Raw genomic sequence first — 113,735 nt, 5'->3', positions numbered from 1 at the left:
CCCAGTTCTCCTCGGCGAGCGCGGCCGCGCGGTCCACTTCGCCGGCTTCGCACGCCGCGATGATCCGTTCGTGCATGGGCGCCGAGTCGCGGCCGGACGGGGAACCGAAATACATGCGTTCGCCGCGGTGCAGCAACGGGGTGTATCGACGGATGGTCGCGGCGATCGCGCCGTTTCCGCTGGCGCGCACGAGAACGTCGTGGAACGCGTCGTCGTAGGTCATGGCCTCGTCAAGGGCGCCGCTGTCCACCGCGGCCGCGAACTTCAGGTTCGCCGCTCGCATCTCGTCCGCGTGCTCCGCGGTGAGTATTGGGACCGCGAGCCGCGTGGCCAGCGCGTGCAAGGTCTGTACGACTTCCAAAGCGTCACGAACCGCACGTGCGTCGAGCGGCGTGACACGGGTATAGCTGTGCGGCTTGGTTTCGATCAGGCCTTCGTCCACCAGCGTCGCCAACGCCTCCCGCACTGGTGTGCGCGACAGGCCCAAGCGGCTCGCCAGCTCCATGTCCTTCACCGGCGTGCCCGGTGCCAGCTCGCCGGTGACGATCGCACGCCGGATGGCACCGAGCGCCCGTTCCCTCAGCAGCGCTCGGTCCAGCCGGCCAATATATTGCATTTCAGTAGCCTATCAACCCAGGTCAAGCCATGGTTCCCTGGCGAACGGACTTTGCAAAGCGTAGACTTTGCAAAGTGCCCCCACCGGATCACCCGATTCGCGGCGAACTGCTCGATCTGCTGCGTGAGCGGGACACCGTCACCGCGACCGAGGCAGCCAGGCAACTCGGCCACAGCTCCGGGCTTTGTTCGTTCCACCTGCGCCAACTCGCCCGCTACGGCTATGTGGAGGAGGTCGACACGTCGGACGGCCGAGTCCGGCCGTGGCGTCTGACCCGCGCGCCGGAAGGTCCGGATCTCGGCCTGCTGGCTCGCGAACTGGAGGACGAGGGCTACCGGCGCTGGCTGCAGCAGAAGCACACCGCGCCGGAGGAATGGGCCGCCGATGAGGCCTTCAGTTCCGTGCTGTACCTCGACCCCAAGGAGTTGAGTGAGGTGGGCGCCCAGATCCGCGCGCTGCTCGCCAAGTACGCCACCCGTGAACCCACTCCCACCGCGCGACCCGTGGCCGCCGTCGCGCGGTTGTTCCCGTTGCTGCCAGTGGAGGAAAGGACGTCATGGCCGTCCGAGAGTTGAGGTATCTCGGCGACCCGGTGCTCAGCACCGCCGCCGACCCGGTCATCCGGTTCGACCACAGGCTGCGGGCCGTGGTGGACGATCTGATGGACACCGTCCTGCTCCCCGGCCGCGCCGGTCTGGCCGCGCCCCAGATCGGCATCGGACTGCGTGTTTTCAGCTACAACGTCGGCGGGCTGCACGGTTACGTCGTCAACCCGGAACTGGTGGACGTCTCGACCGAGACCCAGGACGGCCCAGAAGGCTGCTTGTCCGTGCCGGACCTGTGGTTCCCGACCGTCCGCGCGGCCGAGGCGACCGTGAAAGGTGTCGACACACGGAACAAACCGATCTCGGTGACCGGCACCAAGGAACTGGCCCGGTGCCTCCAGCACGAGACGGATCATCTCAACGGCATGCTCTACCTGGACCGGCTCGAACCCGACGTGCGCAAGGAGGCCATGCGGCAGGCTCGCAACTCGGAGTGGTTCTGGCGCGGCGAGGCCGGTTAGGAGACCGGCCGGAGACGGAAACAGGACGCGGCAAGGCAGGCGGCCGGTGCGACGAGCCGAGTCATCGGAACGGGGATCGCGACCGGGCGGGTGTTGGCGCCATCGGCCGGGTGACGTCGTGTTGTGGGTTGGCGTTGGGGGATTTGGTGCTTGGGTTTCGCTGTCGGGATCGTGGGTTCAGACCACGCGGTTGCGGCCGGCACCGAATCCGAAGCAGGACTGCACGCTGGCCGCGGCCAGCAGCATGATCATGGGGGCGACCCAGCCGTTCGTCGCGTCGTGGAGGGCGCCGAACACGACTGGGCCCAGGGTCGCGAAGAGGTAGCCGAAGGACTGGGCCATCCCGGACAGTGTCGCGGCGCTGTAGGAGTCGGCCGACCGGAGGGTGAAGAAGAGCAGGGCGAGCACGAAGCAGACGCCGCTGGCCAGACCGACGATGACCACCCACAGCACCGCCAGGCCGGGCGCGAGCAGCAATCCCAGGTAGCCGGTGAAACTGAGCAGGGAGCCGCCGGCCGCCAGCAGACGTTGGTCCGGCAGTTTGTTGGCCACCAACGGGATCACCGCGCTCATCGAGACCCCGAGCACCTGCAGGACGAGCAGCAGCCAACCGCTGCTCTCCTCGCTCGCGCCTTGGCTGTGCAGGATCGTCGGGAACCAGGCGAGCACGATGTAGAACCCGAACGACTGCAGGCCCATGAACGCGGTCACCTGCCAGGCCAACGCCGAACGCCACGGTGTGCGGCGTGCGGTGTCGCTCGGGGTCACCACGTTGACCGGTGTCGACGAACGGTGGAACACCTGCGGCCCCCACACCGCGACCGTGACCAGCGCCAGCCCGGCGGTGCAGCCGAGGGCCATCCGCCAGCCGCCGGACAGGGTGCCGGCCAGGGGTACCGCGAACCCACTGACGAGCGCGCCGACCAGCCCCATGGTCACGGAGTACAGGCTGGTCATCGGTGCCACGCGGTCCGGGAAGTCGCGTTTGAGCAGCGCGGGCAGCAGCACGTTGCCGACCGCTATCGACATTCCCAACAGGACAGTGCCCAGCCAGAGCAGACCGGTCACCGGCACCGAGCGCAGCAGGATCCCCGCTGTCAGGGTCACCATGGCCAGCCACAGCGACCGCTCCATGCCGACCCTGCGCGCCAGCCGCGGCACCTGTGGGGAGAACACCGCGAAAGTGAGCAACGGTAACGCGCTGAGCAACCCCGCCTGGCCGGCGGACATGCCCTCGTCGCGGCGGATCGTCTCCAGCAACGGCCCGACCGAGGTGATCGCGCCGCGCAGGTTCGCCGCCACCAACAGGATTCCGGCAATGAGCAACGCTCGCCGCGCGGTCACTACGCCGGTGCCCGACACCGCCACAGCACTCATCGTCGCCGCCTTACCTCAACCGTCGCACGAAGGATCATCCTATGTGTGCGTCAACCACACGTAGGATCATCTTCGGTCACAGCGAGGAATCAGCGTGTAGTCAGGATGCAGTATTCATTATCCGCCGGATCGACCATCACCTCCCAAGGGACGTTCCCTTGCCCGATATCGGCCCGTCGCGACCCCAAGGCCATCAGCCGATCCACCGCGGCTTCCTGGGAGTCCCCCGGGTACGGCGCCACGTCCAGATGCAGACGGTTCTGGACGGTCTTCGGGCCGTGTTCCGGCAGGAACTCCAGCCACGGACCGCGCCCGTTCGACGGCACCAGGCCAACGAAGTCGCCCTCCGGCACAATGACCTTCTTGCCGACGCTCCACCCGGTCGCCACGCTCCAGAAACCGGCCAGTGCGACGGGATCCGGGGCCTCGACGACCACCGCGGCGAGCGCACCCGAGTTCTGATAGTCCTCGCGTGGTTCAAGAACACAGAACTCGTTGCCCTCCGGGTCGGCCATCACCTCCCAGGGCACATCACGCTGACCGATGTCAACGGACCGGGCGCCGAGATCCCGGGCTCGCTCGACGATCGCGGCCTGGTCCGCCGCTGACGCGCTGGCCAGATCCAGGTGGATCCGGTTCTGGCCGCTCTTGGCCGTGGGGGCGAGGTCGAACGACAGGTCCAGTGGCCAGCCCTGGTCCGCGGGCGCGCTGACCTCGACCTCGTCCGGTGCCTCGCGCGCGATCGGCCAGCCCAACAACGCCGACCAGAACCTGGCGAGTCCGGGCAGGTCGGTGGCGGCGATGACGATGTTGACGAGTCGAGTGGCCATGCCAGGCACGTTAGCGGCAGCCACCGACAAAAAGGACCGGCACAGCCGGGCAGGCACAGCCGGGCAGGCACAGCCGGGCAGGCACAGCCGGGCAGGCACAGCCGGGCAGGCACAGCCGGGCAGGCACAGCCGGGCGGCCGCGGTCCGGCACGGACACCGCGGCCGCCCGACGATCCAGTGCTGGTTCCCGATTCGCTGGACAAGCAGAACCCGCAGAACTAGCGGGTGGCCATTCTCAGCAAGGCCCACATCTGGTTGATCGCCTCAGGACTCCTTTCTTTCCGCACCGCGCCTTCGGGCAGGCGGCCCCACAGCCATCGGTAGACCTTTGGCGGAAGGCCGTGGACCACCGCGTCGGCGCGGTCGAGCTCGGTCAGCGGGACGCGCCATGCCGCTATCCCGCCCGTTGTGATGCGGACCAGCCAGGCGTTGTCGCCGGTGGTCACCGCGACCGACCCGTCCCTGGCGCCGACCACGCCCTGGACGGTCAGCCGGTGGCCGAGCCACAGGGTGAGGATCTCGTCCACGCCGTCGACCGCGATGTCGTCGTCGACGTCGGCGACTGGTTGGCCGACCGCCTCTTGGACGTCGCCGCGGTGGATGGCTGTCTCGTGGGCTACTCGGCGGCGCCAGAACCCGTATGTCGAGTCCGCCGCCCACCAGGTGGAGCAGGGCTCCGCCGGGTCGTGTCTGGCCAGTTCGTCGACCAGCGCGCGGGCTCCGCTGGTGACGAAGTCACGCAAGGACTGCAACGGGCCCGGTTCGCGTTGCCACGACGCCGGTGAGTCGCCCGTGCGGATCCATTCCAGTGTCATCCGGTACACGCTGCCCACGTGCCTGGCCGTTTCCCCGACGGTCAGGCCTGGTGCGTGTGGGACCCGCAGCTCGGGCCGGGCATCGTCGACGGTCTCGGCCAGCACGGTGGCCTCGATGTCGAGCGTGTCCAGCAGGCGGTCGTAGTCGACTAACGCCTTCACCCCGGGACGACCCGGGCGATCAGGCCGATGAACTGGCCGGCCTGGTGCACGAGGTCGTCCGCGGACCGGCTGGTGACCAGCCGGATCCGGCCGGCCTGCACGGCCGCGCGGGTCCGTGAGTGGGCGGCGAAGAACGCCGACCATTCGCGCAGCTCCGGCGCGACCGCCGGGAGCAGGGTCCACACGCTGGTGGGCCGGGCGTGGCCGCGGTGTGGCCGGCCGCGGTGCGCGAGCATCGCGGCGGCCGCCCGAAGTGCGGACATGTATGCCTGGGTGAACCGTTCCGCTGGCTCCTCCTCTGCTTCGGCCGCACGGAGTCCGCACTCGGCATGCTTCAACAACGCCGCAGGCGACCCGGACGGCAATGAATGTGCGCGCCTGTGCGAAGTCCCCCGATGGCCTCCAGGGACGTCGACGTGGGTAGTCATCTGGCCTCCTCACGCCCTCGAGGCGGTCACGGCGACCGCTTCGACATCCACCGTGGGGAAGCCGGTGGGCCCGGCGGCAAGGCGCTTCCCCCGCCCGGCCGCCGGGCAGACGTGTTCGACATCAAATCGAACACACGTTCGAGCATAACCCGGAGTTGGCGGGCTCTCAAGCAGTTCAGGCGCTGGTCATGGTGTGATTGCCCGCGTGACCCATCCGACCGTCGCCAAGTTCACCGCCGCCCTGCTCGAGGCGGGCATGACGCAGGAGGCGGACGGCATCCGCATCCTGACTGACGAGGTACGCACCGCGGCGCTCGCCGCGGACGCCCTGGGGGTGCCGGTCGGCGCGATCGCGAACAGCCTTGTGTTCAAGGCGGTCCATGGCGACCAGGTCGAGCCGCTGCTGGTCCTCACGTCAGGGGCGCATCGCGCGGATGTGTCCCGGCTCAAGGAGTTGACCGGCGCGGACCGGATCGACAAGGCCGACGCCCAGTTCGTCCGGGACCACACCGGGCAGCCGATCGGCGGTGTCGCACCGGCCGGGCACCAGCACCGGATCCGGACCCTGGTGGACAACCACCTGGCGACGTTCCCCGTGGTGTGGGCCGCGGCCGGCCACCCGAAGTCGGTGTATCCCACCACTTTCCCGCATCTGGCCGCGCTCACCGGGGGGACGGCTGCGGACGTTCGGCGCGAGGAGGATGATTCCTGACGTGACCGCGGTGCCATCGCACAGAAGCCAGCTCGTGGAGTTAACGGCCGACGGGCTGCGGTCGCGGCTGTACGAGGCGCTCGGCCTGTACGTCACGGCCATGGGCTATCCGAAGGGAACAGCTGAACAGCGCGCCCCGATGTGGCTCGCGCACATGCTGCGGGAGGGGTGGCGGTGCGTGGCCGCGCTCGACGCGGCCGACCGGCTGACCGGGATCTGCTACGGCTACCAGGGGTCACCCGGCCAGTGGTGGCACGAGCAGGTGCGACGCGGGGTGATCGAGTTCGACGGGCCGGGCCCGGCCGACGAGTGGATGTCGGACTACTTCGAGTTGACCGAACTGCACGTCCGGCCGGACAGCCAGGGCCAGGGCACGGGCGAGCACCTGCTGCGGCTGCTCATGGAGGGCGTGCCGAACGGCCGGGTGCTGTTGTCCACGCCGGAGGGCCGCACCAGGGCGTGGCGGCTGTACCGCCGCGTCGGGTTCGTCGACGTGCTGCGCAACTACCGGTTCGCGGGGGATCCACGGCCGTTCGCCGTGCTGGGCCGGACACTCCCCATGTAGCGAGCGGCCCTCGTGCGCGGAACTCACGAGGGCCGTTCGATGTACGAACTCAGGGTGCCGGAGGCAACGGCGGTGCCGGTGGTAGGGGAGGCAATGGCGGGACCGGCGGAGCAGCGGGCGGCGTCGGCAGGGTGGGCACCGGCAGGGTCGGCACGGTCAACGGGACCGGCAGGCACTTGGCGTCGTTCATCGCCGTGACCGCGGCGCCCAGCTTGGTGGTCGCGCTGGTTATGGCCTCGACGTCGGGCGGAACCGTGAGAGTGGCGCTGACCCCGCCCAGCACCGCGCTCAGCAGGTTCACCGTGGCCGGGAGGCACGCGTCCGCCGCGTCCCGAGCGGCCGGCGGCGGCGAGGTCGGGAGTTGCGGCAGGCAGCCGCCCTTCTGCGCGCCCATGATCGCGTTGTAGACGTCACCCAGCGCGACCTGGGTCTTGGCCGGGTCGGGCAGCGCGGACTTCAGTCCGTCCACGGCCGCGACCAGGGTTTGGACCGCCGGGGTGTCGGCGGTGCAGGCGGCCCGCAGTGGGTCGCTGTTCGCAGCCGCGGTGCTTGGCATCGCCACGGCGGCCAACCCCAGTGCTGCCAACGACAGCACCACGGGCAATCGTTTGGACATGCGGTCTCTCCTCGTGGTTTCCCGGCAAGAACGCCGGACCGACCGATCGTAATCGCCGTCACATAGGCGTTGACCTGCGAAGACGTCGTATTTCACCGCATCGTGGGACCCCGGTGGCGAAGCCGGCGACAAGTGGTTAGATGCGCTTCGCGTGCCGTCGACTGACAAGTATTGAAATCTGTCATCGCGATGTGCATACTTGAGAGACCAGCTAACGACAACGGAGGAACCACCAGTGCAAGATCGTGAACTCGGTACGAACGGCCCGCAGGTTTCCGCGCTCGGACTGGGCGCGATGGGCATGTCGGACCTGTACGGCCCGTCCGACGAGACCGAGAGCATCGCCACTGTCCACGCCGCGCTCGACGCCGGCGTCACCCTGATCGACACCGGCGACTTCTACGGCATGGGCCACAACGAGTTGCTGATCGGTCGGGCGCTCAAGGACCGCGTCCGCGACCAGGTCGCCATCAGCGTCAAGTTCGGCGCCCAGCGCTCCCCCGGCGGCGCGTGGCTCGGCTACGACGCCAGCCCGAACGCCGTGCAGACCGCGCTGGCGTACACCCTGCGCCGGCTGGGCACCGACTACATCGACGTCTACCGGCCGGCGCGCCTGGACCCGACCGTGCCGATCGAGGACACCGTCGGCGCGATCGCGGAGATGGTCAAGGCCGGCTACGTGCGGCACATCGGCCTGTCCGAGGTGGGCGCGGAGACCATCCGCCGGGCGCACGCCGTACACCCCATCGCCGACCTGCAGATCGAGTACTCGCTCCTCTCCCGCGGCCCGGAGCGCGCGATCATCCCGACCCTGCGTGAGCTGGGCATCGGCATGACGGCCTACGGGGTGCTGTCCCGCGGCCTGCTGTCCGGGCACTGGTCGAAGGACCGGGACGTGGTGGCCGGCGACTTCCGTGGCCTCAGCCCCCGCTTCCAGGGTGAGAATCTCGACCACAATCTGCGACTCGTCGAAGCTTTGCGAGAAATAGCCGAGTCCAAGGCGGTTTCCGTCGCCCAGATCGCCATCGCGTGGGTACTGTCGCGCGGTAGGGACATCGTGCCCCTCGTCGGTGCCCGCCGGCGGGAGCGGCTCAGCGAGGCGATCGGAGCGCTTGACGTGGAACTGTCACCCGCCGACCTCGACCGGATCGAGGACGCGGTGCCGGCCGACGCGGCCGCCGGTGACCGCTACGCCGGCGCCCAGATGCAGACGCTCGACAGCGAGCGCTAGATGGCCGATGTCCTGACCAGCGAACAGATCCTCGAGGCGGCGCAGGACGTGCTGCGCCGCTACGGGCCGGCCAAAGCGACCGTGGTGGACGTCGCACGGGCCCTGGGGGTCAGCCACGGCAGCGTGTACCGGCACTTCCCAAGCAAGGCCGCGTTACGTGAAGCCGTGACGCGTCGCTGGCTGGACCGGGCGCACGCACCGGTGACGCAGGCCGCCAAGGTCCCCGGCCCGGCGTCGACGCGGTTGCGGCACTGGCTGTCGACGCTGTTCGACGCCAAACGGCACAAGGCGTTGGACGACCCTGAGTTGTTCGCGACGTACTCGGTGCTGGTCGGGGAGACCAGCGGGGTGGTCGCCGAGCACGTCGCGCACTTGGTGGCGGAGATCGCCGGCATCCTGCGGGACGGGATCGCGGCCGGCGAGTTCGCCGGCACCGACGTCGACCTGACCGCGCGGGCGGTGTTCGACGCCACCGGGCGGTTCCACGATCCCGCGTACTCGGCCGACTGGTCGGGACCCGGGATCGACGACGCGTTCGAGGCCGTCTGCACGCTCGTGCTCAACGGCCTCGCCGCACAGGAGTCACACGTCCCGCAGGCTGGCGCCGAGGTTGTCCAGCCCCATTGAGCCGAGGCGCAGCGCGCGCATGTGGAAGTCCTTGAGGTCAAAGGCTTCCCCGTGCCTGCGCCGGGCCTCGTCGCGCAGCTGCAGCCAGAGCCGCTCGCCGAGCTTGTACGACGGCGCCTGGCCGGGCCAGCCGAGATAGCGGTCGATCTCGTCGCGCACGTGGGCGGGGTCGGTGATGGTGCGGGTCAGCATGAACTCCAGCCCCAGCTCCGGGGTCCAGCGTTCGCCGTCGTGGAATCCGCTGCCCGCCGGGATCTCCAGCTCCAGGTGCATGCCGATGTCGATGATCACGCGGGCGGCGCGGAACAGATGCGCGTCGAGCATGCCCATCAGGTCGCCGTCGTCGGTCAGGTAGCCGAGGTCCTGCATCAGGCGTTCGGCGTACAGCGCCCAGCCCTCGCCGTGCCCGGACACCCAGCCCAGCAGCCGTTGGTAGGAGTTGAGCGAGTCGGCCTGGAAGACGCCGGTGGCGATCTGCAGGTGATGGCCGGGCACGCCCTCGTGGTACACAGTGGACGTCTCGCGCCAGGTGATGAACTCGGACCGCTCGGCCGGCACGGACCACCACATCGTCCCAGCGCGGGAGAAGTCGTCGCTCGGGCCGGTGTAGTACGCGCCCGTGGTGCCGCCGTCCGGCGCGATCCGGCAGTCCAGCCGCATCAGCTCGGCCGGGATCTCGAAGTGCACGCCCCGCAGCTCCGCCAGTGCCGCGTCGGACAACCGCTGCATCCACCGCTCGTACTCCCGGCGGCCGCTCACCTTGTACCGCGGGTCGGCGTCCAGCGCGGCCGCGGCCTCGGCCAGGGTCGAGCCGCGCTTGATCCGCTCGGCGACCGCGACCATTTCCTTCTCCACCCGGAAGAACTCGGCCCAGCCCCACTCGTAGGCCTCTTGCAGATCCAGCCGGGCGCCGATGTAGTTGCGCGACCACAGCTCGTAGGCCTCCCGGCCGACGGCGTCCTTGGCGGGCGCCTTGCCGGCGATCTCCGCCCGCATGAACTTCGCCATCTCGGCATAGGCCGCCGCGGCCGTGTCCGCGGCCGCCGCCAACTCCGCGAGCGGCGCGCCGGGGACGTCCCGGGCACCTTCGACGAAGGTCGCGAAGAAGGAGTCGCCGGTCGCGCCCGACCAGGTCTCGCACTGTTCGGCGACCTTGAGGATCTGCCGGCGCGCGGACAGCTGGCCACGCGCGGCGGCGTCCAGGATGGAAGCGCGTACACCGGCCAGCCCGCTGGGCATGTTCGCCAGCCGTTTCGCGATCACCGCCCAGTGTTCGGCGGTCTCGGTCGGCATCAGGTCGAACACCTGGCGCAACTCCTGGATGGGGCTGGCGATCACGTTCACCTGTCCCACCGCGAGTCCGGCCCGGTGGATCTCGATGTCGAGGCCGATCCGTTCGAGGAAGTGCGCCTTGGCGGCGCGCTGCGACTCGTCCGCCGGCTCGGTCGCCTCGACGGTCCGCAACGAGCGTTCGGCCAACTCGGACCGCTCCCGGTAGCCGTCCGGGGAGAAGTCGGTGAGTTTCGTCTCATCGGTCGGGATGCCGGCGAAGGTGGCGGCGATGGGATCCAGGGTGGCGAACTCGTCCACGAACCGATTACTCGCCTCGTGCACGTTCGCGGACTCGAACGACATGCCAGCGACGCTACCTTGAAACCGCGCGGCGGCGATGCCTACTTCCTGCGCAAAGTAGTCGATTACCCGTGCGGAAAGCCGACAATCACTGGCAGGATGGGCCGGTGCACAAGGTTTCTCGCAGGTGGGCAGTGGTGCCGCTGATCCTGGCAGTGGCGTTCGCGCTCGCCGGATGCGTGCGTGTGCACGCGGCGATGGCGGTCAGCCCGGACGACCACGTCTCCGGCTCGATCGACATCGCGACCGTCCAGTCGAAACCGGACGACGCCGGGCCGGCCCTGACCGTGCCGCCCGAACTGGCCGACAAGGTCTCCCTGACGCCGTACGCGGCGGACGGCTACGTGGGCAAAACCGTCCACTTCGACGGGTTGGCGTTCGAGCAGGTCCGGCAGCTCGCCGAGGCGATCAGCAACCAGGCCGGCCGGTACAAGATCAACCTTCGGCGGTCCGGCGACATCGTGTCCTTCGCCGGGTCGGTCGACCTCGGGCAGCTGCGCCCGGAAGGCGTGGACGTGCAGGTCAAGATCGCCTTCCCCGGGCCGGTCGGCAAGACCAACGGCACGCCGGACAAGGACAACACCGTGGCCTGGACGGCGAAGGCCGGCGGGGTGACCGAACTCAACGCCACGGCGAACTACAGCACCACGGGCGGCATGTCCTGGATCCGCTGGGTGCTCGTGGTGGGCGCGGGCGCGGTCGGCGCGGCGCTGCTGGTGCTCGTTTTGGCCCTGGTGGCGCACCGCCGCAGCGTTCGCCAGCAGCGGCGGGAGCAGCACCAGGACAACCAGTCGCAGTTCGTTTGACGGCTACGGCGTGCGGGACGCCACCAAACCCAGGCGTCCCAACACTTCCTTGGTCGCCTTCGACCGGTTGAACGTGTAGAAGTGGAGCACGTTCACGCCTTCGGCGATGAGCTGTTCGCACATCTCGGTGACCACGTCGATGCCCGCGGCCCGGAACGACTTGGGGTCGTCCACAAGGGGTTCGAGCCGTTCGGCGACCTTCGGCGGGACCGGCGCGCCGGACAGCTCCAGGGTCTTGCCGAGCATCTTCGGGGTGGTGAGCGGCATCACACCCGGCAGGATCGGGGCGTCGCTGCCGCGGGCCGCCACCCGGTCCCGCAGGCGCAGGAAGTCGGCGGCGTCGTAGCAGAGCTGGCCGACGGCGAAGTCCGCGCCGGCACGGAACTTCCGGACCAGCATGTCCGCGTCGGTGTCCAGGTCGGCGCAGCGCGGGTGGCCATAGGGGAACGCGGCCACGCCCACGCAGAAGTCGCCGAGCTCACGCACGAGCCGGACGAGTTCGTCGGCGTACGACAGGCCTTGCGGGTGCTTGACCCACTCCCCCATCGGGTCGCCCGGCGGGTCGCCCCGCAGCGCGAGCACGTTGTGCACGCCGACCGCGGCGTACCAGCCGATGACGTTGCGCAGCTCGGCGACGGAGTGGTCGACGGCGGTGAGGTGCGCCATGGGGACGAGCGTGGTCTCCCGCGCCACCCGGCCGGTGGTCCGGATCGTCCGGTCCCGGCGGGACCCGCCGGCGCCGTACGTCACCGAGAGGAATGCCGGGTCGAGGCCCTCCAGCTCTCGGATCGCACGCCAGAGCTGCTGCTCGTCGGCATCGTCCCGGGGCGGCATGAACTCCACCGAGAACACGACACGGTCGACGCTGATGCGTTCCAACACGGACGTCATGCCGCAAATCGTATCGGCACCGCCGACCCCGTCGCGTCGTCCAAGTGATGCTGGGCGACGATGGAACCGTGCACCCAGCGCCACGAACACACACCGTCGACGAGTCCGTCCCGGCCCACGTCGAGCAGACCCTGACCGAGTACCTGGCGGCCAAGCAGTCGACCATGGCCAGCCTGACCCCGGAACTGGCGGACGCGCTCGACAGCCTGGTGGAGTTCGTGCTGCGGGGCGGCAAGCGGATCCGGCCCACGTTCGCCTGGTGGGGGTGGCGCGGCGCGGGCGGCGACCCGGACGCCCATGCCGTGTTGCGCGCGGTCAGCGGCCTTGAGCTGATCCAGGCGTGCGCGCTCGTGCACGACGACCTGATGGACGCCTCCGCGGTCCGCCGTGGCCGGCCGACCGTGCACGTGACGTTCGAGGCGTTGCACCGCGAGCGGGGGTGGCTGGGCAGCGCGGACCGGTTCGGGATGGCCGCCGCGATCCTGCTCGGCGACATCGCGCTGGCGTGGGCCGACGACATGTTCTACAGCTCGGGGCTGACCGCGAACCGGCTGGCCGCGGCGAGCGAGCCGTGGCAGGCGATGCGGTCGGAGATGTTGGCCGGCCAGTACCTGGACATCCTCACGCAGGTGGAGGGCGACGAGTCGCCGGAAGCCGCGCTGCGCGTCGCCCGGATGAAGACCGCCGCCTACACCGTGGAACGGCCGCTGCAGATGGGTGCCACGCTGGCCGGTGCCGACCCGGAGCTGGTCGAACAGCTGCGGGAGTTCGGCGCGGACATCGGGGTGGCGTTCCAGCTGCGGGACGACCTGCTCGGCGTCTTCGGCGACACCGAGGTGACCGGCAAGCCCGCCGGCGACGACCTGCGGGAGGGCAAACGGACCTTGCTGGTCGCGCTCGGCCTGCGGCGGGCGACACCGGCGGGCGCGGACGTCCTGCGGTCGTGCCTCGGCCGGGATCTGACCGCAGCGGACGTGCAGCGGGCCCGCGAGGTGCTCGTCGAATCCGGTGCGGTGGCCGAGGTCGAACGCCGGATCGACAGTTTGACGTCGTCCGCGATGCGCGCGCTGGCAGCGGCCGACCTGGCCGAGCCCGCGAGCGACCGGCTCGCCGAGCTGGCGGTGGCCGCGACCCGGAGGACCCGCTGAAGACCATAAGCGGCGCCACAGACCATGTGGTGGTCGTCGGCGCGGGACTGGCCGGGTTGTCGTGCGCGCTGCATCTGCTGGGCGCCGGTCGGCAGGTGACCGTGCTGGAGAGCGCGGACGGTCCGGGTGGGCGTGCCGGCCGGATGCGGATGGGCGACTACACGGTCGATTCAGGCGCGAGCGTGCTCACCATGCCGTCGCTCATCGAGGAGGCGTTGGCGGCGGTCGGCGCGCCCATGATCGACCTGCTGCCGTTGGATCCCGCGTACCGCGCGCATTTCGCCGACGGCAGCACGATCTCGGTGTACTCGGACGCGACCGCGATGGAGGACGAGGTCCGTCGGGTGGCCGGCCCGGTCGAGGCCGCGGGCTACCGGCGGCTGCGGGCGTGGCTGACGCGGCTGTACCAAGTGGAGCGGGACTCGTTCATCGGCGCCAACTTCGACTCGCCGCTGGACCTGGTCGGCTCGGGACTGGGCAGCCTGGTGGCATTGGGCGGGTTCGGCCGGTTGGCGCCGGCCATCGGCAAGTACCTGTCGGACGAGCGGCTGCGACGGCTGTTCTCGTTCCAATCCCTGTACGCGGGTGTGCCGCCGCAGCGCGCGTTGGCGGCCTACGCCGTGATCGCGTATATGGACACGATCGCGGGCGTGTGGTTTCCGCGTGGTGGCGTGGGTTCTGTCGCCGCGGCCATGGCTGACGCCGCTTCCGCCGCTGGGGCAAGGATTTCGTACTCGTGCGGCGCCGCCTGGCTGGAACGCGTGGGCTCCCGCGTCAACGCCGTACGGACCACGACAGGTGAGCGGATCCCTTGCGACGCCGTGGTTCTGACACCCGACCTGCCGGTCAGCCGCCGGCTGTTGGGCATGCCGGCGCGCCGAGCCGTTCCGCTGCACTGGTCGCCGTCGGCGGTCGTGCTGCACGCGGGCGTGAACCGGACGTGGCCGCTGCTGGACCACCACACGCTGTTCTTCGGCGAAGCGTGGGACCGGACGTTCCACGAGATCACCCGGCGCGGCCGCCTGATGAGCGACCCGTCGCTGCTGGTCACCCAGCCGACCGCGGCCGACCCCGGGATGGCGCCGGACGGCCGGTCGATCGTGCAGGTGCTGGCGCCGTGCCCGAACCTGCGCACCGCCCGGATCGACTGGCCCCGGGTCGGGCCGGCCTACCGCGACGAACTGGTGCGCGTGCTCGAGCAGCGGGGCCTGACCGGACTGGGTGACTCGATCGAGGTCTCGGCGCTGGTCACGCCGGCCGACTGGGAGGCGCAGGGCCTGGGTGCCGGGACACCGTTCTCGTTGTCGCACACGTTCCGCCAGACCGGTCCGTTCCGGCCGCGGAACCTGGTGTCCGGCTTGGAAAACGCCGTCCTCGCCGGCTGCGGCACCACCCCCGGCGTGGGCATCCCGCCGGTGGTGATCTCCGGCAAACTGGCCGCTCAGCGGGTCACAGGTTGACCGCGCGGACTTGACGACGCAGGTCGGCCGGGAGACTGTGGGTCCACTGGAATCGGCGGGACCGGGGCGGCGAATGCGGCGGCGATGGGGCACCTTGGGGGTGGTTCTGCTGCTCTGTGCCGGCTGCACCGGGGAAACGTCCGGTGATCCCCCGCGGGTGTCCGTGCCGCGGCCGACCACCGGCGCCGCCCTTGACCAGTCCATTGTGGACCTCAAAGCAGCGGGTGCGGTGCACTACAACGGATCGCTGACCGCGCCGGCCGGTGACAAGGTCACCATGGACATCACCGCGACCAAGGCGGGCGAGTCCAGCGGGTCGCTGACCGTCAACGGCCTGCCGGCGTCGGTCCTGGTCGTCGACCACACCCTGTACCTCAAGGCCGGCTTGGACTTCTGGCTGAAGCTGTCCGGCGTGCCGGACTCGACCGCGCCGACCGTGGCCGACCACTGGGTCAGGGCGCCCGGGGTGCTGCTCGGGGTGGACGTGGAACGGATCTTCGACACCGAGACGCTGCCGACGCTGTTCGGCAAGCCGACCGACGGCGACCGGGCCCCGGACACCGCCCCGAAGGCGCAGATCGCCGGCACCGACGTCATCGACGTGCCGACCGACCTCGGTGAGATCTACCTGGCCGCGAAGCCGCCGCACGGGATCGTCCGGTTCGACCTGACCAAGGCCGGCCAGACCGACCCGACCAGGGTGCACGACCTCGCCTTCACCATCACCGACGCGACCACGGACATGGCCGCGATCTACACCGACCTGGCGGCCCGCTCGACCGAACTGGCCGACGGGTACGACCCGTTCCTGACCGTCAAGCAGGGCGCGTACCACTTCGAGGACTGCGGGGCGAGCAGCTGCGCGATCGTCGTCGACCTGTCCAACGGCGGCCAGCTGCCGGCACGGGTCGCCATCCGGGCGACCTGGACCGGGGAAGGCGCGACGATCGGGTCGTGCGACAGCCGCACCGGGCCGCTCGCCCCCGGCCAGCAAGGCACTGCCAGGTGCACCCTGGCCTCAGCGGAGTGGGCGAAGTTCTACCGGCGCGCCCAGTCCGTGGCCGGTCAGCACCCGTACGGCGCGGAATGGACGGCCATGGCGCTGACCGAGCCGCCGGACCCGGCGAAGCTGCGCGGCCTGGCGGTCTCGGCGGCGACGCCGGTGGCCACGCCGCACGGGGACGAGCATGTGTACGTTGTACACGGCAAGGCGGGCACGAACGACCCGCAGATCTGGAAGTACGCCGTGGCCAGCGGGCCGTCGTGGCGCCAGACCGCCGAGGGCCAGCTGACGTACTGCCTCACCGACACCCGGTACGAGTGCGCGGTCGACGAGGTCGCCGCCACCGGCGACCCGGCCGCGGCCCAGGCCCTGGCCCGCCAGCTGATCGACGCCTATCGCGGCCGCACCGGCACGTGCCCGCCCGGCCAGTGGGTCGGCTGCGCCCACCCGTAACCCGCTTCGCCGAGGGGCGGCGGCGAACTGCGAGGATGACGCACGATGTCAGCGATCGCAGCGCCCGTGTCCACCCGTTACGGCTTCGTCCTCGGCCGTGGTCTCGTCGGGTCCGCGCTGATCGCCACCGCCATGTTCCTGTCCGGCAACCGGATCGTGTTCTACCTCGGTGTGGCCCTGATCGTCTGGGGCTGGCTGGGGCTGCGGTCGGCCACCCGCAAGCAGTTGCTGGTCGCCATCGGCGTGTGGGCGGTGCCGCTCGTGGTGTGCCCGCCGGTGCTCAGCCAGGACCTGTACATCTACGTGGCGCAGGGCGCGATCGCGCACGCCGGGCTCGACCCGTACACCGTCGGCCCGTCCGGGTTGGCCGGCCCGCTCACCGCGAAGGTCAGTGGGATCTGGATCGACACGCCGTCGCCGTACGGACCGTTGTTCATCCTGCTGATGAAGAGCGTTGTCGCGGTGACGGGCGAGCACGTGGTCATCGCGGCGCTCGTGACGAAAGTCCTGATGGCGAGCGGTCTCGTGCTGCTGTGCGCCACGCTGCCCGGCTTGGAGCGGCACCTCGGCGGGTCGAACGCCTTGTGGCTGGGCGCGGCCAACCCGTTGGTGCTCGTGCACCTCGTCGGCGGACCGCACAACGACCTGATCATGGTCGCGTTGCTCGCCGCGGGGACGTTGCTGGTGCTGGACGGAAAGCACGTGCCGGGGATCGTCGCGGTGGCGTTCGCGGTGGCGATCAAGGTGACCGCGGCGATCGCGTTGCCGTTCCTGGTGTGGATATGGGTCGCGCACTTACGTCGACGCGGCTTCGTCACCGCCGCTGGGGTCGGCACTGTGCTCGTGGTGGGCGTGTTCGCGGCGTGCACGCTGGCCGCCGGGGTGGACCTGGGGTGGCTCAAGGCGCTGGGCGGCAACTCGCTGCTGACGCACTGGCTGTCGCTGCCCACCGGGATCGGCCAGCTGTTCGGCGTGATTCCGGCCGCGCGGATCGTCGGGTGGACGATGCTGGCGGGCATCGTCGGGTGGCTGTGGTGGTGGTCCCGGGAAGGCGGCGGGAAAGCCGTCGCGGGGGCCGCCTGGGCGTTGCTCGCGACCGTCCTGCTGTCCGCCGTGACCATGCCTTGGTACTTCACGTGGCCGCTGGTGCTGGCCGCCGGATTCCGGTTCCGGCCCGCGATCGTCGTGGGTGCTTCGGTGTGGCTCGTGCTCATCAACTATCCGCTCGGCGACACCGGGCTGTACAACTGGTGGTACGTGCTGCTGACCGCGTTGGCGGCGGTCGGCGTCGGATATGGGGTGCACCGTGAGCACGCGTGAGTTGGACGCCGCTGGGATCACCGACCCGGACCTGCGGGCGGCGTACACCGCCAGCCGGCAGATCAACGCCAGCCACGGCCGGACGTACTTCCTGGCCACGCGCCTGCTGCCGATCGCGGACCGACCAGCGGTGCACGCCCTCTACGGCTTCGCGCGCCTGACCGACGACATCGTCGACGGCACGCTGCCGAAGTCGCAGCAGGCCGCTGAGCTGTTCACTCTGGAACGAACCATGTGGAGCGACGGCCACCCGGTGCTGCGCGCGCTCCGCGACACAGTCGCGCGCTACGGCATCGACCAGGCCCTGTTCGCCGACTTCCTGGCGTCCATGCGGATGGACCTGCACGTCACCGAGTACGCCACATTCGAGGACCTGGCCACGTACATGCACGGCTCTGCCGGTGTGATCGGCCTGCAGATGCTGCCGGTCCTCGGCACGGCCGGGCCGCGCGCGGAAGCCGAGCCGTACGCCGCCGCGCTGGGCGAGGCGTTCCAGCTCACGAACTTCCTCCGGGACGTCGGCGAGGATCTCGACCGCGGCCGGATCTACCTGCCGATGGCCGAACTCAACGCGTTCGGGGTCGACCGGGCCAGGCTGCGCTGGGCGCACCGCACCGGCAAACCCGACCCGAACGTCCGCAAAGCCCTGGCGCACCTCGTCGCGCACACATACGCGGTCTACCGGCGCGCGGAACCGGGGATCGCGCTGCTGCGGCCCGAGTCACGGCCGTGCGTCAGCACCGCGGCGACCCTGTACCGCGGGATTCTGGACCGCATCGTCGACGCGGACTACTCGGTGCTCAACAGGCGCGCGGTGGTTCCCACCGGGCAGCGGCTGTGGGTCGCGCTGCCCGGCGTCACCCGTGCGGCCGGTCAGAACGCCAAGGCCTGGGCCCGGCGTTTGACCTCCCGGCCGCGGTCACCGCGCAACGCCTCGATCGGGGTACCCGGCAGCGAGTCGTCCGAGGTGAACAGCCACCGCAGGATCTCGCTCGGCGAGTAACCCGAGTCGACGAGCACCGTGATGGTGCCGGTCAGGCCCTTGACCACCTCGTTCTCGTCGGTCAGGAACATGGCCGGGACCAGCAGCTCGCCCTTCCTGCGCACGGCGAGCAGCTGACCGTCCCGAAGGGCCTGCTGCACCCGGCTCACCGACCGGTCCAACCGGTCGGCGACGTCGCGCAAGGTCAACACCTCCACCGCTGGGTCGAGCACATCGTCAGCAATGGGAATCGCACTCACAACTGAACACGATGCCACACGTCACACGTATGACAAATGAGGCAGGGCGGCCACACCGGCGGCGACGAAAACCGTACGATCCCATCGTGGCGGAGAAGGGCGGGCTTCAGATGGCGACGTTGCTTGAGCAGCGTTACCGGGTAGACGCGCCGCTTGCCCGTGGCGGCATGTCGGCCGTCTACCGAGGCATGGACATGCGGCTGGAACGGCCGGTGGCCATCAAGGTGATGGACCAGCGGTTCGCCGAAGATCGCTCGTTCGTGGACAGGTTCGAGCGGGAGGCCAGGGCGGCGGCCAGCCTCCATCACCCGAACGTGATCGCCGTGCACGACCAGGGCCTGGACGGGGACCACGTGTTCCTGGTGATGGAACTGGTCGACGGCGGCACCCTGCGCGACCTGCTGACCGAACGCGGCCGGCTGACCGTGCCGCTGGCGTTGAGCGTGCTCGAGCCGGTGCTGTCGGCGCTCGCCGCCGCGCACAAGGCCGGGCTGGTGCACCGGGACGTCAAGCCGGAGAACGTGCTGATCGGCCGGCAGGGCACGGTCAAGGTCGGCGACTTCGGCCTGGTCAAGGCCATGGCCAGCGCGGGAACCACCAGCAACAGCGTCATCCTGGGCACGGTCGCGTACCTGTCGCCCGAGCAGGTCACCACGGGCGCCACGACCGCGAGCGGCGACGTGTACTCGGCGGGCATCCTGCTGTTCGAGATGCTCACAGGAGTTCCCCCATACACCGGCGACACCGCGCTGTCGGTCGCTTGGCGGCACGTGAACGACGACGTGCCCCCGCCGAGCCGGCTCGTGCCGGGCATCCCGCCGGCCGTCGACGAACTGGTGTTACGGGCGACCAGACGGGACCCGGCGATGCGGCCGCAGGACGCGGCCGCCTTCCTGCACGAGCTGGAGCAGGTCCGGGCCGCGACCGGCAGCCCTGTGGTCGCCGTCCCGTCGTCCGGGCACGGCGAGCAGACGATGCCGGCCACCCCGCAGGACTTCCCCACCGTGCAGGTCAGGCCGCTGACCGCGCGCAACCCGGTGACGGTCGGCGGGCCCGGACCGAAAGGCACCAGGGCGATGCTGCGGTCCGACCTGGACGGCATGGCGCGTCCGCTGGTCCAGCGCGACCCGCCACCGTCGTCGCCGCCCACCACCCTGCCCCCGCAGTCCCGCCGGAAACGCCGTTTCCCGGTGCCGATCTGGGCGATCGTCGTCGTGTTCATCGGCGGCCTGGTCGCGGTCGGGTTCTTCATGTTCGGCGGCGAGAAGCTGATCGCGGTCCCGACCGTGATCGGCAAGGACAACGGCACCGCGGTGCAGGCTGTCCAAGATCTCGGCCTGCAGCCGAACGTGCAGAAGCAGCGCAGTGACACCGTGTCGAAGAACAAGGTGATCGGCAGCCAACCGGCCGCGGGCAGCCAGGTCAAGAAGGGCTCCACGGTCACCCTGACCGTGTCCGACGGCCCGCCGACCGTGCCGAACATCGCGCCCGGCGCCACCAAGGACACGGCCACGCAGGCGATCAAGGAGCAGGGCCTGGTCCCGATCGACGGCGACGGCCAGTACGACGACCGGGTCGCCGCGGGCACCGTGCTCCAGCTGACGCCGAGCCCCGGCACCCAGCTCCAGAGCGGCGGCAAGGTCGAGATCGTCCTCAGCAAGGGGCCCGCGCCGCTGCAGCCGCTGCCGGACGTCCGTGGCAAGACCGTGGACGACGCCAAGCGGACGCTGAACGGGGCCGGCTACGCCAACATCGTCGTGCAGACCACGTTCGACCCGCAGACCGACGGCGGGAAGGTGATCTCCACCGACCCGACCGCCGGCAACACGCCGCAGGACAAGAAGGTCACCCTGCTGGTGTCGAACGCGGTCAACGTGCCCCAACTGGTGGGGATGCGCATCGGTGACGCCCGTGAGCTGCTCAAGGGCCTGGGCCTGCAGCTCAAGGTCGGCGGGTTCGACTTCCCCGGCGGTGGCGGAGGCGGCGGTGGTGGCCGCGGCCGGGACCGGGACGACCGGCAGATCGTCTTCCAGGACCCGGGTGCGGGCAACCGCGTCTCCAAGGGCACGACCATCCAGGTCGTCCCCGGCTTCGGCTTCTGACCCTCGTGGGTGGCACCGGCCACCCACGAGCGGCCAAGGTCAGGAGCGGAGCATCTCGGCGACCAGGAACGCCAGCTCCAGCGACTGCTGGGTGTTCAGGCGCGGGTCGCAGGCGGTCTCGTACCGGCCGTGCAGGTCCATGTCGGAGATGTCCTGGGCGCCGCCGAGGCACTCGGTGACGTCCTCGCCGGTCAGCTCGACGTGGATGCCGCCGGGGTGCGTGCCCAGCCGGCGGTGCACCTCGAAGAAGCCCTGCACCTCGTCGACGATCCGGTCGAAGTGGCGGGTCTTGTAGCCGGTGGACGACTCGTGCGTGTTGCCGTGCATCGGGTCGCACTGCCAGATCACCTTGTGGCCGGACGCCTCGACCTTCTCCACGATGCCCGGCAGCACGTCCCGGACCTTGTGGTTGCCCATCCGGCTGATCAGGGTCAGCCGGCCCGGCTTGTTGTGCGGGTCGAGCCGTTCCACGTACTCCACGGCCAGCTCCGGCGTGGTGCCCGGACCGATCTTCAGCCCGATCGGGTTGGCCAGCAGCTCGGCGAACGCCAGGTGGGCGCCGTCCTGCTGGCGGGTGCGCTCGCCGATCCACAGGAAGTGCGACGACAGGTCGTACAGCTTCGGCTGGTCACCCGATTGGTCCAGGCGCAGCAGCGACCGCTCGTAGTCCAGCAGCAGCGCCTCATGGCTGGCGAAGATCTCGGTGTGCTCCAGGGTGTAGTCATGCACACCACAGGCCGCCATGAACCGCAGGCCGCGGTCGATCTCGCCGGCCAACGCCTCGTACCGCTCCCCCGCGGGCGAGGTCCGGACGAAGTCCTTGTTCCAGTCGTGCACCTTGGCCAGGCCGGCCATGCCCGCGCCGGTCAACGCCCGGAGCAGGTTCATCGCCGCGCCCGCGTTGGCGTAGGCGCGGATCATCCTGGTCGGGTCCGGGACGCGCGCCTCGGGCTCGGCGACCAGCGAGTTGATGATGTCGCCGCGGTACACCGGCAGGCCGAGCGAGTCGGTGGCGTTGGACCTGGGCTTGGCGTACTGGCCGGCGATCCGGCCGACCTTCACCACGGGCAGGCTCGCGCCGTACGTGAGCACCACGGCCATCTGCAGCAGGGTGCGGATGTTGCCGCGGATGTGCGGCTCGGTGTTGTCGGCGAAGGTCTCGGCGCAGTCGCCGCCCTGGAGCAGGAACGCCTGCCCGTTGGCGACCTCGCCCAGTCGCTCGTGCAGGCGGTCGATCTCCGCGGGCACGGTGACCGGCGGCACACTCTCCAGGAGCGCACGCACCTTGCGCACGGCTTCCTGGTCTGGCCACTCGGGCTGTTGCGCGGCGGGGCGGGCCAACGCCTCGTCGAGGGCCTTGCGCAAGTCAGGCGGCAACGGGGGCAGTTCGGGAAGCGTGTCCACGGGCACGTCCACGGTCCAGTTCACACAGCTCAGGATAAGAGGTGCGCGCACCGGAATTTCGGTCAGGCAGGATTGGCGTCCATGTCCCCACTTCGCGGCAGTACAACACGGTTGGACGGCGAAACCGCGAACCGGTTGCTCACCATGGCCGTGGCCAACCTCCAGCGCGACTACCCGGTGCACTGGACACGGCACATTTCCTCGCCCGACCAGCTCGTGCCGCACCGGACACTGCATCCGGTGTTCGCCGGCTCGTACGACTGGCACTCCTGCGTGCACCAGACCTGGCTCGCCGCGCGGCTGCTGCGCGCGTACCCGGACCTGCCGGCGGCCGGTGCCGCCCGTGCGGTGCTCTCGGCTCTGATCACTGTGGACGGATGCGCCACCGAGGCTGACTTCTTCGCAGGTGACGAGGGTCACTACTGGGAGCGGCCGTACGGCTGGGCGTGGCTGCTGACCCTGGCCGCGGAGCTGGACCACACCGAGTGGTCGCTCGGACCGCTGGCCGCGGTGCTGCGGGACCGGTGGCTCGCGTGGATCACCCACGCCCGGCTGCCCGTCCGGGTCGGGACGCACGACAACACGGCGTTCGCCACCGGTCTCGTGCTGGACGCGGCCCATGCCCAGGAAGACACCGAACTCGCGGCGGCGTGTGAGGCGGCCGCGTTGCGGTGGTACCTCGGCGACACGGGATACGGCGGGTTCGAGCCGGACGCGGCGGACTTCCTGTCACCGGCGCTCACCGAGGCGGACCTGATGCGGCGGGTGCTGCCCGGCGAGGAGTTCGCGCACTGGCTGGAGGCGTTCGTCCCGGACCTGGACACCGCGCGCTGGGAGGTCCTGCGTGAGCCCGTGGCCGTGCCGCATCCAGAGGACATGTTCGGCGCTCACTTAGCCGGGCTCGCCTTGTCCCGCGCCTGGGGATGGCGGGCTGTTGGGTTGGCGCTGCCGGCCGCACACCGGTTCCGTGGGATCGCCGAGGAGGCCTATGAGGCGCACGCTTCGGCCGGGTGGCACTACGTGTTCGGCTACGGCTACGCCACCGAGCACTGGCTGGGCACGTTCGCGGCGTACTTAGCGTTGTGACCGGGCGATGAGCTGGAAGATCCGGGCGGTGTGCAGGTACGGCTCGCGGTCGCTCCGGATGCCGTAGTGCCCGATCACCGAGCAGCCGAGGTCGGCCAGGACGGCGCTGATCTCGTCGGCGGTGTACAGGGTGATCTTGGCGTTGAAGGTGGGCGAGTCGGCGGCGACCAGCGGGGCGGCATGCCGGTTGAACGCCATGACGGACAGCAAACCGTTGGGGCGTAACTTGTTCACCGCTGCTTTGAGGGTGGGCACCGGGTCGGTCTGGTACTGCAGCAGGTTGTGGCACAGGACGACGTCGTAGTCGCCGATGTCGTCCGGCAGATCGGTCGCGTCCGACTCCACACAGGTGATGTCGACACCCGCGGCCTGCGCCCGCTGCTGCGCCGCGGCCAGCATGTCCGGCGTGAAGTCCGCGATGGTGACGCGATGTCCTTGCCGCGCAAGGGGAATCGAGTCGCCGCCGTCCGCGCCGGCAAGATCGAGGATGTCGCCTTGCGCTGCGATATGCCGGTCGAGATTGGCCGCGGCGAGGGTGTACCGCAGCCGCCCCCACGGGCTTTCCTGCCATTGCTGCCAGGCCGTTAGGGCGTTCGCGAACGTCTCTGGTGTGTGCGTCACTCCCCCGAAGCTAGCGTAAGTTCCGCCCGCCGTGCCGCCGGTCGACTGGCCGCCGAAGACCGTTCTGGATCCCGAGCACGGCGGCATAGCCTGGCCGGGTGTTCACCCTCCACGAGCCTCCGCTGTTCACGCGCTTACGCATGGCCGAACGGATCCTGGTCGCCGGCGCGGGTGGCGGATTCGACGTCTACGCCGGCCTGCCGCTCGCGTTCGCCCTGACCGCCATGGGCAAGGACGTGCACCTGGCCAACTTCTCGTTCACCGACCTGCGGACCTGCGACACCTGGCTCGAGTCCACGGACACCATGACGGAGGTCGCACTGACCATTGAACAACACCGTTACGGCGTTGACCGGAGGCTGTGGCGCGCGTTCCCGCACTGAGTCGTGACAACATCTTCGAGCAGGACCTAACGTGGCACGCGTGGACTTGCACAGCGCCGTTGTCAGCAACGACACGGACGCGGTCCGTGCGTTACTGGCGAGCGGTGCGGCGTTGTCCACCACCGACCAGGACGGCCATACTCCGTTGGAGGTCGCGCGGGATCCGGACATCGCCCGGTTGTTGATCTCCGCGGGTGCCCCGGTCAGCACCAAGGGCGAGACCACCCCGTTGCATCGGGCGATCCAGCTCGGGTGGACCGACGTGGCCGAGATGTTGCTGGAACGAGGTGCCGATCCGGGTAGCCGGGACAGGTTCGGCGACCTGCCGCAGGACCTGTTACCCGACGGGCCGTCCGCGCTTCGGGAACGGATGGCCAGGCGGCTGCGGTACAACGGGCGGTCCGCGCACCTGGGGTTGGACGAGGTGGCCGGCGGGCCGCAGCAGACCGTGGTGGTGCGGCCGCGTCGAGCCGAGGCACTGACCACGATGTACCGCGGGACTGTGTTGGTGCGGTGGGATTTGGAGCCACGGATCCGCCCGGTGGAGATCATGCGGGTGGCGTCGCGGACCGAACTGCCCGGACCGGTGGTGTCCGACAGCGGGTCGATGCTGGCGTTCACCGACGACAAGTCTGTGCACCTGCGGCCGTGGGCGGCGTTACGGATGGTCCGGGGGTTGCCCGACGTCCCCACCGGGGATCTCGCGATGTCCGCCGACGGTCGACTCCTCGCGGTGGGCGGAGACCAGCATCTGTGGATCGTCGACCCGAACGCGCCCGCGGTGCTCGCCAGCGACATGGACCTCGACCACGGCGACTGGGAAGGCCTCGGCGACGAACGGGTCACGCCGCGGTTCTCGCCGGACGGGCACGTGCTCGCCGTGGGCAACTCCATGCGGGGCAGTTGGTGGCTCACGGTCCTGGACGTCACCGACGACGGCCGGCTCAAACATCGGTACGACCGCAGGGACCCGCAGCCGTGGAGCTCGGAGGTGTCCGGGGCCGTCCGGTTCTCGCCGGACGGCGAGATCATCGTCATGTGGGTGCATCCGACCGCGGTGGTCGCCACCGTGACCGCGACCGGCGAACCCGCGTGGCGGCACGAACTGCCGTCCCGGTCCGGCGCGCTGTGCTTCACCGGCGACGGCCGAACCCTGGCCGTGGGCACGGACTCCGGAGTGTCCTGGTTGGACGCGGCGAGTGGCCGGCCGCGCGGCCGGGAGACGACGTTCGGCGCCGTGCACGACCTCGCGTACGCCGACCACTGCGGCATGCTCGCCGCGACGAGCACCGGGTTACACCGCTTGCTCGGATAAGGTGATCAAGCGTGACCACCAATGACGAGAATGTGCCGACCCTGTTCGAGTGGGCCGGCGGGGCCGAGGCGTTCGAACGGCTCTTTCAGGCGTTCTACCAACGGGTCAGCAAGGACGAGCTGATCGGGCCGCTGTTCGCGCACATGGACCCGGGCCACCCGAGGTTCGTCGCGGCCTGGCTGGGCGAGGTGTTCGGCGGCCCGGCCACGTACTCCGAGACGCGCGGCGGGCACGCGCACATGATCTCCAGGCACCTCGGCAAGGCGCTCACCGAGGAACAGCGGCGCCGCTGGTTCAACCTGCTCATCGACACCGCCGACGAGGTGGGCCTGCCGAACGACCCGGAGTTCCGGTCCGCGTTCGTCGGGTATCTCGAATGGGGGACGCGGATGGCGTTGGTGTTCTCGCAGCCCGACGCCAAGCCGAACATGGCCGAGCCGATGCCGAAGTGGGGCTGGGGCGAGGTCAAGCCCTGGACCGGGTGAGCCACTAGTTTCTCGGCGCCCGGACCTCGATGCCCATCGCCTGGGCGATCACGATCGCCTGGGCCGGTTCGATCACCGCGCGGGCCAGTTCGACGTTGAACGGGTCAAGGCCGGACAGGTCGCTGCCCCGCAGGTCGGCCCCGGCGAAGGTGGCCCGGTGGGTCTGCGCGGACGTGAGGTCGACGTCGACGAACTCGGTCTTCGCGCAGTTCGCGCCGGTGAGGTCGACCTCCCGCATCCGGAGGTCCTCGAACCGGGAGCCCCGCAGGTCGGCGCCGGCCAGCGCGACGAACGACCAGTCGCCGCCGCGGACCCGAAGCGGCCGGAGATCACACTCCCGGAAGGCGCTGCCGACCAGCTTGCACCCGGTGAACTCGGCGTCGAAGAAGTGGCACCGCCGGAACGTGCACGACAGGAACGCGGCGTCGGTGTGCTTGGACGCGTTGAACCGGACACTGACGAACGTGCAGTTCTCGAACACGCACCCGCGGTTGACCAACTCGGTCATGTCGATGTCGTGGAACGCACAGCCCGCGTAGGTACGGCCGCTGATGTCGTCGCCGTACCAGTCCTCGCCGCGTAAGGTCAGCTCATCCACGCGAAAACCCTGCACCATGCCGCCAATCTGTCGACGTCCAGGTCCGCCGCTTTCGCGACGGCTGCAATAATGCTCGACCCTGCAAGCAGATCTTCGGACCTTTTCGTGGCCAGGGCGTAGTCGACCGCGTCGAAGCACGGGTCGCCGAGGCAGGCCTTCGGGTCGATCGCCATCAACTTCGGTCCATTGAGGACGTTGAACAGGTGCAGGTCGCCGTGCAGCAACACCTGCTCGGTCTGCGACGAGACCAGTTCGTCGCGGATCCGGCGGGCGTCGCCGACGTCGACTCCCCGCTGCTCCACGCGGACAAAGATCTCCTCAGTGCCTTCCGCGAGGTGCCGAGGCCCTTCAGTGGCGGGTGTCCGGAGGTCACGCAGGAACTGGGCGTAGTCGTCGAGCGGCGGCGGGGTGACGACCGGCTCGCCGGGCTCGATCGTCTCCATCAGCACGGCGCCGTCCGCGTGCATGAGCACCTTGGGCACCCGGCCGGTGGGCTCGAACAGCTGGAGCGTCCGCACCTGTTCGGCGGTGAACTCGACCTGTGGCGACACTTTCAGCACTCCGGCGTCGCACCGGAAAACCACCGACGTGTTCCCGGTCCCGTACGGTTCGCCGACTTTCAAGCCCCATCGGTCGGCCAGTTCGGCCACCCGGTCCGGGACCAGGTCGACCCAGTCGTGGATGTCCGGGCCGAACCGGCGGACGAGCCGGGCCCGGACGGGTGCGAGGTCCATCAGCAGAGCGCGTCCAGTGGCAGGTCCACGGCGCGGGCGATCGCGGCGACCGTGAAGAACGCGGGCGTCGGCACCCGGCCGTGCTCGATCTTGCGCAGCGTCTCCACCGAGATCCCGGCCGCCGCGGCCACTTCCACACCGCTGCGCTCGCCACGAGCGGCGCGCAACGCTTCGCCGAGCCGGATGCCGCGTTCGCGGTCCTCGTCGGTCAGAGGTGGTCGGACCATACCCCAATACTAATACTGTGATAGAAATACCGGGATAGTTATCCCGTCGATGGAGTGCGTGATGGTGGAACTGAAGACTCGGACCGAACTGGACCTGATGCGGCAGGCGGGCAAGGTGGTCGCGGCCGCGCTCGCGGCGGCCAAGGAAACGGCCGCGGCCGGCGTGACCTTGCGTGACCTGGACACGGTCGCCGCCGAGGTGATCTCGGCACACGGCGCCAAACCGTCCTTCCTGCACTACCACCCGCACTTCGCGCCGACCCCGTACCCGGGCGTGATCTGCACGTCCGTGAACGACACGGTGGTGCACGGCATCCCTGACGGCTACCAGCTGCGCGAAGGCGATCTGGTCAGCATCGACTGCGGCGCGCACATCTCCGGTTTCCACGGCGACTCCGCCATCAGCTTCACGATCGGCGACCCCACACCCGAGGACGAGGAACTCATCCAGCTCACGCGGGACGCGCTGAACGCGGGCATCGCGGCGATGCAGGTGGGCAACAAGCTCGGTGACGTCTCGCACGCCGTCGGCCAGATCGGCCGCGGGCGAGGCTACGGCCTGCTCGAGAACTACGGCGGGCACGGCGTAGGGCGCCGGATGCACGAAGACCCGCACGTGCCCAACGAAGGCCGGGCCGGGCGAGGCATGAAGCTCCGCCCCGGCCTGGTGCTCGCCATCGAGCCCATGTTCATCGCGGGCGGCCGCGACAAGTACGTGACCGCCCCGGACGGCTGGGGCCTGCGGTCAGTGGACGGCAGCCGCGCCGCCCACTGGGAGCACACCATCGCCGTCACACCAGACGGCCCGCTCGTGCTCACGGCTCCTTAGCCGAAGAAGACCTCGGCCTCCTGGTAACGCTCCAGCGGCACGGTTTTCAGCTCTTCAGTTGCCTCGGACAGCTTCACGCGCACGATCTCCGTGCCGTGCAACGCGACCATGACGCCAAAGTCGCCGTCATGCACCGCGTCCACCGCGTGCAGGCCGAACCGCGTCGCCAGGACACGGTCGTACGCGGTCGGCGTGCCGCCGCGCTGCACGTGCCCGAGCACCACCGCACGGGACTCTTTGCCGGTGCGGTGAGCGATCTCCTCCGCCAGCCACGTGCCGACACCGCCGAGCCGGACGTGCCCGAAGGCGTCCTTCTCCCCGCTGGTGAGCAGCTCCGCGCCGCCTTCCGGCATCGCGCCCTCGGCGACCACGATGATCGGCGCGTACTCCCGCTCGAACCGGCGCTCGACCCACCTGACGACCTTGTCGATGCTGAACGGCCGCTCCGGCACCAGGATCACGTTCGCGCCGCCGGCCAGGCCGGAGTGCAGCGCGATCCAGCCGGCGTGCCGGCCCATCACCTCGATCACCAGCGCGCGGTGGTGCGACTCGGCCGTGGTGCGCAGCCGGTCGATGGCCTCGGTCGCGATGTGCACCGCGGTGTCGAAGCCGAACGTGTAGTCGGTGGCGCCCAGGTCGTTGTCGATCGTCTTGGGCACGCCGACCACGCCGATGCCGTCGTCGGTCAGCCGCTTGGCCACCCCGAGGGTGTCCTCGCCGCCGATCGCGATCAGCGCGTCGATCCCCTCGTCGGTGAGCACCTTCCTGATCTTCTCGACGCCGCCGTCGATCTTGTACGGGTTGGTGCGCGACGAGCCGAGAATCGTGCCGCCCCTGGTCAGGATGTCCTCGACCCGGTCGAGCCCGATGCTCTTGAACTTGCCTTCCAGCGGCCCCTGCCAGCCGTTCCGGAACCCGACGATCTCCCAGCCGTGCGCCTCGATCCCCTTGCGGGTCACGGCCCTGATCACCGCGTTCAGACCTGGACAGTCACCACCACCGGTGAGTACGCCAATTCGCATGGAGTGAAGGGTGTCACGTCCTGGATCGGTAAAGCAACCGGCCCCCCGTTAACGAACGGGGAACCCCCGACGCAGCCGTTCCACCTCGATCACCTGCCAGCGCGCGAGGTTGTGCCGGGCGTCGGCGAGCGCGTCGTGCGCGTCGGTCGGCGGGTTGGGCAGCGGCGGCTTGCCCACGTCCTCCCAACGCTGGCGCAGGTCCCGGGTGAACCGCGGCAACTGGCGCGGCAGCGCCGGCATCGCGCCCCACAACTGGGCGAGCGCCACATGGTCGTACGCGGCGAACCAGGCCCACAGTTCGACGCTTTCGCCGTGTGGGCTGAGGAACTTCATCAGGCCGTCGCGGATGGCCGTGCGGTCCCGCCACGCCTTGTCGCCGGCCGACGGCAGCTTGTCCAGCACGTTCTCGCGTACCCACTGACCGGCCTTGTCCGGGTCGAACTCGGTGGACACGGCATAGAACTCGCGCCCGTCCTCAGCGACGACACCAATGGACACCAGGTCGATAGTCAGCCCGTCTTCGATGAATTCGCAGTCATAAAAGTACCGCACAACTATGTTTCTCCTAGGACGGTAGCGTGATCGACATGGCAATTTGCTCGGTGGCGGAGTGCGGACGACTGGTCCGCAGGAACAAGCTGTGCTGGCAGCACTATCACGCTCATCTGGCTCAACAACGTCCCACCTGCTCAGTCGTTGGATGCACGCGGAGCGGACAACGGAATTCGGGAATCTGCCTGCCGCACATGCGTCTGATCCGAAGGTGGGGGTCGATCGAGGCCGCTCCAGGCAAAGGATCGCCTGGAAAACCTCGAAAAAGCGACTACCCGGGCAGACGCGCCACCGCCAACGGATACTGGCGGATTCGTCTCGACGACGGAAGTTGGGTATTGGAACATCGCCACCTCATGGAGCAAAAACTGGGACGCCCACTGCTCGTGGGGGAGAACGTCCACCACATCAACGGCGACCGAATGGACAACAGCCCGGAGAATCTGGAACTGTGGCTCACCCGGCAACCACACGGGCAGCGAGTCGAGGACATCCTCGCCTGGGCACATGCGGTCATCGCCCGATATGAGTCGAAGTCGTGAGCAACTGCACTGACTGACCCTATCCGGCCTTGGTTTCCGGCATGCGGCCCGCCTCACGGGGCTCGGGGACGGCCACCTGACCGTTGGTGGACGACTCCTTCACCTTGGCCGCGTACATGTCCACGTACTCCTGGCCGGACAGCTCCATCAGCGCGTACATCACCTCGTCGGTGATCGACCGCTCGACGAACCGGTCGCCGGCCATCCCCTCGTACCGCGAGAAGTCCAGCGGGGGGCCGAACTTCACCCGGATCTTGGTCGGCTTCCACATCTTGGAACCGATCGGGTTGGCGATGTCGGTGCCGACCATGGCCACCGGGATGATCGGCACGCCTGCCTCCAGCGCCATCCGGGCGATGCCGGTCTTGCCCTTGTAGAGCCGGCCGTCGGGCGAGCGCGTGCCTTCCGGGTAGATGCCCAGCAGGTGTCCCTCGCGCAGCAGCCGCACGCCCGTGGCGAGCGCGGCCTGCGCGGCCGACCCGCCGGTGCGGTCCATCGGGATCTGGCCCATGCCGGTGAAGAACCAGCGTTTCAGGGCGCCCTTGAGGCCGGTGCCGGTGAAGTACTCCATCTTCGCCACGAACGTGACCCGGCGGCGGGGAATCACCAGCGGCATGAAGAACGAGTCGGACACCGCGAGGTGGTTGCTGGCCAGGATCGCGCCGCCGGTCTTCGGGATGTGCTCGAGCCCCTCGGCCTCCGGCCGGAAGAACGCCCGCAGCACCGGGCCCAGCAGCACGTGTTTCATGACGAAGTAGAACACCGTGAAGCGCGCCTCCTGGTCGACCCCTGTCCCGCCGAACAGCCTACGAACAGTGCCCGCTCGGGCACAACGCAGAGTGTCCATGCGTGATGTGAGGAAACAAGGCGCAAAAGACGTCGAAGGAACCCGCCACCGGGATGCCGGTCCGTGCGACGATGGGATGCAGGACTCGGATGGACGAGGAGGAGTCGGGTGCACTGCGAACTCTTCTGGACGCCGTCATGAAGGGCGGATCGGACGGACCGGAGGACGTGGACGCAGCCTTCGCGCAGATCGTGGCGAACCTGGAACGTGAGGGCGTGGGTTCCGGCGTGCCGACCGATCTCTCCGACCTGCCCGAATTGTCCGAGCTGACCGAGATGCCCGGCGAGTCCAAGGAGACCGCGCCGCCGGAGACTCCGGAGCCGGCGACCCCACCGCCGACCGCGGGCTGGCGCGGCCACGAGACCGAAATGGACTGGTCGTGGAGCACGGACGACGACCACTACGTGCCGCCTGAGCCGCCGCCGCTGCCGAAGCCGAGCGCGCTGACCGTGGTGGCACTCGTGCTGATGCTCATCGCCCTGTTCCTGTTGGTCGCCCCCGGCGTGATCGGGCTGTCCACCCCGATCGCCACCCCGATCGCGCTGATCTCCGCCGCGGTCGGCATCGGCCTGGTGGTGCTGCGGATCCGCCAGAACAACCCGCCGGGCTCGGACAACGACAACGGCGCCCAGATCTAGGGATGACCGACCAGGCGCGACTGCTCGCGCACCGGATGATCGGGGCCTACGCCAGCGGCTGGTTCCCGATGGAGGACGACACAGCCGACACAGCCGAACAGATGGCCTGGCACACGGTCGAGCTGCGGGCCGTGATCCAACCGACCGACCAGGGCATCGCCCGGACCAGGCGCTCACTCAAGGCGCACCGGTGGACGTTCGACGTCCGCGCGGACACGGACTTCGACGACGTCCTCACGTCCTGCGCCGCGCCCCGGGGCAACGGGCAGTGGCTGGGTCCCCGGCTGTGCGACGCCTACCGCGCCTTGCGCGAAATGGGTTTCGGCCGGTGTTTCACGGTGTACGACAGTGCCGATGACGTCGTGGGCGGAACCCTGGTGGTGACGATCGGCGGGGCGGCGTTCGCGGAAAGCACGTTCCACCGCGCCCCGGACGCCGGGAACGCCGCGGTGCTGGGCATGATCGAACTCCTGTACGCCGAAGGCTGCCGGCTGATCGACCTGCAGTACCTGTCCGGCGACCACTTCAGGCGGTTCGGCGCGGTCGAGATCCCCCGCGGCGTCTACCTGGACCTGCTCCAGCTCGCCATGGAGCCGCCAGACCCGCGCGCCGTGTACATCCCCCGCTGGCTGCGAGCGTCCACAGTGGTGTGATCGGCTAGTGGCGGCCGTTGAGGACGTCGCGGGCCAGGGTGGCGGCGCCGACCAGGCCGGCGTCGTCGCCCAGTTGGGCGGTTCGGATCCGGGCCAGTGGGCGGTAGCCGGCGCCGGTGACGGTGTCGCGGTAGATCTCGCGGGCGTCGTCCAGGAACAGGGGGGCCGATTCGGAGACGCCGCCGGCGATCACCACGACCTCCGGGTCGTAGATGTCCGCCACCAGGGCCAGGCCCTCGCCGAGCCAGCGGGCCAGCTCGGCCATGGCGCGCAACGCCACCGGGTCGCCGTCGCGGGCCGCGCCGGCGACCTTGCGGCCGGTGATCGATCGCGCGTCGCCGGCCGCCTCGCGGGCGAGCACGGTGGACTGGCCGGGGTGGCCGGAGAGCAGTTCGATGGCGGTCGCGCTCAGCGCCGTTCCGCTGCAGTACCGTTCCCAGCAGCCGGCTTTGCCGCAGGAGCAGGGCCGCCCGTTCGGCACGATTCGAAGGTGCCCGAGCTCGGGTGCGACACCGTGGGCGCCGCGGAAGATCTTTCCGTTCAGAAGCAGTCCGGCGCCAATTCCTGTGCCGATGGCGATCAGGACCGCAACTTTTGCGCCCCGGGCCGCGCCGTAGCGGTACTCGGCCAGGGCCGCCGCGTTGGCGTCGTGCTCCAGCACCACTGGCAGGTCGATCTTGGCGGAGATCCGTTCGGCCACCGCCGCACGCCGCCACGCCAGGTGCGGCGCGAACATGACCGTCTTCAGGTCCGTGGCGACGAAGCCGGCCACCGCGAGGCCGACCGCGGTGACCTGGTGCCGTGCGGACAGCGAGCCGATCACCGACACGATCGCGTCGTTCAGCGCGTCCGCGCCGGACGGGGTACCCACGCGCGCGGTGTCCAGGATGGTGCCGCGGTTGTCGACGACACCGGCACGGACGCTGGTACCGCCGATGTCGACGCCGATGGTCAGCATGACGGCGGACCGAAGCCGCGCCGGACCTGGATGTGCTGCACCTTTCGATTGTGTTCGCGCGGCGGCTCGCTCGCGCGCGGGGGGCGGCCGGTCGGCCGGAATCCCGGCATATGGGGCACACCCGGCTCCCACCGGTCGGCCAGGACCGCCCGCAGCAGGGCCACGATGTCCGCGGCCCGGTCCAGGGTCGTCGCGGCCAACTGGTTGGGCTCGCCGCGGACCAGCGCGCCGACCGCACACAGTGGACAGTTGTCCGGCGGGCCGTCGTGCTCGGCGGCCACCCGGTCCAGGTACGGCCCCATCCGCTCGGCCACCGCGGCCAACAGCAGCACGATCTCCTCGAGCAGCCGCGAGCCCGGCTCGGTGCTCATGACAACGCCTCCACCGGGATCTCGAACCGGACCAGCAGCCCGTCCGAGTCGACCGACGCGTCGACCACCGCGTACCGCCGCAGCACCGCGGGCAACGGCACCAGCCGGCGCATCCCGTCGACCGTCACGGCCAGGTCGTCCGCCACCCGCGCGAGATCCACATCGGACTGTTCGGTCAGCGGGAGGGCCACCCGCAACAGGTAGGCGTCGCCGTCCGGCCGCATCCGCAGCAGCGACGGCGGCCGGGAATCGCCGCACGCCAACGGATCCGACCGGCCGTACAGCTCGTCCGCCAGGTCGGCCAACGCGGTCAGCCCGACCGGTTCGGCGGCGCGGTGCTCCACCACCCGCAACTCCAACGGTGTGGACACGCGCAGTTCCGCGAGCACCGCGTCCTGCTCGGCCCGGCGGGTCCGCAGCCAGGTCGCGGCCGGTCCGCCGCGTTGCAGGACGCCGCGCATCCCGGCCTTCGGCACCAGCCGGTTGGCGATCATGCCGTCCACCCGGATGTCCCGCAGCGCCAACGCGGCCAGCGTGCGCCTGCTCTCGGCGACCACCAGCCGTTCCGGCGTCAGCACCAGCCGCACCCCGGTCACCTGCGGGTCGGCGAGCAACTCCCGCAGGTCGGTGAGGTGCTCGGCGAGCCGTTCGACCGCGTCCGCCCAGCCCTGCCGGCCCACCCCGGACACCATGCCGCGAACCGACCTCGGCGGGAACACGCGCTTCAGGTACGTCCCGATGGCGTCCGGCAAAGCCAACAGCCGCAACGTTTCCGCGGTCGGCCCGCAGTCGACGACGACGGTCTCCCATGCGCCGGTCCTCGCCAGCCGGGCCACCTCGGTCAACGCGAGCAGCTCGTCCAACCCCGGTACGACAGTGAGTTCCTCGGCGTCCAGCGAGTCCACCCCGGCGCCGGCGAGCACCAGCCGCAGCTTCCCGCGCAGCTCGTCCCACACCGAGTCGACCAGGCCACGGGTGTCCACGTGGGCCGCGGACAAGCGAGTGTCCACTAGGGATGGTTCGCCGGCCAGCCGCGCGCCGAACGCGTCCGCGAGCGAGTGCGCCGGGTCGGTGGACACGACCAGCGTCTCGTGCCCTCGTCCGGCCAGCCGGACCGCGGTGGCCGCGGCCAGGGTGGTCTTGCCCACCCCGCCCTTTCCGGTGAACAGCAGGATCCGCACTGCCGGGTTACAGCCCTTCGGCGCGGCGCTTGAGGTCCTTCAGCGCGATGTCCATGATCATCTTCTCGGCCTTGCGGCGGAACAGGCCGATCATCGGCACCGCCAGCTGCACCGACAGCGTGTACGTCACCCTGGTCGCCTCGTCGCCCTGCGGCTGGAGCACGTACCGCCCCTGCTGCGCCTTCTGCATCTGGCCCTTGACCAGGTTCCAGCTCACCGACAGGCCGTCGGTCGCCCACTCGTACGCCAGCGTGTAGGTGTCCTTGAACATGCCCGCGTCGATGACGAACCGGACCTCGGCGGCCTGCCCGTCGGAGTCCTCGGCGAGCACTTCGGTCTCCTTCACCGCCCCGGTCCACTCCGGGTACGCGGCGAAGTCGGCGATGACGCCCATGATCGTGTCCGCGTCTGCCTCAACGATGATGGACTGGGTGGACTCGTCGGCCATGCGGGGGAGGCTACCCGGTCGGCTCACCAGCGCAGTACGTGTGGCACCTGCGTGCGCTGGAAATGTCCGACGTTGATGCAGTCGGTCATGTGCACGCGCGTTCGCGCTGACAGCGGCTGGTGGATGTGCCCGAACAGCGACCATCGGGGCCGTTGCTCGCGGATCAGGTCCAGCAACGCGCGGGACCCGGCCTCGGCCTTGCGCGCGACGACGTCATAGGTGAGTTCGGGCACAGCGGGCGGGATGTGCGAGCACAGCACGTCGACTTCGGTGAGCTTGCCGACACCAGCGTTGAAATCGTCCTCCGGCCGCAGGTACGGGAACCACACGCCGGAGCGCCGGACGTGCCGGCCGGGCGCCAGGATCGACCCGCCGACGAAGCCGAACCGCAGCCCGTCGATCTCGGCGACCTCGCCGTCGAGCATGGTCAGGCCGGCGCGGGCGAAGTCCGGCCAGAGCGCCGGGACGTCGACGTTGCCGGGCGTGGCGTAGGTGGGCGCGGTCATCGCGCCGAACATGCGCGTGTACTGCTCGCGGATGGCTTCTTCGACCAGGTCGGTGGCGTTGTCCAGGCTCTCCCACAGCGTGCGCGCGTACGTGGCCATCTCCGACGCGTGCCGGGTGCCGGTGCTCCGCCGTAACCGGGCGAACGTGGCGACCTTCTCCGGGCCGAAGACGCGGCCCAGGATGCCGCCGGAGTGGTCGTGGTAGTCGACGAAGTCGATCAGGTCACCGAGCACGACCAACGCGTCGGCGCCGTCGCCCGCGCGAGCCAACGCGTCCGAGTTGCCGTGGACATCGGAAACGACGTGGACCCGCACCACTCCTACTTTAGAGGTGGATCACGGTGGGCAGCCAGGGCGCCGGCCGTCCTCCAGCGCGAACTTCAGGTCCAGCGCGATGGTCTTGGCGGCCAACTGGCGGCGGGCGAGCTCGCGCCGGACGTCTCGCGGCCGCAGGCCGTCAGGCAGGTCGGCGCGCAGGAAGTAGTGCAGCAGGGTGCCGTCCAGCATCGGTTCCAGCCAGACCTCCATGCTGCCGACCAGCGCGCCCCGGACCGTCCACCGAAGACCCTGGTCCCCCCGGTCGAGATACACGTCGAGGGTGAGATCCGGCCAGAACCCGCGCCAGGACCGCGGGTCCGCGAACGCGGCGGCCACAACGGGCGGAGGCACGGCGAGAAACGTCTCGTCGACGACGTCCACAGCAGGCACGGATGCAGCATGTCATGAACCCGTGCACTAAGTTGACTTGACGTGCGGGAATACACAGCGCCAGGTGCGGTGACGGTAAAGGCCGAGGAGAACCTCACCGACATGGTGTTCGCCAACGCCGACCGGTTCGCCGAGGCGGTGAGCTTCCGTCGCCTGCTCGACGGCTCATGGGTGGACGTCACCGCGCGCCAGTTCGCCGCGCACGTGCTCGCGGTCGCCAAGGGCCTGGTGTCGACCGGGCTGCGACCGGGCGACCGGGTCGCGATCCTGTCCCGGACGCGGTACGAGTGGTCCCTGTTCGACTTCGCGCTGTGGACCGCGGGATGCGTCACCGTCCCGATCTATGAGACGTCGTCACCGGATCAGGTGGAGTGGGTGCTGTCGGACTCCGGCGCCAAGGCCGTCATCGTGGAGACCGCGGCGCATCGGGCGACCGTGGACGCCCTGGTGGACAGGCTGCCCGAGGTGGGCCGGGTCTGGCAGATCGAACCGGGCGACGACCTGGCGCCGGCCGTGGACGAACTGACCGCGTTGGGCGCCGAGGTCGACAGCGAGGCGACCCACGAGCTGCGCCGCGGCGTCCGCGCGGACGATCTGGCCACGCTCGTGTACACGTCCGGCACCACCGGCCGTCCCAAAGGCGTCGAGTTGACGCACCGGAACCTGCTGGCGGAGGTGCGCGCGGACCTGATGGCGTTCCCGCAGCTGCTGCGGCCGGGGAACTCGATGCTGGTGTTCCTGCCGTTGGCGCACGTGTTCGCCCGCGCGATCGCCATCTGCTGCGTGTACACGCGGACCACGCTGGGGCATCTGCCGGACGTCAAGACGTTGGTGCGTGACCTGGGGACGTTCCGGCCGACGTTCGTGGTCGCGGTGCCCAGGGTGTTCGAGAAGGTGTACAACTCGGCGAAACAGCAGGCGCACGCGAGCGGCAAGGGCCGGATCTTCGACCTGGCCGAGGCGTTGGCGGTGCGGTACAGCCAGACTCCACGGCCCGGCCTGGCGTTGAAGGCGCGACACCTGGTCGCGGACCGGCTGGTGTACGGACGGCTGCGGGGCGCGCTCGGCGGGCGCTGCGAGGCCGCGATCTCCGGCGGCGCGCCGCTCGGCGAACGGCTGGCGCACTTCTTCCGCGGCATCGGCGTGCCGGTGTTCGAGGGGTACGGGCTGACCGAGACGTCGGCCGCGATCGCGGTGAACACCTTGGACGGGTTCCAGGTCGGCACGGTCGGCCGGCCGGTCGCGGGCGCGTCCGTGCGGATCGCGGACGACGGCGAGGTGCTGCTGTCCGGGGCGATGGTGTTCCGCGGCTACTGGCGCGACCCGGCGGCCACCGGCGAGTCGCTGAAGGACGGCTGGTTCCACACCGGCGATCTCGGCACCCTGTCCGACGGCGGTTTCCTCGCGATCACCGGCCGGAAGAAGGAGATCATCGTCACCGCGGGCGGCAAGAACGTGGCCCCGGCCGTGCTGGAGGACGGGCTGCGGCTGAGCCCGATGATCAGCCAGGCCCTGGTGGTCGGCGACCGGCGGCCGTTCATCGGGGCGTTGGTCACCATCGACGAGGACTACTTCCCGACGTGGAAAGCGCAGCACGGCAAGGCGGCCACGGCCACGGTCGCGGACCTCGCCGACGACCCGGATCTGCACGCCGAGATCCAGTCCGCTGTGGACACAGCGAACCGGGCGGTGTCACGCGCCGAGTCGATCCGGAGCTTCACCGTGCTGCCACAGGACTTCAGCGAGGAACGCGGCGAGATCACGCCAAGCCTGAAACTGCGCCGCGAAGTCATCACCACCGCGTACGCCGACCGGATCGAGGCGATCTACTCCTAGCGGGGGTGCAGCAGGGTCTGGAGGCGGTCGGCCATCTGGTCCCACCGCCACTGTGCGCTGACCCAGTCGCGCGCGGCTTGTCCCATTGCGGCCGCCGCGTCCAGGTCCGCGAGCAGGCCGCCGACGCGAGTGGCCAGTTGCGACACGTCACGGCCGTCCACCACGTACCCGGTGACGCCTTCGCGCACGGCTTCCGGTGAGCCACCGGAATTCCCCGCCACCACGGGCAGGCCGCACGCGGAGGCTTCCAGGAACACGATTCCCAGCGCTTCGACGTCCAGTCCCTTGCCGCGCGTCCGGCAGGGCATCGCGAACACGTCGCCGGCGACGTAGTGCGCGGGAAGCTCCTCCCATGGCACGGATCCCGTGAAGATCACGTCGTTGTCCCTTGCCAGGGACCGGAGTCTGGACTCGTCCCGCCCGCTGCCGACGATCAGCAGGGCCGCGTCCGGGACCTGGCGACGGATCAGCGGCATCGCCCGGATCAGCATGTCCTGACCCTTGCGCGGCACCAGCCGGGACACGCACACCACAGTGGGCCGGTCAGCCAGCCCGTGGCGTTTGCGGATCAGGGCCCGCGCCTCCGGGTCCGGCCGGTACACCTGGGTGTCCACACCGGACGGCAGGAACTCCAGGGCGGCGTGCCGACCGAACGCGGCGGCGAACCGCGCGCGGGTGTACTTGCTCACGTACGTCACGACGTCCGCGGTGGAGCCGATCCGGCGCAACGCCTGCCGGGACACCGGCAACATCGACCAGCCGACCTCGTGGCCGTGGGTGGACGCCACCACGCGGTCCACGCCCAACGTCGGGCCGAGCAGGGCGAGCGGCGCCGCCGCGCCGAACCAGACCGTCGAACAGCCTTCGGCGGCGATGATCTGCCGGGCCCGCCGGGCCACGTCCGGGGTCGGCAGCATCAGCGACGTGCGATGCCGGACGACCGGAAAGGGCAACTGGGCGTCGAACTCCGCCGCACCCGCCCAGGCCGGCGCGTACACCACCAACGAATGTGCGGGCAGGCGCGTGGCCAAAGCCTGCAGGTACAACTGGATACCGCCGTGTCGCGGCGGGAAGTCGTTGGTCACCAGCAGAGTCCTGACCATGGCAGTGTTGGATTGTCCTCTCTCCGTTCGGACGCGCTTGGTCGCCTAAGCCAGTCATTTCCACCCCGCCCCACGCGACCGACATCTCCGCTCAGGGCTGGCCGCCGTCGTGCCCGGGACGATGTCGGGCGTGTTGCGTGGCGTAAATGACCGGCGCGACCAAGCCAACCCTATCCGAGGGTCTCCCGCAGGTATTCACGCCAGCCCGCGACGAACTGCTCGGTGGTCAGGCCGGTCACCGAGTGCAGGAGCTTGTCGAGTTCGGCCGGGGTGGTACGGCCCGCCTTGGCCAGCGTCCGGTACAGCTGAAGCAGCTTGGGCTCGCCGAACTTGTCCGCCACGAACCGGGCGACCGCCAGCGACTGCTGGTAGGCCAGGTCGAGAGTGGCGCCCTGGCTGCGGAAGGCGTCGTCAGCCGGCAACTTGTCGGGCGGGCCGCGGGCGGTCATCTGGGCGGTCAGGTCGGGCGCGGCCTGGCCCAGCGGGATACCGCTCTCCCGGTAGCCCACGTAGTCGGCGAAGCCCTCCAGCAGCCACATCGGCGACCCGTCCACTGTGGAGCCACGGGCGGCGATGTGGGTGATCTCGTGCCGGAGCACGATCCGCAGCGCGGCGACGGACAGCCCGTCCGCGGTGGTCGGGCTCATCACCACGCGTTGACCGGCGGCGGTGTTCTTGTCGGTGTCCACCACGTCCGCGATGGACACCGCGACCACCGAGTCCACCGGGAAGCTCGGGCCGACCAGGGCACGCATCTCGGCCGCGGTGTCCGGCAGCAGCACCACGACCTGTTCCGGCCACGTCCGGCCCCAGACCTCGCTCACCGCGTTGACCGCCGCGTCCAGCTCGTTCGCGACCCGCTGCGCCATCGCCTGCCTGGCCGGATGGTGGATCACCAGGCCGTGGCCGGTGCTCACCGCCATGCACGGGCCGAAGTCCCACAGCCCACGCCACGTCTTGCGGCCCACGCCCTGCAGGTCGGTGTCCGAGTGGAGGTACCAGGTGCCGGCGCGCCGCACGAACAGGTACCCCATGGGCCGTTGGGTGGCGTACGTGTCCGACCCGCGCAGCGCGTACACGAGCTGGGTCTCCGGCGCCCACAGCTCCTCCGCGCCCTGGACCGCCGGGAGTGCGGACGGGTCGAGGGCTCGCTGCGGCTGCAGGGAGTACGACCACTCCCGGAACGGGACCCCGGCGAGGTTGGCGAACATCGCCAGCTGCGCCTTGACGAAAACGGGATCCGCCTGCGGGTCGATGCCCGCCATGAAGGTCTTCTCGTCCCGCCGGACCACGGCATCCGCCCGCTTGTGCAGGAGCGCCTGCACCGCGTCGGTCCGCATCGACGGCGGCGGGGCGATCCCAGCCTGGCTGGGCGCGCTGGAGACCTCGATCGGCGCGGCGGGCTCCGGCGTCGCCGCGTCGTGCCGCGGCGGCATCGAGACCAGGGTGAGACCACCGACCAGGGCGAGCGCCACCCCGGCCACCAGCAGGGCTCGGAACCGAGCGATCCCGGTCACCTTCTGATCGTATGGCACCGGTGTGGGTCCCTCGTGAGCGTCACGCACACGAGGGACCGGCACCGGGTCAGCCGACGATGCGTTTGGCGCCGAAGAAGTCACTGCCGCCACCCGAGATGGGCGCGGTCTTCACCGGCTGGCCGGACGTGGACGCGTGCACGATCATGCCCTGGCCGACGTACATCGCCACGTGGTGGATGGACGACGCGCTGCCACCGTAGAACAGCAGGTCGCCCGGCTGCAGGTCGTTGATGGACACCGACTTGCCCAGGCCGAACTGCGAGCGGCTGGACCGCGGCAGGCCGACGCCTGCCTGCCCGTACGCCCACTCGACCAGGCCCGAGCAGTCGAACCCGCCGGGGCTGGCGCCACCCCACACGTACGGGTCGCCGCGCCGGGACAGCGCCGCCTGGACGGCCGCACCGGCGGCGCCGGGGGCGGTGATGTAGACGCCGTTGTCCTGCGAACCCGCAAGGGTTTGCCTGTCCGCTTTGGTCAGTTTGTCCGCAGCCGCCTTGACCTGCTTGAGCTGGGCGTCCAGGGCGTCCTTCTGGGCCTGGATGTCCGCCTTCAGCTTGGCCGCCGCGTCCCGGGCCTCGGTGGCCCGCTTGGTCGCGTCCGCGGCCTTGGCCTCCGAGTCCTTGGCCGTGCTGACCGCGCCGGCCAGTTCGGTCAACGCCTTGTTGTTGTCCGTGGCCAGCACGTTCAACGCGGTGGATCGGTCGAGGAAGTCCTGCGCCGATGTGCCTGTGAGCAAGGCGGAGAGCTTGTTGAAGCGGGCGCCCTGGAAAGTGGCGGTCGACAGCTCGTCCACCTGGCCGCGGAACTCCTGCTCGGTGGCCGCCGCCTGCGATTTGGCCTGGGCCGCGGCCGCGAGGTCCGCGTTGGCCTTGTCCAACTCGGCCTGTCTGGCCTTCGCGTCGTCGGTGGCCTTCAGCAGGGTTTCGTTGACCTGGTCGGCCTGTGCGGTCAGGTCCTTGTACTTCTTGACCGCGTCGGAGTCGGAGTTCGCCGGGGGTTGGGCCAGGGCCGGAACTTGGGAGGTGGTGGTGACCACCGCGATGATGGCGGAGGCGGTGAGTGCTCCACGCATGCCGCGCTTAAGTCGTTGCGACGCCACGTCGCGCGTGTCTCCTTCGTCTCTCCGTACCGCCGAGGGAAGGAAGCGCGAAGCTCAGGGCGCGGGGGCACCCTGAACCCGGCCGACCTGCGAGTGGACACGCACCCGGGTCGAACACGTTCTTCCAACCGATGGGGTTCCGGTTCAGCTCCCCGACGGGCTGACTCGGCGGCGATCCCGCGTCGTCGTCCTTGGTGGACGACTAACCGGCCGCGAGATCTCGGACAGGTTACGAAAAGACAGCACGGCCGTCCACCGGCGGGGCGAAAAAACTTGATCCGCGGCGTGCCGAACCCACATGGAGCAGTGCTGACTGCCGAGTGTGAGCACGACAACACCCAGCTCAGCCACCCCGGTTACCGTTCGGCGCCGAATGGGTACCGTTCGGCGCGTGCTCAGGCAACCTCGGAAGTATTGACCGGCCGGATCGGAATGAGCCGCAGTTTCGGCACCAAACCGGCACCGGCGAGCACGTTGATGGCGCGCTGTTCGGACGAGTCCAGCTCGATGCTGGGCGGCGCCCCGAGCAGGACGCTCACCACGCAGTCCTGACAGGCCTTCCCACGCACTTCACAGCTGTCACAGTCGACGACCATCGCCAGCTCCCAACCACTCTCGACGCACAGGCAGTCATTCGATCGTATGTTCGAACAACGTGATCGACTGTACCCTAGCCCGGACCACCGACAATTCCGGCCACGATCATTATTTTCGCTGGTCAGGAGCTGGTTCTGGCCTCGTAGGCGTCGCGTGCGGCCATGATCTCGGCGATGTGTGTCTCCGACCATTCCTTCACGGCGGTCAGCACCGGGACCAACGTACGGCCCAGCGCGGTCAGCTCGTAGTCCACGCGCAGCGGCACGGTCGGCGTGACCGTGCGGGTGACCAGGCCGTCGCGCTCCATCAGGCGCAGCGTCTGGGTGAGCATCTTCTGGCTGGCGCCGGCGATCCTGGCGCGCAGCTGACCGTGTCGCATCGGCCCGTTCGACAGGGCGGCGACGGTCAGGCCGACCCATTTGTCCCCGATCATCGCCAACACCTGCCGAGTCGGACAGGTCGCGACGAACGCGTCGTACATGACTTTCGCCTCGGCACGGCGCTGAGCCGCGGGCTGCGTGGCCATGGTCCGCCTCCTTCCCTAGGCACTAAAAGGTACCTACTTTCCGCCGGTTCCCGCCGCCCGGAGGCTGGGGACGCAAGGTCACCGAGTGCGGAAAGAAGAGATCAATGCGTGTGATCGAAGTCACCCAATACGGCGGACCCGAAGTCCTGCGCCTGACCGAACGGCCAGAACCCGAGGCCGTGGCCGGCCGGGTGCGGGTCCGGATGCACGCCGGCACGGTCAACCCGACGGATCTGGACCTGCGGCAAGGGGTGCTCGCGGCGCTCACGCCGGACCTGCTTATCCCGTTCACGGTCGGCTGGGAGATCGCCGGCACGGTCCTGGACGACGCCGAGGGCTTCACCGCGGGCCAGCGCGTGATCGGCCTGTACCCGTGGCTGGCGGAGGGCACAGGCGAGGGCACCAACGCCGAGGTCGTACTGGCCGCCCCAGGCTGGCTCACGCCGCTGCCCGACGGCATCGACTGGGCGACGGCCGCGACCATCCCGATGAACTCGCTCACCGCGCGGCAAGGTCTGGACCTGCTGACCGCGCAGCCGGGCGGGACCGTACTGATCACGGGCGCGAGTGGCGGCGTCGGTGGATTCGCCGTACAGATCGCCGCGCGGGACGGCCTGAACGTCATCGCCGTGGCGTCCGCGGGCGACGAGGACTACGTCGCCGGTCTCGGCGCGAAGCAGGTGATCACCCGCGGCGAACCGCTGCCGACGGACGTCGACGCGATGTTCGACCCGGCGGTCACCCGCGACCTCTCCCCCATCCGCACCGGCGGCCGGTACGTCGGCGTCCGCGCCCCAGCGCTGACGTCAGAGCGCGACATCGACACGACGGTCGTGTTCTCCGCACCTGACAGTGCGCAGCTGGCGGAGTTGACCAGCCTGCGGACCCGCGTCGCGGACGTGCTGCCGATCGAACGAGTCGCGGAAGCACACACGCGGACCGCAGCGGGCGGCCTGCGAGGCAAGATCGTGCTGGCGTTCTAGCCGAACTCCCAGTGCCACGGCTCTTCGCGGCCGTGGCCGGGTTGCGCCCACGGCGGGTTGGTCCAGCCGAACCGCGGTCCGTTGGCCATCAGCCACCTGTGCTCGGGTGCGCCGAACGACTCGGCACCGCCGCACATGTCGACCGCCAGCCCCCAGCCGTGGTTGCTCGTCCCCGGGACGGCCGCGAGCGCGGGTTTGGCGCCATACAGCCGAACCTGCTCCTCGAACGTCCGGTACGAGTCGGTGAGGCACAGCGGCCGGCCGAACGTCTGGCCGAACGCGGCGGACATCATCTGGAACGCCTGTGCCGCGTCACACCGCAGCCGGTGGTCGCCGATTCCGACCGGACACAGCGCGGCCGCCGGGATCATGCCGTTCGGATAGCCGCTCCAGGCCCCGGACGGCAGGTCCACTCCCCCGCAACGCCAACGCAGCCCGTTGTCGGTCCTGGCCGGCACGGGCTGCTGCGGCCGGCGTGGCAGGGACGGCCGTGCGTAGCCGAGAACCGTGTCGCCGCCGGGGATGTCCTCGACCACCACGCCCACGAGCCGCGCGTCCGCGGTGACCATCGTGCGCGGATCGAGGACGATTCCCACGCTCTGCACGCCGTACCGCGCCGGGCCGAGGAACACCAGGTCACCCGGCTGCGGGTCGGTCACCGGTTGCAGGACGGCCATCTGGTCGGCGGCGGAGCCGGTGAGGCCGTGGGCGGCGCGGGTCAGCCCGTCGCACGAGTAGGCGTTCGGTCCGTCGCCCTGGGTTGGTACGTAAGGCTTCCCCAACGCGTCCACGGCGGTGGACACGGCCCGGACGACGTCCGGGGGCAGGATCTGCACGTGGTCGCCGGCGGCCAGTTTCGCGAGATAGTCGTGCCAGTTGGCGGCGGTCTGCCGGTTGCGGGCCTGTTGGGCCTGCTGCTGCGCGACGACCGCGGTGTTGGTGGCGGCCAGTTTGGCGTGGAACTCGTCGGTGACGGCGGCGGCGCGGTTGGTGGCATCGCCGTTGCGCCGGTCGAGATCCGTCTTGCGGTCGGCGGCGTCCTTCTCGGCCGCTGCCGCGGTCCCTTCGGCGGCCACCGCGTCCTGCTGGCGGCGCAGCGCGGCTGTGAACTCCTCGGCGCGCTGCTCCTGCACGCGGGCCATCAGGCTGGAGCCGTCCAGGAAGTCCTTGGGGGACTGGGCCAGCAGCAGGACCTGCAACTGGTTGGGCTGGCCGTCGTTGGCGTAGACAGCCGACACGAACCGGTCCACGTCGACCTGCTGGGCCCGCACGGCGTCGTCCGCCGTCGCCCGTTCGGCCCGCGCTGCCGCCAGGGCGTCGGATGTCCTGGCGACGGCTGCGGACGCGTCGTGGATCTGGTCGGCGAGAGTGCCGAGTTCCCGCTGGATGCCGCTGGCGGTCCGTTGCAGCTCGGCCACCCGCGGATCGGCGAACGCCTCCCCCGGCCGTCCGTCGGACACGGCGGCGCCCGGTGCCACACCTGCCTCGTTCGGCGGCTGCGCAAGCACCACGGCAGCCGCGAGCATCGCGAACCCGACCCGCACACCAGGCACAACGCCCCAACCCCCGGCCCGTGACGGACACGTTCCGGTGAAGGCCGGTGGCCGGGATGCAACGACACACCTGCAAATGGCCGCAAGGAACCTGCAAGGTTTGTCATATAGTTGCGGTCATGACGCGAAGACTTGCCGAGGTTGCCCGCAAGGTCGGGGTCAGCGAGGCGACCGTGAGCCGAGTACTCAACGGGAAGCCCGGTGTTTCGGAGAGTACTCGCACCGCCGTGCTCACCGCCCTCGATGTCCTGGGCTACGAGCGGCCGACCCAGCTGCGCGGGGAACGCGCCCGGCTGGTCGGCCTTGTCCTGCCTGAGCTGCAGAATCCGATCTTCCCCGCGTTCGGCGAGATCATCGGCAACGGGCTCGCCCAGCAGGGGTTCACCCCCGTGCTGTGCACCAGGACCGCGGGCGGCGTCTCCGAGGCCGACTACGTGGAGCTACTGCTGCAGCAGCACGTGTCCGGCGTGGTGTTCTCCGGCGGCCTGTACACGCAGGCCGACGCCGGCCACGACCACTACCGGCGGCTGACCGAACGGAACCTGCCGACCGTCCTGGTGAACGCGGCCATCGAGGGCCTCGGGTTCCCCCGGGTGTCGTGCGACGACGCGGTGGCCGCCGAGCAGGCGCTGACGCATCTGCTGTCGCTCGGGCACGAGCGGGTGGGCATGGTGTTGTGCCCGCCGGACCATGTGCCGTCGCAACGTAAGCAGGTGGCGTTCGAGGCGGCGGCGAAGGCCGCCGGACTGGACGTGACCCCGGAGGTGTTCGAGCACGCCATGTTCTCCCTGGAAGGCGGCCAGGCCGCGGCCGCGCGCCTGGTCAAACGGGGGATCACCGGCATCATCTGCGCGAGCGACCCGCAGGCGCTCGGGGCGATCCGGGCGGTCCGCCGCCAGGGCCTGTCCGTTCCGCAGGATGTTTCAGTCATCGGTTACGACGATTCGGCGCTGATGAACTGCGTGGACCCGCCGCTGACGACCGTCCGCCAGCCCATCGAGGCGATGGGGCGGGCCGCGGTGGACCTGCTGACCATGCAGATCAACGGGGCTTCGGTGACCGACGAGGAGTTGCTGTTCGAGCCGGAGCTGGTGGTGCGCGGCTCCACCGCGCCCATCCGTCGCTAGGTCCTGTTCGTTACTTGCGGAATCTCATCGAGATATTGCGGACAATCGTTCGAGTCTCTTATGGTGAGCGCCATCACTGAGCGTCGTCGCAGAGCTGAGATGGGGCGCCAACCATGCAGAGATCTCTTCGGGCCACGGTCCTTCTCCTGATCGGGGGCTTAGCCCTGACCGCCTGTGGGAGCGGTTCGACGGACAAACCGGCTGCCGGTGGCAAGGTGACGATCACGGTCACCGGCCAGCCGCCGAAGACCCAGTCGGTCGAACGCAAGCTTTTCGACCAGGACGTGGCCGAGTTCGAGGCGTCGCACCCGGACATCCACATCGAGCCGCACGAGGGGTTCATGGACCCCAAGACGTTCTCCGCGAAGCTCGCCGGCGGCCAGCTCGAGGATGTGTACTACGTATACTTCACCGACCCGGCCACCATCATCGCCCGCAGGCAGGCCGCGGACATCACCGACCAGGTCAAGGACCTGCCGGTGCTCAAACAGCTGCAGCAGCCGCTGATCGACATCTTCAAGGACCGTAACGGCCGGATCTACGGCCTGCCGACCGCGAACTACTCGATGGGCCTGCTGTACAACCGCGCCCTGTTCACCAAGGCCGGCCTGGACCCGGACCAACCGCCGGCCACCTGGGACGAGGTCCGCGCGGACGCGAAGAAGATCGCCGCGCTGGGCGGTGACACGGTCGGGTTCGCCGACCTCAGCAAGAACAACCAGGGCGGTTGGCACCTGGTGACCTGGACCTACGCCATGGGTAGCCAGGTCGCCCGGCAGGACGGCGACAAGTGGGTCGCGGACTTCAACAACGACAAGGTGAAGGGCGCGCTGCGGCTGCTGCACGACATGCGCTGGACGGACAACACCATGGGCGCCAAGCAGTTGCTCGAAGCCACGGATGTGCAGCAGATGATGGGTTCCGGCAAGCTCGGCATGTACCTTGCCGCCCCGGACAACGTGCCGGTGTTGGTCAAGCAGTTCAACGGCCGCTACGAGGACTACGGCGTGGCCGCGATGCCCGGCGGGCAGGGCACCCTGCTCGGCGGCGAGGGCTACATGGTCAACCCGAAGGCGTCGCCGGACAAGATCAAGGCCGGGCTGGCCTGGATCCAGTGGAAGTACCTCAACCCGGACCGGATCGAGACCCGGATCAAGCAGTACCTGGCCGAGCAGCAGCCGATCGGCCTGCCCGCGATCCCCACCCCGGACATCTGGACCGGGGACGTCAAGGCCAAGCAGAACGCGCTGAAAGCCCAGTACGCCAACGTTCCGGCGAAGAACTTCCAGTCCTATCTGGACGGCAACGGCACGCTCAGGGGCAACCTGGAGCCGCCGAACGCCCAGCAGATCTACGCCGTGCTCGACGGCGTGATGCAGGCCGTGCTCACCAACAAGGACGCCAATGTCGACCAGTTGCTGACCGACGCCGAAGGCAAGGTCAACAGTGCCCTCGCTCAAGTCAAGTGACGTCGTCGCGGTGACCGGTCCACAGTGGCCGGTCACCGTCAAGGCGCCGGCACGGGCCAGGTTCCGCCGCCGGCTGACCGAGAACGTCACGGCGTACGGGTTGTTGGCCGCGGCGCTGGTGGTCTTCGCGTTGTTCTCGTGGTACCCGATCGTCCGCGGCTTGTTGCTGTCGTTCCAGCAGGTCAACTTCGTCGACCCGCCGACCTGGGTCGGCCTGGACAACTTCCGGACCCTGTTCCGCGACCCGTTGTTCGGCCGGGCGTGGCTGAACACCCTGGAGTTCACCGGGTTCGCCCTCGTGCTCGGGTTCGCCGTGCCGTTCGGGACCGCGGTCCTGCTCAACGAACTGCGGCACGCCAAGGCTTTCTTCCGGGTCGCGGTGTACCTGCCGGTGATGCTGCCGCCGGTGGTCGTGGCCATGCTGTGGAAGTGGATCTACAACCCGGGGCCGGGCCTGGCGAACGCGGCGCTCGGCGCGGTCGGCCTGCCCGGCGGGCAGTGGCTGGACTCCAGCGGCACCGCGATGATCTCGCTGGTCATCGTGTCCACGTGGGCGAACATGGGCTCGACCACGTTGATCTACCTGGCGGCGTTGCAGACCATCCCGGGTGAGCTGTACGAGTCCGCCGAACTGGACGGCGCCGGGCTGTGGAAACGCCTGTGGCACGTGACGATCCCGCAGACCCGGTTCGTGCTGCTGGTGATGTTGCTGCTACAGATCGTGGCGACCATGCAGGTGTTCACCGAGCCGTACGTGATGACCGGCGGCGGCCCGGAGGACTCCACGGTCACCGTGTTGTTGCTGCTGTACCGGTATGCGTTCACGTACAACGACTTCGGGTCGGCGAGTGCGCTGAGCCTGTTGCTGCTCGTCGCGTTGGCGATATTCTCCGGCGCCTACCTGCGGCTGACCAGGACGAGGAGCGACTGATGCGGACCCTGGTCTCCCCGGCGCAGTTGCGTTCCCCCCGGGGAAAGGCGATCTACTGGACGGTCTTCGCCGTGGTACTCGCGTTGTTCGTGCTGGCCTTCGTCTTTCCGCTGTTCTGGGCGATCACCGGGGCGATGAAGGATCCCGCGGAGCTGGCCAGGACACCGCCGACCCTGGTGCCGAGCCAGTGGCATCCCGACGCGTATCCCCAGGCGTGGAACCAGATGGAGCTCGCGCGGTACTTCCTCAACACGCTCGTGGTGGCCGTGGGCGCCTGGGCCGTTCAGCTCGCGGTCGACGTGCCCGCCGCGTACGCGCTGTCCAAGCTGAGACCCGTCCTGGGCAACAAGATCCTCGGGCTGATGCTGGTGACCCTGCTGCTGCCCGCGTCCGCGCTGCTGGTGCCGACCTACGTCACCATCACCGACCTGCCGGTCCTCGGCGCCAACCTGATCAACTCGCCGACCGCGATCTGGTTCCCGGCCGCGGCCAACGCGTTCAACATCTACCTGCTGAAACGGTTCTTCGACCAGATCCCCGGCGAACTGCTGGAGGCGGCCGTGCTGGACGGCGCCGGCCCGGTCCGCGTCCTGTGGCGGATCGTGCTGCCGATCTCCCGGCCGATCCTGGCCGTGGTGTCCATCCTGGCCATCGTGGCGGCCTGGAAGGACTTCATCTGGCCGCTGCTGGTGTTCCCCGACCCCGGCAAGCAGACCCTGTCCGTGGCGATCGCCCGGATGCAGATCGACATGCCGCTGAACCTGCTGCTCGCCGGGCTGGTGCTGGCATCGGTGCCGATGGTCCTGCTGTTCCTGTTCTTCCAACGACACATCCTGGCCGGTCTCACCGACGGCAGCCTCAAGGGCTGAACCCACCCACTCGGAGGTCTCACCGTGACCGTTACCCAACCCGACACGCGAACCGCCTGGTGGCGCGGCGCGGCGATCTACCAGGTCTACGTGCGCAGCTTCGCCGACGGCGACGGCGACGGGTTCGGCGACCTGGCCGGCGTCCGCGCCCGGCTGCCCTACCTGGCCGACCTGGGCATCGACGCGATCTGGTTCAACCCGTGGTACCCGTCGCCGATGGACGACGGCGGCTACGACGTGTCCGACTACCGGGACATCGAGCCGGTGTTCGGCACCCTGGCGGAGGCCGAGGAGCTCATCCGGGAGGCGCACGACCTGGGCATCCGGATCATCCTCGACATCGTGCCCAACCACTGCTCGGACGAGCACCCGTGGTTCGCCGCCGCCATGGCCGCCGGCCCCGGATCGCCGGAGCGGGACCGGTTCTGGTTCCGGCCCGGCCGCGGCGACGGGTCGCGGCCGCCGAACGACTGGCAGTCCTACTTCGGCGGCTCGGCGTGGACCCGGGTGCCGGACGGCGAGTGGTACCTGCACCTGTACAGCCCCCGCCAGCCGGACCTGAACTGGCAGAGCCCCGACGTGCACGAGGAGTTCAAGGATGTGCTCAGGTTCTGGTTCGACCGCGGCGTCGACGGCTTCCGGATCGACGTGGCCGCCGGACTGGTGAAGGACCCCGCACTGCCCGATGTGGACGGTTCGGGTCAGCTGCCGTACGTCGACATGGACGACGTGCACGACATCTACCGGGAGTGGCGGCGGATCGCCGACTCGTACCCCGGTGACCGCGTCTTCGTGGGCGAGGTGTGGCTGCCCGACCCGGTCCGGTTCGCCCGCTACCTGCGGTCCGACGAGCTGCACTCGGCGTTCAACTTCGACTTCCTGTCCTGCCCGTGGGACGCCAAGAAGCTCCGCGAGGTCATCCAGTCCACTATGGACGCACACGGCTCGGTCGGCGCGCCGACCACGTGGGTGCTGTCCAACCACGACGTGACCCGGCACGTGACCCGGTACGGCCGGCCCGGCGACACCGGTTTCGAGTTCGCGGACCGCAGGCACGGCACCCCGGTGGACCGCGCCCTGGGCACCCGCCGGGCTCGGGCGGCCGCGCTGCTGGCCATGTCCCTGCCCGGCGGCGTGTACGTCTACCAGGGCGAGGAGCTGGGCCTGTGGGAGGTCGAGGACATCCCCGACGAGCTGCGCCAGGACCCCGTGTTCGAACGGACCGGCCACGCCGACCCCGGCCGGGACGGCTGCCGGGTCCCGATCCCCTGGGGCGGCCAGGTTCCCCCGTTCGACTTCGGCACCGGCCCGACCTGGCTGCCACAACCCCAGGAATGGGCGGACTACACAGCGGAAGCAGAGGCCGCGGACCCCGGCTCGATGCTGGAGCTGTACCGCGCCGCCCTCCGGATCCGCCATGAGCAGCCCGCGTTGGGTGACGGCGAGATGCGGTGGCTGGACGGAACACCGGATGTCATCGCGTTCAGCCGCGAGCCCGGCTTCACCTGCGTGGTGAACCTGTCATGCGAGAACGTGCCGCTGCCACGGCACGCCAGCGTGTTGTTGACCAGCGGTCCACTTGAGGGCGGCCACCTGCCGCCGGACACCGCGGCCTGGCTGAGGACGCCGTAGCACCGACCGGTTGGCGCGGCCTGCCAGCCACGCCAACCGGCTGGCCAGCAGTCAAGCACCCGCGGCGCGCACCGCGTCGGCTGGCCGGCCCGCCTCCACGGAAGGCGAGCCAACCCATGCTACGGACAAAGGCGGCCCGTCGTCAGACGCGGCCGAGGCGGGCCAAAAGGACCGCGGACGGCACTGGGTGGGCACCGCGCCGCCGCACTGAGTCCGCCACCGCGCGGTCTGAGGTCACGACCACCACCGGGCGTCCTTCGGGCTCGGCGGCCACCAAGGCCCGGATCACGTCGTCCGCCAACACGCCGGGGTCGCTGAACAGCACCCGCACTCCACGAGGGGCCGCTGCCGGCACCGCCACCACTCCGGCCCCGTCGAACACCAGGGTCACTTCGGCGGAGGTGCGGGCGGCGAGCGAGGCCAGCTGGTGGGTGAGGCGGTCGCGTTGGTCGGCCAGGGGCAGGTCCGGGTAGCCGGTCTTGGTCACGTTGTAGCCGTCGACGACCAAGTGCACCGAGGGCAACGCCAGCAACCGGTCCAGCGCCGCCGGATCCTCGACCCGGCCGACGGTCCCCTGGGCCGCGGTGGCGCCGCGGACCAGGTCCGCCGGGCGCGGGCCGCCGCCGCCGAGCGCGAGTTCGCGCCGCAGGCCGGTGACCGCACCGTCCAATGTGTCCACCAGCAACGACAGGCGGACCTCGTCGGCCTGCCGGGCCTCCCGGGCGGACTGGCGGGCGACCTCGGCGTCGGCTTCCGCCCGGCGGGCCTTCTTCCGATCGTTCTCGGCTCGTTCGCGTTCCCGGTCGCGTTGCGCGGTCAGGTCGGCTATCTGGGCGTTGACGTCCGTCTGGAGGCGTTGCATCTCCTCGTGCGCCGCGGCGGCCGTGTCCTTGGCCTCACGCAGCTTCACGCCCTGCTCCCGCAGACGTTTGCGCAACCGGTCGAGTTCGGCTTCGCCGTCCGCCCGGACCAGATCGGCGGAGCCCTGTGCGAGGTCGAGTTCACCGCGCAGCTGTTTGACCTCGTTCTCCAGTTTGTCCGCACGGGTCATGGCCGCGTCGCGTTCCGCGCGCAGGACCGCGTCGCCGGCACGGCGACTGACCAGTTCGATGTAGTGCACCGCGGTCTCGTCGCCGAGGAGCACCGCGGCCGCCGCCGCGGCCACTGGTTCGGCGCCGCTGACCTCCAGCACCGCCGGGCGGTGTTCCCTCGCCCACTCCACCACGGCGGTCCGGAAACTGGAGTGGGATCTCAGGGCCGCCATGATGGACGCGCCGCCAAGCCGGGCCCGTTTCGCCGGCGCGAACTTGGCCACCGCCCTGAGCTGCTGCGGGATGTCCACCCGGTTGAGGCCGCTGATCGCCTCGGCGCCGATTTCGGCCAGGCGGTTGCGCACCGCGTCCGGAATTTCGTCCCAATCCATCTCGGACGCGTCCGTCAGGTCCTCGCCCGGCTCGTCGGGGAGGTCGTCCTGTGCGTGCGGCGCCATCCCTCTAGGTTAAATGCCCGCCCGCGAATTGTCGGTGCGGACCCATACGCTCCCGCCCGATGAGCAGCCCGACAGGTACAGACACGCAGCTGTCGTTCGACGAGCTGGGCACACCGCTGCGCACCGCCACCTTCGTCGTCTTCGACCTGGAGACCACGGGCGGCAGCGCCGAGCAGGACGCGATCACCGAGATCGGCGCGGTGAAAGTGTGTGGCGGCGAGGTGATCGGCGAGTTCGCCACCCTGGTCGACCCCGGCCGGGGGATCCCGCCGGAGATCATCACCCTCACCGGCATCACCAACGCCATGGTGTACCAGGCCCCGCGGCTGGACACCGTGCTGCCGGCGTTTCTGGAGTTCGCGGCGGGTGCCGTGCTGGTCGCGCACAACTCGGGCTTCGACGTGGGCTTCATCAAGGCGGCATGCGCGCGGCACGGATATCACTGGCCACGGCCCACGGTCGTGTGCACGGTCAAGCTCGCCAGAAGGGTCCTGAGCAGGGAGGAGGCGCCGAGCTGCCGGCTTTCCGCACTGGCCACGCTGTTCCGCGCGTCGACCGTGCCCGTGCACCGGGCCCTGGCGGACGCGAAGGCGACGGTCGACGTGCTGCACGGTCTATTGGAACGAGTCGGATCCATTGGCGTGCAGTCACTGGAGGAACTGGTCGACTTCATCCCCGAGGTGACCCCGGAACAACGCCGGAAACGCACCCTCGCGGCCGACCTGCCGAATGCGCCGGGCGTATACATGTTCCGCGGCCCGAGCGAGGAGGTGCTGTACGTGGGCACCTCGTCCGACCTGAGGCGACGTGTCCGGCAGTACTTCACCGCGAGCGAGACCCGCCGTCGGCTGCGGGAGATGGTCGGGCTGGCCATCCGCGTGGACTCGGTGACGTGCGCGCACTCCCTCGAAGCGGAAGTACGCGAACTGCGTCTGCTCACCGCCCACAAACCCGCGTACAACAGGCGTTCCCGTAACAAACATGAAGCCTGGTGGCTCACGCTCACCGACGAGGCGTTCCCGCGTCTCTCCGTGGTGCGCGTCCCGCGCGGGGACGCCATCGGACCGTTCCGTTCGCATCGCGCGGCTGAGGACGCGGCGAGCGCGTTACAGGAAGGCACAGGCATCAGGCCATGTACGCAACGCATCCCCGCCCGCGCCCCCAAAGGGACACCGTGCGTCCTCGCGGAGATCGGTCGTTGCGCGGCTCCGTGCGCGGGACGGCAGACGGTTGACGAATACGCGCCCATGGTGGACGCCGTCCGCGGACTCACCGCAGGCAACCGCGTGGACGTCTTCGCGCGCGTCACCCGACGGCTGTCACAACTGTCCGACGCACACCGCTTCGAACAGGCAGCCGAGGGACGTGACCGGCTCGCCACCTTGATCCGCACCCTGGACCGCGGCCAGCGCCTGGCCGCTCTCGCCCAGATCACCCAACTTGTCGCCGCACGCCCGGACGGCACCGGCGGCTGGGATTTCGCGGTGGTCCGGCACGGTCGCCTCGCCGCGGCCGGGTCCGCCTCGCGAGGTGTCCGACCGATGCCCGTCGTGGACATGCTGGTCGCGTCCGCGGAAACCGTCTTACCCGGCCCTGGCCCCCTGGTCGGGGCGCCGCACGAGGAGGTCGGGGTAATCCTGCGCTGGCTGGAACGTCCAGGGACAAGGATGGTCCAGTGCTCGACGCCCTGGACCGTCCCCGCCTCGTCCGCGGCCAGCTGGCGCGGCTGGCTCAACCAGGCCGACGACGCCCGCGGTTAGAGCGACGCCGCGATCGTCTCGGCGATGGGAGTGGACGGCCGGCCGATGAGCCGGGACAGGTCGCCCGGCGTGCCCGCCAGCGCGCCCCGGCTGATGGCGTCATCCACGTCGACCAAAACGTCAGCGAACCCCTCCGGAAGCCCGACACTGACCAGGATGGCTTTGTGCTCGTCGGCGCTGACCGTCCTGTGCACCACGGTCTTGCCTGTCTGCCGCGACAGCTCATCAGCGAACTCGTCGAAGGTCCACGCGTTGTCGCCGCTCAACTCGTACGCCTTGTTCAGGTGACCGTCGCTCGTGAGTACGACCGCCGCGGCCGCCGCGTAGTCAGCGCGGGTCGCGGTCGCGATCCGGCTCCCTGCCTTGACATTGTTGACGATCGCACCACGCTCCGCGGTGCCCGCGAGATCGTTCATGTACATCTCTGAGTACCAGTCGTTGCGCAGGAACGTGTACGGCAGTCCGGAGTCCTGGATGATCTGCTCGGTCACCTTGTGCTCCTCAGCGAGCTTGAAGTCCGCCTTCGGCCCACCGAAAATGCTGGTGTACGCCAACTGCGCCACCCCGGCCTGCTTGGCCGCCTCGACCACCGCCCGGTGCTGCGGCACCCGCTTGCCGATCTCACTGCCGGAGATCAACAGCACCCGGTCACCTGCCCGGAACGCCCCGGCCAAGCTCGCCGGCTGGTCATAGTCGGCGACATGAAGCCGAACCCCCTTGGCCACGAGGTCCTCGGCCTTCGCCTTGTCACGCGCCACGGCCGTGATCCCACTCGCCGGCACCCCGGCCGCCAGCAGCTCCTCGACGACCAGATGCCCAAGCAGACCGGTCGATCCCGTGATGACGATGCTCATCGTTCCCCTTGTGTCAGCGCTTGATCTTCTGACACTCACCGTACGTCCGATACTAACTATTCGTAAGTACGCACTGCAAAGTGGGGTACTGGCATCCAGGTAATGGTCAAGCGCCCAGCCTCGTCATCACCTCCGCCACGATCGGCATCAGCCGGTCACAGTTCCCCTTGACACCATGACCGGCGGACGCGCTCGGTGAATGCTGGACTTTCAGACCCTGGCTCGGACCCGTGGCCACCACGACCTCACACATGCCGCCCATCCAGTCTTCGTAGAAGGACCGCCGCACGGCCGGAAATCCGTCGACCTCGGTCGGCTCGAAGAACGGATACGTACGAGGGCTGTCGGCGTACGCCTGACCAAGCAGCGAGGTATGCGGGTTCAGTCTCAGATGAAGTGTCCCACCGCCGGTCTCGACCCTGATATCCCCACCGCCGACCTCGCAGGCAAGCTCCGGCTCCACCGCATCGCGATATGGCGGAATCACGACATAATTGCCAGCGAACCCGAGCGACACGAAGTCCTGAGTCGTGAGCAGATCGCAGGGATTGGCGAGGTGACTCGTCAGGTCAAGTGTGCGGGAAACAACAGGTGCGGGCCCGCGCGATGTCGGTACCGGTGCGGCACTTGAGGCAGGTGGCGGCGAATCGGGAGGCCGCGGATTCGACGGCCCCGAACACCCAGCGACCATGGCCATAACAGCTACCACGCTGATCAGTACACGCATAGTATCAGTTCCCCGCGAGTCGCTGTTGGATCGGACTGTCCGAATTCACCAGCTTGTGCTGCTTCTCCTCGACATACTTCTGCCGCTCGGTCTCCACGCGCGCACTGAACTGCCCAGGCGCCATGTCCTTGGACTCGAACGCCGCGTACCGGAAATCCGGACTGTTGACGTCCACCGCGAGCGGAAGAGGATCGTACAGTTTGGGCTGTTCGCGCATTACGTCGTTCAACCCTCTTTCGATCAAGCCCTGCACCGTGGCCAACTCGCTCTCATAGCCCTGCAACAGCCTCTCCCGCTGTTTCGTGTAGTTCGAGGTGATTTCTCCGAGCTTGCCACCTTCCATTACCAGTGTCACGCCTTCGACAGTGACATCCAGCGCGTTCTCGATGATCGCGAAGGCCATCTTCTTCGGATCTTCGAGAACCCCGAGCACGGCTTTGACAATGCCATTGCCGACCTTCAGCAGGAACTGGGTTCCGGCATCCGCGTCGTCCTTGAACACCTTGTCGATCTGACCTCTGGTCGCCTCGGCCAGAGCTACGAAATCGTCTCTCGACTGGACCGCCACACGCAACATCGACCCCAACGCCTGAATGGTCGCACCGATATAGTCGGACTGCATCCCGGTGAAGGCCCGCATCTTGTTCACCTGATCGCGGAAGGCGTCCGCGCCCGCGCCGTACCAGCCTCGAAGGTGCTCGGTGGTCGCACCCAACGCGACGGTGACCGGTTCGGAGACGTCGACGTTGACATCCCTACTGACTTTCTGCATCCGGTCCCACTCGTCGATGATCTTCTGTGGGTCGAGACTCATGAAATCCGCGGCATGGCCGAGCAGTGCGCCTTCCAACGCACCGCGAGCGTCCGGACCGTAGGCGACACCTTCTTTGTTCGCCAGGCCTGCGAAATCGTGTGCCAGCGCTATGGCCGCGTCCTCGACCTCGTCCTTTTCCTTCCAGAACCTTCCCATGTCACGCCTGCCCGTCAGCGCGGCGGTACACCGTGAGGATGTCTCTGAGGGCTTGTGCGGTCGCGTCGATGGTGTCGCAGCCTTTCCGTAGTCGGTCGGCCAGTGCGTCGGTGTAGGTCGCGTACGCGGCTTCCATGGCGTACACCGCAGGCATGGCGCCGTTGGGACCCTCCAGGCCTTCGTGAGCGCGCATGGTCACATCTGGTGTTCAGACGGTTACCCAGCCTTATCGGTTCCGGAAAGTGACCGTTAGCCGGTGAGTCTTCGGTACCGTTGTGGGACAAGGGGTTTCCAGAACTGGGGGGACAGAATGCGGTTGCTTGCGTGCGCTGTCGTTGTGTGCGCTGTGGGGGCGTTGTCGGCCAGTAACGCGGCCGCGGGGCAGCCTGAGGGGTTGTTGACGTTCGAGGCGGCGCCTGGGGCGTTTCCCGTTGACGGGCGCGGGGGCAGTTGGGGCGACGTGGCTGTGTGGGAGTACCAGCGTGTCGTGAAGGTCGACGCGGCCACCGACAACGGGGCCGACTGGATCCGGATCGAGCTGAACGGACGCGCCGGCGAGGCCCTCACCGCCGGGACCTACCTCAACGTACGCAACCACGAGACACATCCGGACGGGCCGGGCATCCAGATCGTCTCCAACGGGCTCGGCTGCTCCGACGACTACGCCACGGTCACCATCGACCGGATCGAACGCGACGACGACCAGGTGACCGCCCTGGACGCCACAGTCGACCAGCATTGCGGCTCGCCGGACGGACCGGTGTTCCACGCCCAGGTGCACTACGCCGGCTAGTGCCCCGCGCGGGACACTGGGGGTTTCTATACGCTTCTCGCTGAGGGTCGCGACCATCGGAGGGAACCCACGTGATCAAGGCGATCGTGCTGATCCAGGCCAACGCGGACAGCATCCCGGAGACCGCTCAGGCCATCGCCGACGTCGAGTGCGTCAACGAGGTGTACTCGTGCGCGGGCGATGTCGACCTGATCGCGATCATCACCGTGAGCGAACACGAGCAGCTGGCGAACGTCATCCCCGGCAAGATCAGCAAGATCCCGGGGGTGGTCGCGACGGACACGCACATCGCGTTCCGGTCGTACTCGAGCCAGGACACCGAAGCGGCCTTCTCGATCGGCGCTGACTCGGCCTGACCATCACACGACAAACGGCCCCCGCCGCAGCGGGGGCCGTTTCGCGCGAGGCTATTCGGGGCTGTGCCCGTTGTGCTCCTCGGAACGGGCCCGTTCGAGCGCGCGGGTCTCCTCCACCGGGTCCGGCCGCAGCAGCGTGCCAGCGACCGGGCGACCGGCCGAGCCGAGCTTGTTCATCTTCTTCGGCACCGCTGTGCCCTGGTACGGCAGCGGGATCGGGTGGCCGTGCTCGTCCACCGGGCCGAGCGGCTGGTGCAGCTCGATGAACTCGCCGTGCGGCAGCCGCTTGATGATGCCGGTCTCCACGCCGTGCTCAAGCACTTCACGGTCCGCGCGTTGCAAGCCGAGGCACAGGCGGTACGTGATGGCGTACGCCAGCGGCGGCAGCACCAGCAGGCCGATCCGGCCCATCCAGGTGGTCGCGTTCAGCGAGATGTCGAACTTGTCCGCCAGCACGTCGTTCGCGGCCGACAGCAACGACACCATGAAGTACGTGATCGCCATGACCCCGAGACTGGTCCGGACCGGCACGTCACGCGGCCGCTGCAACAGGTTGTGGTGCGCGTAGTCCTTGGTGAACCGGCGTTCGATCCACGGGTAGACCGCCGCGATCCCGGTCAGCAACGGCAGGCCGAGCATGAACGGGAAGAACGGCGCCGGGATCATGTAGTCCCCGAGGTAGACCTCCCAGGCCGGCCACAGACGGATCAGCCCGTCGGTCCACCCCATGTACCAGTCGGGCACGGTTCCCGCGGAGATGTGCGCCGGGTTGTACGGGCCGAAGTTCCAGATCGGGTTGATCTGGATGAGCCCGCCCAGCAGCGCGATGACACCGGTGACGATCGCGAAGAACCCACCGGCCTTCAGCGAGAAGTACGGCATGATCCGCACGCCGACGACGTTGGTCTCCTTCTTCAGCACACCCGGGAACTGGGTGTGCTTCTGGTACCAGACCAGACCCACGTGCACACCGACCAACGCCAGGATGATCCCCGGGATCAGCAGGATGTGCGCGGAGTAGAGCAAGGGTATGACTTCGTGCCCGGGGAACTCACCTCGGAACAACAACCAGTTGACCCATGTCCCGATCACCGGGATCGACAGGATCAGCCCGGACATGATCCGCAGGCCGGCGCCGGAGAGCAGGTCGTCCGGCAGGGAGTAGCCGGCGAAGCCCTCGATCGCGCCCAGCATGAACAGCAGGATGCCGATGACCCAGTTCGTCTCCCGCGGCCGGCGGAACGCGCCGGTGAAGAACGTGCGGAACATGTGCAGCACGATCGCGGCCATGAACAGCAGCGCCGCCCAGTGGTGCACCTGCCGGACGAACAGGCCGCCGCGCACGTCGAACGACAGGTTCAGCGCCGACTCGTAGGCCCGGGACATCTCCAGGCCGCGCAGGTTGACGAACGAGCCCTGGTACTCGACCTCCTGCATGGAGGGGTCGAAGAACAGCGACAGGTACGTGCCGGACAGCAGCAGCACGATGAAGCTGTACAGCGCGACTTCACCGAGCAGGAACGACCAGTGCGTCGGGAAGACCTTGTTCAGCTGGCGCCGGATGCCGCCGGCCGCGTGCAGGCGGTCGTCCAGCCAGTTGCCGGTGCCCGCCGCGAGCCTGGCCGCCGGGTTCTTCTGTTTCGTGGGCGTCGTGATACCGCTCATGACTTGCGCTCCCAGAAGGCCGGTCCGACCGCCTCGTTGAAGTCGGCCGTGGCATAAAAGTAACCCGTTTCGGCGTCGACCTGAATCGGCAGTTGCGCCAGCTTGCGGGTGGCCGGGCCGAAGATCGGCTTGGCGTAGTGCAAGGCGTCGAACTGCGACTGGTGGCACGGGCAGAGGATCCGGTTGGTCCGCTGCTCGTACAGCGAGGTCGGACAGCCCAGGTGGCTGCAGATCTTGGTGTAGGCGTAGTAGTCGCCGAAGTTGTAGTCCTCCTGGTCCTTCGCCTTCACCACCCGCTTGCCGTCCTCCGGCCGCAGCCGGATCAGCATCACCGGGTTGTCCGCGCGGGCGAACGCCTCGGCCAGCTCCTCGGGGTTGACCCGCTGCTTGCCGGCGAGGATGTCGGACAGCCCCGCGTAGTCGACCTTGCCGTCCTTGGTGACCGGGGCGTGGAACGGGAACACCGTCTCCATCGCGCCCGCGTCCAGGTCCTCCGGCTTCACCAGCTCGACCGCGTGCGAGTCACCGGTGTCGCGGCGCAGGAACACGCGCTCGCCCTGTTTGGCCATCCAGCCGGTGTGCCACAGGCCGTTCTCGTTGGCCGACTCGGCGTGCGGGTTCTTGATCATGCTGCCGAGCGGGAGCACCGCCGCGGCCAGGCCGAACGTGCCCGCCCCGAACAGCGCGGTCCGCTTGATCAGCGACCGGCGGGCGATCGTGCTCTTGTCGCCCGCGTCGGACAGGTGCGCCACGAACGTCTGCCGGTCGATCTCCGGCGACCGGCCCTCGTGCCGCTGCTGGACCGCGACCTCGTGCGGCAGGAACTTCTTGGCGTACATGACCACGCCGACACCCACACCGAGGATCGCCAGGCCCAGGGTCAGCCCGAGCATCGGCGTGTACAGCAGGTACAGCAGGTGGTCGTCGGTGTTGGCCGGGGCGTACCGCCACGGCCAGGCGATGAAGATCACGATGAACGCCAGCCCGGCCAGGCCGGACAGGGTGAACCAGCCGGCCACGGCCCGTTCCGCCCGCTTCTCCGCCTTGGTGCCCTTGACCGGCCACGGGTCGCTGTACTCGACCAGCTCGACGTCGTCCAGCCGGCCGCCGAGCTTCAGCAGCTCCTCGCGGTCCATGTCGCCGAGCTCTTCGTCGGTGGGCAGGTCCTTCTTGTCGTCGCTCACGACTTGCCTCCGATCCACAGCGTGATGCCCACCAGCGCGGCCATCCCCACGATGAACGCCATCAGGCCCTCGGACTGCGGGCCCAGACCGCCGATCGGCGCGCCGCCGGGGTTGTTGTTCCCGTTGGTCACCGACTTGATGTACGCGATGATGTCCTTCTTCTCCTCCGGCGAGAGCTGGCGGTCGGAGAACTTCGGCATGTTCTCCGGGCCGGAGACCATCGCCGCGTACATCTGCACCTCGGTCGCCTCGTCCAGGTCGGGCGCGGACTTGCCGGACGACAACGCGCCGCCGCGACCGGTGAAGCTGTGACAGGACGTGCAGTTCATCCGGAACAGCTCGCCGCCGCGGGCCGGGTTGTCGCCCACCAGCGCGGCACCCTTCGCGTCCGGCAGCTTCGGCCCGTTGGTGGACTTGGACTCGACGTACGCGATCAGCGCGTCGATCTCCTCCGGGCTCAGCTTCGGTGGCTTGCGCTCGGCCTGCGCGGCCTGCGCGGCCAGCGGCATCCGCCCGGTCGAGGTCTGGAAGTAGACGGCCGCCTCGCCGATCCCGATGATGGCCGGCCCGCGGTCCTTCTCCCCCTCCAGGTTGGCCCCGTGGCAGGAGATGCAGGTGTTGTTGTAGATCTGCTCGCCCTTGCGCACCAGCGCCGGGTCGGTCTGCGACGCGTTCGCGGTCTGCGGCTCGGGCGACAGGGCGCTGTAGATGGCGCCGACACCGATCAGGGCCACGCCCAACGCAAGCAAGCCGGAGATCCGCCGTCGACGCTTGGACGAGCGGGCTCGTTTCCGCGCCACCTTGCTGTCCCCGGCGGCGTCCGCCTTCTCAGTCGTCATGTGATGGGCACCTTGCTAGTGAAGTCGGTTCGGGAGTGTGGTTCGGCATCGCCAGCGTCACTGTCACGGGATGATGTAGATGATCGCGAACAGGCCGATCCACACGATGTCGACGAAGTGCCAGTAGTACGAGACCACGATCGCCGCGGTCGCCTGCGCCGGCGTGAACTTGCTCATCTTGGTGCGCATGAGCAGGTACACGAACGCGATCAGACCGCCGGTGACGTGCAGACCGTGGAACCCGGTGGTCAGGAAGAACACCGTGCCGAACCCGCCGGACGGGATGGTGACACCCTCGCCGATCAGGTTGATGTACTCGGTGACCTGGCCGCCGAGGAAGACCGCGCCCATGATCAGCGTGACGACGTACCAGCGACGCAGCCCGAACACGTCGCCCCGCTCGGCCGCGAACACACCCAACTGGCACGTGACCGAGGACAGCACCAGGATGATGGTGAACGGCGTCGAGAAGAAGACGTTGAGTTCGATCGGTTGGCCGCCCGGGGTCAGGGGCGGCGGCCAGTGACCGGTGCTGTTCTGCGCCTTCACCGTGAAGAACATGGCGAACAGCCCGGCGAAGAACATCAGCTCACTGGACAGCCACACGATCGTGCCGACGCTGACCATGTTCGGCCGGTTCAGCGAATGCACGCGCTGGCTGATCGAAGGCGATGCTGTTGTCACGCGACGCATTATGGCCTGCGGTTGTCCGCATCGCCCGGTCGGGTCCGCTGTTGGATCCCGCTCAAGTCCGGCCCTCGTCGGGGACTAGGATTCGGACGGTCGTGACCAGGCGCATTATCGGTGATTTCGGTGTCGAGGCGGAGGACCACCCACAGATGAGCACGCAGCCGCTGACCATCCTCGTCTTCAGCCACCGGCCTGAAGTGCGGGAGAGCATCGTCACAGCTGTCGGCCGCCGGCCGGCCGCGGACATCGGCCGGGTGACGTTCGTTGAGGCCGACGGGGTCGCGGACGTGCTGTACCACATGGACGAGGGCGACATCGACCTGGCGATCCTGGACGGCGAGGCGCAGCCGACCGGCGGCATGGGCGTGTGCCGGCAGCTGAAGAACGAGCTGGACGACTGCCCGCCGATCGTGATCGCGGTCCGCCGCAAGGACGACCGCTGGCTGGCCACCTGGTCGCAGGCGGACGCCGTGCTGGTGCACCCGCTCGACCCGCTGACCGCCGCCGAGACCGTCGCGGACGTGCTGCGCTCCCGCCAGCTGCCCGTCGTCAAGGGTTGACCGCGATGCCGCGCGACAACTGGCCGGCGCTGCTGCACCACTTGGTGGACGGCGGCGACCTGACCGCCGACGACACGTCGTGGGCGATGGGCCAGATCATGTCCGGCGGCGCCACGTCCGCGCAGATCGCCGGGTTCGCGGTGGCGTTGCACGCCAAGGGCGAGACGCCGGACGAGATCGCCGGCCTGGCCGACGGGATGCTCGCGCACGCCAACCGGGTCACGGTGCCGCGGCGGGCCGTTGACGTGGTGGGCACCGGCGGCGACCGGTCCGGCAGCGTCAACATCTCGACGATGAGCGCGATCGTGGTGGCCGCGTCCGGGGTGCCCGTGGTCAAGCACGGCAACCGGTCCGCGTCGTCCAGGACCGGCACGGCCGACGTCCTGGAGATGCTGGGGGTGGCGATCGGCCTGAACGCGCACGGTGTCCAGGAGTGCGTGCGGGAGCTGGGGGTCGGGTTCTGCTTCGCGCCGGTGTTCCACCCCGCGTTCCGGCACGCCGGCGCGCCCCGCCGGGAGCTGGGCATTCCGACCGCCTTCAACGTGCTGGGGCCGTTGACCAACCCGGCCCAGCCGGCGGCCGCCCTGGTGGGCTGCGCGTTCGCGAAGCTGGCGCCGGTGGTGGCCGAGGTGTTCGCCCGGCGCGGTTCGTCCGTGCTCGTGGTGCGCGGCGACGACGGCTTGGACGAGATCACCACGTCGACGACGAGTTCGGTGTGGGTCGTCGAGGGCGGCACGGTTCGCGCGGACAAGATCGACCCGGCGGACTTCGACCTCGCGCCGGCCCGGCCGGAGGACCTGCGCGGCGGCCAGCCGGAGGAGAACGCCGAGGTGGTCCGGCGGCTGGTCGGCGGCGAACTGGGCCCGGTTCGGGACGCGGTGCTGCTGAACGCGGCCGGCGCGGTGGCCGCCTACCGGGGCCTCACGGACGACCTGAAGGCCGATCTGAGCGCCGGACTGCGGCAGGTGGCCCAGGCGATCGACTCGGGCGCGGCGGCCACGCTGCTGGCCAACTGGGCGGCGTTCTCCGGCAAGCTGGCCGGCTCGGCTCAGTAACCGAGGCGGCCCAGCGGTTCGACCAGTTGGGATTCCTCGTAGTCCAGGTGCGAGGTCAGCAGCCGGTCGAGCAGGGCCACCTGGTCGCGGACGTCGTCGAAGCCGGTCTCGTCGCTCAACAGCCTGGTCAGCGCGGTGTCCAGGCCGGTGATCACGTCCGCGATCACCTCGTGTTCCCGCGAGAGCTTCTCGATGACCGGCCCGAGTGCGGGCTCGTGGCCGGCGAGGCCGGGGAACACCTGGTCCTCCAGCGAGTGGTGCAGGGTGAGAACGCGGCAGTAGGACGCGCAGAACCCACCCAGGGTCCAGTAGTTCTGCCGGATGGTCATATGGCTGATCAGTGAGCGGGCGTCCTCAGCCGGCCGCCGGCCCGCGGCGACCTCGTCGACGGCGTCCCGGATCTGGCGTAACTCCTGACGCAGGTGCTTGTGCACCATGATCAGCGTCCGGCCCTCGCCCACCGGGTGCTCGGGCCAGGCGTCCGTGACGTTCGGGCGCCCGGCCTCGTCCAGCGGGTCGTCTTCGGTGTTCAGTCCTTGTCCGGGGCGGTGTGGTACTCGAACACCAGGCCGCCGACCGTGAGCAGGACGCACACGACGCCGATGATCACCAGCCAGATCTGGAAGAACGCCAGCGCGAACGCGGTGAGCGCGGCCGCCGCGGCGCACGCCACCGGCCAGTAGCTGCCGGGGCTGAAGAAACCCAGCTCACCGGCACCGTCGCTGACCTCGGCGTTCTCGTTGTCCTCGGGCCGCTCGGCGACCCGGCGGGACACGAAGCCGAAGTAGCTGCCGATGATCAGCGACAGCCCACCGGTCAGGGTGAGGCCGACGATGCCGACCGGCTCCTTGGCCCACACGCCGTACAGGACCGCTGCGGCGAAGAAGAAACCCGTGCAGATGTGGAAGATCCTGGCTTCGACCTTCATGTTCCCTCGCCTCAGCCGGAAGCCGTCCGCGCTACGCGGTCGGTGTTGAAGGGACTGGTGGTCACCGCGTACGGCTTGCACAGGTCGCCGCAGGCCATCTTCGACAACGCCTCGGCCGCCGTGTACGTCTGGTTGGTCGTCGGGTTGGTCCGCGTCCGCAGGTCCAGGTACTGGTCGAACAGGTCACCGGGCAGCGCGCGCACCTCGAAGTTCATGAACGCGTGGTACGAGCCGCACAGCTCGGCGCAGCGGCCGACGAACGAGCCCGGCCGGTCGATCTTGTTCTGGAACGTGTTGTCCTGGTTGTTCTTGTCCGGGTACGGGAAGACGTCCCGCTTGAAGTGCATCTCCGGCACGTAGAACGAGTGGATCACGTCGTTGGACGACAGCTGGTACTCGACCGTGCGGCCGGCCGGCACGACCAGCAGCGGGATCTCCCGCGAGCTGCCGACCGTGTGGACCATGCCGCCGTCCGGCGTCTTCGGCTGGGCGCCCTTGGACTGCTTGTAGCCGAAGTCCCAGTTCCACTGGAAGGCCTTCACGTCCACGGTCACGTCCGGGTTGGCGGTCTTGGCCAGCACCCGGTTCTCGGTGGTCGCGGTGAACACGAACAGCACCACCACGATGACCACCGGCACACCGGTGTAGATCATCTCCAGCAGCGTGTTGTACTGGCGCTGCGGCGGCAGGTCGGTGTCACTGGCCTTCTTGCGGTGGAACACGACCGGCCACAGCATCAGGATCCACGTGAACACACCCACGACCAGCGAGGCGATCACCGCGCCGGTCCACAGGTTGACCATCTCGTCGGACTGCTCGGTGACACCCTTCGGCCAGCCGAACCGCAGGACCTCTTCCCCCGAGCAGCCGGTCGCCGCGAGCGCGACCAGGCCGACCAGCCCGACGATCTTGGCCAGCCGCCGCCCGCGCGAGGGCTCCTGTTGGCTCACCGTTCGCTCTCCTCCTCGCCGATCCGCTCTTGCGGGAGCGTAGCTCAGCGACATATGTGACGCGGATCAGGGGCCGGGCACGGGGACCGGTGTCCGGCGGCCGGGCATACTGGCCCTTCAACCACATCCTCGAAAAGGAAGGTTGCCGAGAGTGTGCGGTCTGCTTGGCCTGGTGTGCCCGTCCGGACTCGACCCTGAGGGGGCCCGCGGCGCGGTCGACGGCGCACTGCGCTGCCAGCGGCACCGCGGCCCCGACGAGAGCGGGACCTGGGTCGGGCCAGGCGTGGTCTTCGGGTTCAACCGGCTCTCGATCGTGGACATCGCGCACTCGCACCAGCCGCTGCACTGGGGCCCGGTGGACGCCCCGGGCCGGTACACCATCCTGTTCAACGGCGAGGTCTACAACTACCTGGAGATCCGCGCCGACCTCAAGCGCGAGTTCAACCTCCAGTTCGCCACCGACGGCGAGGCCGAGGCCATGGTGGCCGCGTACCACCACTACGGGCCGAGCGTGGTCAGCCGGTTCCGAGGGATGTTCGCGTTCCTGATCTGGGACTCCCACCGCCAGGTGCTCTTCGGCGCACGTGACCCGTTCGGCATCAAGCCGCTGTTCTACAGCTACGGCCCTGGTGGCGTCGCCTTCGCCAGCGAGAAGAAGAGCCTGCTCGCGCTGTCCCGGGTGTTGGGCAGCGCCCCACGCCTTGACCGGACGGCTCTGCAGCACTACCTGGTCATGCAGTACGTGCCGGAGCCGGAGACCCTGCACGACTCGGTCCGCCGCGTCGAGTCGGGCACGTCGTTCACGGTGACCCCGGACGGCCGGATGACCACCGAGCGGTACTTCACGCCGCTGTTCAAAACTTCCTCGGTTGGCCAGTACGAAGCGGGTCGTCTGCACTCGGACATCGCGGCCGTGTTGAAGGACTCCGTCGCCAAGCACATGCGCGCGGACGTCACGGTCGGCTCGTTCCTCTCCGGCGGCATCGACTCGACGGTGATCGCGGCCCTGGCCAAGGAGCACAACCCGGACCTGATCACGTTCACCACGGGATTCGAGCGGCAGGGGTACTCCGAGGTGGACGTGGCCGCCGAGTCGGCGGCGGCGATCGGCGTGAAGCACGTGGTCCGGACGGTGTCGCCGCAGGAGATGATGGACGTCCTGCCGTTGATCGTCTGGTACCTGGACGACCCGGTGGCCGACCCGGCGCTGGTGCCGCTGTGGTTCATCGCCCGCGAGGCGCGCCAGTACGTGAAGGTGGTGCTCTCCGGCGAGGGCGCGGACGAGCTGTTCGGCGGCTACACGATCTACCGCGAGCCGATCTCGTTGGCGGCGTTCGAGAAGGTCCCGGGCGCGCTGCGCAAGGCGATGGGCAACCTGTCCACGAAGCTGCCGGAAGGCAAGCGCGGCAAGGACTTCCTCCGCCGCGGCGCGCTCAGCCTGGAGCAGCGGTACTACGGCAACGCGCGGATCTTCCGGGACGACCAGATCCAGCGCGTGCTGCGCACGTTCAACCCGGGTGTGGGGCACGAGGAGATCACCGCGCCGTGGTACCGGCAGTCGGCCGAGTGGGACCCGGTGACCCGGATGCAGCACGTGGACCTGTTCACCTGGCTGCGCGGCGACATTCTCGTCAAGGCCGACAAGATGACCATGGCCAACTCGCTGGAGCTGCGGGTGCCGTTCCTGGACCCGGAAGTCTTCAAGATCGCCGCGAAGATCCCGCTCGAACAGAAGATCACCAAGGAGACGACGAAGTACGCGCTGCGCGCGGCGATCCGGGACATCGTGCCGGCACACGTGATCAACCGCCGGAAGCTGGGTTTCCCGGTGCCGATCCGGCACTGGCTCAAGGACGAGATGTACCCGTGGGCGGCCACGATCATCCGTGACTCACTGACCGACGAGCTGCTCGACCGGCAGGCCGTGCTGGCGTTGCTGGACGAGCACCGGACCGGGCAGCTCGACCACAGCCGCCGGATCTGGGCGCTGCTGGTGTTCATGATCTGGCACGGGATCTTCGTCGAGGGCCGGATCCGCCCGCAGATCCCCGAACCTCAGTACCCTGTGCGGCTCTGAGACTTGACGGCGGTGATGTAGCCGGTGATCGCGTCCCGGTTGCGGGTCAGGAACTCGATGCGTTCGCTCATCTGGTCGCGTTCACGTTCCAGCGCGGTCAGGATCGGTTCGGTCGTGCCGGAGAACTGGACGATCTCCCGTTCGGTCAGGCACGGCAGGATCTGCCTGATGATCTTGGTGGGCACGCCGGCGGCGAGCAGTCCCCTGATCCGGACGACCTGGTCGACCAGGGTGTCGTCGTACTCGCGGTAGCCGTTGGCGGACCGGTCCGGCACAAGCAGGCCCTGCTCCTCGTAGTACCGCAGCAACCGGCGGGACGTGCCGGTCCGTTCGGCGAGTTCACCGATACGCATGACGTTCCCCTTGACCTTCACACAGATGTGATGGTTCGAGCATAGATGCATGGACATCGAACTTTTCACCGACAACCCGATCGTCGACCGCGACCCGATCCAGTGGCCCGGCGGCGCGCGGGTGGCGTTCTACCTGGGCCTCAACGTCGAGCACTACCAAGTGGACCGGCGGTCCACAAGCACGTTCGAGGGCACCGCGCACCTGGTGCCGGACGCGTTGAACTTCGGCTGGCGCGACTACGGGCCGCGGGTGGGGTTCTGGCGAATGCTGGACACCCTGGACCGGCACGGGATCCGCGCGAGCGTGCTGCTCAACTCGGACGTCTACGAACACAACCCGCGGATCATCGACGCCGGCCGGGAACGCGACTGGGCCTGGCTGGCGCACGGGAAGAACAACTCGATCTTCCAGGCCGACATGACCGTCGACGAGGAACGCGCCTACCTCACCGACGTCGTGACGACCATCGAGAAAGCCACCGGCACCCGGCCACACGGCTGGATGGGGCCCGCGCTCACCGAGACGTTCCACACCCCGGCCCTACTCGCCGAACTCGGCCTGACCTACGTCCTCGACTGGACCAACGACGACCAGCCGTATCGGCTGAACGTGCCGGGAATGCTGAGCGTGCCGTACTCGGTGGAGCTGAACGACGTCGGCATCTTCGTCAGCAAAGGCATGACCGGGCCGGACTTCGTCCAGATCGTGCGCGACCAACTCGACCAGCTGTACGCCGAGTCAGCCGACAACGGCCGTGTGATGGCGCTGGCCGTGCACCCGTTCATCCTCGGCCAGGCGTTCCGGCACAAATACCTGGACCAGGCCCTGGAGTACGTGGCGAACCACCCCGGCGTCTGGCTCACCACCAGCGACGAGATCGCCGCGCACTACGCAAGCTGAAACTCGAATCCGCCTGGCCGGCCGTTGCGGTCGGCGATCAGGCCGGCCAGTGTGGCGATCGCGATCTCCGCCGGGGTCCGCGACCCGATGTTGAGTCCGACCGGACGGTGCACCCGGGCGATCTCGTCGGCGGGCACCCCCAACTCGGTCAGCAGCCGGATGTGCGGGCCCTCATGCCGTGGGTTGCCCAACACCCCGATCCACCGCACCGGATGGGCAAGCACGTCCCGCAGCGCGGTGCCCAGGTCCGCCCGGTGGTGGTCGGTGGCCACGACGTCGGTGTGTTCGCACAACGCCGGCAGGTCGCCGGGCGGGTCGAACAGGACCGTGGTGTAGCCGAGGTCTTCTCCGTACCGCACAAGGAATTCGGCCACGGGTGAGGCGAACACCGCCACCAGCACGCGATGTTCGCCAGGCTCATCCGTGGCCGTGCCGTGCGCGACGGCACAGGCGTCACTCATGGCGCGATAGCTTACTGCGGCAGGATGGCCGCGATGTCCCTCGCGGCGTCCTCACCGAAGGCGCCGCTGATGCGGGTGATGGCCTCGGTGTTGTCGAAGGCCCATTCCTGGGTGCCGACGGTCTCCAACACCAGCACGGCGATGTACGAGCCGAGTTGTGCGGCGCGCTCCAGGTCCAGGCCGTGGGACATGCCGGCGAGGAAGCCGGCGCGGAACGCGTCGCCGACGCCGGTGGGGTCGGCCTTGGCCAGCTCCGGCACGGCGGCCACGTGCACGACCGGGCCCTTGCTGTCGACGATCTCCACGCCCTTCTCGCCCAGGGTGGTGATCCGCATGCCGACCTTGCCGAGCACGTCCGCCTCGGTCCAACCGGTCTTCTTGAGCAGCAGCTCCCACTCGTAGTCGTTGCTGAACAGGTAGTCGGCGCCGACGACGAACTCGCGGACCTGGTCGCCGTTCATCCGGGCGAGCTGCTGGGACGGGTCGACCGCGAACATGTAGCCGCGCTGCCGGCACTCCTCGGCGTGCCGCAGCATGCCTTCGGGGTCGTCCGGGCTGATCAGGACCAGGTCGAGCGCGCCGACCCTGGCCTCGATCGGCTCCAGTTCGATCAGCCGCGACTCGGCCATCGCGCCCGCGTAGAACGACGCGATCTGGCACATGTCCTCGTCCGTCGTGCACACGAACCGCGCGGTGTGCGCGGTCTCCGAGATCCGCACGCCCGCGCAGTTCACCCCGTGGCGCTCCAGCCAGGACCGGTAGTCGGCGAAGTCCGAGCCGGCCGCGCCGACCAGGACCGGCGAACAGCCGAGTACGCCCATCCCGAAGGCGATGTTGGCGCCGATTCCGCCCCGCCGGACCTGCAGGTCGTCCACCAGGAAGCTGAGCGACAGCCGGTGGGTCTGGTCCGGGATGATCTGCTCGGCGAAACGGCCGGGGAAGTGCATGAGGTGATCGGTGGCGATGCTTCCCGATACGGCAACGGGCACCGGGCCCTCCCTGCGAGTCAGGCAGCCAGGCTCTCCACGTCGACCACCCGGACGGGTGGTTTCGTCGGCTGCCTAAGCACACTACCGGTTGGTACTCCTAGGCATCTCTCAGCGTGCTCAATAACGTGGCGAACGTGAACATCACCGAGGCCGACTCGATCGACGAGCTGATCGCCGACTGCGCCCAGATCCCGGCGTCCGTGCGCCGCCCCCCGCAGCACCCGCTGCTGCCGAGGCTCGCCCCGGCCTGGGAGGTCACCGACGGCTGCCGCGCCCAGGTCGAGGGCCTGGACGAGTACGTCTAGCGAAAAGGGGCCGCGGCAGCGGCCCCTTTTCGCACGTCAGGTGCTCAGTGGAACGAGTCGCCGCACGCGCACGAACCGGTGGCGTTCGGGTTCTCGATCGTGAAGCCCTGCTTCTCGATGGTGTCGACGAAGTCGATGACGGCACCCTCGACGTACGGCGCGCTCATCCGGTCCACGGCCACCTTCAGGCCGCCGAAGTCACGGTAGAGGTCGCCGTCGAGCGCGCGCTCATCGAAGAACAGCTGGTAGCGCAGACCGGCACAGCCCCCAGGCTGCACCGCGATACGCAGGTGCATGTCGTCGCGACCTTCCTGCGCAAGCAGGCTCTTGGCCTTGCCTGCGGCAGTGTCGGTCAGCGTGACACCGTGCGTCGTCGCCGCTTCGGTCGTGTTCTCCTGCGCGGTCGTCATGGCACTCCTCTTGAAGTCGACTACGGCTGTGCCAACACACCGCCGTCGTGTCCTATTCCATGGTGACACACTTCGACGCGCCCGCTTCTGTCACGCCGACCACTGTCGCGCCACGTCCGTGGCCAGGGCCGCGAGGGTGCCCGCCGGGTCGGCGAACGCCGCTTCGACCGAGCCGGCGTGATCGACCACGGCGAACGACGCCTCGATCCCGGCCGCCGCGGCCTCCCGCTTGCCGACGCTGACCTGGCCGGCCAGGACGAGGCACGGCAGGCCACGGTCGGCCGCCGCCGAGGCGACCGACGTGACGAGCTTGCCGCGCAGCGACTGCCAGTCGAAGCTGCCCTCGCCGGTCAGCACCAGCTGGGCGTCGGCCATGGCCCGGCCAAGGCCGGTCAGGTCCCGGACCAGTCCGGCCCCGGACACTCGGGTCGCGCCGAGCAGGAACAGCCCGAATCCGAGCCCGCCCGCGGCGCCCGCGCCGGGCTTGTCCCGATGCTCCGGCCCGACCTCGTCGGACCAGGCCGCGAGCCGCCGCTCCAGCTCCGCCACATCCTCCGGGGACGCGCCCTTCTGCGGCCCGAACGTGTGCGCGGCGCCGTGCTCGCCCAGCAGGGGGTTCTCCACGTCGGTCGCGGCGATCAGCTTGGGCCAGTCACCTGTGCCGGTGACCTCCAGCATCCCCTTGCCGCCGTCCGTGGTGGACGAGCCGCCCAGGCCGACGACGATCGACTCCATGCCCGCGGCCCGCGCGTCCACCATCAGCTCGCCCACGCCGCGCGTGGTGGCGTCCAACGGGCGCCGGTCCGGTTTTCCGACCAGATGCAGCCCGTTCGCCTGAGCCGACTCGACGTACCCGGTGCCCTCGTGCTCCAGCCAGGTGGCGGTCACCGGCTCGCCGAGCGGACCGGTCACGGTCACCGTGTGCAGGGTGCCGCCGAGCACCGTGTGCAGCACGTCCACGAAGCCGGGGCCGCCGTCGGTCAACGGCCTGAGCACGAGTTCGTCCGCCGGGGCGGCCGCCCGCCAGCCGTCGGCCATGGCCTGGGCGGCCTCCGGGGCGGTCAGCGTGCCGCCGAAACAGTCAGGAGCAATCAGTACGCGCACGGATCGCAGCGTATCCGCTGAACCATCCCATCAGGGCTTGTCATAATCTACGTATCGTGAGGTTCCTACGCCGCAACACGTCAGACAACGCCGACGCCACTCCCGAAGAGGAGGCGCCGGCGGTCGAGGAACCCACAACCAAGGGATACACCGCCGGCAAGGGCCGCCCGACGCCGAAGCGCCGGGACGCCGAGCCGCGGAAACGGGGTCCGGTGGCGCCCGCGCCGAAGACCACCCGCGAGGCCCTGCGCCGCAACCGCGGCAACAAGGGCGAGCGCCGGGCCGCGGCCCGCGAGCGCCGTGAGCGGATGATGGCCGGCGACGACCAGTACCTGATGCCCCGCGACCGCGGCCCGCTGAAGGCGTACGTGCGGGACGTCGTGGACACCCGCCGCAACCTGCTCGGCCTGTTCATGCCGCTGGCGATCCTGGTGTTCGTGGCGTTGCTCGTGCCGAACTTCGTGATCCAGCAGTACGCCACCCTGCTCTGCCTGATCATGCTGGTGGCGATGATCCTGGAGGGGATCGTGAACGGCCGCCGGATCACCAAGCTGGTCCGGGCGAAGTTCCCCAAGGAGGCGGTCCGGGGCATGTCCATCGGCTGGTACTCCTTCGTCCGCGCCAGCCAGATCCGCAAACTGCGGGTGCCCAAGCCGCGCCTGCGGCCGGGCCAGCCGATTCCCTAGGTGATCGGGGTTCCAGACCGTTAGCGTGGCGAACTTGTTGCTAGGTTGAGCGCATGGAGTTTCGTCGACTTGGCCGCAGCGGGCTGTCGGTCAGTGAGATCTCGTACGGCAACTGGATCACCCACGGTTCGCAGGTCGAGGAGGAGCAGGCGCACGCCTGTGTGCGGGCCGCGCTCGACGCCGGCATCACCACCTTCGACACCGCCGACGTCTACGCCAACACCAAGGCGGAGTCGGTGCTGGGCCGGGCGCTCGCCGGCCAGCGGCGGGAGAGCCTGGAGATCCTCACCAAGCTCTACTGGCCGACCGGCCCCGGCGGCCCGAACGACCGCGGCCTCGGCCGCAAACACGTCATCGAGTCCGCGCACGCCTCGTTGAAGCGGCTGCAGACCGACTACATCGACGTCTACCAGGCGCACCGGTTCGACCGCACGGTCCCGCTTGAGGAGACCATGCTGGCGTTCGCCGACCTGGTCCGGCAGGGCAAGGTGCTGTACATCGGCGTCTCGGAGTGGACGGGCGAGCAGATCACCCGGGGTGCCGCGCTGGCCCGTGAGCTCAACGTGCCGTTCATCTCCAACCAGCCCCAGTACTCCATGCTGTGGCGGGTGATCGAGTCCCAGGTCGTGCCGGCGTCCGAACGGGAAGGCCTCGGCCAGGTCGTGTTCTCGCCGATCGCGCAGGGCGTGCTGACCGGCAAGTACCTGCCTGGCCAGCCAGTCCCCGAGGGGTCGCGGGCGACGGACCCGTCGGGCAAGAACTTCGTGGCCCGGTACCTGCGGGATGACGTGCTGGAACGCGTCCAGCAGCTGAAGCCGCTCGCCGCCGAGGCCGACCTGACCCTGGCCCAGCTGGCGGTCGCCTGGGTCCTGCAGAACCAGAACGTGGCCTCCGCGATCATCGGCGCCTCCCGTCCCGAACAGGTCAAGGAGAACGTCAAAGCGGCCGGCGTGGTCCTGGAACGCGGCCTGCTGGACAAGATCGACGCGGTGCTCGAGGACGTGGTGACCACCGACCCCCGGCTCACCGTGGTCCCGTAGCCGCCTAGTCGACGGGGTGCAGGCTCATCGGGCCGTACACCTCGGCTTCGCCGTGCAACAGGGTCACCCGGTCGACGCCTGCCGCGAGCAGGTCCGACCAGGTGGCCCGCAGCCAGTCCTCGGCGTGTGTCTGGCTGGCGAAATGGGTCTCCTCGCCAGGGATGTCGCGGCCGGCCGCGTCCTGGCAACGCCATCGATAGTCCACGTGTACTCCCAGACCGGATAACTTTGGCAAGAGGCTAAGTCACCAGCGACTTCGAGGGACATGTGAGCCGCAGGACATTGGTGCTGGGCGGGGCGAGGTCCGGCAAGTCGGCGCACGCCGAGGGGCTGTTACCGGCGGACGACGACGTGACGTACGTCGCCACCGGCCGGCGTGATCCGGACGACCCGGAGTGGACCGCGCGGATCGACGCGCACATCGCCCGCCGCCCGTACACGTGGCGCACGGTCGAAGCCACACGGGAGCTGGCGGACGTCGTCCGGGCCGCGCGGGGGCCGACCCTCGTCGACGACGTCGCCACCTGGCTGACCGGGGTGATGGACGCCGCGGGTGCCTGGGCGGGCGCGGGTCTCGACCTGGTTCGCCGGGAGGGCGCGTTCCTGGTGGAGGCGGTCGCCGCGACCGAGGCGCGGATCGTGCTGGTCTCGGCCGAGGTCGGCCTGGGGGTTGTGCCGCCCACCCGCTCTGGCAGGCTCTTCCGGGACGAGCTCGGCGCCCTCAATGCCGCGTTGGCGCAACGTTGCGACGAGGTACTCCTGCTCGTGGCCGGAATCCCGCTGCGGTTGCGTTGAAAAGAGGTTGCTGGGTGTTCTCGAACGTGTCGCCCCCTGACGAATCGGCCAAGCAGGACGCGCTCGCCCGGCAGGACCGGCTGACCAAACCGGCCGGCGCGCTCGGCCGGCTGGAGGAGCTGGGCGTGTGGGTGGCGTCGTGCCAGGGTGTGTGCCCGCCGAAGCCGTTCACCCGGCCCCGCGTGGTCGTGTTCGCCGGTGACCACGGTGTCGCCGCGCACGGCGTGTCGGCGTACCCACCGGAGGTCACCGCCCAGATGGTCGGCAACTTCCTGGCCGGCGGCGCCGCGGTGAACGTGCTGGCCGCGACCGCGGGTGCGACCGTGCGGGTGGTCGACATGTCCGTCGCCGCCGACACGTCCGCCGAGGTCTCGAAGTCGAAGGTCCGGTCCGGGTCCGGATCGATCGACCGGGAGGACGCGCTCACCGAGGACGAGCTGACCAAGGCGCTCGAAGCCGGCAAGGCCATCGCGGACGAGGAGGTGGACGCCGGCGCGGACCTGCTCGTCGCGGGCGACATGGGGATCGGCAACACCACCCCGGCGGCCGTGCTCGTGGCCGCGCTCACCGGAGCCGAACCAGTCGCCGTCGTCGGCCGCGGCACCGGGATCGACGACCAGACGTGGATGCGCAAGACCGCCGCGATCCGGGACGCGCTGCGTCGTGCCCGGAAAGTGAGCGCGGACCCGAAGCAGCTGCTGCGGACCGCCGCCGGTGCCGACATCGCCGCCATGGCCGCGTTCCTCGCCCAGGCCGCGATCCGCAAAACCCCGGTGATCCTGGACGGTGTCGTGTCCGGCGCCGCCGCGCTCGTGGCCGAGGAACTCGCGCCGGGCGCGAAGATGTGGTGGGTCGCCGGCCACCGCTCCACCGAGCCCGCCCACAAGCTGACCCTGGAACAGCTCAACCTGGAGCCGATCCTGGACATGGGGATGCGCCTCGGCGAAGGCTCCGGCGCGGTGACGGCACTGCCCATCGTCGCGATGGCCACCCGGATCCTGGCCGAAATGGCCACCTTCGACGACGCCGGGGTGTCGACGGCCACCGACACCGCCGACACCACAACCACCGACGACGCCGGCGTGTCCACCGCCGAGTAAGCCCACGCGAGGATCAGCCGGTCGGTGCGACGCAGCTGAGGAGAGCCACCGACAAGGCGACACGACGTCCGAAATGGTGGAGTGTGGCGCTGTGAAGGTGGCGTTTTCGTGGTTGACCGTGTTGCCGTTGCGGGTGGACGCGGTCGACCGGGCGGCTGCCCGGCGGGCCATCGCGCTCGCGCCTCTGGTCGGCGTGGTGCTCGGCGGGCTTGTGGCCGCGGTCATGCAGGGCGTGCACGGGCTGCTCGGGGGGCTGCTGTGCGTGGGTGTGGTGGCGCTGGCGACGCGGGGGATGCATCTCGACGGCTTGGCGGACACCGCGGACGGGCTCGGCTGCTACGGACCGCCGGAACGGGCTCTCGCGGTGATGAAGGACGGCGGGGTCGGCGCGTTCGCGGTCGTGACGCTGGTCGTCACCATCGGCCTGCAGGCCACCGCGATCGCGACCGTCCACTGGGGACTCATCGTGGTCGCGTTCACCGCCGGCCGGGCGGCTTTCTCGTGGTGCTGCCGCGAAGGTGTCCGCGCGGCTCGACCCGACGGCCTGGGCGCGCTGGTCGCGGGCTCACAGCCGGTGCTGGTGCCGATCTGCTGGTTCGTGCTGCTGTTCAGCGCCGCTATCCCGACCGTCCCGGAACGGCTCTGGCAAGGTCCGCTCGCCGTCGCCGTCGCCGCGGTCGGGCTGGTCGTCTTCACGGCGCACACGCGCAGGCGCCTCGGTGGGATCACAGGCGACGTTCTTGGCGCCGCCTGTGAACTCACCACAACTCTGGTACTGGTGGCCGCGAGCGTCTAAACAAGACGGTGGATCCAGTTGTGGGTGTCCACGGCGGAGCCGCGCTGGATGTCGCACAGCGCCCTGCGCAGCCGCATCGACACCTCGCCGGCCTGGCCGCCGCCGATCGAGAACTCGCCGTCGCGGTACTTCACCGAGCCGACCGGTGTGATCACCGCGGCCGTGCCGCAGCCGAACACCTCGGTCAGTTCGCCCGACTCGGCCTTCTTCTCCCACTCCTCGGTGGAGATCCGGCGTTCCTCCACTGTGTACCCGAGGTCACGGGCCAGGGTGATCAGGCTGTCCCGGGTGATGCCGGGCAGCAGCGCGCCGGAGAGCTCAGGGGTCACCAGGCGCACGTCGTCGCCGGAGCCGAACACGAAGAACAGGTTCATCGCGCCCACCTCCTCGACCCAGCGCCGCTCCACCGCGTCGAGCCACACCACCTGGTCGCAGCCCTGGGCCACGGCCTCGGCCTGGCCGGCGAACGAGGCCGCGTAGTTGCCGGCGAACTTGGCCGCGCCGGTGCCGCCGGGGGCCGCGCGCACGTAGTCGTCGCACAGCCACACCTTCACCGGCTTCACGCCGCCGGCGAAGTAGGCGCCGGCCGGGGACGCGATGACCGCGTACAGGTAGTGGTTCGCCGGGCGGTTCACGCCGAGCGTGGACTCGTCGGAGATCATGAACGGCCGGAGGTACAGCGATTCCTCACCGTCGTCGGGCACCCACCGGGCGTCCACTGTGACCAGTTCCTCAAGGGACTGGACGAACAGTTCGGTCGGCAGCTCCGGCATGGCCATCCGGCGGGCGGAGTTCTGCAGTCGTCGGGCGTTCGCGTCCGGCCGGAAGGCCGCGATGGACCCGTCCGGGTGGCGGTACGCCTTGAGGCCCTCGAAGACGGCCTGACCGTAGTGCAGGACGGTGGCGGCGGGGTCGAGGGTCAGCGGGTGGTACGGCTCGAGTGCGGCGGAGTGCCAGCCGCGGTCGGTGCTCCAGCGGATCGTCACCATGTGGTCGGTGAAGTACAGCCCGAAGCCAGGGTTGGCCAGTACCTCCTGCAGCCGCTCCGGGGTCGCCGGGTTCGGGCTGCGGGTCTGGGTGAAGGGCAAGGACGTCATGGGTGCACGGTAGTCGTCGTTTCGTCCCGAGAAAATCGCCTTCCCGAGGATCGGACGTCCTACTATGGGTAACCGTGTCAGACACCCTTGAGAACAGCGTTTCAGCGGGCTTGGGCTCGGACTTCCGCGCGGCCGCCGTCGGCGCCATGATGCCACTCGGCCTGGGCCTCGCCGGCCTGGTCGGCTACATCTGGGTGGACGTGTTCGGCGTGATCCTGGCCATCGGCGGCGGCATCTGGTGGGCCGTGTGGTGGCGCCGCAAGCACGGGAAGTTCTTCCCGCGGGACGTGCAGAACGGCCCCTTCGTGCTCACCTCCGTGCTCGTCGCGATCCTGCTGGTGGTCGCGATAGTGATCATGTAGGGGCAGGGGCGGGCGGTGGCCCGCCCCAGGGTCACCTATCGGACGTGCGACGCCACGAACGGGGCCTTGACGATCTCGCAGCGCAACCGACGGCCACGAACGTCCAGCACGACCTCCGAGCCGGGTTCGACGCCGGCGCTGACGTCGATGAGCGCCAGCCCGATACCGGTCTTCAACGTCGGCGAGAACGTGCCCGACGTGGTCACGCCGATCGCCGTGCCGGCCGAGTCGAGCACAGTCATCTCGGCACGCGGCACGCCGCGTTCGACCGCGCGCAGGCAGCGCATGCGACTCGTCGGGTTCTCCCGTTCGGCCAGCATCGCCTCGCGGCCCCAGAACTCCGGCTTCTTCCAGCCGATCGCCCACGTCGACAACGCCTGCACCGGGCTGATGTCCAGGGACAACTCGTGTCCGTGCAGCGGGTAGCCCATCTCGGTGCGGAGCGTGTCGCGTGCGCCCAGTCCACATGGGACGGCGCCGGCATCGGTCAGCGCCGCCCACAGCGCGGCCGCGTCTTCCCAACGCGGGATCAGTTCGTAGCCGTGCTCACCGGTGTATCCGGTACGGCATACACGGACGTGCACGTCCCGCCACTCGGCGTCCACGTATGCCATGTAGTCCAGTTCAGTGGGCAACCCGAGGGCGGTGAGCAGTTCAGCCGAGCGCGGACCCTGCACGGCCAGCACGGCGTGTTCGCGGTGCTCGTCGGTGACGGAGATGTCGTCCGGCGCGGCCTCGATGAGCATCCGCGCGACCTCCGCGGTGTTCGCCGCGTTCGGTACGAGGAACACGTCCTCCGGGCTCACCAGGTACTGGATGAGGTCGTCGACCGTGCCGCCGGTGTCGGTGCAGCAGAACGTGTACTGCGCCTTGCCGGGCTTGATGCGGTTCAGGTCGTTGGTGAAGCACTTGTTCAGGAACTCGGCCGCGCCCGGCCCGGCGACCCGGACCTTGCCGAGGTGGGACACGTCGAAGACGCCGACCGCCTCGCGGACCGCCGTGTGCTCGGCGACCACGCCGGTCTTGTACTGGATCGGCATCTCCCAGCCCCCGAACGGGGCGAAGGTGGCATCAAGGCCGGCTTGCAGGTCGTACAAGGGCCCACGCTGAAGGTCACTCACGGGCGGAGACGTTACAGCGTCGGTTTCGCGATCATGTTGAAGACGATGAGCAGCAGCAGGATCGATTCGAACCAGGACACCCGCAACACTGTCTTGATCTTCGCCTGCACGTCCGGCGCCTCGATGCCGTGCTGGCCGGCCAGTGCACGGATCTGCTTGGTCTGCCGGACCAGGTACTGGGTCGCGATCCCCATCACGACCACCCAGCCAAGGACACCGAAGATGACGAACAGGGTCTGTGCCGGGATCGGGTCGGTGATGACCAGCAGCACGCCGAAGATCAGCACCATGAAGGAGGCCGGGCCCTGCAGCCGGTTGCCGAGCCATTCGACGTCGTCGATGTAGTCCATCTGCCGTTGCGGCGACGCCTTGAGAACGCGCATGGCGAGTACGTGCATGCCGATCTGGCTGCCTATCCAGATGATGGCGAACCCGATGTGGCCGAGAAGCAGTAAATCCCGCAGCATGCCGAAAACCCCTCCGATTGGGTCGAGTTCACTTGTCTTCGGGTCACTACCTTCTGGCGTACCTGGACGAGACCGCGCCGGACACGCACCCGACCGCCATCACCATCACCACGACTACCAGATACTTCACGGACATGTTCATCCCGATGAGCACGGACAAACCGAGCCCGAAACACGCGGACCGCCGCGGCCACACACGTTGGCCGGACATCAGCAGCCGCGCCGAGGCGTTGGTGAACGCGTAGTAGAACAACAGCAGGCAGGCCGCGACCTCGATGGCCTGCGGCGGGTTCAACAGGCCGGCCGCGCCGGCGATCGCGATCCCGCTGAGCACGGCCGCGGGCACGGACACACCGCGCGGTCCGACGTTCGCGAGCGACGGCGGCACGTCCGAGAACTCCGCCATGGCCGACAGCGTCCGCCGGATCGAGCCGATGGCCGTGAGCACGCCGAACGAGGTCGCGACGGCCGCGGCGGCGGTGATAAGCGGCGTCAGCGACGCGGCGTCAGCGGCGATGAGCGCGTCGTACAACGGCCGCGGTGACAACGCGAGCCTGCCTCCGCCGAGCTGGCGCAGGGCCGCGACGCCGAGGGCCACACCCGCGCCGAGGGTGACCGTCAGGATCACCGGGATCGCCACCCGGGACTGGTGGATCGTGTACACGCGTTCGTTCGTGGACGTCACGTGCTCGAACCCGAGGAACGCGAAGAACATCGCACCGGCGGCGGTGAGCAGCCCGGAGGCGTCGTCCGCACCGGGCACGTCCGCCGGCAGCGGCAGCGCGGGCGGCGGCGCGATCGCGAAACACGCCACCACGACGATCGCGAACACCGCGACGACGAAGATCACCACGCTCATGACCAGCATGCGCGACGGCCGGAAGCCCGACGCGTCCAGGACCGTGCCGGCGGCCACCATGACGATCGCGGCGATCACCGGATGGTGCGGCACGACGTACACCCCGAACGTGCCCGCGACGGCCGCGCCGGCGCAGATCCGGCCGACAAGTGCGACACTGCCGGCCATCCGGCCGGGCAGCACCCCCAACTGATGGCGGGTGTACAGGTAGCCGCCGCCCACCCCGGCGAACCGGCGCGACTGGTCCGACGTGGACAAGGCGCCGCATAACGCGGCCAGGAAGGCCAGCACGATCCCGGCGATCAGCCAGCGACCGGCCGCGGCGGACGCCGGTGCCAGCCCGACCAGCAGCCCCGCCCCCAGCATCGCGGCCATGCCCGGGAACACCCCGGCAGTGGCACGCAGCCGGTCGGGGGCGGCTTGAGTCACGGGATCACCCTTCCAGATCCCGGCAATTCAGACCAGCGGGTCATCAGTTGGTTCACTCGTTCTAGCCAACCGCTACCCGGTGTGAGCATCACGCGACACGCCGGTGAAGGTGGGGCGTTCGCGTTCACAGTCTCTGGCAAATACGCGAACATCCCACGACCCCTGACCGGCCACGGGGCACCGTCGGGTCATTAGCATGCGTCACTATCAACCGTGTAACGAGGAGTAGCCAGTGACCGCCCCCAAACTCGCCCTGTCCGACACAGCTGTCACCGAGACCACGGCCGACGTCGTGGTGATCGGGACAGTGCAGCAGGGGGAAGGCTTCGCGCTCGCCCCCGGTAGCGACGCGGTCGACGAGGCGTTCGACGGCACCCTCGTCGACGTGCTCAAGACCCTCGGCGCCACAGGCAAGGCCGAGGAGGTCGTGAAGATCCCCACCCTCGGCCGACTGCCCGCCGGCCTGGTCATCGCGGTCGGCCTGGGCAGCGAGGCCACCCCGGAGCAGGTACGCCGCGCGTCCGGCGCCGCGACCCGCGCACTGACCGGAGTGAAGCGCGCGCTCACCTACCTGTCCGCTGTGGACCTGCACGCCGCCGTCGAAGGCACCGTCCTGGGCGCGTACAGCTTCACGAAGTACAAGTCGTCGGAGAACGGCGACGGCTCGGTCGCCCGGGTCGACCTCGCCGCCGAGGGCACCAAGGAGAACAAGGCCGTGCTCAAGGCGGCCACCGCGATCGGCGAGGCGGTGACCACCGCCCGCGACTTCATCAACACCCCGCCGAACGACCTGTTCCCGGCGTCCTTCGCGGAGCGCGCCGCGGCGCTGGCCAGTGCCGCCGGCGTGACCGTCGAGATCCTCGACGACAAGGCCCTGCGCAAAGGCGGCTACGGCGGCATCCTCGGCGTCGGCAGCGGCTCGTCCCGCCTGCCCCGCCTGGTCCGGCTGTCCTACAAGGGCCCGAAGGCGTCGAAGAAGGTCGCGCTGGTCGGCAAGGGCATCACGTTCGACACCGGCGGCATCTCCATCAAGCCAGCGGCGAACATGGACGAGATGACCAGCGACATGTCCGGCGCCGCGGCCGTGATCGCGTCCGTGCTGCTGGCCGCGAAGCTGAAGTACCCGCTCGAGGTGATCGCGACCGTGCCGATCGCCGAGAACATGCCGTCCGGCACGTCCTACCGGCCCGGTGACGTGCTGACCATGTACGGCGGCAAGACCGTGGAGGTGCTCAACACCGACGCGGAGGGCCGGCTGATCCTGGCCGACGCGATCGTGCGGGCCGGCGAGGACGCCCCGGACTATCTCATTGAGACCGCCACCCTGACCGGCGCCCAGGTGGTGGCGCTCGGCAAGCGTACAGCCGGCGTGATGGGCTCGGACGAGTTCCGCGACCGGGTCGCGTCGATCGCCCAGGCGGTGGGCGAGCACGCGTGGCCGATGCCGCTGCCCGACGAGCTGCGCTCCGATTTGGACTCGCGGGTGGCGGACCTGGCGAACGTCACCGGCCACCGGTGGGGCGGCATGCTCGCGGCCGGCATCTTCCTGCGCGAGTTCGTCGCCGACGGCCTGCAGTGGGCCCACATCGACGTGGCCGGCCCGGCCTACAACTCCGCCGGCCCCTGGGGCTACACCAGCCGCGGCGGCACCGGAGTCCCGGTCCGAACCATCGCCGCCGTCCTCGCCGACATCGCTGAGAACGGTTGATTAGCGCAGCGGGGCTCGTGAGCTGCGCTCACGAGCCCCGACTTGGTCGCGCCGGTCATTTACGCCCCGCAACACGCCCGACATCGCCCCAGGCACAGCGCCACTCAGCCCCGAGCGGAGATGTCGGTCGCGTGGGGCGGGGTGGACCGGTGGGGGTGGGCGGCCCCTGTAGGGGGTCGGCGGTGGACACAGGCCGGCTTCAGGCGACCAAGTCCGGCCGAGCGGAGCGAGGACAATCAAGCTCTGCGCCGCTTCTCCTCGGCGGCTTTGCGGCTGGTGTAGTCGCGCATGCGCTGGGGATAGCCGACTATCGCCGCGTCGTAGACCGGGATGCTCAGCTTCTTGCCCAGTGAGCGGGCCGCTTCGGCGTCGTCCACCCGGCGGCGGGTCCACTCCCCGTCGTGTGCGACCAGGACCACAGTCGTATGGGTCACATTGGTCCGGGGCTCCACAAAGGCTTCGACGCCGCGCCGCTGCCGGGCCCATTCGGCCAGGTGCTCGACGTCCCGTGAGCTGGCCGTTCGGGTCACCCCCGCCTTGGGCTTGCCGCGCAGCCGATCGAAAATCCCCACCTCGTCCCCTCTCTCGGGTACTTCTCACCGATGATTCTCCGCCGGCCGGCCCGTGGCGGTGACGCCACACCTGGCCAGTTCGCAAGCCTGCCCGATGAAGTGACAAGATGGCGTGTGGTCGGGCCGTGGCCTACCGGCACGGACACAAGATGAGGAGACCCAGTGAGTGACACCTCCGCTGACCTGGTGATCTTGGGTGGCGGGTCGGGAGGCTATGCCTGCGCGTTCCGCGCGGCCGAGCTCGGCCTGTCCGTGATCGTGGTGGAGAAGGACAAGTTCGGCGGCACGTGCCTGCACCGGGGCTGTATCCCGACGAAGGCGTTGCTGCACGCCGCGGAGATCGCCGACAACGTGCGCGAGGGTGACCAGTTCGGGGTCAAGAGCTCACTCGAGGGCATCGACATCAACGGCGTGAACTCCTACAAGGACGGCGTGGTCGCGCAGCTCTACAAGGGGCTGCAGGGGCTGGCCAAGCTGAACAAGGTCCAGTTGGTCGAGGGCACCGGCCGGTTCGTCGCGCCGAACACCGTCGAGGTCGGCGGCGACCGCTACATCGGCAAGAACGTGGTCCTGGCCAGCGGCTCGTACGCCAAGACCCTGCCCGGCTTGGAGATCGGCGGCCGGATCATCACCAGCGACCAGGCGCTCAACCTGGACTACGTGCCCGAGCGGGTGGTGGTGCTGGGCGGCGGCGTGATCGGCGTCGAGTTCGCCAGCGTGTGGAAGTCGTTCGGCGCGGACGTGACCATCGTGGAAGCGCTGCCGCGGCTGGTGCCGCTGGAGGACGAGTACGCGTCCAAGCAGCTGGAGCGGGCCTTCCGCAAGCGCGGCATCAAGTTCAAGACCGGGGTGCGGTTCACCGGTGCCACCCAGGCCGGCGACACGGTGACCGTGTCGCTGGAGTCGGGTGATCAGTTCGAGGCCGACCTGCTGCTGGTCGCGGTCGGCCGCGGCCCGAACACCGCCGCCATGGGCTACGAGGAGGCCGGGCTGGCCATGGAGCGCGGCTTCGTCCTGACCGACGACCGGCTGCGCACCAACCTGCCGAACGTGTACGCGGTCGGCGACATCGTGCCGGGCCTACAGCTCGCGCACCGCGGCTTCCAGCAGGGCATCTTCGTGGCCGAGCAGATTCAGGGCCTCAACCCGAAGGTGATCGACGAGGCGGGCATCCCGCGGGTGACGTACTGCAAGCCCGAGGTGGCCTCGGTCGGCCTGACCGAGGCGGCCGCCAAGGAGAAGTACGGCTCCGCGCAGACCCTCGTCTACGACCTGGCCGGCAACGGCAAGAGCAAGATCCTGAAGACGGCCGGGGGCGTGAAGGTGATCAAGGCACCGGACGGCCCCGTCGTCGGCATGACCCTGGTCGGTGAGCGCGTCGGGGAGCTCATCGGTGAGGCTCAGCTGATCTACGGCTGGGAGGCGTACCCCGAGGACGTCGCCCCGCTCATCCACGCCCACCCAACGCAGACCGAAGCCATCGGCGAGGCCTTCCTCGCCCTTGCCGGCAAGCCACTGCACGTGCACGGCTGAACAAGCACGAGGAGTCAGCGAAACAATGGCCTTCTCCGTCCAGATGCCGGCCCTCGGCGAGAGCGTCACCGAGGGCACGGTCACCCGGTGGCTCAAGCAGGTCGGCGACCCCGTCGAGGTCGACGAGCCACTGCTGGAGGTCTCCACCGACAAGGTCGACACCGAGATCCCCTCGCCGGCGGCCGGTGTGCTCGAGCGCATCGTCGCCCAGGAGGACGAGACCGTCGAGATCGGCGCCGAACTGGCCGTGATCGGCGACGGCTCGGCCGCGCCCGCGGCGGAGCCCACCCCAGCCGCCGCGCCGGTCCAAGCCGCCCCGGAACCACAGCCGGAGCCCACACCGGAACCTGCGGCCCCGGTCGCGTCGGCGCCCGCAGCGCCGGCTTCGGGGACCCCGGTGACCATGCCGGAGCTCGGCGAGAGCGTCACCGAGGGCACGGTCACCCGGTGGCTCAAGCAGGTCGGCGACTCGGTCGACGTCGACGAGCCACTGCTGGAGGTCTCCACCGACAAGGTGGACACCGAGATCCCGTCGCCGGTCGCCGGCACGTTGCTGGAGATCAGCGCGCCTGAGGACGCCACCGTCGCGGTCGGCGGCCAGCTCGCCGTGATCGGCTCCGGCGCCGCCGCACCGGCCGCACCGGCTCCGCAGCCCACTCCCGCTCCGGCACCGGCACCTGAGCCGGTGGCCCAGCAGGCACCCCCACCGGCCCCGACGCCCGCGCCCGCGCCAGCTCCGGCGGCGCAGACGGTCAACAACAACGACCGGTCGGGCGAGGCGCCGTACGTGACGCCGTTGGTGCGCAAGCTGGCTTCGGAGAACGGAATCGACCTGACCGCGGTGTCCGGCACCGGGGTCGGCGGCCGGATCCGCAAGCAGGACGTGGTCGCCGCGATCGAGGCCGCCAAGCAGCCCGCCCCGGCTCCGGCCGCCCCGGCACCCGTGGCCGCCGCCGCGCCCGCCCAGCCGTCCGCCGAAGCGGCCGCGCTGCGTGGAAAGACCGAGAAACTGCCGCGGCTGCGGCAGATCGTGGCGCAGCGCACCCGGGAGTCGCTGCAGGTCTCGGCCCAGCTGACCCAGCTGTTCGAGGTGGACGTCACCAAGGTCGCCCGGTTGCGGCAGCGCGCGAAGACGGCGTTCGAGGCCCGTGAGGGCATCAAGCTGACGTTCCTGCCGTTCTTCGCCAAGGCCGCGGTGGAGGCGCTCAAGCAGCACCCGAAGCTGAACGCGTCCATCGACGAGGAGGCCAAGGAGGTCACGTACCACGGCGCCGAGCACCTCGGCATCGCCATCGACACCGAGCGTGGCCTGCTCAACGCGGTGATCCACGACGCAGGTGACCTCAACCTGGCCGGCCTGGCGCACAAGATCGCCGACCTGGCCGCGCGGGCCCGGTCGAACAAGATCAAGCCGGACGAGCTGGCCGGCGGCACGTTCTCGCTGACCAACCTGGGCAGCGCGGGCGCCCTGTCGGACACGCCGATCATCCTGCAGCCGCAGGTCGGCATCCTCGGCGTCGGCGTGGTGGTGAAGCGCCCGGTCGTCCTCACCGACGACAGCGGCGACGACACCATCGCCATCCGCTCGATGGTGTACCTGTGCCTGACGTACGACCACCGCCTGGTGGACGGCGCGGACGCGGGCCGCTTCCTGTCGACGATCAAACGCCGTCTGGAAGAAGGCAACTTCGAGGCCGAACTCGGCCTCTGACCGCCGGGGTTGGGTGGTCTTCAAGACCCTTGTCCACAGGGTTGGCGGGTCTTGAAGACCACATCACCCGGCGGAACTACGATCAGGCACATGCGTGTCGTTGTGGCTGGCTCGTCCGGCCTGATCGGGACCGAGCTCGTCGCCACGCTCCGCCGCGACCGGCATGAGGTGGTCCGGTTGGTCCGGCGGCCCGCGACCGCGGCGGACGAACGTACGTGGGACCCGCCGGCCGCGCGGATCGAGGACGGCGCTTTGGACGGCGTCGACGCCGTGGTCAACCTGTGCGGTCCGGCGATCACCCTCAACCGGCTGTCCGGCGCGCGCAAGCAGGCGATTGTGGACGGTCGGATTGAGCCGACCGAGGTGCTCGCCGCGGCCGTCGCCGAACACCGGATCCCGTTGCTGGTCAACGCGAACGCGGTCGGCTACTACGGCGACCACGGCGCCGCCGAGATCGACGAGGCGACCCCGGCGGGCACCGGGTTTCTGTCCACGATGTGCACTGAGTGGGAGGCCGCGACCACGGCCGCGACCGAGGCCGGCGCGCGGGTCGTGACCCTGCGGACCGGTCTTGTGCTGTCCCCGCGCGGTGGTCTGCTCGGTCCACTGCGGACACTGTTCTCGGTGATGCTCGGCGGGCGGCTCGGCGACGGCCGCCAGTACATGCCGTGGATCCACCACGAGGACGAGATCGCGGCCATCATGTTCACCCTGACCAACACAGTGACCGGCCCGGTCAACCTAACCGCGCCGAACCCGGTCACCAACGCCGAGTTCACCCGCGTGCTGGCCCGCGTCCTCGGTCGCCCGGCGCCCTGGGTGGTGCCGAAGTTCGCGCTGCGGGCCGTGCTGGGCACCGAACTGGTCGACGACGCCGCGCTGGCCAGCCAGCGCGTGGTACCAAAAGTGTTGCAGGACAACGGGTTCAAGTTCGAGTATTCGTTGGTCGAGCCGGCGTTGAGGTCGGTGCTGTGAAGAAGGCCGGAATCTGGGGCGCCGCGCTCGTTGCCGTGTTCCTTCTGCTGGGGCTGTGGGTGCGGGACTCCGTGCCGTGGATCGACACCCAGATCTCGGACGCGATCGGCACGACGTACGTGAACGACAGGACAGTTCAGGTCCTGACCGACATTCTCGGCCCGATCGTGCCGATCGTGGCGGCCGTCGCACTGGCCGGTCTGGTCGTTCTCATGTGGATCCAGGACCGCAACTGGGAAGCCGGTGTGGTGCTGCGCTGCCTGGTCGTGCTGTTGGCGTGCCGCGGCTTGTCGTTGTTCAAGGACGTCTTCAAGCGCCTGCGGCCACGGCTGTACCCGGAGTTCGCGTACCCGAGCGGGCACACAGTGTCCGTGGCGTGCGTTGGGTTCACCGCTGTCCTGCTGTGCGCGTGGTTCGCGCGGCGCGCGCTGCCGTGGGTGATCGCGTTGGCCGCTGCGCTGACGGCGGGCGCGGCCGCGTGCCGGGTGATGCTCGGCGTGCACTGGCTCACGGACGTGATCGGCGCGGTGATCGGTGTGACCGGAGTCGGTCTGATCTTCGCTTTGGTCCTCCGATTGGTGCCGGTTCGAAGGGCGTAGAGTTCGAGGGTGATCGTTGCGGAGACATCGTGCCGCGCCAGCACGCAGCCCGTGGTGACGCGCGAGATCGGCACCATCGACTACCTGGCCGCCTGGGACATGCAGCGCGAACTGCTTGAAGCCCGCGCCGACGACGCCGGCCCGGACACGTTCCTGCTGCTACAGCACCCCTCGGTGTACACGGCCGGCAAACGCACCCTGCCCGACGAGCGCCCCACCGACGGCACGCCCGTCATCGACGTGGACCGCGGCGGGAAGATCACCTGGCACGGTCCCGGCCAGCTGGTCGGCTACCCGATCGTGAAGCTCGCCGACCCGATCGACGTCGTGCAGTACGTGCGGCGGATCGAGGAGGCGCTCATCGCCGTGTGCGCCAAGTTCGGCCTGCGGACCGGCCGGGTCGAGGGCCGCAGCGGGGTGTGGCTGCCCGCGGACGACCGCCGCCCGGAGCGCAAGATCGCCGCGATCGGCATCCGTGTGCAGCGTGGCGTGACCATGCACGGCTTCGAGATCAACTGCGACGCCGACCTGAGCGCGTTCGACCGGATCGTGCCGTGCGGCATCCGCGACGCCGGTGTGACGTCCCTGAGCTGGGAGCTCGGCCAGGACGTGACCGTGGCCGACGTGCTGCCGTCCGCCCGGGACCTCGTGCTCGACAGCCTGGCGGGCACGCTGCCGGTGACCGACCAGTGGCTGCCCAGGCCGGCCGAGCCCGAGACCCCGGGAGTGACGTTCGCGTTGCGGCCTCAGAGCTGAGGAGCCACCTCGGCGGCGATCAGGTCCAGGTGGTCCAGGTCGGTGAGGTCCAGGATCTGCAGGTAGACCCGGGTGATCCCGGTCTTCTCCACCCACTGGCCGATCCGGTCGACGACCTCGGCCGGCGTGCCGCAGATCCCGTTCGCCTTCAGGTCGTCGACGTTCTTGCCGATGGCCTCGGCGCGCCGGGCGACCTGGGCGTCGTCCCAGCCGACACACGTGGTCTGGGCCGTTGACCGGATCATGCCCGCGGGGTCACGGCCGATCGCGCGGCACGCCGCGTCCACCCGCTCGAACTGCGCGGCGGCGTCGTCCGGGCCGTGGAACGGGATGTTGAACTCGTCGGCGAACCGGGCGGCCAGCGCCGGGGTCCGTTTCGCGCCGGCGCCGCCGATCAGGACCGGCGGCCGGGGACGTTGGGCGGGTTTGGGCAGGGCCGGCGAGTCGGTCAGCTGGTAGTGCTTGCCACTGAACGAAAACTTCTCCCCCAACGGGGTGCCCCACAGTCCGGTGAGGATCTCCAGCTGCTCGGCGTAGATGTCGAACCGCTCGCCCAGTGGCGGGAACGGGATGCCGTACGCGGTGTGTTCGTCGGCGTACCAGCCGCTGCCGAAGCCGAACTCGACGCGTCCCCGGGACATCTGGTCCACCTGGGCGACGCTGATCGCGAGCGGGCCGGGCAGCCGGAACGTGGCCGGGGTCATCAGGGTGCCCAGCCGGATCCGGCTGGTCTGCACGGCCAGGCCGGCCAGGGTGATCCACGCGTCGGTCGGGCCGGGCATGCCGTCGACGCCCATGGCCAGGTAGTGGTCGGACCGGAAGAACGCGTCGTAGCCCGCGTCCTCGGCGGCCCGCGCCACCTTCAGCAGGTCATGGTAGGTCGCGCCTTGCTGGGGCTCGGTGAAGATCCGTAGTTCCACGTCGAACACGTTAGTCACCCCTTGCGCCGGATGCCCTCGATCATGTGGATGAGCGCGGTGAACACGTCCGCGCTGGCTTTCTTGGGGTCGCCGGCGTCGGCGATGATCATCGCGCCGGCGGCGAGGGACGCGAACATCATCCGCGCGGTGACCTCGACCGGCACGTCGCCGATCTCGCCCGCGTCGATCAGCAGTTCCACCACGTGCTTGACGATGCCGAAGCTGAACTGCTCCTCGGCCTCGCGCCACCGCTCGATCCCCATCACCACCGGGGCCTCGCGGATGACCAGCCGCTGGTAGCTCGACTCCAGGCAGACGCGGATGTACTCCTGCACGCCGTCCATGGCCCGGTCCCACGGCTCGCCGTCGCCGTGGACGGCCGCGGTGAGCCGTTCCATCGCCTTCTGCTCGACCTGGTTGAACGCGGCCTCGAACAGCGCCTGTTTGCCGCTGAAGTGGTGGTACAGCGCGCCTTTGGTGACCCGGGAGCGTTTGACGATCGCGTCGAGCGAGGTGGCCGCGTAGCCGTTGCGGGTGAACAGGTCGATCGCGGAGTCGACCAGCGCCTGTTTGGTCGATTCCGAATAGTCCGCTCGTCTCGACCGGATCATGCCCACGACACCAGTGTCACCACGCTCACAAGATTACGACATACCGCCGGTACGTACTCGTGGTATGTTGATCGTGTCGGGACATACCGACGGTATGCCGCAAACCCGCGGTATGACCAGGTCACGGCTCCAGGAGGAAAGCCATGAGCTGGACGGACTACTACAAGCGCAGAGACGCGCTTGACTCGGTGCTGGTGCGAGCCCAACGTGATCCGGCTGGGCCACTGCCCCGATCCGATGCCTTTTCGGGTCCGGCGGAACTACTGCTGGCCCTGCACTACCGGTGGACGCTCAAGCTCACCGGCGCTCTGGGGGTGGCACTTTCGTCGGACCAGGACCCGGTGGACGCCGTGTCCGCGGCGTGGCGGCGGACCGCCACGGACAATCCGACGTTGCACGCGGTGTTGTCGACGCATGCCGCGCGGTACCCCGAACTGCGTCCGATGGTGGACGCGGAGAAGCGGACGCTCGCCCTGGCGGCGGGCCTCGCCGAGCCGCACGAGCCGGTCGACGAGATCACCCGCGTGGGTACGGCCTTCGAGGCTCTGCTGCGGACGGCGGCGTCGCCTGCGGCCGGCAGCCCGGTCGAGCAACTCATTCGGCGGCTCGTAGCCAGCTCATAGGGCACTTTAGGCTCAGGGGATGAGCTGGTCAGAGGCGGACATTCCGGATCAGACCGGGCGGACGGTGTTGATCACCGGCGCCAACTCGGGCCTCGGTCTACGCAGCGCTCGGGTGCTGGCCGGGATGGGCGCCCGAGTCCTGCTCGGCTGCCGGTCGGCCGAGCGGGGCCGGGCCGCGGTCGCGCTGGTGGGCCGCAGAGCCGAACTGGTCGAGCTCGACCTGGCCGACCTGGCGTCGGTCCGCAAAGCCGCGGCTGACGTCCGGGAACGCACCGGCGACAAGCTCGACGTGCTGATGAACAACGCCGGTGTGATGGGTACGCCGTTCCGGCACACCACCGACGGCTTCGAGCTCCAGTTCGGCACGAACCACCTCGGCCACGCCGTTTTGACCTGGCTGTTGATGCCGGCGCTCCGAGACGGGCGCGTGGTCGCCGTGTCCAGCATCGCCGCCCGCGGCGGCGGCTTCAGCCTGGCCGATCCCAACTTCACCCGCCGCCAGTACTCGCCGGCGGCTGGGTACAACCAGTCGAAGCTCGCCAATCTGGTGTTCACGGCCGAACTGGACCGTCGGTCCAGATCTGCCGGCCTTGGCCTGGTCAGCGTCGCCGCACACCCCGGGATGTCCGACTCCGACCTGGTCGCCAACGCGGCGCGGCTGCGGGGCTTCCCCCGGGCGGCCAAGGTTCTCGGTTGGGCGGTGAAGATCGGCTGCCAGTCGGTCGAGGACGGCGCGCTCCCCCAGCTGTACGCGGCGACCGCGCCGGACGTGCGGGGCGGCGAGTACTTCGGTCCACGCTGGGCGTTTGAGATGTGGGGCGCGCCGACCCGGATCCCGATGCGGGCCGCCGCGGCCGATCCAGCGAACGGCCGAGCGCTCTGGGAGCTGACCGCGTCGCTGACCGGGATCACCCCGGACCCCGCGTGATCCCGGACACGCTCACCCGGGGCGTAATCTAACGAATGTGACTGTGGCGCCGGAGGGACGAAAGCTGCTGCGTGTCGAGGTCCGCAACAGCCAGACCCCGATCGAGAAGAAGCCGCCGTGGATCAAGACCAAGGCGCGGATGGGCCCGGAGTACACCGCGCTGAAGAGCCTGGTGCGCCGGGAAGGACTGCACACGGTCTGCGAGGAGGCCGGCTGTCCCAACATCTACGAGTGTTGGGAGGACCGGGAGGCCACGTTCCTGATCGGCGGTGACCAGTGCACCCGACGCTGCGACTTCTGCCAGATCGACACCGGCAAGCCCGCCATGCTCGACCGCACCGAGCCCCGGAAGGTCGCGGAGTCCGTGCAGGCCATGGGCCTGCGGTACTCGACCGTCACCGGTGTCGCGCGCGACGACCTGGCGGACGGCGGGGCGTGGCTGTACGCCGAGACCGTCCGGCAGATCCACAGCCTGAACCCGGGCACCGGCGTCGAACTGCTGATCCCGGACTTCAACGCCGACACCGACCAGCTGGCCGAGGTCTTCGGGTCCCGGCCGGAGGTGCTCGCGCACAACCTGGAGACCGTGCCGCGGATCTTCAAGCGGATCCGGCCCGGCTTCCGCTACGAGCGGTCCCTGTCGGTGATCACCCAGGCCCGTGAGTTCGGCCTGGTCACCAAGTCCAACCTGATCCTCGGCATGGGCGAGACCCCGGACGAGGTCACCGAGGCCCTGCGCGACCTGCACGAGGCCGGCACGGACATCGTGACGATCACCCAGTACCTGCGGCCCAGCCCGCGGCACCACCCGATCGACCGCTGGGTGAAGCCGGAGGAGTTCGTCGAGCACAAGGAAGCGGCCGAGGCCATGGGCTTCGCCGGCGTGATGGCCGGCCCGCTCGTGCGCTCGTCGTACCGCGCCGGCCGCCTGTACGCGCAGGCGATCGCCCACCGCGGCGAGGAGGTGCCCGAGAACCTGCGGCACCTGACCGAGCAGGGCCCGGCGGCCCAGGAGATCGGTTCGCTGCTGGCCCGTTGATCGAGACTGCCGTACGTTGTCGCGGTGCGCATGGGGGCTTCTCGCTACGGGCTTGTGCTGTTGGCTGGTGCGGTGGTGGTTGTTCTGCTGGCGGTCACGTCCGGCTACGGCTACCACCGCGACGAGTTGTACTTCCTCGCAGCCGGGCAGCGCCTGGACTGGGCATACGCCGACCAGGGACCGGTCACCCCGCTGATCGCCCGAGCGATGACCGAGATCTCGCCGGGGTCGTTCCTGGTGCTGCGTATCCCGTCCGCGCTCGCCGCGGGTGGCATCGTGCTGCTGGCCGGTCTGCTGGCCCGGGAGTTCGGCGGCTCGCGTCGCGCCGAGCTGATCGCCGCCGGCTGTGCCGCGGTGTCGAGCATCGTTCTGTTCGACGGGCACTGGCTGAGTACGTCCACAGTGGACCTCTTGGTGTGGACGGCGATCAGTTGGCTGGTGGTGCGGGCGGTCCGGACCGGCCGGGACCGGCTCTGGCTCGGTGTCGGTGTCGTGCTCGGGATCGGGCTGCTCAACAAGCCGCTGCCGGCGTTCCTGATGGTCGGCCTGCTCGCCGGGGTCGTGGTCGCCGGGCCGCGGCGACTGCTGCTCAACCGGTATGTGTGGCTCGGCGCGCTGATCGCGGTCGTCCTGTGGCTGCCGTGGATCGTCTGGCAGGCCGGGCACGGCTGGCCCCAGTTCGACGTCTCACGGTCGATCGCCGCGGGCGGCTCGACGAGTTCCCAGCCGTGGTGGGCCGTGGTGCCGTTCCAGTTCCTGCTGGTCAGCCCGCTGCTCGCGCCGGTATGGATCGCCGGGCTGGTGCGACTGTTCCAGGACCGCCAGTTCCGGTTCGTCGGCTGGGCGTGGGCGGTGCTCGCGGTCGTCTTCATGGCCACCGGCGGCAAGCCCTACTACCTCGCCGGCCTGCTGCCGGTGCTGCTCGGCGCCGGGGCCGTCCAGGTCGACGACTGGCTCCGGACCAGGGCGCGCCACGTCGTGCTGATCGCCGCGATCGCCGTGAGCGCGCTCGTCAACGCCACCATCGCCCTGCCTGTGCTGCCCGCGGACCAGGCACGTCCCGTGGTCGCGCTCAACGTCGACGTCGGCGAGATGATCGGCTGGCCCGAGTTCGTCCAGACCGTCGCCGACGTCCGCCACACCGTGCCGACCGGCGCCCAAGTCGCGATCCTGGCCGGCAACTACGGCGAGGCCGGCGCGATCGACCGCTACGGGCCGGCACTCGGCCTGCCGCACGCCTACAGCGGCCACAACGCCTACAGCACCTGGGGACCGCCACCGGACGGCGCCACAGTGATAGCCGTCGGCGGCAAGCTCGCCCAGTTCCTGCGTGACTGCAGAGTCGCCGCCCGGATCACCAACCAGGCCGGGATCCACAACAGCGAGTGGGACGCACCGGTGATGGTCTGCGCCGGGCCCGTGCTCCCGTGGTCACAACAGTGGCCGGCGCTGCGCCATTACGGCTGAAGAACCACGGTCGGGCCGACCGTGACCCCGTCGAGTTCACGGACGAACTTCGCGCCGAACGCGGTCGCCGGTGTGTGCGCCCCGGGCGTGACCTCGGCGACCTTCGTCGCGATCCGGATCACGGCGTCGGCGGTGATCGAGTACGTGTTCGGGGTGACGAGCGTCCCGGTGGCTCGTCGGCCGTCGGCGTCCTTCACCTCACCCCAGAACTCGGCCCGGCTGTGGCTGCGACGCTTCTCCCCCGGCCCGCTGACCAGGCCGGCGAGCGACTTGCCGACCCGCTGCCCCAAGGCGGTGCGCATGATCGGCGCGGCCAGCCGTTGCCCCCGGCGCACCAGCCCGGCCGCCATCGGCACGGAGATGTGCGTGACGATGTTGGGAATCCCGGTCGACCGATAGGCGGTGGCGACATCGCCCCACGGCAAGGAGATCACCGTCCGCGGACCCGACGGGAAGAACGCGGTCATCGTGCTGTGCGCCATCGGCACGGTCACCACCTTGCCGTCGACACGTGCCCGTCCACCCGTTGCCATCCCTTCAACAGTGGTCCGCAAAGTGCCGCCGCTCAGGCCGCCGCCGGCCGCGAACGCGAGCCGCAAGTGCGTGGCCCCCGGCAAAGCCTCCGCCAGCATCGCCGCCAAACAGTCGCTGGGCACGACGTCAAAACCCGCGCCCGGCAGCAACACCACCCCGGCCTCCTTGGCCTCGGCGTCCCGGGCGAAGATCGCCTCGTACACGTCGATCTCACCGGTGACGTCCAGATAGTGCGTGCCGGTCGCCACACAGGCGTCCACCATGGGCCGCGCGGTCGCCGAGAACGGCCCGGCGCAATGAGCCACCACCGCGATGCCGGCCAACCCGGCCTTCGCGTCGGACAGGTCGAAGACGCGGTGCTCAAGCCCCAACTCACCGGCCAGCTCGGCGACCTTCCCGCTGCGCCCGGCAAGCACAGGCCGCTCACCGCGGGCCACCGCCTCCCGAGCGACCAACTGCCCGGTGTATCCGTTGGCGCCGTACACCATCCACGTCATGCCCGGCATGCTACCCGTGAGTAGCTTGATGTGACACTGCTCAGGGAACTATCCCAAGCTGCTCTTGATGGCGGTCTCGGCTGCGGTCAGCGCGAGCCGCTCGGCCACGGTGAGGGCCCACCGGCCAGCGGCCTTGAGGTGCTCCTTCAGGCGCGACCCGTCACCCACCTTCGCCTGCTCCTCGGCCAGTTCGATCTGCCGCACAGACTCCCGCTGCCCGTCCGTGGCCGCGCCGGCCGCCATGACCTCCCGTAGGTCGGCCAACTGCTCTGCCAACGCGCGCAGATCGGCGAGATTGGCCGTGTTCGTCGCCGATTCGGTGCCTATCACGGTTGCGCCGGAGTCCGCGGTTTTCGACGAGGTCACGGCGCCGGTGTGCACGGTCGCGTCGTCACCGGACGTGATCGGCCCGATGGCGTCCCGGCCGACACTGATCTTGTTCCCGTGGGTCACGGTTCCTCCCGAGTAATGGGTGATGTTGGTTCGAAGTTGCCGGTTCTCCTCGAGCAGCCGGCCGATCTCCTCGTGCAGCCGTTGCTCGCTGGCCCGCCTGCGCAACGTGCTGCGCAGGAGCATTTCCGCGTTGGCGGTCTGAAACTGCGGTGTCATGACTCCGAGCAGCGCGTGTCGTCGGGAAATGTCACTGCTGATGAACCAGAACTTCCGGGCGTTGCGGATGTGGTTGCCGCATTCGTCCCACTCGCGCAACTGAATGGCCTGTTCGGCCCGGCCCCACGCCTGCCACCCCCGGAAGTACTCCAGCTCCATGCGCCGAACCTGCTGCACCACGTTCGGCAACGACACGGCGATCGCCCGGTTGAGCCATGCCTCGTACAGGGTCACCGCGTCGGTCACATAGGCGACCGCGTCCTCGTAGTTCCCCGCCTGGATCTGACAGAAGAAATCCAGGTACTTGATCATGATGCAGGTATAGGTCGACTGCTCGGCGAACTCACGCTGGAAGTGGTCAACGGGGCTGAGGAAACGGTCGTCGACGCCCTCGGTCTCCCTGGCCAGCTCCTCGGCGAACAGTCCGTACTTGGCGTACGCCTCCTCGAAGAACTCCTTCGCGCTCTCGTAACGGCCGCGCTGCATCGCCGCGGTGCCGTCCAGGAACTCGATCCGCGTGACCATGGACGCCTGGGCGATCTCGCCGATGGCGCTGTGCGGCGTCGCGCTGGACGTGAGATCGCCGTAGCACGCGGCTGCCGTCTCAAGGCTGCTCCGTGCGTCCGGCAAGCGGCCGGACAGCATGTGCTCCTCCGCCTGGTGCTGATGGATCTGCCCCTGGATGAGCATCATCAGCCCGGTCGCGGCCTCCTGCGCCGCCACCAGCCGCTCGCGGTAGGCGACGTCACCGGGATCGGCCCGGTCCAGCTGGCGGCCGGCGACCGAACGCATCTCCTGGTTCAGGCTGACGATCTGCCCGAGCATGTCCTTGGCCTGCCCGAACTCCAGCTCGGCCACGTGCTGATCGGCGAAGGCGAGCAGCCGGGACTCCAGCTCCACTTCCTTGGCGTAGTAGTCGTCGAACTCCGCCGGCGACAGCGTCGCGGCGAGCTCGTAGCGCTCCAACTCGTTGCCGAGGTCGGTGATCGTCAGCTCGGTACTGGGCTGCGGGTCCATCACGTGTCCTCCGCGGGGAACTCGTCCACGACGAACGGCGGGCTGCCCTTCCCCCGGTGCACCCAGAGCCGGCTCCCGGGCGGCGGCGCGTGTTCGATCAGCCACCGGTTGAGCGGACGCCGCACCCACTCCTCAAGCAGCGGGCTGCGGATCTGCCGGGCGCCGAGCGCGGAACCGTTGCCGGTGACGGCATCCGTGACGGCCTTGTCGATCGCGCGTCGGTCGAAGATCAGCTCGTAGCCGCGTGCGGCCGCCGACGCGCCGAGCTGGCCGAGGAACTTCCCGACGATCTTGGCGATCATGTCGGCCCGGAGGATGTCGAAGGCGACTATGCCGCTGCCCAACCGGCCGAGCAGCTCGGGCCGCCCGAGCGACTGGGCGAGATACTCAGCCACCGCACCACGGAAATGCTCCTGTACCACCGGGTAGGGCGGCGGGGCGTCCGCCGGGTAGCCCGACATCAGCGGGGCCAGGTCGCTCGCGCCGAGGTTGGAGGTGAAGATGACCACGGCCTGCGAGAAATGCGCGGTGCGGCCCAGCCCGTCGGTCAACCGGCCGTCATCGATGATCTGCAGGAACTTGTCGAAGATCTTCGGATTGGCCTTCTCGATCTCGTCGAAGAGCACGACGCTGAACGGTCGCTCCAGCATCCAGTTGGTGAGCACACCGCCGTTCTCATAGCCGACGAAACCAGGCGGCGCGCCGGTCAGCCGTTCGCTGGCATGCTCCTGGCTGAACTCGCTCATGTCGAACCTGCGCAGCGCCGTCTCGTCGTCGAACACCAGCTCCGCGATCGCCTTGGCCAGCTCGGTCTTGCCGACACCGGTCGGCCCGACGAAGAAGAAGACCCCTTTCGGCTGAGTGCTGGACCCGTCCGGGTCGGCGACGAAGTCCACCCCGATCCGGGCGTTGACCAGCACGTCGGCCACGGTTCGCACGGCCGTGTCCTGACCGATGACGCGTCGGGAGAGAATCTCCTCGGCCCGCACCACCTTGGCCATGTCCAGCTGCTCCCACGGGTCGTCCCGCAGCCCGAACCGGTGGCGCAGCACCAGCTTGCGCGGCTTGGTCGGGGCGATCTCGGCCAGCCGCGAGGTGGCCCGCAGCGCCTGTATGTCCAAAATGGACATACCGTCGGTGAGGTTGGCCAGGGTGCCGGCGAGTCGGCCGACCTCCTCGGGCGACAACTCCGCCCCGCCGTGAAACCCGCCGAGCACGCCACGCAGGAAGTCCGCCCGCTCCGTCGTACTGGGATGGGGTATCTCGATCACGGCGACGTGCGGGTTGTTGCAGTGCACCCAGTCCGGCAACGTACTCAGTCGAGTGGCCAGCAACACCACGACATTGCGGAGCGGCTGGCCGTCGACGTCCGGCGCGTGCTCCCCCGAGGTGATCATCTTCCGCAGGCAGGCCAGGTTCGCCTGGTACTGGTCCTCGCCCTCGCCCGCCTTGCCGAAGATCAGGTCCGCCTGGTCGATCACCATCGCGCACGCCCGGTCCCGCTGATCGAGCAGCCTTCTGCTGGCGTGCAACATGTCCAGCGCCCGGATCACCACCGGTCGGCCGGCCGAGCCGATCCTGGCGAGCAGCTCCCGCTCGGACTCGGCCAACTGGGCACCCCGCCGCGTCTCCGGCTGGGCGACGGGCACGGCCGGATCGGCCGCCGGGGCGCCCAGCCTGGATTCGACGAACCCCTGGCTGCCGTCGTCGGCGTACTTCAAGCCGTCCACGAGGTCGTACCGGGCGACCGCGGCGAAGCCGACATAACACAGGAACGCGGGGAGCGCGGCCGTCATCGGCTGGAAGGTGTCGTTCCACAGCACCAGATCGTCGATGTTGCCGTACAGCAACAGGTGACGATCCCGCTTGATCTCGTGGTAGGCCCGGGCGAACCAGGTCGCCGCCGGCGCGGTCGGGCCGGTCATGTCATCCGGTCCCGGCGTCGCGCGATGTCCGTCTGGCTCGGGATGACCTTGCGACGGCCCGACACCGGGGGATGCGTCGGATCGCCGTCCCAGGTCACCGGGCCGGTGTCAAACCCTTCGCGGCGCACCGACGAGTTCAGGTCCTCGGCGAGCTCGCGAAGCGACGTGCAGGCCCGGCCCTCGATCGGCTGCCCGGACCCCGCCTCCCGCATGTAGTTGATCCGATGCTCGCCGGCGTCCTCCTGCACCACCACCATGAGGCTCTCCCCGGACATCCGGTTGGCGTGCAGGCCGATGCTTCCGTCCGAACCTCGCACCACCGAACGGGGGTCGACCGCGAACCCCATCCTCGGCAACACGTCCACAATGGACCCAAGAATCTCCCGGCGGGCGGTGATCCGTTCGATGGCGCTGTCGAGGCTCTGTTCGACGTCGTCGAGCCGGGTCATCAACCTGTCGGCGAGCCCGCGCGCGTCGTCGAGACGGTCGGCGGCCAGGTCGGACTGGACGCGTTCGAGGACCTCACCGGCGATCTCCAGGTCCTCCAGGACGATCTCGGCCGCCGCCGCGTCGGCGACCAGCGCGGTGATCCTGGCCGCGATCTCCTCGCTCAACACCAACGCCTCCGTACGCCGTTCGGCGTACAGCGCCGCCTGGTTACTCACCTCGATCCGGTGCTCGCGCACCTTGGTGAGCAGCGCGTCGCCGTCTCGTTCGAACGTCCTGAGGTCGCCACGGTCAAGCGCGCTGGCGAGCGCGGTGACCGCTCGGTCGACCTCCTGGGACCGCACCGGGTCGAACCGGACCCGTTCGGCCGAATCCGTCTCATCGAGAATCCGGCGCAGCGCGGCGAGCTTCCGCGCGGCGTTGCGCTCGCTTCTGCGCAGGACCTCGGCTTCAGTGGCGACCCGCATCCGATCCACGTCCCGAAGCTTCTGCAGCGCGGCGGTCATCTCGGCACTGCTCGACGCGATCTCGATGGCCCTGCGCGCCACGTCCAGGACCGTGGTCATCGGCTCCAGATCGGTGTCGGCAGCCGAAGGCTGGTTACGCAGCCGGGCACATCGATCGCTCACCGAAGCCAGTTCCCGGTTCGCCTCGGTGCGCGCCTTGGCGAGCGCGAGCGCGGCTCGTCTGGCGCGCTCCGCGTTGCGCCTGCGCTCGCGCTCGGCGCGCTCCCGCTCCAACTGCTGGCGTCGGGCCTCGTTGGTCCGCACCGCGCTGTACTTCGGCGACCTGCTCACCTGGTCGACTCCTCCCCTTGGGGTTGTTGGGGAATCACGCCGATCGCACGCTCGAACTCCGCCCGGAATCCCGGGACCGGCGGCACGCCGAGCCACTGGACCGTTCCGTCGACCGCCACCTCGATCTGCAGGCCGGCACCGACGTCCGGACCGACGAGGTCGCCGGCGTGGCGGTCGGTGAGCTGGTGGACTCGCTGGTTGGCCGACCCGCGCCAGCGCAGGTCGGCATGCCGGCGCGCCAGGTACGGACCGTCGACCAGGATGTCCACAAGGGACAGCAGCGCCACGGCGGCCGGCCCGCCCCGGCTGGCCAGGTGGTCCAGCGAGTAGCCGGTGAAGCACATCACCGACAGGTCCCGCACCGCGCGGATCCGCGAGACGAGCCGGGCCAACGCGCCGGCCTGGGCGAACGGCTCGCCGCCGGACAGCGTCAGCCCGTCCGCCGCGGTGGCCGCGATCGTGGCGGCGAGATCGTCGACGGCGACCCGCCGGCCGCCGCCGAACGGAATCCACTGTGGACTGACACAGCCCGCGCAGGACAGCGGGCAGCCCTGCACCCAGAGCACGTACCGGGTACCCGGACCGAGCACCCGGCAGGCCGGATGCCAGTCCGCGATGTCGAGATGGCCGTCGCCGGTCATTACCGGACTCCCAGGAGGTAGAGCAGCAGCAGGATGCCGATCACGACGGCGAACACGGCCACCGCGGCACCACCACCACCGGTGCGCTGTGGCTGTCCGGCCGGCTGTGGCCGGGCGGTCGGCGGGCGGTGGGCCGCGGGGCGTGCCGGATCGCGGCGGGTCGGGGGCGCGGGTGGCTGAGGCGGCTGCCACGTTCCCGACCGGACCGGGAACCGTGGCAGGGCCGCCGGGCCCGGGATGACCACCTTCGCGATGGGCGGCCGCGGGTACGGATCCGGCAGTCCACTCGACGTCACCTTGCACCAGGCGCATTCGCGCAGCGACTGGTGATACAGGTGGCGCTCGTTGTTCGGGCACCCCATCAGCTGGAAGCCGGCCCGGTCGAGGGCGTCGGCCCAGCTCTGCGCGGACGGGCGGGCGGCCTGGTCGCGATGTCCGACACCGAAGCACGTCCGGGCGAGGTCGGCCACCTCCGGCGGCAGGACCTCGGTCGGGATCCCGCCGGTCACCGGCACCAGCCGCTCGGGAAACAGGATCCTGTTGTTCTGCAACCGGATGTTCTCCGGGGCGGCCCCGTCAGCCGCGCTCGTCCCGGTCGGCACCCCCTCGAAGGGATGGTTGCCCTCCATCAGCAGCTGGCACACCAGGATCGCCAGGCTGAAGTTGTCGTGGCCACGGTCGGGCCGGTAGGTGCCGTTGCCCGGCAGGGGCGGGCAGTACTCCGGGGTGAACCTGGTGCACGGATAGGCCCGCGAGGTCCGCGCGTCGGTGAACTGGACGGTGTCGCAGTCGATCAACGTGACGTGCCCGGACCGGGACAGCAGGAGGTTCTCCGGCTTGAGGTCACCGATCACGATCCCCGCGTCGTGCAACATGGTGACCAGCCGGGCGATCCTGGCCGCCACCACGATCACGACCCGCCAGGTCGGCTCGTCCACGGCGGTCGTGCGCATGGCCGGCTCGAAGAGCTTGGTCAGCGGCTGACCGTCCACGAGCGGCATGAGGAATCCGCAGGCCAGGCCGGCCTCGTTGACCAGCATCTCGCGCGGCCAGCCGACATGCACGTGCTCGGCGTGGTCACCACGCCAGCGGGCCGGCTCCGCGCGCAGCAAAGCGGTCAGCCGGTCGTGCCGGGCCTGGTCCGGTTCGTTGAAGTAGACCTTGGCGCACAGGTCGTCGGTGCCCTCCACCCGGAACACGATGCCCTCGTCACCCCGCCCGATCCGCTCATGGGCGACGGTGATCAGGCGACCGTTGGGTAGGTAGACACTCATGATCGGGCGACCGCCGCGAAGATGATCGTCTTGTCGTCGCCGGAGGTGGCGGCGAACTCGGCCGAGGCCAGCCGGGACGCCAGGTCGTGCGGACCGGAGACGGGATCGCTGAACCGGTCGAAGTAGCGGCCGAACTCGTGCGGCGCGAAGTAGTGGATCTGCCCGTCGGCCGACTGCCGGCTGTTGAGCAGGCCCTCGGCCGAGCCGTCCGAGCTGATCGCGACACCACGGATCGTGCTGTCGACGATCAGGCCACGAGTGAGCTCCCGATCCCGGTTGGACGACGTGAGGAAAACCGTGCCGCCGGCGTGCTCGCGCTCCGGCGCGGTGACCACCAGGCGCGGCCCGTCCTTGTCGTGGTCCACGACCATGAAGCAGTCGCCGACACTCAGATACAGCAGGTACGGCGGCGCGACGACAACAGCGAGCAGCGTGGTGGCGAAGGAGTCACGCAACCGGGCCGCGGACGAGTCGGATCGCCGGATGGCAGCGATCTCGTCGCTGACCAAGCGGTCGAACCGGGCGAGACATTCCAGGGCGAACCGGTCGCGGGCGACACACCAGTCCACAAGGGACTCCCGGTTGACGACGGTCCGCTCCGCGGCGTCCCGAGCCGCCCGCACCGCCAGTTCAGCACCGAGCTCGGCGCGGCTGCGCGAGCCCGCCCCGTCGGCGACGGCAAGCAGGTACTTGTCGCGGCCGAACCGGTGCACCAGGCACCGGTCCTGGTTGGGCTGCCCGCCGCGCTCGTGCCGCGGACCGATCACGGACACGGCCGTGACCAGCCAGTCCGCACCGGGGCGCGCCGCCTTGAAGACCCCCGTCACTCTGGGCCGCCCCTCAGGAACCGATCCATCCGGCTTTCCTTGTCCAACCGGTCCTGGACCTTCGCGTGCACCACTTCCGCCGGTTCGGAACGGGCCGACGCCGCCGCCGCGGTCTCGATGCTCGCCGAGACGAACGTGAGCACCTCCGCGAAGTTGAAGTCGGCGAGCAGCCGCCAGGACTGCGGGGCCAGACCGCTGAGCACCTCGGCCTCGGCACCCTTGACGCCGAACGCGAAGAACAGCAGGTGTTTGCCGTTCTCCTGCTGCCGAAGCGCCGGGGCGAAGGCGCGCCAGCGGTCGCTGCGGTGTCCCTGGCTGTCCGTGGGCACCCCGTCGGTGATCAGGTACACCAGCGGGCGGTTGACCAGCCCGATGCCGTCCTTGCGGAGGAACTGGCGGCGGGCGGCCAGGAGGTCGAGCGCGTACTGCAGGCCCTCGACCATCGGAGTGACACCGCCGGCCTGCAGCGCCGGCGGGCTGAACTCGGCGATCGGCACGTACGGTGTCGTGGCCTGCGTGGTCCGGCCGCTGGGGTCGACCGCCTGCACATGACCGTTGCCAAAGGTGACCAACGCGATCTCGCCGTGCCGGCGCAGGTGGTCGTCCTTCATCAGCTCGGCCCGCCACTCGCTCAGGGCCTGGTTGAGCTCGCCGATCCGGTCGTCCTCCAGCATGGAGCTGGAGGTGTCGACGACGAGCGTGATCAGCAGGCGGCTCTTGGCCGGCTGGATGGGCAGTGCGTCAACGGAGTGGGTCACCGAAGGGGCTCCTTGTCTGATGCGGCCTGGTGCCGGTTGGTCGGGGCGGCGATCAGGCCGCCGTCCCGATCGTTGACGGTCAACCGGACCGGTGCGTCGGGTGCGATCTCGGTGTGTGCCGTCGCCCAGAGCACGACCCCGCCAACGTCGACGTAACCGCCGCTGCCGGCGACGTGGGTCAGCGTCCGCGCCAGCCAACCGTGGTCCTCGAAGTACTGTCTGAGCTCGTCCGGCCTGGGTTCCCTGGTCGCGGTGAAGGGAATGACATGCCGCTCGGCCACGGAGTAGGCCGGCGCTGGTCGCTCGATCGGCTCCGTCATGGACGGACGGTCTGAAACCGGTCCGTAGGACGACAGGCTTGGCGGGCGCTGAGGTTCGGCGGGCGGCACAAGTCGGGGCACCGGTCGCGGCAGCCTGTTCGGCCTGCGTTCGGTCAGTATCAGTACCAGCAAGAAGGCACCGATCAGGAGCATTGCCGTGACCACGGCTGCCTCTACGCTGAACCCGCTGGACATGTCATAGTCCAGCAGCGCCGTGCGGGTGCCATACCGCTGGTATTTCGCCGCGCCACGATATAGCGGGTCGAGCACGTCCTTGAGCGAAGGCGTGGTGTCGCTCGTCAAAACAATTGTCGGGCGGACACCGGCCACGACCGGACAGTAGGGCACATCGGTGCCTTCGCGGCGCCGCGAAGGCACCGGCCGGCAGGGCACCGGATCCTGGCTTTCAGAGACGACCACAAGCAATTTTGTTGGCGCGATGTCAACATAGGAGCGCAGCTCCTGATCCACTTGCCGCTGATCAACAGGCGGCCGAAGATCCACCGCCACGACGCGAACGAATTCCGTGGTCTGGAAGATCAGCCCGGCCAGGAACGGCACACCCAGGAGAACGGCGACGGTGGACACCCTGACCACCGTCAACCACCGGCGCGACCCCGCCTTGGCGATCTTCATCTGGAGCCCTTCTCGAAAGTGGGCAGCTCTGTGTTTACTAATCGGACACCAGAGGCTTATGTATGCGTCTGAAGTACCCAATCGAGCGCAGTGAGACCGGATTGTTACCCGTCACGGCAATAAGTAACCAGACAGGACCGGCAGTCTGTCAACCTCGACGACAACGTGACTTGGTCACCAGACCTGACAATTAGCGGACAACACTGACGGCCAATGATCAATTGATCCGACCGGTCGGAACATCCTTTTCAGCAATCGCGGCAATGCCGCGAGAAATCACGCCTGGGTCAGCATGGCTTCGCAGCTGCGGACGACGATTCGGGCCGCGTCCCGTTCCGCGCTGCCCAGCAGGGGGCTTTCCGTCTGTTCCCGCCAGCGGGCGAGGGCGTCATAGATCGCCGAGCGGACCTCGGAGTCTGTCGGCGCGCGGTCGAAGCCGAGGCGGGTCGGGATGTCGGTGCCGAGGCCGCCGATCAGGCGCTGGGCTTCGGCGTCGAGTTCGTCCGGCAGTCGGGTGCGGCCGGAGACCAGGCCGGCCAGCAGTCTCAGTTCGCTGAACTCGTGGGCGCCGGCGAGCACACGCTCCACATCGGTCACGAGTTTGCCCGCGCCCGGCCGGGGTTCCATCCGCAGCACGACGTCCAGTCCCAGCAAGGCCGAACGTGCCTTCAGCACCTCACGGCGGTCCACGAACAGGCGGCCGATCGACTCACGTAACTCGGTCAACCCGCTGCGCTGCACCAGTTCCGCGCCAAGCTTGGCCGTGCTGTCGGTTCCTTGGCGGATCAGCGCGGTCGCCAGGCGCACTCCGGCCAGGCCCAGGCGGTCCGCCAGTTCACGGCGCATCGCCGCCGGCACGCCGTGCGGGGAGCGGGTGAACCTGTCGGCCGACAGCAGCATGTCCTCGATCTGGTCGCGGGGTGACCTGGCCAACGCGCCGAGTGCGGCGAACACGTCCTCCGGCATGGTCCGCCCGGCCTGGCCGAGCAGCCCGGACACCGCCACGACGTTCTGGCACAGCCCGCGGACCCGGGCGTCCCTGCGGTGGCGGCGGGCGATCTGTTTGGCTGTGGGCAACGCGTCCACGCGGCCGCCGCCGATCTCGTCCGCCCGGGACAGCACCAGGATCGCGTTGACCGGCGCGGCCCTGGCCACCGGATGGTCCTGAATGGACTGGAGGAACTGCACGTCCGTCATGTGCACCTGGGGGGTCAGGTACAGCAGGGCGTCCGCCTCGCCGGCGATCTGCTCGGCGATGTCGTCGGCGATCGGCGGGGTGTCGATCAGCGTGGTGTCCCGCAGGATCCGGGCCGGCCACTCCACCACGATCCGGGTGATCTGGCCGCCCTCGAACTCGCCGAGGTCGATGTCCAGCCGCCGGTCCACCCGGCCGATCGGCGGGTCGCCGGCGGGCCCGTGTGGCATGTAGACGGTCGCGTGCGGCTGCGGTCCGTCCTGGTACCAGGTGAACACCTGGCCGCCGTTGACCTCGATCGGGGCTATCTCGTCGCCGACCACCGCGTTGACCACAGTGGACTTCCCGGTGCCCGGCCGGCCGGCGACCGCCACCCGCAGCGGCGAGTCGAACCGGCTGATGTGGTGGCGCAGCCAGTTCGAGGCGCGCGGGCTGTCCTGGTAGAGCCGTAACGCCTCGTGCAGGATCGCCCAAACCGCCTCGTCGACGGTACGGCTCACGCGCTGATCCCCAGTGAGTTCCGGGACGCGGCCGGCAACGCGCCCGCGATGCTCTGGATCTGGCCGTGCAACGCGGTCAGCTTCGCCAACGCCTGCCGCAGTTCCTGGTCGCGGCGGTCGCGGCGGGCCGCGTCCCGTTGGGCGGCGCGCTGCGCGGCGGCCGCGGCGTCGGCGAGGTTCTGGTGGATCTCCTCGGCCAGTTCGGTGAAATGGTCCCGCAGGCCGCGCTGGATCCGGCGGGCGGCGTCCTTGCAGTCCTTGGAGAACCGCAGGAAGAAGTCGTCGACATGGCGCTGCGCCGCGGCTTTCGCCGCGGCCTGCCGGCGCTTGAGGCGCGACTCGCCCTCCTCGCCGATGGTCTTGCCGCCCAGGGCGAGACCCGCGCCGATCGAGATCGGGTTCAGCAGCGGCAACCCGGCCAGGCTGGTGATCAGGCCGAACATCAGGACGCCGCCGTACGATCCACGCAGGCCGGTGAAGATCCACTGACCGGGCTTGAACTTGTCCAGCTTCGGCACGTCCGCGTCGCCCGGGTCGGTGTCCCGGGTCTCCGGGAAGATCGACTCGGGCACCATCTCCCGGCGTTCCGGGAAGAACTCGGCCACCCGGTCGGCCACCCACCACGACCGTTCCACCAGCCAGGTGAAGTTCGTCTCGGCGGCCTCGGTGAGGTTCTCGCCCAACCACTGCTCGAACGTGTCCCACGTCTTGGCCGGGTCGGACTCGTCGAACGCCTTGTCCACCGCACGCAGGATCTTGCGGGTCCGGTCGCGCAGGTCGTACTCCAGATCGGCCATCAGGTCGGCCATCTCGTCGCCCAGCAACGTCTGCCAGCGCGTGGACCGCCGCCGCAGGTCCGCCATCCGCTGTTGGACGTCCCGCAGCTCCGCCACGGCCGGCGACTCCTGGCCGTCCGCCCGGACCGCCAGCTCCTTGCTCAGCTGTCCCACCAGTTCCGCGATCGCGGTCCCGGTGGTCGTGGCGAAGTTGTGCCGGGAAGTCGGCGCCGACGCGACCGCGAGCACATCCGTGCGCAGTCGCTCAAGCAGGTCGGGGAACCCGGACTCGGTGTTCAACTCGGTGTCCTCGTGCTGTGCCGCGCGCAGCCGCAGCATCGACGACACGGGCACGATCGGGGCCTGGATACCGGCCCGCACGAGCTGGTCCCGGTTGCGGTCGGCCACGTGCCGCCACCGCGGCGCCAGGTCGATCTTGGTGAGCGCCACCAGGATCGTCGGGCAGAACCGGCGGACCTGAGCGAGCAGCTCAAGTTCGGTCCGTGACAGCTCACGGGTGGCGTCCGACGCGAGCACGACGGCGTCCGCGCCACTCAGCGCCGCAAAGGTGTTCTGCGCGCGCAATTGGTGCAGGCTGCCGACCGCGGGCGTGTCGATCAGCACGAGGCCTGCGGCAAGCAATTGGCGGGGCAGGCCGACTTCCGTGGTGACAGGCTCGCCGCCGACCCCTGTGGCGTCCTCGACCAGGATCGGCACCCGGCGGGGCGCGGCTTCCGTACCGTCGTGCAACAGCCGCGCCGCAACGGGTTTCTCCGCGTAACGGATGATCGTGGGGGCGACGGTTGTGACATCGTCGCCGACCGCGCAGACGGGTGCGCCCACCAACGCGTTCACCAGTTGGCTCTTGCCCTGGTTGGCTTCACCGACCACCAGCACCCGCAGCTGCGGGTCGAGCAGCTGGGCTCGTTTGGCCCGAAGACGTTCGGCCAGGTCAGGTCTGTGGTGCACCACCGAAGCGCCAATGGTCTCGTCCAGCACCTCGAGCCAGGTCGCCGCAGTCACCCGAACAGTGTGCCTTCCTCACCCTTTTGGTGGTAACCCCCTACGTCCGAAAACGCTCGGAGTAGACCGGAGGCCGGGCTGCCCCCCGAGGGAAACCCGGCCTCCGACTGGGTGGAGCCTTACAGGCCCAGGTGCAGGTCCGGCAGGACGTCGTGGACGGCGCCGGTCACCGGGTTGTTGTTGATCACGTTGCCCAGACCGGTGTGGTCGAGGGCGTCGCCGACCGGGCCGTGGCCGGTGGCGTCACCGATCGGCAGGCTCGGCAGGTGCGGCACGTCCACCGGCAGGTGCGGCAGGCTCGGCAAGTGCGGCAGGTTCGGCAGATCGACGGGCAGGTGCGGCAGGTTCACGGGCAGGTTGCCGAGCCCGTCGGTCAGCCCACCGGCGTGCGCCTCGCCACCCGCGTGCGCCTCACCGCCGGCAACGTGCGCGGCCTGACCGACGACACCCTGCGCGGTGCTCACCGCGTGGCTCACCTGATCGGTGGGCAACGACGGGAGCGCCGGCAGCTGCGGCATCTCCATCGGCGCGCCAGGCAGCGCGGGCAGGTGGCCGGCGACATCCGGCAGTCCGGGGACGGCCGGCAGCGCCGGGACGGCACCGGCGAGCGCGCTCGCCGCGGCCGTCGGGTCGGCGAGGCCCTTGGCCAGGTCGGTCGGGTTGGGCAGCTTCACCGGCACGACGTCCTGGTCGAACACCAGTCCGTTGTCGAAGCCCAGGTTGACGTCGTGGCCGACGAGCTCGACGCCGACGTCCACGCGCGGGGCGCCGTGGTCGACCGTGATGCCGATGTGGGCGCCCTCACTGCCGAACGGCGTGTTGACGACCTCACCGATGTAGGCGCCGTTCGACGCCGCGACCACCCGCGCGCCGCCGCCGAAGTGACCGGCGGGGGTGTCATCGGAGCCGTGCACGTCCAGGTCGACGCCGTCCGTGCCGGCCTTGACGCCGCCGAAGCCGGCGATCTCGCCCAGCGGGCTGTCGCTGCCGACCGCGGCCCAGCCGCCGTCGAGACCGGCGCCGCTGTCCAGGTGCAGCGCGCTGCCCACCTCGGACAGGCCGTGCGTCGGGACCAGGTCGGTGACCAGCGGGATGACGTCGTGCACGTCGCCCGGGGTGATGTCGTGCAGGCCGGCCGCCTTCAGGCAGCCGTGCGGGTCGAGGGCGAACGCCTGCTGGGCGGCCGGGTCCCGCAGCAGGTTCAGCACGAAGTCGTGCAAGGTGGGCTCGGCCGGGGCGGCAGCGGCGGCCGCTGGGGCGGGCGCGGGTGCCGGGGCCGGCGCGGGCGCCGGGGCTGCGGGAGCCGGTTCCTTAACCAAGGGAGTCTCTCCTCGTTGTGCGCAGGGCTGGGTACAGGGACGGCCGGGCCGTCATGATCCAGAACGCTATGACCGGACCGGCCCGCCGACATCGGGGATCACGCCGAGTCATCACGGTCGCCCGTTAGGGCTGTCGCTTGTCCGCCATTAGGGGGATTGGGGCATCCCCCTAATTGTTCCGTCCTGATTCACCATCACCCATGCGGGTTTGGTACGAAGATGTGACCCCAGCGGTGGTAACCCATCAGGGTCACCCGACAACTGAGTGTGGAGGAGTACGTCTGCATGCCATACGTCCTCGGGATCGACGTTGGCACCAGTCGCACGGCTGCCGCGGTGTGCCGGCAGACCGGCTCCACCTGGGCCGACGCGGAGATCGTCCAGCTCGGCACGCACGCCCCCGAGGTGCCGACCGTGCTGTACTTCGCCGCCGACGGCGGGATCCTGGTCGGCGACACCGCCCAACAGCACGCGATCACCGACCCGGCCAACGCCGCCCGCGGCTTCGCCCGGCGGGTCGGCGACGACGTCCCAGTCATGGTCGGCCGCGAGACGTGCGCGGCCGAGGAGCTGACCGCGGTCCTGGTCGCATGGGTCGTCAACACGGTCAACGCGGCCGAAGGCGCCGCACCGCAGCACATCGTCCTCACGCACCCGGCCGGCTGGGGCGGATACCGGCGACGGATGCTGCTGCGGGCGTTACGGCAGGCCAACCTGGACAACGTCACCCTGCTGCCCGAGCCGGTCGCGGTCGGCGAGAGCCACGCCGCCGGCCACGACGTCGTCGCGGGGCAAGCGCTTGCCGTGTACGACCTGGGCGCAGGCAGCCTGTCGTCGGCCGTGGTCCGCCGGTCCCCCGCGGGCACGTTCGAGCTGCTCACGTCGGCCGAGAGCGTCGAGCCCAACGGCGGCGACAGCTTCGACGACATCGTCTTCGAACACATCCGGGCCGTGGTCGAGGTCGACATGACCGACCCGCATGTGTGGACCACGCTCACCCGGCTGCGGCAGATGTGCACGCAGGCCAAGGAGTTCCTGTCCACCGGCGGCGAGACGTCGGTCCGCGAGATCCGGGTGACCCGGACCGAGTTCGAGGACCTGATCCGGCCCGCAGTCGAAGCCGGCATCGAGGAGCTGCTGCGCACGATCCGGTCGGCGCCGGTGCCCGCCGAGGACCTGGCGTCCGTCGTCATCACCGGCGGCTCAGCCAGCATCCCCCTGGTCAGCGAGCTGCTCACGGCCCAGCTGCGGAACCGGACCGTGCTCGCGCCCGATTTCACGTGCGCCCGTGGCGCCGCGATCGCCGCGCGGAGCCTGGTCCCGGCCCGACGCACCGAAGTCGTCCCGGTGCCGGCGCCGGCGACCGAACCGCCCCCGCCGGACCGGCCGGACGTCGACCTGACCCCGCTCGACCTGCCGGCCACCCGGTCGTTCATGCGGATGATCGGCGTGAACCGCGGTGTCGCGGGCGCCGCGGCGGGCGTCGTGCTCGCCGCCGGGGTCGCGCTCACCTTCTATCTCCGGCCCGACGCGCCCAGCCAGCCGGCTCCGGTGCACGCCGTCGTCGCCTCCACCAGCAGTACGTCCACGCAGACCCAGCAGACAGGTGAGGGCGGCCGTTGAGCCAACGAACAGCGACCCGAGCGCGAACCGGCCACGTCCTGGACGAGATGGCCGGGAGAGTGCTGGACGCGGTCGAGGCGGACGCGAGCGTCCCGACCGCGGTCGCCGTGGTCGCCCCGGGTGGTTACGGCAAGACCACGTTTCTCCGTGCGCTGAAACGGGTCTACGAGAACGCGGGGGTCCGTGTGGCGGACCGGCCGGGACCGGACCGCGCGGTGCTCGTCGACGACGCGCACACCCTGCCCGAGGACCGGCTGAGGGAACTGCTCGAACTGGCCGAGTCCGACTCGCCCCGGCTTGTCATCGCGTTGCGGCCGTGGCCACGTTCGACCCAGTTGACTACGTTGACCAGGGCCATCGGTTCGACGTTGATGCTCACGCCGTTCGACCGCGGCCAGATCCGCACGCTCGCCGCGGGCGCGTTCGGGGCCACGCCGACGACCGAACTCGTCGAGTTCCTGCACGCCCAGACCGGAGGCGTGCCCGCGTACGTCGACCGGGTCGTGGGGGCCATGGGGAGCCGGCCGACGACCGAGCTGCCGGACGTGGCGCTCACCGCCTTCCGGTACGACCTGGATCTGCTCGACGCGGACGTGCTGCGGTACGTGCTGGCCGCCCAGGCCGGCGCCGGGCTGCGGACGGATCTGCTGGCGGCGCTGCTCGACCGGGACGCGAACGACGTCGTCACCGTGATGGAGGCCGCGCGGGCGACCGGACTGCTCGGCCATGACGGCGCGTTGCTGCCCATCTGCCATCGAGCGATCCGGTCGGTGATCCCGGCCGAACGCGGCCTCGCCGTCCGGCAACGGCTCGCCGAACTGCTGTTGGAACGCGGTGAGTCCGTGCTCCCGCTCGCGAAGTCATTGCTGGGCAGCGGTGTCGGTGGCGCCGGTGTGGCGGCGGCGTTCCACGCCGCGGCGCACGAGGCTT

The 113,735-nt window shown here is 69.5% G+C and carries 119 protein-coding genes and 1 pseudogene (2 of these 120 only partly in view); 54 read left to right on the top strand and 66 right to left on the bottom strand.

The genetic code is table 11. The features are described from left to right. On the bottom strand, positions 1-616 hold the 5' portion of the coding sequence (locus tag EV192_RS48300; protein ID WP_132125524.1) for a GntR family transcriptional regulator. The gene continues 35 nt to the left of window position 1, outside the view; the window shows 616 of its 651 coding nt (coding positions 1-616); it begins with the start codon at positions 614-616; its stop codon lies beyond the left edge, outside the window. Between the two features lie 74 nt (positions 617-690). On the opposite strand from EV192_RS48300, the gene EV192_RS48295 reads away from it, so the two are divergent. Together EV192_RS48295 and def are read left to right on the top strand one after the other, a co-directional pair. Further along, positions 691-1,191, top strand: a complete 501-nt coding sequence (locus EV192_RS48295) for a winged helix-turn-helix domain-containing protein (protein WP_207926862.1) — start codon at positions 691-693, stop codon at positions 1,189-1,191. Then, complete coding sequence (gene def, locus EV192_RS48290) at positions 1,173-1,682, top strand: peptide deformylase (protein WP_132125522.1); 510 nt, start codon at positions 1,173-1,175, stop codon at positions 1,680-1,682. Before EV192_RS48295 ends, def begins: the two co-directional genes overlap by 19 nt. Positions 1,683-1,859: 177 nt before the next feature. On the opposite strand, the gene EV192_RS48285 is transcribed toward def, so the two are convergent. From EV192_RS48285 to EV192_RS48270, 4 genes are all read right to left on the bottom strand, one after another. Continuing rightward, the gene (locus EV192_RS48285) at positions 1,860-3,059 is read right to left on the bottom strand and encodes an MFS transporter (RefSeq protein ID WP_207926860.1); all 1,200 of its coding nucleotides are present in this window, start codon (positions 3,057-3,059) and stop codon (positions 1,860-1,862) included. Positions 3,060-3,148: 89 nt separating this feature from the next. After that, complete coding sequence (locus EV192_RS48280) at positions 3,149-3,889, bottom strand: VOC family protein (RefSeq protein ID WP_132125521.1); 741 nt, start codon at positions 3,887-3,889, stop codon at positions 3,149-3,151. A gap of 218 nt (positions 3,890-4,107) precedes the next feature. Further along, positions 4,108-4,866, bottom strand: a complete 759-nt coding sequence (locus EV192_RS48275; protein ID WP_132125520.1) for a maleylpyruvate isomerase N-terminal domain-containing protein — start codon at positions 4,864-4,866, stop codon at positions 4,108-4,110. Further along, positions 4,863-5,294 (bottom strand): SAV_6107 family HEPN domain-containing protein, encoded by a 432-nt coding sequence (locus EV192_RS48270; protein ID WP_132125519.1) that lies wholly within the window; start codon positions 5,292-5,294, stop codon positions 4,863-4,865. Before EV192_RS48270 ends, EV192_RS48275 begins: the two co-directional genes overlap by 4 nt. Before the next feature lie 196 nt (positions 5,295-5,490). Here EV192_RS48270 and EV192_RS48265 point away from each other — a divergent pair, with 196 nt between their 5' ends. Further along, the gene (locus tag EV192_RS48265) at positions 5,491-6,006 is read left to right on the top strand and encodes a YbaK/EbsC family protein (RefSeq protein WP_207926868.1); all 516 of its coding nucleotides are present in this window, start codon (positions 5,491-5,493) and stop codon (positions 6,004-6,006) included. 1 nt (position 6,007) lies between these two features. Then, positions 6,008-6,571, top strand: a complete 564-nt coding sequence (locus EV192_RS48260) for a GNAT family N-acetyltransferase (RefSeq protein WP_132125518.1) — start codon at positions 6,008-6,010, stop codon at positions 6,569-6,571. Between the two features lie 49 nt (positions 6,572-6,620). Here EV192_RS48260 and EV192_RS48255 read toward each other — a convergent pair whose 3' ends face one another. After that, on the bottom strand, positions 6,621-7,187 hold the full coding sequence (locus EV192_RS48255; RefSeq protein ID WP_132125517.1) for a hypothetical protein: 567 nt from the start codon (positions 7,185-7,187) through the stop codon (positions 6,621-6,623). A gap of 235 nt (positions 7,188-7,422) precedes the next feature. Between EV192_RS48255 and EV192_RS48250 the strand changes: the two genes are divergently transcribed. Continuing rightward, positions 7,423-8,418 (top strand): aldo/keto reductase, encoded by a 996-nt coding sequence (locus EV192_RS48250; RefSeq protein ID WP_243727551.1) that lies wholly within the window; start codon positions 7,423-7,425, stop codon positions 8,416-8,418. Then, the gene (locus EV192_RS48245; protein ID WP_132125516.1) at positions 8,419-9,045 is read left to right on the top strand and encodes a TetR/AcrR family transcriptional regulator; all 627 of its coding nucleotides are present in this window, start codon (positions 8,419-8,421) and stop codon (positions 9,043-9,045) included. On the opposite strand, the gene EV192_RS48240 is transcribed toward EV192_RS48245, so the two are convergent. Then, positions 9,001-10,680, bottom strand: a complete 1,680-nt coding sequence (locus EV192_RS48240) for a DUF885 domain-containing protein (protein WP_132125515.1) — start codon at positions 10,678-10,680, stop codon at positions 9,001-9,003. The genes EV192_RS48245 and EV192_RS48240 overlap by 45 nt on opposite strands. A 104-nt stretch (positions 10,681-10,784) precedes the next feature. Here EV192_RS48240 and EV192_RS48235 point away from each other — a divergent pair, with 104 nt between their 5' ends. Continuing rightward, positions 10,785-11,483, top strand: a complete 699-nt coding sequence (locus tag EV192_RS48235) for an LppM family (lipo)protein (protein WP_165960985.1) — start codon at positions 10,785-10,787, stop codon at positions 11,481-11,483. A 3-nt stretch (positions 11,484-11,486) separates the two neighbouring features. On the opposite strand, the gene EV192_RS48230 is transcribed toward EV192_RS48235, so the two are convergent. Continuing rightward, complete coding sequence (locus EV192_RS48230) at positions 11,487-12,374, bottom strand: methylenetetrahydrofolate reductase (protein ID WP_132125513.1); 888 nt, start codon at positions 12,372-12,374, stop codon at positions 11,487-11,489. A 47-nt stretch (positions 12,375-12,421) separates the two neighbouring features. Between EV192_RS48230 and EV192_RS48225 the strand changes: the two genes are divergently transcribed. From EV192_RS48225 to EV192_RS48205, 5 genes and pseudogenes are all read left to right on the top strand, one after another. After that, complete coding sequence (locus tag EV192_RS48225; RefSeq protein ID WP_207926858.1) at positions 12,422-13,522, top strand: polyprenyl synthetase family protein; 1,101 nt, start codon at positions 12,422-12,424, stop codon at positions 13,520-13,522. After that, on the top strand, positions 13,519-14,982 hold the full coding sequence (gene crtI / locus EV192_RS48220; RefSeq protein WP_132125564.1) for a phytoene desaturase family protein: 1,464 nt from the start codon (positions 13,519-13,521) through the stop codon (positions 14,980-14,982). Before EV192_RS48225 ends, crtI begins: the two co-directional genes overlap by 4 nt. A 73-nt stretch (positions 14,983-15,055) precedes the next feature. Beyond that, the gene (locus EV192_RS48215; protein ID WP_132125512.1) at positions 15,056-16,438 is read left to right on the top strand and encodes a hypothetical protein; all 1,383 of its coding nucleotides are present in this window, start codon (positions 15,056-15,058) and stop codon (positions 16,436-16,438) included. Positions 16,439-16,483: 45 nt separating this feature from the next. Further along, positions 16,484-17,758 carry a polyprenol phosphomannose-dependent alpha 1,6 mannosyltransferase MptB gene (mptB, locus tag EV192_RS48210; protein WP_132125511.1) on the top strand — a complete coding sequence of 425 codons (1,275 nt, stop codon included), beginning with the start codon at positions 16,484-16,486 and terminating at the stop codon, positions 17,756-17,758. After that, positions 17,745-18,668: pseudogene (locus tag EV192_RS48205) on the top strand (phytoene/squalene synthase family protein); the annotation flags it as partial. The gene mptB and the pseudogene EV192_RS48205, both read left to right, overlap by 14 nt. Here the strand turns inward: EV192_RS48205 and EV192_RS57240 are convergent. Then, the gene (locus EV192_RS57240) at positions 18,632-19,000 is read right to left on the bottom strand and encodes an Rv2175c family DNA-binding protein (RefSeq protein WP_165960984.1); all 369 of its coding nucleotides are present in this window, start codon (positions 18,998-19,000) and stop codon (positions 18,632-18,634) included. The pseudogene EV192_RS48205 and the gene EV192_RS57240 overlap by 37 nt on opposite strands. 86 nt (positions 19,001-19,086) lie before the next feature. Between EV192_RS57240 and pknB the strand changes: the two genes are divergently transcribed. After that, positions 19,087-21,102, top strand: a complete 2,016-nt coding sequence (gene pknB, locus EV192_RS48200; protein WP_341770997.1) for a Stk1 family PASTA domain-containing Ser/Thr kinase — start codon at positions 19,087-19,089, stop codon at positions 21,100-21,102. Between the two features lie 39 nt (positions 21,103-21,141). Here the strand turns inward: pknB and EV192_RS48195 are convergent, their stop codons facing one another. After that, the gene (locus tag EV192_RS48195) at positions 21,142-22,530 is read right to left on the bottom strand and encodes a class II 3-deoxy-7-phosphoheptulonate synthase (RefSeq protein ID WP_132125509.1); all 1,389 of its coding nucleotides are present in this window, start codon (positions 22,528-22,530) and stop codon (positions 21,142-21,144) included. A gap of 57 nt (positions 22,531-22,587) precedes the next feature. On the opposite strand from EV192_RS48195, the gene EV192_RS48190 reads away from it, so the two are divergent. Next, entirely contained in the window at positions 22,588-23,592 is a 1,005-nt protein-coding gene (locus EV192_RS48190) for a DUF2891 family protein (protein ID WP_132125508.1), read from the top strand. On the opposite strand, the gene EV192_RS48185 is transcribed toward EV192_RS48190, so the two are convergent. Then, complete coding sequence (locus EV192_RS48185; RefSeq protein ID WP_132125507.1) at positions 23,581-24,213, bottom strand: class I SAM-dependent methyltransferase; 633 nt, start codon at positions 24,211-24,213, stop codon at positions 23,581-23,583. The two genes, EV192_RS48190 and EV192_RS48185, sit on opposite strands and share 12 nt — an antisense overlap. 98 nt (positions 24,214-24,311) lie before the next feature. On the opposite strand from EV192_RS48185, the gene EV192_RS48180 reads away from it, so the two are divergent. The 3 genes from EV192_RS48180 to EV192_RS48170 are packed head-to-tail and all read left to right on the top strand — an operon-like array spanning position 24,312 to position 26,396. After that, positions 24,312-24,596: a hypothetical protein gene (locus tag EV192_RS48180; RefSeq protein WP_132125506.1), complete on the top strand. Its 285-nt coding sequence runs from the start codon at positions 24,312-24,314 to the stop codon at positions 24,594-24,596. Between the two features lie 40 nt (positions 24,597-24,636). Continuing rightward, positions 24,637-25,911, top strand: a complete 1,275-nt coding sequence (locus EV192_RS48175) for an ankyrin repeat domain-containing protein (protein ID WP_165960983.1) — start codon at positions 24,637-24,639, stop codon at positions 25,909-25,911. 11 nt (positions 25,912-25,922) lie between these two features. Beyond that, on the top strand, positions 25,923-26,396 hold the full coding sequence (locus EV192_RS48170) for a group II truncated hemoglobin (RefSeq protein WP_132125504.1): 474 nt from the start codon (positions 25,923-25,925) through the stop codon (positions 26,394-26,396). A gap of 4 nt (positions 26,397-26,400) precedes the next feature. Here the strand turns inward: EV192_RS48170 and EV192_RS48165 are convergent, their stop codons facing one another. From EV192_RS48165 to EV192_RS48155, 3 genes are read right to left on the bottom strand one after another with little or no spacing between them, the layout of a single operon-like run. Next, positions 26,401-26,994 (bottom strand): pentapeptide repeat-containing protein, encoded by a 594-nt coding sequence (locus EV192_RS48165; protein ID WP_243727550.1) that lies wholly within the window; start codon positions 26,992-26,994, stop codon positions 26,401-26,403. Further along, the gene (locus tag EV192_RS48160; RefSeq protein ID WP_132125502.1) at positions 26,982-27,728 is read right to left on the bottom strand and encodes an aminoglycoside phosphotransferase family protein; all 747 of its coding nucleotides are present in this window, start codon (positions 27,726-27,728) and stop codon (positions 26,982-26,984) included. The genes EV192_RS48165 and EV192_RS48160 overlap by 13 nt, the downstream gene beginning before the upstream one ends. After that, the gene (locus tag EV192_RS48155) at positions 27,728-27,955 is read right to left on the bottom strand and encodes a helix-turn-helix domain-containing protein (protein WP_132125501.1); all 228 of its coding nucleotides are present in this window, start codon (positions 27,953-27,955) and stop codon (positions 27,728-27,730) included. Before EV192_RS48155 ends, EV192_RS48160 begins: the two co-directional genes overlap by 1 nt. Positions 27,956-28,016: 61 nt before the next feature. Between EV192_RS48155 and map the strand changes: the two genes are divergently transcribed. Further along, the gene (gene map, locus EV192_RS48150; RefSeq protein WP_132125500.1) at positions 28,017-28,784 is read left to right on the top strand and encodes a type I methionyl aminopeptidase; all 768 of its coding nucleotides are present in this window, start codon (positions 28,017-28,019) and stop codon (positions 28,782-28,784) included. Here the strand turns inward: map and EV192_RS48145 are convergent. Beyond that, positions 28,781-29,806: a 6-phosphofructokinase gene (locus EV192_RS48145; protein ID WP_132125499.1), complete on the bottom strand. Its 1,026-nt coding sequence runs from the start codon at positions 29,804-29,806 to the stop codon at positions 28,781-28,783. The two genes, map and EV192_RS48145, sit on opposite strands and share 4 nt — an antisense overlap. Before the next feature lie 48 nt (positions 29,807-29,854). Then, positions 29,855-30,358 (bottom strand): polyadenylate-specific 3'-exoribonuclease AS, encoded by a 504-nt coding sequence (locus tag EV192_RS48140; RefSeq protein WP_132125498.1) that lies wholly within the window; start codon positions 30,356-30,358, stop codon positions 29,855-29,857. A gap of 356 nt (positions 30,359-30,714) precedes the next feature. Between EV192_RS48140 and EV192_RS57600 the strand changes: the two genes are divergently transcribed. Beyond that, positions 30,715-30,900, top strand: a complete 186-nt coding sequence (locus EV192_RS57600) for an HNH endonuclease (RefSeq protein ID WP_207926856.1) — start codon at positions 30,715-30,717, stop codon at positions 30,898-30,900. A gap of 19 nt (positions 30,901-30,919) precedes the next feature. On the opposite strand, the gene EV192_RS48130 is transcribed toward EV192_RS57600, so the two are convergent. Then, complete coding sequence (locus tag EV192_RS48130; RefSeq protein WP_424923446.1) at positions 30,920-31,648, bottom strand: lysophospholipid acyltransferase family protein; 729 nt, start codon at positions 31,646-31,648, stop codon at positions 30,920-30,922. Positions 31,649-31,836: 188 nt separating this feature from the next. On the opposite strand from EV192_RS48130, the gene EV192_RS48125 reads away from it, so the two are divergent. After that, positions 31,837-32,385, top strand: coding sequence for a hypothetical protein (locus tag EV192_RS48125; protein ID WP_132125497.1), 549 nt, complete (start codon positions 31,837-31,839; stop codon positions 32,383-32,385). A gap of 2 nt (positions 32,386-32,387) precedes the next feature. Continuing rightward, positions 32,388-33,038, top strand: a complete 651-nt coding sequence (locus EV192_RS48120) for a leucyl/phenylalanyl-tRNA--protein transferase (RefSeq protein ID WP_132125496.1) — start codon at positions 32,388-32,390, stop codon at positions 33,036-33,038. A gap of 4 nt (positions 33,039-33,042) precedes the next feature. Here the strand turns inward: EV192_RS48120 and EV192_RS48115 are convergent, their stop codons facing one another. From EV192_RS48115 to EV192_RS48090, 6 genes are read right to left on the bottom strand one after another with little or no spacing between them, the layout of a single operon-like run. Continuing rightward, positions 33,043-33,996 (bottom strand): ROK family glucokinase, encoded by a 954-nt coding sequence (locus tag EV192_RS48115; RefSeq protein ID WP_132125495.1) that lies wholly within the window; start codon positions 33,994-33,996, stop codon positions 33,043-33,045. Beyond that, positions 33,990-34,367: a hypothetical protein gene (locus EV192_RS48110; protein ID WP_132125494.1), complete on the bottom strand. Its 378-nt coding sequence runs from the start codon at positions 34,365-34,367 to the stop codon at positions 33,990-33,992. The genes EV192_RS48115 and EV192_RS48110 overlap by 7 nt, the downstream gene beginning before the upstream one ends. Next, on the bottom strand, positions 34,364-35,548 hold the full coding sequence (locus EV192_RS48105; protein ID WP_132125493.1) for an ArsA family ATPase: 1,185 nt from the start codon (positions 35,546-35,548) through the stop codon (positions 34,364-34,366). Before EV192_RS48105 ends, EV192_RS48110 begins: the two co-directional genes overlap by 4 nt. 7 nt (positions 35,549-35,555) lie before the next feature. Next, positions 35,556-35,996, bottom strand: a complete 441-nt coding sequence (locus EV192_RS48100; RefSeq protein ID WP_132125492.1) for an SRPBCC family protein — start codon at positions 35,994-35,996, stop codon at positions 35,556-35,558. Between the two features lie 23 nt (positions 35,997-36,019). After that, positions 36,020-36,817: a metallophosphoesterase family protein gene (locus EV192_RS48095; protein ID WP_132125491.1), complete on the bottom strand. Its 798-nt coding sequence runs from the start codon at positions 36,815-36,817 to the stop codon at positions 36,020-36,022. Between the two features lie 21 nt (positions 36,818-36,838). Beyond that, positions 36,839-37,210, bottom strand: a complete 372-nt coding sequence (locus EV192_RS48090; RefSeq protein WP_132125490.1) for a polyketide cyclase / dehydrase and lipid transport — start codon at positions 37,208-37,210, stop codon at positions 36,839-36,841. A 42-nt stretch (positions 37,211-37,252) separates the two neighbouring features. On the opposite strand from EV192_RS48090, the gene EV192_RS48085 reads away from it, so the two are divergent. Next, complete coding sequence (locus EV192_RS48085) at positions 37,253-39,046, top strand: AMP-dependent synthetase/ligase (RefSeq protein WP_132125489.1); 1,794 nt, start codon at positions 37,253-37,255, stop codon at positions 39,044-39,046. Here EV192_RS48085 and EV192_RS48080 read toward each other — a convergent pair. The 5 genes from EV192_RS48080 to EV192_RS48060 all read right to left on the bottom strand — a co-directional run bounded on the left by EV192_RS48080 (position 39,043) and on the right by EV192_RS48060 (position 43,909). Then, a complete protein-coding gene (locus tag EV192_RS48080; protein ID WP_132125488.1) occupies positions 39,043-40,149 on the bottom strand; it encodes a glycosyltransferase family 4 protein in 1,107 nt (368 codons plus the stop codon). The genes EV192_RS48085 and EV192_RS48080 overlap by 4 nt on opposite strands. A 170-nt stretch (positions 40,150-40,319) precedes the next feature. Next, entirely contained in the window at positions 40,320-41,666 is a 1,347-nt protein-coding gene (locus tag EV192_RS48075) for a hypothetical protein (protein ID WP_132125487.1), read from the bottom strand. 67 nt (positions 41,667-41,733) lie between these two features. Beyond that, positions 41,734-42,786 (bottom strand): NlpC/P60 family protein, encoded by a 1,053-nt coding sequence (locus EV192_RS48070; RefSeq protein ID WP_132125486.1) that lies wholly within the window; start codon positions 42,784-42,786, stop codon positions 41,734-41,736. A gap of 395 nt (positions 42,787-43,181) precedes the next feature. Next, positions 43,182-43,325, bottom strand: coding sequence for a hypothetical protein (locus EV192_RS48065; RefSeq protein ID WP_341770996.1), 144 nt, complete (start codon positions 43,323-43,325; stop codon positions 43,182-43,184). A 179-nt stretch (positions 43,326-43,504) separates the two neighbouring features. Next, positions 43,505-43,909, bottom strand: a complete 405-nt coding sequence (locus EV192_RS48060; RefSeq protein ID WP_132125484.1) for a winged helix-turn-helix transcriptional regulator — start codon at positions 43,907-43,909, stop codon at positions 43,505-43,507. Positions 43,910-44,013: 104 nt separating this feature from the next. On the opposite strand from EV192_RS48060, the gene EV192_RS48055 reads away from it, so the two are divergent. Further along, positions 44,014-44,892, top strand: coding sequence for an NADP-dependent oxidoreductase (locus EV192_RS48055; protein ID WP_132125483.1), 879 nt, complete (start codon positions 44,014-44,016; stop codon positions 44,890-44,892). Here EV192_RS48055 and EV192_RS48050 read toward each other — a convergent pair. Further along, positions 44,889-46,445: a D-alanyl-D-alanine carboxypeptidase family protein gene (locus tag EV192_RS48050; protein WP_243727549.1), complete on the bottom strand. Its 1,557-nt coding sequence runs from the start codon at positions 46,443-46,445 to the stop codon at positions 44,889-44,891. The two genes, EV192_RS48055 and EV192_RS48050, sit on opposite strands and share 4 nt — an antisense overlap. A 119-nt stretch (positions 46,446-46,564) precedes the next feature. Here EV192_RS48050 and EV192_RS48045 point away from each other — a divergent pair, with 119 nt between their 5' ends. The 5 genes from EV192_RS48045 (at position 46,565) to EV192_RS48025 (ending at position 52,473) form a co-directional block, all read left to right on the top strand. Then, positions 46,565-47,572, top strand: a complete 1,008-nt coding sequence (locus EV192_RS48045; protein ID WP_132125482.1) for a LacI family DNA-binding transcriptional regulator — start codon at positions 46,565-46,567, stop codon at positions 47,570-47,572. A 113-nt stretch (positions 47,573-47,685) separates the two neighbouring features. After that, a complete protein-coding gene (locus EV192_RS48040) occupies positions 47,686-49,041 on the top strand; it encodes an ABC transporter substrate-binding protein (RefSeq protein ID WP_132125481.1) in 1,356 nt (451 codons plus the stop codon). A gap of 10 nt (positions 49,042-49,051) precedes the next feature. Further along, positions 49,052-49,972: a carbohydrate ABC transporter permease gene (locus EV192_RS48035; protein ID WP_243727548.1), complete on the top strand. Its 921-nt coding sequence runs from the start codon at positions 49,052-49,054 to the stop codon at positions 49,970-49,972. After that, on the top strand, positions 49,972-50,841 hold the full coding sequence (locus tag EV192_RS48030) for a carbohydrate ABC transporter permease (protein ID WP_132125479.1): 870 nt from the start codon (positions 49,972-49,974) through the stop codon (positions 50,839-50,841). The genes EV192_RS48035 and EV192_RS48030 overlap by 1 nt, the downstream gene beginning before the upstream one ends. A 24-nt stretch (positions 50,842-50,865) precedes the next feature. Beyond that, positions 50,866-52,473 carry a glycoside hydrolase family 13 protein gene (locus EV192_RS48025; RefSeq protein ID WP_132125478.1) on the top strand — a complete coding sequence of 536 codons (1,608 nt, stop codon included), beginning with the start codon at positions 50,866-50,868 and terminating at the stop codon, positions 52,471-52,473. 142 nt (positions 52,474-52,615) lie between these two features. On the opposite strand, the gene EV192_RS48020 is transcribed toward EV192_RS48025, so the two are convergent. Then, the gene (locus EV192_RS48020) at positions 52,616-53,962 is read right to left on the bottom strand and encodes an NYN domain-containing protein (protein WP_243727547.1); all 1,347 of its coding nucleotides are present in this window, start codon (positions 53,960-53,962) and stop codon (positions 52,616-52,618) included. 59 nt (positions 53,963-54,021) lie between these two features. On the opposite strand from EV192_RS48020, the gene EV192_RS48015 reads away from it, so the two are divergent. Beyond that, on the top strand, positions 54,022-55,722 hold the full coding sequence (locus EV192_RS48015; RefSeq protein WP_132125477.1) for a DEDD exonuclease domain-containing protein: 1,701 nt from the start codon (positions 54,022-54,024) through the stop codon (positions 55,720-55,722). Here the strand turns inward: EV192_RS48015 and EV192_RS48010 are convergent. From EV192_RS48010 to EV192_RS47995, 4 genes are all read right to left on the bottom strand, one after another. Beyond that, the gene (locus tag EV192_RS48010) at positions 55,719-56,576 is read right to left on the bottom strand and encodes an SDR family oxidoreductase (RefSeq protein ID WP_132125476.1); all 858 of its coding nucleotides are present in this window, start codon (positions 56,574-56,576) and stop codon (positions 55,719-55,721) included. The two genes, EV192_RS48015 and EV192_RS48010, sit on opposite strands and share 4 nt — an antisense overlap. A 106-nt stretch (positions 56,577-56,682) precedes the next feature. Further along, complete coding sequence (locus tag EV192_RS48005) at positions 56,683-57,303, bottom strand: DUF3558 family protein (RefSeq protein ID WP_132125475.1); 621 nt, start codon at positions 57,301-57,303, stop codon at positions 56,683-56,685. 4 nt (positions 57,304-57,307) lie between these two features. Continuing rightward, positions 57,308-58,273, bottom strand: coding sequence for a hypothetical protein (locus EV192_RS48000; RefSeq protein WP_132125474.1), 966 nt, complete (start codon positions 58,271-58,273; stop codon positions 57,308-57,310). Position 58,274: 1 nt separating this feature from the next. After that, positions 58,275-58,466, bottom strand: a complete 192-nt coding sequence (locus EV192_RS47995) for a hypothetical protein (protein ID WP_132125473.1) — start codon at positions 58,464-58,466, stop codon at positions 58,275-58,277. 144 nt (positions 58,467-58,610) lie between these two features. On the opposite strand from EV192_RS47995, the gene EV192_RS47990 reads away from it, so the two are divergent. Both EV192_RS47990 and EV192_RS47985 read left to right on the top strand, forming a co-directional pair. Next, entirely contained in the window at positions 58,611-59,066 is a 456-nt protein-coding gene (locus tag EV192_RS47990) for a hypothetical protein (RefSeq protein WP_132125472.1), read from the top strand. 71 nt (positions 59,067-59,137) lie between these two features. Continuing rightward, a complete protein-coding gene (locus EV192_RS47985; protein ID WP_132125471.1) occupies positions 59,138-59,422 on the top strand; it encodes an Lrp/AsnC family transcriptional regulator in 285 nt (94 codons plus the stop codon). Between the two features lie 51 nt (positions 59,423-59,473). Here the strand turns inward: EV192_RS47985 and qcrB are convergent, their stop codons facing one another. The 4 genes from qcrB to ctaE all read right to left on the bottom strand — a co-directional run bounded on the left by qcrB (position 59,474) and on the right by ctaE (position 63,803). Next, on the bottom strand, positions 59,474-61,087 hold the full coding sequence (gene qcrB, locus EV192_RS47980) for a cytochrome bc1 complex cytochrome b subunit (RefSeq protein ID WP_132125470.1): 1,614 nt from the start codon (positions 61,085-61,087) through the stop codon (positions 59,474-59,476). Beyond that, entirely contained in the window at positions 61,084-62,271 is a 1,188-nt protein-coding gene (gene qcrA / locus EV192_RS47975) for a cytochrome bc1 complex Rieske iron-sulfur subunit (protein WP_279495828.1), read from the bottom strand. The genes qcrB and qcrA overlap by 4 nt, the downstream gene beginning before the upstream one ends. Next, on the bottom strand, positions 62,268-63,110 hold the full coding sequence (qcrC, locus tag EV192_RS47970; protein ID WP_132125469.1) for a cytochrome bc1 complex diheme cytochrome c subunit: 843 nt from the start codon (positions 63,108-63,110) through the stop codon (positions 62,268-62,270). The genes qcrA and qcrC overlap by 4 nt, the downstream gene beginning before the upstream one ends. A gap of 63 nt (positions 63,111-63,173) precedes the next feature. Further along, entirely contained in the window at positions 63,174-63,803 is a 630-nt protein-coding gene (gene ctaE, locus EV192_RS47965; RefSeq protein WP_132125468.1) for an aa3-type cytochrome oxidase subunit III, read from the bottom strand. A 146-nt stretch (positions 63,804-63,949) separates the two neighbouring features. Between ctaE and EV192_RS47960 the strand changes: the two genes are divergently transcribed. Continuing rightward, positions 63,950-64,360: a response regulator transcription factor gene (locus tag EV192_RS47960; RefSeq protein WP_132125557.1), complete on the top strand. Its 411-nt coding sequence runs from the start codon at positions 63,950-63,952 to the stop codon at positions 64,358-64,360. A gap of 5 nt (positions 64,361-64,365) precedes the next feature. After that, on the top strand, positions 64,366-65,415 hold the full coding sequence (gene trpD / locus EV192_RS47955; protein WP_132125467.1) for an anthranilate phosphoribosyltransferase: 1,050 nt from the start codon (positions 64,366-64,368) through the stop codon (positions 65,413-65,415). Here trpD and EV192_RS47950 read toward each other — a convergent pair. The 3 genes from EV192_RS47950 to ctaC form a co-directional block, all read right to left on the bottom strand. Further along, entirely contained in the window at positions 65,409-65,876 is a 468-nt protein-coding gene (locus EV192_RS47950; RefSeq protein ID WP_132125466.1) for a hemerythrin domain-containing protein, read from the bottom strand. The genes trpD and EV192_RS47950 overlap by 7 nt on opposite strands. Positions 65,877-65,944: 68 nt before the next feature. Beyond that, positions 65,945-66,343 (bottom strand): cytochrome c oxidase subunit 4, encoded by a 399-nt coding sequence (locus EV192_RS47945; protein WP_132125465.1) that lies wholly within the window; start codon positions 66,341-66,343, stop codon positions 65,945-65,947. Positions 66,344-66,354: 11 nt separating this feature from the next. After that, on the bottom strand, positions 66,355-67,293 hold the full coding sequence (gene ctaC, locus EV192_RS47940; RefSeq protein ID WP_165960982.1) for an aa3-type cytochrome oxidase subunit II: 939 nt from the start codon (positions 67,291-67,293) through the stop codon (positions 66,355-66,357). A gap of 151 nt (positions 67,294-67,444) precedes the next feature. Between ctaC and asnB the strand changes: the two genes are divergently transcribed. Further along, on the top strand, positions 67,445-69,370 hold the full coding sequence (gene asnB, locus EV192_RS47935; protein WP_132125463.1) for an asparagine synthase (glutamine-hydrolyzing): 1,926 nt from the start codon (positions 67,445-67,447) through the stop codon (positions 69,368-69,370). Here the strand turns inward: asnB and EV192_RS47930 are convergent. Next, positions 69,349-69,723, bottom strand: a complete 375-nt coding sequence (locus tag EV192_RS47930; protein WP_132125462.1) for a MerR family transcriptional regulator — start codon at positions 69,721-69,723, stop codon at positions 69,349-69,351. The genes asnB and EV192_RS47930 overlap by 22 nt on opposite strands. A 49-nt stretch (positions 69,724-69,772) precedes the next feature. On the opposite strand from EV192_RS47930, the gene EV192_RS47925 reads away from it, so the two are divergent. Further along, complete coding sequence (locus tag EV192_RS47925; protein WP_132125461.1) at positions 69,773-70,624, top strand: polysaccharide deacetylase family protein; 852 nt, start codon at positions 69,773-69,775, stop codon at positions 70,622-70,624. On the opposite strand, the gene EV192_RS47920 is transcribed toward EV192_RS47925, so the two are convergent. Then, on the bottom strand, positions 70,612-71,085 hold the full coding sequence (locus EV192_RS47920; RefSeq protein ID WP_132125460.1) for an XdhC family protein: 474 nt from the start codon (positions 71,083-71,085) through the stop codon (positions 70,612-70,614). The genes EV192_RS47925 and EV192_RS47920 overlap by 13 nt on opposite strands. Positions 71,086-71,096: 11 nt before the next feature. After that, positions 71,097-72,032 (bottom strand): carbohydrate kinase family protein, encoded by a 936-nt coding sequence (locus EV192_RS47915; RefSeq protein WP_132125556.1) that lies wholly within the window; start codon positions 72,030-72,032, stop codon positions 71,097-71,099. A 176-nt stretch (positions 72,033-72,208) separates the two neighbouring features. On the opposite strand from EV192_RS47915, the gene EV192_RS54395 reads away from it, so the two are divergent. After that, complete coding sequence (locus EV192_RS54395; protein ID WP_165960981.1) at positions 72,209-72,379, top strand: hypothetical protein; 171 nt, start codon at positions 72,209-72,211, stop codon at positions 72,377-72,379. A 44-nt stretch (positions 72,380-72,423) separates the two neighbouring features. On the opposite strand, the gene EV192_RS47910 is transcribed toward EV192_RS54395, so the two are convergent. Both EV192_RS47910 and EV192_RS47905 read right to left on the bottom strand, forming a co-directional pair. After that, positions 72,424-72,789 carry a HesB/IscA family protein gene (locus tag EV192_RS47910; protein ID WP_132125459.1) on the bottom strand — a complete coding sequence of 122 codons (366 nt, stop codon included), beginning with the start codon at positions 72,787-72,789 and terminating at the stop codon, positions 72,424-72,426. Positions 72,790-72,879: 90 nt separating this feature from the next. Further along, entirely contained in the window at positions 72,880-73,893 is a 1,014-nt protein-coding gene (locus tag EV192_RS47905; protein ID WP_132125458.1) for a glycerate kinase family protein, read from the bottom strand. A gap of 56 nt (positions 73,894-73,949) precedes the next feature. Here EV192_RS47905 and EV192_RS47900 point away from each other — a divergent pair, with 56 nt between their 5' ends. Both EV192_RS47900 and EV192_RS47895 read left to right on the top strand, forming a co-directional pair. Beyond that, the gene (locus EV192_RS47900; protein ID WP_132125457.1) at positions 73,950-74,579 is read left to right on the top strand and encodes a DUF3043 domain-containing protein; all 630 of its coding nucleotides are present in this window, start codon (positions 73,950-73,952) and stop codon (positions 74,577-74,579) included. Between the two features lie 53 nt (positions 74,580-74,632). Then, entirely contained in the window at positions 74,633-75,619 is a 987-nt protein-coding gene (locus EV192_RS47895) for an aldo/keto reductase family protein (RefSeq protein WP_132125456.1), read from the top strand. A gap of 4 nt (positions 75,620-75,623) precedes the next feature. Here the strand turns inward: EV192_RS47895 and EV192_RS47890 are convergent, their stop codons facing one another. After that, positions 75,624-75,824 (bottom strand): hypothetical protein, encoded by a 201-nt coding sequence (locus EV192_RS47890; protein ID WP_132125455.1) that lies wholly within the window; start codon positions 75,822-75,824, stop codon positions 75,624-75,626. A 62-nt stretch (positions 75,825-75,886) separates the two neighbouring features. Here EV192_RS47890 and cobU point away from each other — a divergent pair, with 62 nt between their 5' ends. The 3 genes from cobU to EV192_RS47875 all read left to right on the top strand — a co-directional run bounded on the left by cobU (position 75,887) and on the right by EV192_RS47875 (position 78,310). Then, on the top strand, positions 75,887-76,414 hold the full coding sequence (gene cobU / locus EV192_RS47885; protein ID WP_132125454.1) for a bifunctional adenosylcobinamide kinase/adenosylcobinamide-phosphate guanylyltransferase: 528 nt from the start codon (positions 75,887-75,889) through the stop codon (positions 76,412-76,414). 14 nt (positions 76,415-76,428) lie between these two features. Beyond that, the gene (cobT, locus tag EV192_RS47880; RefSeq protein ID WP_243727546.1) at positions 76,429-77,514 is read left to right on the top strand and encodes a nicotinate-nucleotide--dimethylbenzimidazole phosphoribosyltransferase; all 1,086 of its coding nucleotides are present in this window, start codon (positions 76,429-76,431) and stop codon (positions 77,512-77,514) included. 91 nt (positions 77,515-77,605) lie between these two features. Further along, positions 77,606-78,310 carry an adenosylcobinamide-GDP ribazoletransferase gene (locus EV192_RS47875; protein ID WP_243727545.1) on the top strand — a complete coding sequence of 235 codons (705 nt, stop codon included), beginning with the start codon at positions 77,606-77,608 and terminating at the stop codon, positions 78,308-78,310. Here the strand turns inward: EV192_RS47875 and EV192_RS47870 are convergent. Next, the gene (locus EV192_RS47870; RefSeq protein ID WP_132125451.1) at positions 78,307-79,407 is read right to left on the bottom strand and encodes a branched-chain amino acid aminotransferase; all 1,101 of its coding nucleotides are present in this window, start codon (positions 79,405-79,407) and stop codon (positions 78,307-78,309) included. The genes EV192_RS47875 and EV192_RS47870 overlap by 4 nt on opposite strands. Positions 79,408-79,481: 74 nt before the next feature. Here EV192_RS47870 and EV192_RS47865 point away from each other — a divergent pair, with 74 nt between their 5' ends. Further along, positions 79,482-79,769, top strand: a complete 288-nt coding sequence (locus EV192_RS47865) for a hypothetical protein (RefSeq protein ID WP_132125450.1) — start codon at positions 79,482-79,484, stop codon at positions 79,767-79,769. A 35-nt stretch (positions 79,770-79,804) separates the two neighbouring features. On the opposite strand, the gene gcvT is transcribed toward EV192_RS47865, so the two are convergent. Genes gcvT through EV192_RS47855 form a run of 3 tightly spaced genes read right to left on the bottom strand, consistent with a single transcriptional unit; the run spans position 79,805 to position 82,645 of the window. Then, complete coding sequence (gene gcvT, locus EV192_RS47860; RefSeq protein WP_165960980.1) at positions 79,805-80,890, bottom strand: glycine cleavage system aminomethyltransferase GcvT; 1,086 nt, start codon at positions 80,888-80,890, stop codon at positions 79,805-79,807. A gap of 11 nt (positions 80,891-80,901) precedes the next feature. Next, positions 80,902-81,357: a hypothetical protein gene (locus tag EV192_RS56530; RefSeq protein ID WP_165960979.1), complete on the bottom strand. Its 456-nt coding sequence runs from the start codon at positions 81,355-81,357 to the stop codon at positions 80,902-80,904. Between the two features lie 46 nt (positions 81,358-81,403). After that, entirely contained in the window at positions 81,404-82,645 is a 1,242-nt protein-coding gene (locus EV192_RS47855; RefSeq protein WP_132125448.1) for an APC family permease, read from the bottom strand. Between the two features lie 232 nt (positions 82,646-82,877). On the opposite strand from EV192_RS47855, the gene EV192_RS47850 reads away from it, so the two are divergent. Next, the gene (locus EV192_RS47850; RefSeq protein ID WP_132125447.1) at positions 82,878-84,353 is read left to right on the top strand and encodes a leucyl aminopeptidase; all 1,476 of its coding nucleotides are present in this window, start codon (positions 82,878-82,880) and stop codon (positions 84,351-84,353) included. A 236-nt stretch (positions 84,354-84,589) separates the two neighbouring features. On the opposite strand, the gene EV192_RS47845 is transcribed toward EV192_RS47850, so the two are convergent. Next, a complete protein-coding gene (locus EV192_RS47845; protein WP_132125446.1) occupies positions 84,590-84,925 on the bottom strand; it encodes an oxidoreductase in 336 nt (111 codons plus the stop codon). A gap of 162 nt (positions 84,926-85,087) precedes the next feature. Between EV192_RS47845 and lpdA the strand changes: the two genes are divergently transcribed. From lpdA to lipB, 5 genes are all read left to right on the top strand, one after another. Beyond that, complete coding sequence (lpdA, locus tag EV192_RS47840; protein WP_132125445.1) at positions 85,088-86,458, top strand: dihydrolipoyl dehydrogenase; 1,371 nt, start codon at positions 85,088-85,090, stop codon at positions 86,456-86,458. A 25-nt stretch (positions 86,459-86,483) separates the two neighbouring features. After that, positions 86,484-88,169: a 2-oxoglutarate dehydrogenase, E2 component, dihydrolipoamide succinyltransferase gene (gene sucB / locus EV192_RS47835; RefSeq protein WP_132125444.1), complete on the top strand. Its 1,686-nt coding sequence runs from the start codon at positions 86,484-86,486 to the stop codon at positions 88,167-88,169. A gap of 90 nt (positions 88,170-88,259) precedes the next feature. Continuing rightward, on the top strand, positions 88,260-89,144 hold the full coding sequence (locus tag EV192_RS47830) for a TIGR01777 family oxidoreductase (RefSeq protein WP_132125443.1): 885 nt from the start codon (positions 88,260-88,262) through the stop codon (positions 89,142-89,144). After that, a complete protein-coding gene (locus EV192_RS47825) occupies positions 89,141-89,743 on the top strand; it encodes a phosphatase PAP2 family protein (protein ID WP_132125442.1) in 603 nt (200 codons plus the stop codon). Before EV192_RS47830 ends, EV192_RS47825 begins: the two co-directional genes overlap by 4 nt. Before the next feature lie 9 nt (positions 89,744-89,752). Beyond that, positions 89,753-90,499: a lipoyl(octanoyl) transferase LipB gene (gene lipB, locus EV192_RS47820; RefSeq protein ID WP_132125441.1), complete on the top strand. Its 747-nt coding sequence runs from the start codon at positions 89,753-89,755 to the stop codon at positions 90,497-90,499. Here the strand turns inward: lipB and EV192_RS47815 are convergent. Beyond that, a complete protein-coding gene (locus EV192_RS47815; RefSeq protein WP_132125555.1) occupies positions 90,490-91,419 on the bottom strand; it encodes an LLM class F420-dependent oxidoreductase in 930 nt (309 codons plus the stop codon). The genes lipB and EV192_RS47815 overlap by 10 nt on opposite strands. A 14-nt stretch (positions 91,420-91,433) precedes the next feature. Next, positions 91,434-92,027, bottom strand: coding sequence for a TetR/AcrR family transcriptional regulator (locus EV192_RS47810; protein WP_132125554.1), 594 nt, complete (start codon positions 92,025-92,027; stop codon positions 91,434-91,436). 146 nt (positions 92,028-92,173) lie between these two features. Between EV192_RS47810 and EV192_RS47805 the strand changes: the two genes are divergently transcribed. From EV192_RS47805 to EV192_RS47790, 4 genes are all read left to right on the top strand, one after another. Beyond that, complete coding sequence (locus EV192_RS47805) at positions 92,174-92,653, top strand: hypothetical protein (RefSeq protein ID WP_132125440.1); 480 nt, start codon at positions 92,174-92,176, stop codon at positions 92,651-92,653. A 19-nt stretch (positions 92,654-92,672) separates the two neighbouring features. Further along, positions 92,673-93,581, top strand: a complete 909-nt coding sequence (locus EV192_RS47800) for an oxidoreductase (RefSeq protein ID WP_132125439.1) — start codon at positions 92,673-92,675, stop codon at positions 93,579-93,581. A 37-nt stretch (positions 93,582-93,618) separates the two neighbouring features. Continuing rightward, positions 93,619-94,620 carry a lipoyl synthase gene (lipA, locus tag EV192_RS47795; RefSeq protein WP_132125438.1) on the top strand — a complete coding sequence of 334 codons (1,002 nt, stop codon included), beginning with the start codon at positions 93,619-93,621 and terminating at the stop codon, positions 94,618-94,620. Between the two features lie 75 nt (positions 94,621-94,695). Then, positions 94,696-96,087 (top strand): glycosyltransferase family 39 protein, encoded by a 1,392-nt coding sequence (locus tag EV192_RS47790; RefSeq protein WP_165960978.1) that lies wholly within the window; start codon positions 94,696-94,698, stop codon positions 96,085-96,087. On the opposite strand, the gene EV192_RS47785 is transcribed toward EV192_RS47790, so the two are convergent. The 12 genes from EV192_RS47785 to EV192_RS47730 all read right to left on the bottom strand — a co-directional run bounded on the left by EV192_RS47785 (position 96,078) and on the right by EV192_RS47730 (position 111,182). Continuing rightward, positions 96,078-97,118, bottom strand: a complete 1,041-nt coding sequence (locus EV192_RS47785; RefSeq protein WP_132125436.1) for a saccharopine dehydrogenase family protein — start codon at positions 97,116-97,118, stop codon at positions 96,078-96,080. The genes EV192_RS47790 and EV192_RS47785 overlap by 10 nt on opposite strands. Positions 97,119-97,166: 48 nt before the next feature. Continuing rightward, positions 97,167-98,744 carry a hypothetical protein gene (locus EV192_RS47780; RefSeq protein WP_132125435.1) on the bottom strand — a complete coding sequence of 526 codons (1,578 nt, stop codon included), beginning with the start codon at positions 98,742-98,744 and terminating at the stop codon, positions 97,167-97,169. After that, on the bottom strand, positions 98,744-100,669 hold the full coding sequence (locus EV192_RS47775) for an AAA family ATPase (protein WP_132125434.1): 1,926 nt from the start codon (positions 100,667-100,669) through the stop codon (positions 98,744-98,746). Before EV192_RS47775 ends, EV192_RS47780 begins: the two co-directional genes overlap by 1 nt. After that, entirely contained in the window at positions 100,666-101,913 is a 1,248-nt protein-coding gene (locus EV192_RS47770; RefSeq protein WP_132125433.1) for a coiled-coil domain-containing protein, read from the bottom strand. Before EV192_RS47770 ends, EV192_RS47775 begins: the two co-directional genes overlap by 4 nt. After that, a complete protein-coding gene (locus tag EV192_RS47765) occupies positions 101,910-102,554 on the bottom strand; it encodes a 4Fe-4S single cluster domain-containing protein (protein WP_165960977.1) in 645 nt (214 codons plus the stop codon). The genes EV192_RS47770 and EV192_RS47765 overlap by 4 nt, the downstream gene beginning before the upstream one ends. Then, positions 102,554-103,828 (bottom strand): protein kinase domain-containing protein, encoded by a 1,275-nt coding sequence (locus tag EV192_RS47760; protein WP_132125431.1) that lies wholly within the window; start codon positions 103,826-103,828, stop codon positions 102,554-102,556. The genes EV192_RS47765 and EV192_RS47760 overlap by 1 nt, the downstream gene beginning before the upstream one ends. Next, on the bottom strand, positions 103,825-104,655 hold the full coding sequence (locus tag EV192_RS47755) for a PP2C family serine/threonine-protein phosphatase (protein ID WP_165960976.1): 831 nt from the start codon (positions 104,653-104,655) through the stop codon (positions 103,825-103,827). Before EV192_RS47755 ends, EV192_RS47760 begins: the two co-directional genes overlap by 4 nt. Continuing rightward, entirely contained in the window at positions 104,652-105,413 is a 762-nt protein-coding gene (locus EV192_RS47750) for a vWA domain-containing protein (RefSeq protein WP_132125430.1), read from the bottom strand. Before EV192_RS47750 ends, EV192_RS47755 begins: the two co-directional genes overlap by 4 nt. Next, positions 105,410-106,321, bottom strand: coding sequence for a hypothetical protein (locus tag EV192_RS47745; protein ID WP_132125429.1), 912 nt, complete (start codon positions 106,319-106,321; stop codon positions 105,410-105,412). The genes EV192_RS47750 and EV192_RS47745 overlap by 4 nt, the downstream gene beginning before the upstream one ends. Before the next feature lie 324 nt (positions 106,322-106,645). Further along, positions 106,646-108,064: a GTPase family protein gene (locus EV192_RS47740; RefSeq protein ID WP_132125428.1), complete on the bottom strand. Its 1,419-nt coding sequence runs from the start codon at positions 108,062-108,064 to the stop codon at positions 106,646-106,648. Then, positions 108,061-109,863 (bottom strand): dynamin family protein, encoded by a 1,803-nt coding sequence (locus EV192_RS47735; RefSeq protein ID WP_207926854.1) that lies wholly within the window; start codon positions 109,861-109,863, stop codon positions 108,061-108,063. The genes EV192_RS47740 and EV192_RS47735 overlap by 4 nt, the downstream gene beginning before the upstream one ends. 119 nt (positions 109,864-109,982) lie before the next feature. Continuing rightward, positions 109,983-111,182 (bottom strand): IniB N-terminal domain-containing protein, encoded by a 1,200-nt coding sequence (locus tag EV192_RS47730; protein WP_132125427.1) that lies wholly within the window; start codon positions 111,180-111,182, stop codon positions 109,983-109,985. Between the two features lie 285 nt (positions 111,183-111,467). Between EV192_RS47730 and EV192_RS47725 the strand changes: the two genes are divergently transcribed. Beyond that, positions 111,468-112,805, top strand: a complete 1,338-nt coding sequence (locus tag EV192_RS47725; RefSeq protein WP_132125426.1) for an Hsp70 family protein — start codon at positions 111,468-111,470, stop codon at positions 112,803-112,805. Further along, positions 112,802-113,735: the 5' portion of a helix-turn-helix transcriptional regulator gene (locus tag EV192_RS47720; RefSeq protein ID WP_243727544.1), read on the top strand. Its footprint extends 1,466 nt past the window's final position; only the first 934 of its 2,400 coding nucleotides appear in the window; the start codon lies at positions 112,802-112,804; its stop codon lies beyond the right edge, outside the window. Before EV192_RS47725 ends, EV192_RS47720 begins: the two co-directional genes overlap by 4 nt.

Source organism: Actinocrispum wychmicini, from assembly GCF_004345645.1.
Taxonomy (GTDB): Bacteria; Actinomycetota; Actinomycetes; order Mycobacteriales; family Pseudonocardiaceae; genus Kibdelosporangium; species Kibdelosporangium wychmicini.
Note: the sequence above shows the minus strand (reverse complement) of the source record. Positions and strands in the feature narration are given on the sequence as shown.

Coding starts and splice junctions, on each gene's coding strand:
- def (WP_132125522.1), top strand. CDS start 1,173: ATGGCCGTCCGAGAGTTGAGGTATCTCGGCGACCCGGTGCTCAGCACC.
- EV192_RS48285 (WP_207926860.1), bottom strand. CDS start 3,059: ATGAGTGCTGTGGCGGTGTCGGGCACCGGCGTAGTGACCGCGCGGCGA.
- EV192_RS48280 (WP_132125521.1), bottom strand. CDS start 3,889: ATGGCCACTCGACTCGTCAACATCGTCATCGCCGCCACCGACCTGCCC.
- EV192_RS48270 (WP_132125519.1), bottom strand. CDS start 5,294: ATGACTACCCACGTCGACGTCCCTGGAGGCCATCGGGGGACTTCGCAC.
- EV192_RS48255 (WP_132125517.1), bottom strand. CDS start 7,187: ATGTCCAAACGATTGCCCGTGGTGCTGTCGTTGGCAGCACTGGGGTTG.
- EV192_RS48245 (WP_132125516.1), top strand. CDS start 8,419: ATGGCCGATGTCCTGACCAGCGAACAGATCCTCGAGGCGGCGCAGGAC.
- EV192_RS48240 (WP_132125515.1), bottom strand. CDS start 10,680: ATGTCGTTCGAGTCCGCGAACGTGCACGAGGCGAGTAATCGGTTCGTG.
- EV192_RS48230 (WP_132125513.1), bottom strand. CDS start 12,374: ATGACGTCCGTGTTGGAACGCATCAGCGTCGACCGTGTCGTGTTCTCG.
- EV192_RS48225 (WP_207926858.1), top strand. CDS start 12,422: ATGCTGGGCGACGATGGAACCGTGCACCCAGCGCCACGAACACACACC.
- EV192_RS48215 (WP_132125512.1), top strand. CDS start 15,056: ATGCGGCGGCGATGGGGCACCTTGGGGGTGGTTCTGCTGCTCTGTGCC.
- mptB (WP_132125511.1), top strand. CDS start 16,484: ATGTCAGCGATCGCAGCGCCCGTGTCCACCCGTTACGGCTTCGTCCTC.
- EV192_RS48190 (WP_132125508.1), top strand. CDS start 22,588: ATGTCCCCACTTCGCGGCAGTACAACACGGTTGGACGGCGAAACCGCG.
- EV192_RS48160 (WP_132125502.1), bottom strand. CDS start 27,728: ATGGACCTCGCACCCGTCCGGGCCCGGCTCGTCCGCCGGTTCGGCCCG.
- EV192_RS48155 (WP_132125501.1), bottom strand. CDS start 27,955: ATGGTCCGACCACCTCTGACCGACGAGGACCGCGAACGCGGCATCCGG.
- map (WP_132125500.1), top strand. CDS start 28,017: ATGGTGGAACTGAAGACTCGGACCGAACTGGACCTGATGCGGCAGGCG.
- EV192_RS48145 (WP_132125499.1), bottom strand. CDS start 29,806: ATGCGAATTGGCGTACTCACCGGTGGTGGTGACTGTCCAGGTCTGAAC.
- EV192_RS57600 (WP_207926856.1), top strand. CDS start 30,715: ATGGAGCAAAAACTGGGACGCCCACTGCTCGTGGGGGAGAACGTCCAC.
- EV192_RS48130 (WP_424923446.1), bottom strand. CDS start 31,648: ATGAAACACGTGCTGCTGGGCCCGGTGCTGCGGGCGTTCTTCCGGCCG.
- EV192_RS48125 (WP_132125497.1), top strand. CDS start 31,837: ATGGACGAGGAGGAGTCGGGTGCACTGCGAACTCTTCTGGACGCCGTC.
- EV192_RS48120 (WP_132125496.1), top strand. CDS start 32,388: ATGACCGACCAGGCGCGACTGCTCGCGCACCGGATGATCGGGGCCTAC.
- EV192_RS48115 (WP_132125495.1), bottom strand. CDS start 33,996: ATGCTGACCATCGGCGTCGACATCGGCGGTACCAGCGTCCGTGCCGGT.
- EV192_RS48110 (WP_132125494.1), bottom strand. CDS start 34,367: ATGAGCACCGAGCCGGGCTCGCGGCTGCTCGAGGAGATCGTGCTGCTG.
- EV192_RS48100 (WP_132125492.1), bottom strand. CDS start 35,996: ATGGCCGACGAGTCCACCCAGTCCATCATCGTTGAGGCAGACGCGGAC.
- EV192_RS48080 (WP_132125488.1), bottom strand. CDS start 40,149: ATGGTCAGGACTCTGCTGGTGACCAACGACTTCCCGCCGCGACACGGC.
- EV192_RS48060 (WP_132125484.1), bottom strand. CDS start 43,909: ATGGCCACGCAGCCCGCGGCTCAGCGCCGTGCCGAGGCGAAAGTCATG.
- EV192_RS48055 (WP_132125483.1), top strand. CDS start 44,014: ATGCGTGTGATCGAAGTCACCCAATACGGCGGACCCGAAGTCCTGCGC.
- EV192_RS48045 (WP_132125482.1), top strand. CDS start 46,565: ATGACGCGAAGACTTGCCGAGGTTGCCCGCAAGGTCGGGGTCAGCGAG.
- EV192_RS48040 (WP_132125481.1), top strand. CDS start 47,686: ATGCAGAGATCTCTTCGGGCCACGGTCCTTCTCCTGATCGGGGGCTTA.
- EV192_RS48030 (WP_132125479.1), top strand. CDS start 49,972: ATGCGGACCCTGGTCTCCCCGGCGCAGTTGCGTTCCCCCCGGGGAAAG.
- EV192_RS48020 (WP_243727547.1), bottom strand. CDS start 53,962: ATGGCGCCGCACGCACAGGACGACCTCCCCGACGAGCCGGGCGAGGAC.
- EV192_RS48015 (WP_132125477.1), top strand. CDS start 54,022: ATGAGCAGCCCGACAGGTACAGACACGCAGCTGTCGTTCGACGAGCTG.
- EV192_RS48010 (WP_132125476.1), bottom strand. CDS start 56,576: ATGAGCATCGTCATCACGGGATCGACCGGTCTGCTTGGGCATCTGGTC.
- EV192_RS48005 (WP_132125475.1), bottom strand. CDS start 57,303: ATGCGTGTACTGATCAGCGTGGTAGCTGTTATGGCCATGGTCGCTGGG.
- EV192_RS48000 (WP_132125474.1), bottom strand. CDS start 58,273: ATGGGAAGGTTCTGGAAGGAAAAGGACGAGGTCGAGGACGCGGCCATA.
- EV192_RS47995 (WP_132125473.1), bottom strand. CDS start 58,466: ATGCGCGCTCACGAAGGCCTGGAGGGTCCCAACGGCGCCATGCCTGCG.
- qcrB (WP_132125470.1), bottom strand. CDS start 61,087: ATGAGCGGTATCACGACGCCCACGAAACAGAAGAACCCGGCGGCCAGG.
- qcrC (WP_132125469.1), bottom strand. CDS start 63,110: ATGACGACTGAGAAGGCGGACGCCGCCGGGGACAGCAAGGTGGCGCGG.
- ctaE (WP_132125468.1), bottom strand. CDS start 63,803: ATGCGTCGCGTGACAACAGCATCGCCTTCGATCAGCCAGCGCGTGCAT.
- EV192_RS47960 (WP_132125557.1), top strand. CDS start 63,950: ATGAGCACGCAGCCGCTGACCATCCTCGTCTTCAGCCACCGGCCTGAA.
- trpD (WP_132125467.1), top strand. CDS start 64,366: ATGCCGCGCGACAACTGGCCGGCGCTGCTGCACCACTTGGTGGACGGC.
- EV192_RS47945 (WP_132125465.1), bottom strand. CDS start 66,343: ATGAAGGTCGAAGCCAGGATCTTCCACATCTGCACGGGTTTCTTCTTC.
- EV192_RS47930 (WP_132125462.1), bottom strand. CDS start 69,723: ATGCGTATCGGTGAACTCGCCGAACGGACCGGCACGTCCCGCCGGTTG.
- EV192_RS47925 (WP_132125461.1), top strand. CDS start 69,773: ATGGACATCGAACTTTTCACCGACAACCCGATCGTCGACCGCGACCCG.
- EV192_RS47920 (WP_132125460.1), bottom strand. CDS start 71,085: ATGAGTGACGCCTGTGCCGTCGCGCACGGCACGGCCACGGATGAGCCT.
- EV192_RS47915 (WP_132125556.1), bottom strand. CDS start 72,032: ATGCACTTCCCCGGCCGTTTCGCCGAGCAGATCATCCCGGACCAGACC.
- EV192_RS47910 (WP_132125459.1), bottom strand. CDS start 72,789: ATGACGACCGCGCAGGAGAACACGACCGAAGCGGCGACGACGCACGGT.
- EV192_RS47895 (WP_132125456.1), top strand. CDS start 74,633: ATGGAGTTTCGTCGACTTGGCCGCAGCGGGCTGTCGGTCAGTGAGATC.
- EV192_RS47870 (WP_132125451.1), bottom strand. CDS start 79,407: ATGACGTCCTTGCCCTTCACCCAGACCCGCAGCCCGAACCCGGCGACC.
- EV192_RS56530 (WP_165960979.1), bottom strand. CDS start 81,357: ATGCTGCGGGATTTACTGCTTCTCGGCCACATCGGGTTCGCCATCATC.
- sucB (WP_132125444.1), top strand. CDS start 86,484: ATGGCCTTCTCCGTCCAGATGCCGGCCCTCGGCGAGAGCGTCACCGAG.
- EV192_RS47830 (WP_132125443.1), top strand. CDS start 88,260: ATGCGTGTCGTTGTGGCTGGCTCGTCCGGCCTGATCGGGACCGAGCTC.
- EV192_RS47805 (WP_132125440.1), top strand. CDS start 92,174: ATGAGCTGGACGGACTACTACAAGCGCAGAGACGCGCTTGACTCGGTG.
- EV192_RS47800 (WP_132125439.1), top strand. CDS start 92,673: ATGAGCTGGTCAGAGGCGGACATTCCGGATCAGACCGGGCGGACGGTG.
- EV192_RS47785 (WP_132125436.1), bottom strand. CDS start 97,118: ATGACGTGGATGGTGTACGGCGCCAACGGATACACCGGGCAGTTGGTC.
- EV192_RS47780 (WP_132125435.1), bottom strand. CDS start 98,744: ATGGACCCGCAGCCCAGTACCGAGCTGACGATCACCGACCTCGGCAAC.
- EV192_RS47775 (WP_132125434.1), bottom strand. CDS start 100,669: ATGACCGGCCCGACCGCGCCGGCGGCGACCTGGTTCGCCCGGGCCTAC.
- EV192_RS47765 (WP_165960977.1), bottom strand. CDS start 102,554: ATGACCGGCGACGGCCATCTCGACATCGCGGACTGGCATCCGGCCTGC.
- EV192_RS47760 (WP_132125431.1), bottom strand. CDS start 103,828: ATGAGTGTCTACCTACCCAACGGTCGCCTGATCACCGTCGCCCATGAG.
- EV192_RS47725 (WP_132125426.1), top strand. CDS start 111,468: ATGCCATACGTCCTCGGGATCGACGTTGGCACCAGTCGCACGGCTGCC.